78 protein-coding genes (1 of these 78 running past the window's edge) are annotated in these 115,343 nt (G+C 67.5%); 50 read left to right on the plus strand and 28 right to left on the minus strand.

Annotated elements, in window-relative coordinates; translation table 11 throughout:
- Positions 1 to 151 precede the first annotated feature (151 nt).
- Complete coding sequence (locus ACFWVD_RS00005) at positions 152 to 283, plus strand: hypothetical protein (RefSeq protein ID WP_379239664.1); 132 nt, start codon at positions 152 to 154, stop codon at positions 281 to 283.
- 85 nt (positions 284 to 368) lie between these two features.
- Here ACFWVD_RS00005 and ACFWVD_RS00010 read toward each other — a convergent pair whose 3' ends face one another.
- The 3 genes from ACFWVD_RS00010 to ACFWVD_RS00020 all read right to left on the minus strand — a co-directional run bounded on the left by ACFWVD_RS00010 (position 369) and on the right by ACFWVD_RS00020 (position 3,562).
- Positions 369 to 1,073, minus strand: a complete 705-nt coding sequence (locus tag ACFWVD_RS00010) for a type II toxin-antitoxin system RelE/ParE family toxin (RefSeq protein ID WP_379239665.1) — start codon at positions 1,071 to 1,073, stop codon at positions 369 to 371.
- A gap of 97 nt (positions 1,074 to 1,170) precedes the next feature.
- On the minus strand, positions 1,171 to 2,418 hold the full coding sequence (locus ACFWVD_RS00015; RefSeq protein WP_379239666.1) for a hypothetical protein: 1,248 nt from the start codon (positions 2,416 to 2,418) through the stop codon (positions 1,171 to 1,173).
- A gap of 142 nt (positions 2,419 to 2,560) precedes the next feature.
- Entirely contained in the window at positions 2,561 to 3,562 is a 1,002-nt protein-coding gene (locus tag ACFWVD_RS00020; protein WP_379239667.1) for a DMT family transporter, read from the minus strand.
- 38 nt (positions 3,563 to 3,600) lie between these two features.
- Between ACFWVD_RS00020 and ACFWVD_RS00025 the strand changes: the two genes are divergently transcribed.
- A complete protein-coding gene (locus ACFWVD_RS00025) occupies positions 3,601 to 4,131 on the plus strand; it encodes a CGNR zinc finger domain-containing protein (RefSeq protein ID WP_379239668.1) in 531 nt (176 codons plus the stop codon).
- 12 nt (positions 4,132 to 4,143) lie between these two features.
- Here the strand turns inward: ACFWVD_RS00025 and ACFWVD_RS00030 are convergent, their stop codons facing one another.
- Both ACFWVD_RS00030 and ACFWVD_RS00035 read right to left on the minus strand, forming a co-directional pair.
- Positions 4,144 to 4,698 carry a hypothetical protein gene (locus ACFWVD_RS00030; RefSeq protein WP_379239669.1) on the minus strand — a complete coding sequence of 185 codons (555 nt, stop codon included), beginning with the start codon at positions 4,696 to 4,698 and terminating at the stop codon, positions 4,144 to 4,146.
- A 96-nt stretch (positions 4,699 to 4,794) separates the two neighbouring features.
- Positions 4,795 to 6,051, minus strand: a complete 1,257-nt coding sequence (locus tag ACFWVD_RS00035; protein WP_379239670.1) for an FAD-dependent oxidoreductase — start codon at positions 6,049 to 6,051, stop codon at positions 4,795 to 4,797.
- Positions 6,052 to 6,176: 125 nt separating this feature from the next.
- Here ACFWVD_RS00035 and ACFWVD_RS00040 point away from each other — a divergent pair, with 125 nt between their 5' ends.
- Both ACFWVD_RS00040 and ACFWVD_RS00045 read left to right on the plus strand, forming a co-directional pair.
- Entirely contained in the window at positions 6,177 to 6,509 is a 333-nt protein-coding gene (locus tag ACFWVD_RS00040; protein ID WP_379239671.1) for an ArsR/SmtB family transcription factor, read from the plus strand.
- Positions 6,506 to 6,985, plus strand: coding sequence for an SRPBCC family protein (locus ACFWVD_RS00045; RefSeq protein WP_379239672.1), 480 nt, complete (start codon positions 6,506 to 6,508; stop codon positions 6,983 to 6,985). The genes ACFWVD_RS00040 and ACFWVD_RS00045 overlap by 4 nt, the downstream gene beginning before the upstream one ends.
- Before the next feature lie 25 nt (positions 6,986 to 7,010).
- Here the strand turns inward: ACFWVD_RS00045 and ACFWVD_RS00050 are convergent, their stop codons facing one another.
- Positions 7,011 to 7,469 (minus strand): MerR family transcriptional regulator, encoded by a 459-nt coding sequence (locus ACFWVD_RS00050; RefSeq protein ID WP_379239673.1) that lies wholly within the window; start codon positions 7,467 to 7,469, stop codon positions 7,011 to 7,013.
- 90 nt (positions 7,470 to 7,559) lie between these two features.
- Entirely contained in the window at positions 7,560 to 7,928 is a 369-nt protein-coding gene (locus ACFWVD_RS00055) for a VOC family protein (RefSeq protein ID WP_379239675.1), read from the minus strand.
- 48 nt (positions 7,929 to 7,976) lie between these two features.
- Between ACFWVD_RS00055 and ACFWVD_RS00060 the strand changes: the two genes are divergently transcribed.
- Positions 7,977 to 8,180, plus strand: a complete 204-nt coding sequence (locus ACFWVD_RS00060; RefSeq protein WP_379239676.1) for a hypothetical protein — start codon at positions 7,977 to 7,979, stop codon at positions 8,178 to 8,180.
- A 19-nt stretch (positions 8,181 to 8,199) separates the two neighbouring features.
- On the opposite strand, the gene ACFWVD_RS00065 is transcribed toward ACFWVD_RS00060, so the two are convergent.
- A complete protein-coding gene (locus tag ACFWVD_RS00065; protein WP_379239677.1) occupies positions 8,200 to 8,691 on the minus strand; it encodes a SixA phosphatase family protein in 492 nt (163 codons plus the stop codon).
- A gap of 155 nt (positions 8,692 to 8,846) precedes the next feature.
- Here ACFWVD_RS00065 and ACFWVD_RS00070 point away from each other — a divergent pair, with 155 nt between their 5' ends.
- Complete coding sequence (locus ACFWVD_RS00070; protein WP_379239678.1) at positions 8,847 to 10,514, plus strand: FAD-dependent oxidoreductase; 1,668 nt, start codon at positions 8,847 to 8,849, stop codon at positions 10,512 to 10,514.
- Positions 10,515 to 10,671: 157 nt separating this feature from the next.
- Here ACFWVD_RS00070 and ACFWVD_RS00075 read toward each other — a convergent pair whose 3' ends face one another.
- Positions 10,672 to 11,445, minus strand: a complete 774-nt coding sequence (locus tag ACFWVD_RS00075) for an acyl-[acyl-carrier-protein] thioesterase (RefSeq protein WP_379239679.1) — start codon at positions 11,443 to 11,445, stop codon at positions 10,672 to 10,674.
- Between the two features lie 188 nt (positions 11,446 to 11,633).
- Here ACFWVD_RS00075 and ACFWVD_RS00080 point away from each other — a divergent pair, with 188 nt between their 5' ends.
- From ACFWVD_RS00080 to ACFWVD_RS00120, 9 genes are all read left to right on the plus strand, one after another.
- Positions 11,634 to 13,799 carry a protein kinase gene (locus tag ACFWVD_RS00080; protein WP_379239680.1) on the plus strand — a complete coding sequence of 722 codons (2,166 nt, stop codon included), beginning with the start codon at positions 11,634 to 11,636 and terminating at the stop codon, positions 13,797 to 13,799.
- 54 nt (positions 13,800 to 13,853) lie between these two features.
- Positions 13,854 to 14,828 (plus strand): NADPH:quinone oxidoreductase family protein, encoded by a 975-nt coding sequence (locus ACFWVD_RS00085; protein ID WP_379239681.1) that lies wholly within the window; start codon positions 13,854 to 13,856, stop codon positions 14,826 to 14,828.
- A 123-nt stretch (positions 14,829 to 14,951) separates the two neighbouring features.
- Positions 14,952 to 16,064, plus strand: a complete 1,113-nt coding sequence (locus ACFWVD_RS00090; protein ID WP_379239682.1) for a winged helix DNA-binding domain-containing protein — start codon at positions 14,952 to 14,954, stop codon at positions 16,062 to 16,064.
- 127 nt (positions 16,065 to 16,191) lie between these two features.
- The gene (locus ACFWVD_RS00095; protein ID WP_379239683.1) at positions 16,192 to 17,505 is read left to right on the plus strand and encodes an amidohydrolase family protein; all 1,314 of its coding nucleotides are present in this window, start codon (positions 16,192 to 16,194) and stop codon (positions 17,503 to 17,505) included.
- Between the two features lie 112 nt (positions 17,506 to 17,617).
- The gene (locus ACFWVD_RS00100; RefSeq protein WP_379239684.1) at positions 17,618 to 18,403 is read left to right on the plus strand and encodes an ABC transporter ATP-binding protein; all 786 of its coding nucleotides are present in this window, start codon (positions 17,618 to 17,620) and stop codon (positions 18,401 to 18,403) included.
- On the plus strand, positions 18,403 to 19,254 hold the full coding sequence (locus ACFWVD_RS00105; RefSeq protein WP_379239685.1) for an ABC transporter permease: 852 nt from the start codon (positions 18,403 to 18,405) through the stop codon (positions 19,252 to 19,254). The genes ACFWVD_RS00100 and ACFWVD_RS00105 overlap by 1 nt, the downstream gene beginning before the upstream one ends.
- A gap of 8 nt (positions 19,255 to 19,262) precedes the next feature.
- On the plus strand, positions 19,263 to 20,432 hold the full coding sequence (locus tag ACFWVD_RS00110) for a nitrate ABC transporter substrate-binding protein (RefSeq protein WP_379239686.1): 1,170 nt from the start codon (positions 19,263 to 19,265) through the stop codon (positions 20,430 to 20,432).
- An 11-nt stretch (positions 20,433 to 20,443) separates the two neighbouring features.
- Positions 20,444 to 21,436, plus strand: coding sequence for an isopenicillin N synthase family dioxygenase (locus ACFWVD_RS00115; protein WP_379239687.1), 993 nt, complete (start codon positions 20,444 to 20,446; stop codon positions 21,434 to 21,436).
- Positions 21,437 to 21,470: 34 nt separating this feature from the next.
- Positions 21,471 to 22,118: a GntR family transcriptional regulator gene (locus ACFWVD_RS00120; protein ID WP_379239688.1), complete on the plus strand. Its 648-nt coding sequence runs from the start codon at positions 21,471 to 21,473 to the stop codon at positions 22,116 to 22,118.
- 64 nt (positions 22,119 to 22,182) lie between these two features.
- On the opposite strand, the gene ACFWVD_RS00125 is transcribed toward ACFWVD_RS00120, so the two are convergent.
- Positions 22,183 to 22,698, minus strand: a complete 516-nt coding sequence (locus ACFWVD_RS00125; protein ID WP_379239689.1) for an Lrp/AsnC family transcriptional regulator — start codon at positions 22,696 to 22,698, stop codon at positions 22,183 to 22,185.
- Between the two features lie 132 nt (positions 22,699 to 22,830).
- Here ACFWVD_RS00125 and hppD point away from each other — a divergent pair, with 132 nt between their 5' ends.
- From hppD to tuf, 7 genes are all read left to right on the plus strand, one after another.
- A complete protein-coding gene (gene hppD / locus ACFWVD_RS00130; RefSeq protein ID WP_379239690.1) occupies positions 22,831 to 23,973 on the plus strand; it encodes a 4-hydroxyphenylpyruvate dioxygenase in 1,143 nt (380 codons plus the stop codon).
- A 31-nt stretch (positions 23,974 to 24,004) separates the two neighbouring features.
- Positions 24,005 to 24,532 (plus strand): DUF3558 domain-containing protein, encoded by a 528-nt coding sequence (locus tag ACFWVD_RS00135; RefSeq protein WP_379239691.1) that lies wholly within the window; start codon positions 24,005 to 24,007, stop codon positions 24,530 to 24,532.
- Positions 24,529 to 25,074, plus strand: a complete 546-nt coding sequence (locus ACFWVD_RS00140; RefSeq protein ID WP_379239692.1) for a DUF3558 domain-containing protein — start codon at positions 24,529 to 24,531, stop codon at positions 25,072 to 25,074. The genes ACFWVD_RS00135 and ACFWVD_RS00140 overlap by 4 nt, the downstream gene beginning before the upstream one ends.
- Before the next feature lie 272 nt (positions 25,075 to 25,346).
- Positions 25,347 to 25,721 carry a 30S ribosomal protein S12 gene (rpsL, locus tag ACFWVD_RS00145; RefSeq protein WP_194826800.1) on the plus strand — a complete coding sequence of 125 codons (375 nt, stop codon included), beginning with the start codon at positions 25,347 to 25,349 and terminating at the stop codon, positions 25,719 to 25,721.
- A 1-nt stretch (position 25,722) separates the two neighbouring features.
- Positions 25,723 to 26,193: a 30S ribosomal protein S7 gene (gene rpsG / locus ACFWVD_RS00150; protein WP_056814216.1), complete on the plus strand. Its 471-nt coding sequence runs from the start codon at positions 25,723 to 25,725 to the stop codon at positions 26,191 to 26,193.
- 34 nt (positions 26,194 to 26,227) lie between these two features.
- A complete protein-coding gene (gene fusA / locus ACFWVD_RS00155; RefSeq protein WP_379239693.1) occupies positions 26,228 to 28,330 on the plus strand; it encodes an elongation factor G in 2,103 nt (700 codons plus the stop codon).
- 136 nt (positions 28,331 to 28,466) lie between these two features.
- Complete coding sequence (tuf, locus tag ACFWVD_RS00160) at positions 28,467 to 29,657, plus strand: elongation factor Tu (RefSeq protein ID WP_379239694.1); 1,191 nt, start codon at positions 28,467 to 28,469, stop codon at positions 29,655 to 29,657.
- A gap of 76 nt (positions 29,658 to 29,733) precedes the next feature.
- On the opposite strand, the gene ACFWVD_RS00165 is transcribed toward tuf, so the two are convergent.
- The gene (locus ACFWVD_RS00165; RefSeq protein WP_379239695.1) at positions 29,734 to 30,090 is read right to left on the minus strand and encodes a nitroreductase/quinone reductase family protein; all 357 of its coding nucleotides are present in this window, start codon (positions 30,088 to 30,090) and stop codon (positions 29,734 to 29,736) included.
- A gap of 94 nt (positions 30,091 to 30,184) precedes the next feature.
- Positions 30,185 to 30,616, minus strand: coding sequence for a PPOX class F420-dependent oxidoreductase (locus tag ACFWVD_RS00170; protein ID WP_379239696.1), 432 nt, complete (start codon positions 30,614 to 30,616; stop codon positions 30,185 to 30,187).
- A 271-nt stretch (positions 30,617 to 30,887) separates the two neighbouring features.
- Here ACFWVD_RS00170 and fusA (ACFWVD_RS00175) point away from each other — a divergent pair, with 271 nt between their 5' ends.
- The gene (fusA, locus tag ACFWVD_RS00175) at positions 30,888 to 32,966 is read left to right on the plus strand and encodes an elongation factor G (RefSeq protein ID WP_379239697.1); all 2,079 of its coding nucleotides are present in this window, start codon (positions 30,888 to 30,890) and stop codon (positions 32,964 to 32,966) included.
- Between the two features lie 52 nt (positions 32,967 to 33,018).
- On the opposite strand, the gene ACFWVD_RS00180 is transcribed toward fusA (ACFWVD_RS00175), so the two are convergent.
- The gene (locus tag ACFWVD_RS00180) at positions 33,019 to 33,438 is read right to left on the minus strand and encodes a hypothetical protein (protein ID WP_379239698.1); all 420 of its coding nucleotides are present in this window, start codon (positions 33,436 to 33,438) and stop codon (positions 33,019 to 33,021) included.
- On the opposite strand from ACFWVD_RS00180, the gene ACFWVD_RS00185 reads away from it, so the two are divergent.
- The 5 genes from ACFWVD_RS00185 (at position 33,403) to ACFWVD_RS00205 (ending at position 37,052) form a co-directional block, all read left to right on the plus strand.
- Positions 33,403 to 33,636 (plus strand): antitoxin, encoded by a 234-nt coding sequence (locus tag ACFWVD_RS00185; protein ID WP_379239699.1) that lies wholly within the window; start codon positions 33,403 to 33,405, stop codon positions 33,634 to 33,636. The two genes, ACFWVD_RS00180 and ACFWVD_RS00185, sit on opposite strands and share 36 nt — an antisense overlap.
- Complete coding sequence (locus ACFWVD_RS00190) at positions 33,633 to 34,031, plus strand: TA system VapC family ribonuclease toxin (RefSeq protein ID WP_379239700.1); 399 nt, start codon at positions 33,633 to 33,635, stop codon at positions 34,029 to 34,031. The genes ACFWVD_RS00185 and ACFWVD_RS00190 overlap by 4 nt, the downstream gene beginning before the upstream one ends.
- A gap of 174 nt (positions 34,032 to 34,205) precedes the next feature.
- Positions 34,206 to 35,402: an NAD(P)/FAD-dependent oxidoreductase gene (locus ACFWVD_RS00195; RefSeq protein ID WP_379239701.1), complete on the plus strand. Its 1,197-nt coding sequence runs from the start codon at positions 34,206 to 34,208 to the stop codon at positions 35,400 to 35,402.
- Positions 35,403 to 35,529: 127 nt separating this feature from the next.
- Positions 35,530 to 36,294 carry a glutamate racemase gene (locus ACFWVD_RS00200; RefSeq protein ID WP_379239702.1) on the plus strand — a complete coding sequence of 255 codons (765 nt, stop codon included), beginning with the start codon at positions 35,530 to 35,532 and terminating at the stop codon, positions 36,292 to 36,294.
- A gap of 17 nt (positions 36,295 to 36,311) precedes the next feature.
- Positions 36,312 to 37,052, plus strand: coding sequence for a DNA alkylation repair protein (locus ACFWVD_RS00205; RefSeq protein WP_379239703.1), 741 nt, complete (start codon positions 36,312 to 36,314; stop codon positions 37,050 to 37,052).
- On the opposite strand, the gene ACFWVD_RS00210 is transcribed toward ACFWVD_RS00205, so the two are convergent.
- Positions 37,049 to 38,104 carry a 2Fe-2S iron-sulfur cluster-binding protein gene (locus ACFWVD_RS00210; protein ID WP_379239704.1) on the minus strand — a complete coding sequence of 352 codons (1,056 nt, stop codon included), beginning with the start codon at positions 38,102 to 38,104 and terminating at the stop codon, positions 37,049 to 37,051. The genes ACFWVD_RS00205 and ACFWVD_RS00210 overlap by 4 nt on opposite strands.
- Positions 38,105 to 38,141: 37 nt before the next feature.
- Positions 38,142 to 38,774, minus strand: a complete 633-nt coding sequence (gene mftR2, locus ACFWVD_RS00215) for a mycofactocin system transcriptional regulator MftR2 (protein WP_379239705.1) — start codon at positions 38,772 to 38,774, stop codon at positions 38,142 to 38,144.
- A gap of 181 nt (positions 38,775 to 38,955) precedes the next feature.
- Here mftR2 and mftA point away from each other — a divergent pair, with 181 nt between their 5' ends.
- The 3 genes from mftA to mftF all read left to right on the plus strand — a co-directional run bounded on the left by mftA (position 38,956) and on the right by mftF (position 42,077).
- A complete protein-coding gene (gene mftA, locus ACFWVD_RS00220; protein WP_101468422.1) occupies positions 38,956 to 39,060 on the plus strand; it encodes a mycofactocin precursor MftA in 105 nt (34 codons plus the stop codon).
- Positions 39,061 to 39,062: 2 nt separating this feature from the next.
- A complete protein-coding gene (gene mftC / locus ACFWVD_RS00225) occupies positions 39,063 to 40,538 on the plus strand; it encodes a mycofactocin radical SAM maturase (RefSeq protein ID WP_379240920.1) in 1,476 nt (491 codons plus the stop codon).
- Between the two features lie 141 nt (positions 40,539 to 40,679).
- Complete coding sequence (gene mftF, locus ACFWVD_RS00230) at positions 40,680 to 42,077, plus strand: mycofactocin biosynthesis glycosyltransferase MftF (protein ID WP_379239706.1); 1,398 nt, start codon at positions 40,680 to 40,682, stop codon at positions 42,075 to 42,077.
- 327 nt (positions 42,078 to 42,404) lie between these two features.
- Here mftF and ACFWVD_RS00235 read toward each other — a convergent pair whose 3' ends face one another.
- Positions 42,405 to 42,866 carry a hypothetical protein gene (locus tag ACFWVD_RS00235; RefSeq protein WP_379239707.1) on the minus strand — a complete coding sequence of 154 codons (462 nt, stop codon included), beginning with the start codon at positions 42,864 to 42,866 and terminating at the stop codon, positions 42,405 to 42,407.
- A 43-nt stretch (positions 42,867 to 42,909) separates the two neighbouring features.
- Here ACFWVD_RS00235 and ACFWVD_RS00240 point away from each other — a divergent pair, with 43 nt between their 5' ends.
- The 10 genes from ACFWVD_RS00240 to ACFWVD_RS00285 all read left to right on the plus strand — a co-directional run bounded on the left by ACFWVD_RS00240 (position 42,910) and on the right by ACFWVD_RS00285 (position 69,562).
- Positions 42,910 to 43,221, plus strand: coding sequence for a hypothetical protein (locus ACFWVD_RS00240; RefSeq protein WP_379239708.1), 312 nt, complete (start codon positions 42,910 to 42,912; stop codon positions 43,219 to 43,221).
- Positions 43,222 to 43,274: 53 nt separating this feature from the next.
- The gene (locus ACFWVD_RS00245) at positions 43,275 to 44,405 is read left to right on the plus strand and encodes a DUF6973 domain-containing protein (RefSeq protein ID WP_379239709.1); all 1,131 of its coding nucleotides are present in this window, start codon (positions 43,275 to 43,277) and stop codon (positions 44,403 to 44,405) included.
- A gap of 47 nt (positions 44,406 to 44,452) precedes the next feature.
- Positions 44,453 to 44,947, plus strand: coding sequence for a hypothetical protein (locus ACFWVD_RS00250; protein WP_379239710.1), 495 nt, complete (start codon positions 44,453 to 44,455; stop codon positions 44,945 to 44,947).
- A 77-nt stretch (positions 44,948 to 45,024) separates the two neighbouring features.
- Positions 45,025 to 46,401: a mycofactocin system GMC family oxidoreductase MftG gene (gene mftG / locus ACFWVD_RS00255; RefSeq protein WP_379239711.1), complete on the plus strand. Its 1,377-nt coding sequence runs from the start codon at positions 45,025 to 45,027 to the stop codon at positions 46,399 to 46,401.
- 105 nt (positions 46,402 to 46,506) lie between these two features.
- Complete coding sequence (locus ACFWVD_RS00260) at positions 46,507 to 47,871, plus strand: GAF domain-containing protein (protein ID WP_379239712.1); 1,365 nt, start codon at positions 46,507 to 46,509, stop codon at positions 47,869 to 47,871.
- Between the two features lie 425 nt (positions 47,872 to 48,296).
- Positions 48,297 to 66,446 carry a non-ribosomal peptide synthase/polyketide synthase gene (locus tag ACFWVD_RS00265; RefSeq protein ID WP_379239713.1) on the plus strand — a complete coding sequence of 6,050 codons (18,150 nt, stop codon included), beginning with the start codon at positions 48,297 to 48,299 and terminating at the stop codon, positions 66,444 to 66,446.
- On the plus strand, positions 66,446 to 68,560 hold the full coding sequence (locus ACFWVD_RS00270; protein ID WP_379239714.1) for an AMP-binding protein: 2,115 nt from the start codon (positions 66,446 to 66,448) through the stop codon (positions 68,558 to 68,560). The genes ACFWVD_RS00265 and ACFWVD_RS00270 overlap by 1 nt, the downstream gene beginning before the upstream one ends.
- The gene (locus ACFWVD_RS00275; protein ID WP_379239715.1) at positions 68,557 to 68,772 is read left to right on the plus strand and encodes an MbtH family protein; all 216 of its coding nucleotides are present in this window, start codon (positions 68,557 to 68,559) and stop codon (positions 68,770 to 68,772) included. The genes ACFWVD_RS00270 and ACFWVD_RS00275 overlap by 4 nt, the downstream gene beginning before the upstream one ends.
- 72 nt (positions 68,773 to 68,844) lie before the next feature.
- Positions 68,845 to 69,114 carry a type II toxin-antitoxin system Phd/YefM family antitoxin gene (locus ACFWVD_RS00280; protein ID WP_379239716.1) on the plus strand — a complete coding sequence of 90 codons (270 nt, stop codon included), beginning with the start codon at positions 68,845 to 68,847 and terminating at the stop codon, positions 69,112 to 69,114.
- A complete protein-coding gene (locus tag ACFWVD_RS00285) occupies positions 69,104 to 69,562 on the plus strand; it encodes a type II toxin-antitoxin system VapC family toxin (protein ID WP_379239717.1) in 459 nt (152 codons plus the stop codon). Before ACFWVD_RS00280 ends, ACFWVD_RS00285 begins: the two co-directional genes overlap by 11 nt.
- 10 nt (positions 69,563 to 69,572) lie before the next feature.
- On the opposite strand, the gene ACFWVD_RS00290 is transcribed toward ACFWVD_RS00285, so the two are convergent.
- From ACFWVD_RS00290 to ACFWVD_RS00325, 8 genes are all read right to left on the minus strand, one after another.
- Positions 69,573 to 70,988, minus strand: coding sequence for a DUF1254 domain-containing protein (locus tag ACFWVD_RS00290; RefSeq protein WP_379239718.1), 1,416 nt, complete (start codon positions 70,986 to 70,988; stop codon positions 69,573 to 69,575).
- A gap of 81 nt (positions 70,989 to 71,069) precedes the next feature.
- A complete protein-coding gene (locus ACFWVD_RS00295) occupies positions 71,070 to 72,281 on the minus strand; it encodes a TetR/AcrR family transcriptional regulator (RefSeq protein ID WP_379239719.1) in 1,212 nt (403 codons plus the stop codon).
- 12 nt (positions 72,282 to 72,293) lie between these two features.
- Positions 72,294 to 74,234: an acetoacetate--CoA ligase gene (locus tag ACFWVD_RS00300; protein WP_379239720.1), complete on the minus strand. Its 1,941-nt coding sequence runs from the start codon at positions 74,232 to 74,234 to the stop codon at positions 72,294 to 72,296.
- Positions 74,235 to 74,310: 76 nt separating this feature from the next.
- A complete protein-coding gene (locus tag ACFWVD_RS00305; protein WP_379239721.1) occupies positions 74,311 to 75,120 on the minus strand; it encodes an HpcH/HpaI aldolase/citrate lyase family protein in 810 nt (269 codons plus the stop codon).
- Complete coding sequence (locus ACFWVD_RS00310) at positions 75,117 to 75,599, minus strand: MaoC family dehydratase (RefSeq protein ID WP_379239722.1); 483 nt, start codon at positions 75,597 to 75,599, stop codon at positions 75,117 to 75,119. Before ACFWVD_RS00310 ends, ACFWVD_RS00305 begins: the two co-directional genes overlap by 4 nt.
- Positions 75,596 to 76,756: an acyl-CoA dehydrogenase family protein gene (locus tag ACFWVD_RS00315; RefSeq protein WP_379239723.1), complete on the minus strand. Its 1,161-nt coding sequence runs from the start codon at positions 76,754 to 76,756 to the stop codon at positions 75,596 to 75,598. The genes ACFWVD_RS00310 and ACFWVD_RS00315 overlap by 4 nt, the downstream gene beginning before the upstream one ends.
- The gene (locus ACFWVD_RS00320; protein ID WP_379239724.1) at positions 76,753 to 78,873 is read right to left on the minus strand and encodes a biotin carboxylase N-terminal domain-containing protein; all 2,121 of its coding nucleotides are present in this window, start codon (positions 78,871 to 78,873) and stop codon (positions 76,753 to 76,755) included. Before ACFWVD_RS00320 ends, ACFWVD_RS00315 begins: the two co-directional genes overlap by 4 nt.
- A 5-nt stretch (positions 78,874 to 78,878) precedes the next feature.
- A complete protein-coding gene (locus tag ACFWVD_RS00325) occupies positions 78,879 to 80,477 on the minus strand; it encodes a carboxyl transferase domain-containing protein (RefSeq protein ID WP_379239725.1) in 1,599 nt (532 codons plus the stop codon).
- 85 nt (positions 80,478 to 80,562) lie between these two features.
- On the opposite strand from ACFWVD_RS00325, the gene ACFWVD_RS00330 reads away from it, so the two are divergent.
- The 3 genes from ACFWVD_RS00330 to ACFWVD_RS00340 all read left to right on the plus strand — a co-directional run bounded on the left by ACFWVD_RS00330 (position 80,563) and on the right by ACFWVD_RS00340 (position 81,943).
- Complete coding sequence (locus ACFWVD_RS00330) at positions 80,563 to 81,162, plus strand: TetR/AcrR family transcriptional regulator (protein WP_379239726.1); 600 nt, start codon at positions 80,563 to 80,565, stop codon at positions 81,160 to 81,162.
- 95 nt (positions 81,163 to 81,257) lie between these two features.
- Positions 81,258 to 81,512 (plus strand): type II toxin-antitoxin system Phd/YefM family antitoxin, encoded by a 255-nt coding sequence (locus ACFWVD_RS00335; RefSeq protein ID WP_379239727.1) that lies wholly within the window; start codon positions 81,258 to 81,260, stop codon positions 81,510 to 81,512.
- A complete protein-coding gene (locus tag ACFWVD_RS00340) occupies positions 81,509 to 81,943 on the plus strand; it encodes a type II toxin-antitoxin system VapC family toxin (RefSeq protein ID WP_379239728.1) in 435 nt (144 codons plus the stop codon). Before ACFWVD_RS00335 ends, ACFWVD_RS00340 begins: the two co-directional genes overlap by 4 nt.
- Before the next feature lie 5 nt (positions 81,944 to 81,948).
- On the opposite strand, the gene ACFWVD_RS00345 is transcribed toward ACFWVD_RS00340, so the two are convergent.
- Positions 81,949 to 82,341 (minus strand): NYN domain-containing protein, encoded by a 393-nt coding sequence (locus tag ACFWVD_RS00345; protein ID WP_379239729.1) that lies wholly within the window; start codon positions 82,339 to 82,341, stop codon positions 81,949 to 81,951.
- Between the two features lie 228 nt (positions 82,342 to 82,569).
- Here ACFWVD_RS00345 and ACFWVD_RS00350 point away from each other — a divergent pair, with 228 nt between their 5' ends.
- Complete coding sequence (locus tag ACFWVD_RS00350) at positions 82,570 to 83,073, plus strand: endonuclease domain-containing protein (RefSeq protein ID WP_379239730.1); 504 nt, start codon at positions 82,570 to 82,572, stop codon at positions 83,071 to 83,073.
- Between the two features lie 23 nt (positions 83,074 to 83,096).
- On the opposite strand, the gene ACFWVD_RS00355 is transcribed toward ACFWVD_RS00350, so the two are convergent.
- Positions 83,097 to 83,834, minus strand: a complete 738-nt coding sequence (locus ACFWVD_RS00355) for an ABC transporter ATP-binding protein (RefSeq protein ID WP_379240921.1) — start codon at positions 83,832 to 83,834, stop codon at positions 83,097 to 83,099.
- Between the two features lie 40 nt (positions 83,835 to 83,874).
- Positions 83,875 to 84,927, minus strand: coding sequence for an ABC transporter permease (locus ACFWVD_RS00360; RefSeq protein WP_379239731.1), 1,053 nt, complete (start codon positions 84,925 to 84,927; stop codon positions 83,875 to 83,877).
- Positions 84,928 to 85,057: 130 nt separating this feature from the next.
- On the opposite strand from ACFWVD_RS00360, the gene ACFWVD_RS00365 reads away from it, so the two are divergent.
- The 3 genes from ACFWVD_RS00365 (at position 85,058) to ACFWVD_RS00375 (ending at position 87,556) form a co-directional block, all read left to right on the plus strand.
- Positions 85,058 to 86,449, plus strand: a complete 1,392-nt coding sequence (locus ACFWVD_RS00365) for a sensor histidine kinase (protein WP_379239732.1) — start codon at positions 85,058 to 85,060, stop codon at positions 86,447 to 86,449.
- A complete protein-coding gene (locus tag ACFWVD_RS00370) occupies positions 86,446 to 87,063 on the plus strand; it encodes a LuxR C-terminal-related transcriptional regulator (protein WP_379239733.1) in 618 nt (205 codons plus the stop codon). Before ACFWVD_RS00365 ends, ACFWVD_RS00370 begins: the two co-directional genes overlap by 4 nt.
- A 67-nt stretch (positions 87,064 to 87,130) precedes the next feature.
- On the plus strand, positions 87,131 to 87,556 hold the full coding sequence (locus ACFWVD_RS00375) for a PPOX class F420-dependent oxidoreductase (RefSeq protein WP_379239734.1): 426 nt from the start codon (positions 87,131 to 87,133) through the stop codon (positions 87,554 to 87,556).
- Here the strand turns inward: ACFWVD_RS00375 and ACFWVD_RS00380 are convergent.
- Positions 87,553 to 88,230 carry a DUF3105 domain-containing protein gene (locus tag ACFWVD_RS00380; RefSeq protein ID WP_379239735.1) on the minus strand — a complete coding sequence of 226 codons (678 nt, stop codon included), beginning with the start codon at positions 88,228 to 88,230 and terminating at the stop codon, positions 87,553 to 87,555. The genes ACFWVD_RS00375 and ACFWVD_RS00380 overlap by 4 nt on opposite strands.
- A gap of 149 nt (positions 88,231 to 88,379) precedes the next feature.
- Here ACFWVD_RS00380 and cobM point away from each other — a divergent pair, with 149 nt between their 5' ends.
- Entirely contained in the window at positions 88,380 to 89,132 is a 753-nt protein-coding gene (cobM, locus tag ACFWVD_RS00385) for a precorrin-4 C(11)-methyltransferase (protein WP_379239736.1), read from the plus strand.
- A 422-nt stretch (positions 89,133 to 89,554) separates the two neighbouring features.
- Positions 89,555 to 115,343 carry the 5' portion of a non-ribosomal peptide synthase/polyketide synthase gene (locus ACFWVD_RS00390; RefSeq protein ID WP_379239738.1) on the plus strand. 18,179 nt of this gene lie beyond the right edge of the window, so 25,789 of the gene's 43,968 nt are visible here — the first part of the coding sequence; the start codon lies at positions 89,555 to 89,557; the stop codon falls past the right edge of the window.

A 115,343-nucleotide genomic window follows, 5' to 3' on the forward strand; every position in this document is an offset into this window, starting at 1 on the left:
CGCAAAACGCTCGACTGGGATACCCCAGCCGAGCGTCTGCGTGATCTACTCACCGTCTAACACCAGCGGTGTTGCGACGACCCCTAGAAATCGCCTTCGAGGAGCGGGGCGTTCGTCGTTCCGGGACAGTGCAATTCGATAGTGTTGGCCGATGCGGGTGCACGACGACGACTGCCCAGATCCGCAGGGCAGCATGCCGAACCGGTTGTCGACCATGCCGTTCTTCGACGGTCCGGAAGATCTCAGCGAGCGTATGGACGACGACCTGTTCGATGCGCAGTGACGCTCATCGCTAACCCGTAGGCAGCCAACAGATGTTCGGCCTCGCTCGTTCGAAAGCAGGGCCGTTTTCGTGGTGCTAGCAGCGTTCAGGCGACCTTGACTGTGTGTGGCCCGACGCTGACGCTGATATCGACTCGTCCACCGAGGGCACGAGCGTAAGCGCGCAGAGTGTCGAGTTCCATGGCCGCCAAATCGCCGTTCTCGATCTGGGAGATCCGCGCCTGACTGACCCCGAGAGCAGACGCGAGTTCGGCCTGTGTCTTTCCGACTGTCTGTCGGAGTTCCTTGAGGTGGTGTCCGGCGATGCGGCCCGCTAGCTGTTCTGCCGCGGCTGCCTTGACCTTCGGGTCAGCCAGTTCCGGATGCAACCGGTGGGCTTCTTCCTTCACCTCACGCCAGCTTCGTGCCCCAGTCATCGGATCTCCCTTCTCGCCATCGGCGCGATAGTCGGCGTAGCGCTGTTCTGCCAGCGGAATCGCGTCGTTGTACCACTTGGACCAGCGCCCCGTTTTGTCGCCGCTGACCAGAACGACCGCGTGTCGATTGGGATCGAACACGAACAGCATTCGGATCTCCGACCGACCACTCGAACCGGGACGTAACTCCTTCAGATTCTTCAACCGACTGTGCTCGAGGGTATCGACCAAAGGTCGGCCCAGTGCTGGGCCTACGGCAGCGAGTTGGTCCAGCGCTTGCTCGATCAAGGCTGCCGAGGCCGGATCGGACCCGCACAGCTTCATGAACCAGTGATCGACTGGCTCTAATAGCACGATCTCCCATTCCATCATCATAATATAAGTTAGAGCTTATGCCGGAGATGTGGTCGAGTCTGATTTGTACCGCTACCCAGTAGGGCTGGCGCAAAGTTCGATCGGTATCCGGGTCGAATCAGCGCTGTCGCCAGGGGCCGGGGTGTGGGAAGTACAGGGTGTTCGTGGTTGATGTCGTGCCCCATCGGCGTTCGGCCGCGTCCAACGCGGCGGTGTACGCAGCGGGAGGGTTGACGCCGTGGATCTCGATGAGGTGCAACTTCCAGTTGTTCAGCAGGCGCACGACGGTGGTGGCGTCGTGGTCGGCGGTCCATGTCACGCAGCTGTGCATGATGGTGTCCACTGCGGTCGAGGAGGTGGCGGGGTCGCCGGTGCTGAGCGAGTGTAGGAAGGCTTCGATCAGGCGATATAGGACGGTGTCGTAGGCGGATACCTGTCCGCTTTCGAGGGCGAGAATGCCGAGTCTGGGTGAGCCGGACTCGCTGGTCCAGAGGTGGTGGGCAGCGTTGAGTCGGCCGGACATCACGGCGCTGAGCAGCATGCCGAGGACAGCTTTGCCTGCTACGAGAGCATCGGGTCGCCCGGTGGCGATGGCCGCGTCCAAGACCGCCCGGTAGGCGTGGTCGGCGTCGGCGTAGTTGCGTTGGGCCAGGAGCGCGTCGGCGGCCGCGCCTGCTGCGGCCTGATCGGGATCGGGAAGTCGGTCCGCCGAGATGAGCTGTACGCCGGATTGTTTCGGCACGAATCGAAGTGCGGTCTCGGCGGATTCGCCACCGAAGGCCGTCAGCCACGGCCGTGCGGCCAGGAGTTGCGCTGTGAGACCGGCGTGGCCCGTGGCCTCAGCGACGAAACGGGCGATGGCGTAGCCGGTCGCACGGTGCTCGTCGTACTCGTGGTCGGCGGCGATCAGCTGTTCGACGAACTCGACGGCCAGTTCGTGGTGCCCTTCATCGACCAGAAGTCGACTTGCGGTCTGCGCGGCCGTCAGCGCCAGCTCGGCATTGCACATCTGACGGCGCAGTTCGATGGAACGGGAGAACAGTCTCGCGGCGTTGCGCGGCTTGTTCAGGCGGATGGCAGCCTCGCCGCCCATCGAGGACATGGTCGCCGCTTCGCTGGCCGGGATGTCAGCAGTGAACCGCAGCGGCCCGTCGTCGACCAAGGCGAGCGCCTGTTCGAAATCGCCGCTGCGAAAGGCCGCACGGAACCGATAGGCAACGATCCAGCCGTATTCTCGCGCGTCCGGTTGGTCGGTCAGCGCGTTGTCGAATTCGACGAGAACCGCAAGAGCGTGCGCCGGTCGTGCGCTGTCGAGCAGTCGACTCGCGGTGGTCATGGTTTGTTCGAACGTTCTCAACGGTGCCATTTCGATCTTCCCCCTCGATGGAACTGATCCCGAGCGTAGCGCTGACGGCATCGAGTTCGACTGCCGCCGTGGGAAACTCGGCGCAGTGTCGGCGATCGGTACATCCCGCCGTCGGCTTCGCGACACCAGTCGGTGGCACCGTTCACGCTATGGGTCGGGCTGGCTCGGTAGCGTTGCCGAATGCATCGGTCGGGGCCTGAGGGTCGCCGAGCGGTACGGGGGTGGGTTCGCCGAGGCGGACGGTGATTACTCCGATGAGGATCAGGGCGCCGCCGAGTAGTTGGATGGGGCGGGGGGCTTCGCCTAGGAGGATCCAGGCGAAGATCAGGGCGGCTAGGACTTCGGTGAGGGCTACGAAGGAGGCCAGGCGGGAGCCTAGGTGGCGGGTGGCGGCGATGCCGGTGACGTAGGCGATGGCGGCGGTGACTATGCCGATGAGCAGGATCGGGATCCACCAGGGGGTGGTGAAGTCGGCGAAGACGGCGGGGTTTGTGGTGGCGTGTAGGGGGACGATGCCGAGGGTGCCGGCGAGGAGCAGGGTCGTGCCGCCGATCAGGAGGCCGCCTGCGGCCAGGACGGTGCCGGGGAGTTCGCCCCCCTCGGCGGACAGCAGGAAGTAGGTGGCGGCGCCGACCATCGAACCCAGTGCCCACGCGATCCCGATCGGATCGAGCGACACCCCGGACAGCACGTCCAGGACCAGGATCAGGCCGGTGATACCGAGGGCGGCGCCCGCGATGGTGGCGGCGCCCGGCCGCTGACGATGCCGCGCCCACAGCCAGCCGACGATGGCGATCGGGGCGGCGAACTCGATCAGCAACGCGGTGCCGACCTCCATGCGCGCGACCGCGTTGAAGTAGGCGAGTTGGGTGCCCGCCACGGCGATCAAACCGTAAACCGCGATCAGCCTGGCGTTGGCACGCACCAGCGGCCAGTTGCCTTTCAGCTGGTGAATTGCCAAGGGCAGCAGGACAACTCCGGCGAGTAGCACGCGTGCCGCGACGACCGCGGCCGCACTCCACCCCGCGTCCATGAGTCCGCGCGCGAGCGGCCCCGACATGCCGAACGAGGTCGCCGAGGCGAGGGCGAACAGCAACCCGGTTCGGATCCGTCTCGCCGCGCGGTCATGAGTCAAAGTGTCCATGACTAATGACGGTAAGCGCGATGAGGTAATGTGTCAACATGGTTTTTGCTCATGACACCGAAGCGGCCCTGCTGGCGGCGGTAGAACTGGTCAATTCCGCCGAAGATCCGGACACCTTGACCGAAACGACCCAGCTCGAAGAGTTCTTCCACCGGCACGACTACACGGGCGTGCACACCGGCGATCCCGCCGAACTGGCCGCCGTCCGCGCCCTACGCGGGCCACTGCGCAGCATGCTCACCAGCGACCGAGCCACTGCGGTCACCTTGGTGAACGAGACGCTGGCCGAACATCGCGCTCTCCCGCAACTGGTCCGCCACGGCGACGTCGACTACCACGTGCACGCAGTCCCGAACCAGGCTCCACTGCCGGTCCGCATCGCCGTCGAAACCGCCATGGCCATGATCGACGTGATCCGCGCCGACGACCTCAGCCGCCTGTCGGTCTGCGCCGACGCGGACTGCCAGGGTCTGGTACTGGACCTGTCCCGCAACCGATCCCGCCGCTACTGCAGCACCGCCTGCGGCAACCGCAACGCCGTCGCTGCCTATCGCGCGCGGCAACGCTGAAGACCGTTTCCCCTAGCCCAGCACACGCACCTTCGGACACTTCTTCCCCGCCAGATGACACTTGTCCTCGAACCCCGAGGGCAACCACGCCCCGGACTTCAACAGCGGATGATGCGGAAAATGCCGCAGCGCCCCGGTGACGAAAAGCAGTGCCGCCCACGGCGTATGGACCTGTATCTGCTGCCACTTGCCGTCCCGGTCGGGAAACCGACACCCGATCCGGTCCGGCGCGGTGAGGTCGATCGACTCGAGCGCCGACCAGTGCAGCGAGAACGACCGCTCGGGATTGGTCAGATGTAATCGCCGATCCGAGATCATCACCGACCCGGCCCGCTCGAGCACCCACCGAGTGGCACGCCACGTGTACCAGTTGACGGGCCCGTCGGCCAGACACACCTCACCGGGCTGCATCCGCACCCGCGTCGCCGCAGCCGGAATCAACGCGACCTCCCCACGCGCGAGCAGATCCGCCACCCCGCACGTATACAGCAGGTAGTCGTCGAACCACGTCCACCCGGCCTGTTCGGCCAACGCGCGTTCGATGTCGGCCAGCGGGTCGAACACCATCTCCATCACCACCCACCCGTGCGGATTCCTCTGCTGTTCACGGTAGCGGAAAGGGGTGACAACCAGCGGTGCTGTAGGCGGGGTCGCCCCACCGGTTCAGGCCGTCGTGCCCGTCGATGCGGCGCCGGATCGCGGCCGACGCGCGAACTCCGGCGCGCGCTCCGGGCGCAGTCCGATGCCGCCGAGATAGGCGGTGAGACCGGCGAGCGCGGGCACGGAGTCCACCAGGCGCAACGGCAGGGGAGCGGTGTGCAGGGTTCCGCGCAGCGCGGGCGCGATGAGCATGTCGTGCTCGCCGCGCTGGGATCGCTGGGTGAAACTCGCGGGCAGCCGCCGCCTGCGCTGCACCTTGTCCAGGTCGGCGGTCTGCACGGTGCCGTCGAGCAGTGGCTGCGCCAGGATGCGCGCGGCCGCCACAGCGTCCTGGACGGCGAGGTTCACGCCGACGCCGCCGACCGGTGACATCGTGTGCGCGGCATCGCCGATGCACAGCAGTCCGGGCACGTACCACCGTTCGAGCATGCCGACGGTGACCTCGAGCAGCACGACGTCGTCCCAGGTCTGGATGGCTGCCGTCGACTCGGCGGGCCAGCCGAACAGTTCGGTGATGCGATCGCGCAGCCACGCCACGTCGTGTGCGTCGCGAAGCTGTGCGTCGCAGCCCTTTTCGATGATGTAGCCGGTTTGGTAGTAGTCGCCGCGGTCGATGGCGACGGCGGAATTGCCGTTGGTGAAGCGGGCTTGCACGGCCCCGCCGTCGGTGTCGTCGACGGCTTTCGGGATGCGGAAGAACCACATGTCCATCGGCACGTCCTCCATCCGCTGCCGCAGCCCCGCTGCCTCGCGCACTACGGAATCGCGTCCGTCGCAGGCGATCACGAGGTCGGCGTGCAGGGTCTGTTCGTTGCCGTCGGCGTCGAGGTAGCGCACGCCCGCCACGCGGTTCGCCTCGTCGATCAGTCCGGTCACGGTCGAGCGCATCCGCAATGTGAAGGTCGGCTCTTCGGCTGCGGACCTGGTCAGCAGGTCGAGGAAGTCCCATTGCGGCACCATGGCGATGTGCCGGTACCGGCCGGGAATGCGCGTGAGGTCGGCGGCCACGACCATGCGGTCGCCCGCGTACATCCGCATCCGGGTCAGCTCCGAGCGTGGCAACTCGGCGAATGCGGCGCCCAGGCCCAGTTCGTCGATCAGTCGAATGGTGGACGGGTGCACCGTGTCGCCGCGGAAATCTCGGAGGAAGTCGGAATGTTTTTCCAGCACAGTGACTTCGACGCCGGCTCTGGCCAACAGTAGGCCGGTCATCGTGCCCGCGGGGCCACCGCCGACGATGCAGCACGTGGTCTTGTCCATGAGTTTCCCCCTCGATCGGTCCCACCAACACGTCTACGACAAAGCGTAGTAGTAGCGATCGAAGAATGTCCACGGTTTCGCCGAAGGGGTTGACCGACAAGCATCCTCGCGCAATACTGAACTAGATGGTTCAGTATGACTTCCTAGACGCCTCGTTCGGGGCGCTCGCGGACCCCACACGGCGAGGCATCCTCGAGCAGCTCGGGCGTGGGCCCGCCAGTGTCAGTGAGTTGGCGCAACGGTTCGAGATGACGTTGACCGGCATCTCCAAGCACATCGGGCTGCTCGAGGACGCGGGCATGGTGGTCACCGAGAAGCGTGGGCGGGTTCGGTATTGCCGAATCGGCGAGCATGTCTTCGATCGTGAGGTGGCCTGGATGCAGGGTTACCGGCAGATGCTGGAAGCCCGGATGGACCGTCTCGGCGAATTCCTGCAACGAACGGAGCCAGAACAATGAGCACCACGATCAAGGACGCGGTCGTCACCTCCACTTCGGACCGCGAAGTCCACATCGAACGCGATTTCGACGCACCGCTGGACCGGGTGTGGGACGCCTACAGCCGCATCGAGCAACTGTCACGCTGGTGGGGTCGCGGCCATGTGCTCGACGTCGAACGCTGGGAGTTCCGCAAGGGCGGGCACTGGCGTTTCGTCGAACGCGAAGGCGACGAAGCCTACGGTTTCGAAGGCCGCTTCCGCGAAATCACCCCGAAGGAACGCATCGTGCAGTCCTTCGAATGGGACGGTATGCCCGCCCACATCAGCATCGACACCACCACCTTCACCGACCTGGGCAACGGCCGCACCCGCGTCACCACCGACGGCATCTTCCACACGGCCGAGGAATGCGCGGGGATGCTCGCCTCCGGCATGGAAGGTGGCCTCAACGAGAGCTACCGCGCGCTGGACGCCCTGCTGGCCGAAAACCGCTGAGCGTGACCATCAGTGGCGGCGGTGCTCATGTGGCGCCCCCATCGCTGGGAGGCGCGGTGATCGTGGTCGGGCGCGACAGGTCGGATCGCCCCTCGTAGATGGCGATCTTGTAGTCGAGCACGGCCACGGTCTGCTGTAGTTCCGCGATCTTGTCGAGCACGTCGGATCTGGTCTGCCGAAACATGGTCAGCCGGTCCGGGTAGGTCTGTTCACCTGCCCGGACCAGTTCGGCGTAGCGGATCATGTCGGCTACCGGCATACCGGTCAGGCGTAATCGCCCGATCAGTGCCAGCCATTCCAGGTCGCGGTCGCTGAACCGGCGGTTGCCGGTGTGGTCGCGGCCGATGTAGCTCATCAGCCCGATCCGTTCGTACCAGCGCAGGGTGTCGCGGCTGAGGCCCGTCCGGTCGGCCACCTGGCCGATCGAATACTTCGGGCGCTCGTATTCATTGCCGTCGGTCCGCGCGACCGCGTCCTGATCCATCGTGACTCGTCCCTTCCCGTGGAACTTCCTCAGACGCTATCGACCTGGAGTGCACTCCAAGCAAGCCTCGATTCCACAGGTGCGGCGAAGTCAGCTGTAGTCGGGCAGCTCCTGGACGGCCCATTTGTTGCCGTCGGGGTCGGCGAAGAAGGTGAACAGGCCCCAGCCCATGTCTTGGACGGGGGTTGCTTCGACGCCGGCCGCGGTGAGTTGTTCGTAGGCTTTTTGGGCGCTGGGCACGACCATCTGCATGCCTTCGACGCTGCCGGGGGCGGCGGTGGTGAGGCCGGTGCCGATGCAGATCGAACAGCCCGAGCCCGGTGGGGTGAGCTGTACGAAGCGGATGTCCGGGCTCGGGGTGTGGTCGTGATCGGCGTTGAAGCCGATACTGACGTAGAAGTCTTTGGCCCGGTCGACGTCGGTGACCGGGATGGCAACGAGTTCGATTTTCCAATCCATGCGAGCAAGCATGACACCGGGGACCGACAGAAACGTAGTGTGGATCACATGGCTGGTAAGGACATCGACCGCGTCAGGGCCCGCTCGGCTTGGGAAACGGTCAAGGAGAGCCCGGTGATCACCGCGATCGCGGTGGCACCGGCGGTACTCGTGCTCGGGGTGGTCTGGTGGTTGACGAACGGTTTCGTCGCCTTCGTGCTGCTGGCGTTACTGGGCGTCGGCATCGTCGTCGGGGGCAAGTTACTGAAGTAGGCCCATCGCTGAGGTGGGTTCAGCGTGGCACGTGAAAGGACGTGAGTTCGCCTGTGCCTGTGCCGATCTGCGCCCACGGCAGGTCGAATTCGAGCACCGCCAGCGCCGAGGTGGGGAACTTGCGGCTCAGTTCGGTGGCCTGATCGGATTCGCGGTTGCCCGCCAGTTCCCATGCGGTCCAGGGGATTCCGGGCACGTGACCCACCAGCAGCAGGGTCGAGATGGAGTCGTCGGTGAGGCCGATCAGTTCCATGAGCGTGTGCGGGTTCGCGTCGTAGATGTCGTCGGTGTATTCGACCGGCGCGGTGATGCCGGTGGCCGCCAGGGTCTGCCTGGTGCGTTCGGCGGTGGAGCAGCGCACAGCGTCGATCGGGGGTTGGGTGGCGCGTAGCCAGTCGCCTGCCAGCGCCGCCTCGCGTTCGCCGCGTGGTGCCAGCGGGCGCGCGTGGTCGGCCACATTGTCGGGGTAGGCCGATTTTCCGTGCCGCATCAAGATCAGTGTCGACGCCATGGGACCACCGTAATGCCGGGCAGCGGTGAGGCCGCGGTCACACTCGAGGCACACTGAAAGCTGCGTCACCGTCGATGTGTTCGTGGCCGAGCAAGCCGCGGGCCGCGTCGAGGGCGTCTCGAGCTCCCGACCACACATATCGAGGATCTGCACCTATGGCCTACGTCATCACGCAGCGTTGTTGCAACGACGCCAGCTGCGTCACCGAATGCCCGGTCGATTGCATCCGCCCGACTCCGGACCAACCGGAGTTCGCCACGGCGGAGATGCTCTACATCGACCCCGACACCTGCATCGATTGCGGTGCCTGCGTCGACGCGTGCCCGGTGGACGCGATCTTCTCCGAGGATGACCTGCTCGCCTCGCTGTCTCGGTATCGCGAGATCAACGCCGCCTACTTCCAGCGTCACCCGCTCGAGTCGAACTTCGACCCGCTGACCACGCCGACGCGCCCGCCCAAGAGCCTGGGCACCTTGCGCGTGGCGATCGTCGGCGCGGGCCCCGCGGCTTGCTATGCCGCCGACGAACTGCTTCGGCGCAGCGATGTCGAGATCGAGATGTTCGACCGGCTGCCGACGCCGTGGGGTCTGGTCCGCGCGGGCGTGGCGCCCGATCACGCGGGCACCAAGGGTGTGGCGGAGATGTTCGAGTCGGCGTTCCGGCGCGACACGCTGCAGTACTACCTCAATGTCGAGGTCGGTGAACACATCGACCACGCCGAGCTCCTGGACCACCATCACGCGGTGATCTACGCCGTCGGCGCCTCGAGCGACCGCTCGCTCGACATTCCCGGCGAGGACCTGCCCGGCAGTCATTCGGCCACGGAGTTCGTGGCCTGGTACAACGGCCATCCCGACTTCGCCGATCGCGAGTTCGATCTGTCCGGCGAGCGCGCGGTGATCGTGGGCAACGGCAATGTCGCCCTCGATGTGGCCCGCGTGCTCACCGCCGACGCCGACGAACTCGCCAAGACCGATATCGCCGATCACGCTCTGGACGCACTGCGCCGCAGCAACATTCGCGAAGTGGTGATCCTCGGCCGCCGCGGCCCCCTGCAGGCCGCCTACAGCTCGCCGGAGTTCCTGGCCCTGACCCATCGCAAGGGCATCGACGTGATCGTCGACCCCGCCGAGATCGAACTCGACCCGCACAGTCGCGCGATCCTCGACGACCCGAACATCGAACCCTCGCTGCGCTTGAAGTACGAACTGGCGCAAGAGTATTCGACCGCGGAATCGGACCCGGCGAACAAGCGGATCGTGTTCCGCTACCTCGCCACCCCGACGGCGGTGCACGGCACCGACGCGGTCACCGGGATCGAATTCGTCCACAACGAATTGTCTTCCGACAACGGTCAATTGGTGGCCACCCCCACCGACCGCACCGAAACCCTCGACACCGGACTGGTCCTGCGCTCGATCGGCTACCGCGGCGAACCCGTCGCGGGCCTGCCCTTCGACGACCGTCGCGGCACCGTCCCCAGCGAACACGGCCGAGTCATCGACGCAGCCGAACCCCTTGCGGGCGTCTATGTTTCGGGCTGGATCAAACGCGGCCCACGCGGAGTCATCGGCTCCAACCGCGCCGACGCCGAGGAAACCGTGGAAGCCCTGATCGCCGACTTCATTGCGGGCAAACTCACCGCCCCGACCGGCGACCGCGCCGCCCTGCGCGCCCTGCTGGCCCAACGCCAACCCGACCTGGTCGACCGCAAAGCCTGGAAAACCATCGACCAGGCCGAAAAAGCCGCAGGCAAGGCAGCGGGCCGCCCCCGCGTCAAGTTCACCACCCGCGCCGACCTGCTGAAGGCCGCAAAGGGCTAGCCGTCACCCCGGCAGGGCCCCAAATCCCTGCCGGGCGCCGGATCTTGTTCTCGGCGCGCCTCCGCCGATGGACTGACCGAAGGGTGCGACGAAGGAGTGCCCGTAGGGAGGGAAGAGGTGGAGTTCAGCGCCGAGAACCGCGGCACCAGCCGCAAATCTACACAGGCAGCGGCATGATTTTGACGACTGTTGTCGTGACCCCACCGACCACGAACCACAGTCGCAGCACCATCTGCCCGGTCCGGTCGCCCGGTTCGTACCGTGCGCGCACAGTGATGTGTTCGCGTGCCAGCACCGGCGCCACGTACTCGATCACCGCCCGATGCGGCCCCGCGACCAGCTTCGGGTAGTCGACCAGGAACTGTTCCACGGCCTGCCAGTAGCAGGCGTTGTTCACGTGGTTGAACTGGTCGATGTCGGTGGCGCGGACCGGGAACGGCAGGTCCTTCTCGGATTCGCGGGGTGCCGGATCGGTGAGGTAGGGGCGCCAGCGCAGGCGGTGTTCGTCGGTGGAGCGGGCGAGGTAGGCCAGGCCGTCGTCGCTGATCCGGGAGGGCAGGTTGCTGGATTCGCTGAGGTTGATCCAGAATCCCTCGGTTTCGATCAGGCCGCCGTCCTGGCTGGTGATCCGCGTGCGCATGTTCGTCCAGCGCGTCGACATCGACGAACACCAGCGTTCGAGGTGGACGTGGTCGGGCCAGGTGATCGGGCGGATCACGTCGATGACGGTGCGCCGCACGATCCAGGTGGGATCGGTCAGGTGCAGCGCCGTCTGCGTCAGTTCTTCCCAGGCGATATCGGACAGATAGCGCGATACCGCGTCCAGGCGCAGTCGCTGATAGGGATCCACGTCGCCGACCCGGACGGGCCACGCCGTGGCGAAACCCGTGCCCTCCGTGGGTAGCGGGGCCAATGGCTGATCGAGTGACACGTGTGCTCCTTGCGCGGCCCACCAGGTGCGCCGCGACTTCTTGCGTAGTTCTGCCCACGACTTTACGGGTCGCAGATCACACCTTCTCGGCGAGTCGGGACTACCGGTACCGGGTGTCGGTCACGAAGGGGTACCCGTGGCGGTTGGCTTACATGACAGACCTGTCCGTACCCGGGTAGCCTGCAGTAATGGCCGGCGGAGCGATGGCGGGCTCGATGTTCGGGCGCTATGAAATTCGCAGACTTCTCGGAGTCGGCGGTATGGGGGAGGTCTACGAGGCGTACGACACCTCCAAGAATCGGGTAGTCGCCCTCAAGATGCTCAACCGCGAACTGGCCGTTGACCCCACTTTCGTGCAGCGCTTCCGCCGCGAATCACAGGCCATGGCCAGCGTGCAGGAACCGCACGTCATCCCGGTGCACGACTGGGGCGAGGTCGACGGTGTTCTTTATATCGACATGCGCCTGGTCAAAGGCGTGGACCTCAAGGAACGGCTGCTGCAGTACGGCAGGCTCACCCCCGTCGAGGCGGTGCAGGTGGTGGAGCAGATCGCGTTCGCGCTGGACGCCGCGCACGAGGTCGGCCTGATCCACCGCGACGTGAAACCCGGCAACATCCTGCTCACCGGCAACCTGTTCGCCTACCTGGTCGACTTCGGCATCGCCCACACCGCCACCGACCCGCAGCTCACCAGCGCGGGCAGCGCCGTGGGTTCGATGGCCTACATGGCGCCGGAACGATTCGACAGCGTGCCGATGTCGCCGTCCATGGACACCTACGCGCTGACCTGTGTGCTGTACGAATGCCTGGTCGGCCGGGTGCCGTTCCCGGTGAACAGCCTCGCGGGCGCGATCGGCTCGCACCAGATGGCGCCCCCGCCCCGCCCCAGCGCCGCGGACCCGAGCCTGACCACCTTCGACGCGGTCATCGAACGAGGCATGGCCAAACGTCCCGCCGACCGCTACGCGTCCCCCGTCGACCTGGCCCGGGCGGCCCGTGCGGCGGTCCTGCAGGCCGAACGTTCCACTCCGCCAACGGTATCGGGCCCGCGACTGTCGATCACCGGCGCGCACCCCTCACCGTCCCGAACAGATGACCCGAATTCCCCGCCGACGACCCGGGGCTCCGCAGTCGTACCCGCCGACCCGAACTCCCCGCCCACAACTCGCGGTTCGGCAGTCGTACCCGCTGACCCGGACTCCCCACCGGAAACTCGCGGTTCGGAAGCTGTGTCGGCCGACCCGAGCTCCCCACCGGCTCGCGGTTCCGCCGACCTGAGCTCCCAATCGGCTCGTGGTTCGGCAGCCGCGTCCGCCGACCTGAACTCCCCACGTCCGGCCGACCCGAGTTCTCCGGCGCCGAGGAGTTCGGTCGGGCCGAGCTTTCCCGCGCCGAGGCGAGGCGCTGCGGCGTCCTCCGACCTGAAGAACCCACTGACATCGCGCGCTTCATCCCCCGACGCGAACGCCAGGCCCGGCCAGCACTCCTCCGACCCGCTCGCGAAGCCCCTGGCCTGGAGCGCATCCGCGGACCCTCTGCTGTCCGCCGGACTGGACCACCACGGCGCCAGACCGGCCAGCCCGATACGCCGGGACCCCGACGGCCCCCACTCGACCCGCCGGGTCACCGGCCCCGAGTCGACCCGTCGAGTAACCGGCCCCGACGCGGACCCCGCCCCCTCGTCGACCGCGCACCGGGCGACCACCCCCGATCCCGCCCGCTTCCAAGCCACCCAGCGCGGCCTCCCGACCCGCTCCGGCTACACCCACCCGTCCGCTCCGTTACCCCTTCCCTCGCAACGCAATTCGTCGACCCCGATCCTGGCCGGTGCGCTGGGCGCGCTGATCGTGCTCGCCGCGATCGGTGCGGCGGTCTGGATCATGTTGAGCATCAACGACAATCAGCAAAGGCTCGCCGAGCCCCCCGCGTCGACCTCCGACGGCGCACTGCCGCCGATGGACGTGGTGACCGTGAGCCAGACCGTCCCCGACGGCCCCACCAAAACCACTGTCCCCCCGCTGCAATCGCGCGTGTCCGGCGCCGATGGCCAGGGTTTCCTCAGCTCGGCCCCCCGCTGCAACGACAACGATGCCGCGATGACCATCGCCCGCACCACCCACTCGCGAGTGGTCATCTGCCACACCGGCGATCAGCGCTACTACTACAAGGGCGTGCGCCTCAGCGACGGCAGCCACATCGAAATCGACGATCCGGTGCCCAACGGCGACGGCGCGTTCATCGCGACCAACTACAAAGACGGCACCCAGTACCTGCTCAGCGCCTACGGGCTCACCATCGCGGTCCCGGGCAATGAGCCGATCACCGAGTCAGTGACCGAGTTCGCCCATCGCTGACCCCGTCGCCGGGTTATGTTCGCGACAGCAATGTCTGTGAGAGAGGTGTCGGAAATGCGCGCAGCCCAGGTCAGCAAGTTGGACGGACCGTCGGCGATCGAGATAGTCGATCTGCCCGAACCGGTGGCCTACCCGGGCGGAGTGCTGATCGACGTGCACGCCGCGGGCATCGCCTTCCCCGACGTGCTGATGACGCGCGGCCTCTACCAGATGAAGCCGGGCCTGCCGTTCGTCGTCGGCGGCGAGGTGGCCGGTGTCGTGCGCGAGGCCCCGGAGGGTTCGTCGCTGCGCCCCGGCGACCGGGTGGCCGCGCTGACCATGCTGGGCAACGGCGTCGCCGAGGTCGCGGTCTCACCCGAGCACGCGGTGTTCCGCCTGCCCGACAACATCTCCCTCGAAGCGGGCGCGGGCGTGCTGTTCAACGACCTCACCGTCCACTTCTGCCTGACCAAGCGCGGCCGACTGGCCGAGGGTGAGACGGTGCTGGTGCACGGCGCGGCAGGCGGTGTCGGCACCTCGACCCTGCGCATGGCCAAGGCGCTGGGCGCGGGCCGGGTGATCGCGGTGGTCAGCACCGACGCGAAAGCCCAGGTGGCCAAGGCAAACGGCGCCACCGATGTGGTGCTGACCGACGGCTGGCTCGCCGCGGTGAAGGACCTGACCGACGGTCGCGGCGTCGACATCGTCCTGGACCCCGTGGGCGGCGACCGCTTCACCGACAGCATCCGTTCGCTGGCAGGCGGCGGCCGACTGCTGGTGGTCGGCTTCACGGCGGGGGACATCCCGACGGTGAAGGTGAACCGCCTGCTGCTCAAGAACGTCGAGGTCGTCGGCGCGGCCTGGGGCGAATGGGTGATGAGTCACCCCACCTACCTGGCCGAACAGTGGGCCGAGATCGAACCACTGCTCGCCTCCGGCGCGATCACCGCCCCCGACCCGGTCCTGTACCCCCTCGACAGCACCGCGGAAGCCGTTGCGGCCCTGGACGAGCGGACCGCCGCGGGCAAGATCGTCGTCCAACTGCGATGAGCCCGGCGTAATCGACCAATCGGCCGCGTTTCAGTCGGAATTCGGGGTTGAACGCGGCGAAGTGGTCGATTACGCCGGTGTTCGGTCGGCGGGGTTGGCACGACAGGCAGATGGAGGAATCGAATGCAGGTGTCGAATCGGGTGTTGAACCGGACATTGCTCGCCCGCCAGCACCTCCTGGAACGCTGCACCCTGACCGCCGCCGACCTGTGCGATCACCTGGTCGGCCTGCAAGCCCAAGACGTCACGCCCCCGTTCGTCGGATTGTGGAGCCGGATCACCGATTTCGACCCGGACACGGTGTCCGCGGGTCTGGAGGACCGTTCGCTGGTGCGAATCACGTTGATGCGCGGCACAATTCACCTGGTCACCCCGCCTGACGCCCTACGCATCGCACCGCACATCCAGCCGGAACTCGAGAAAATCCCGTTCCGTGCGGGATTCAACTTCGGCGCGATGGTCGGCCTCGACCCCGACGAGGTCCGTCAGCGGGGTGAGGCGGCGCTCGGCGACGAGCCGAAGTCGGCGGCCGACCTTCGCGCCGAAGCCGCCCGCTGCTACCCCGACCGCGACGCCGGCGCCGTCCTGCAGACCTGGCTCTACCAACTTCCCGTCCTGCAGACACCGCCGCGCGGCCGGTGGCGCGACAACAGCCGGCCGGTCTGGTCGCGCGTGCAGCCGTGGCTGCGCGCACCGCTGGACCCCACCTACCCGGTGGAAGAACTGATCCTGCGCTATCTGCGCGCCTTCGGCCCGGCGAGCACGATGGACATGCAGGCCTGGTCGCGCCTGCCCGCGATGAAGAAGCCCGTCGCCGCGCTGGGCGACCGGTTGCGCACCTACACCGACGCTCGCGGCCGCACCCTCTACGACGCCGCCGACCTCGAACTCGCCGACCCCGACCTGCCCGCCCCGGTCCGGCTGCTCGGCTGGTACGACAACGCCCTGCTGGCCCACCAGGACCGCACCCGGATCACCGGCGACGACAATCCGCCCACCCTGCGCGCCTTCGCCACCAATGTCTCGCCGGTCCTGATCGACGGTTTCACGGCCGGGATGTACAAGATCTTCGTCAAATCCGGGACCGCCCGACTGCGGATCAGCCCGATACGTCAGTGGACGAAAACCGAAGCGGCGCAAGTAGAACTAGAAGCGGCGGCCCTGCTGGCCTTCCTGGAACCTGAGTCCGAACCCTCGGTCGAGATCTTGCTCCCCGGCGCGGACCTTCGCCTGTGACACATCTTTAACCCCCAAGCAACAACCGCTTTCTAAGGTCGTCCCCACGACGTTCATGGCTGCAACGGACGCCGCGCTGCGCTGAAAACGGCGAGCTAACCAGCCGCATCCCGAAAGAGGTGCGCGCATGGATTCTGCCGCGTCCGTCGTCATCACCGACGTCACCGTCTACACCGAGCAGGGTTGGACTCCCGGCGAGGTCGTGGTCCGTGACGGTGTCGTAGTCGCCCTGCAAGCCGGGCCCGAGCACGCCGATCTGCCCCGTTCGAACGGTGGCGGCGGCTACCTGCTGCCCGGTTTCGTCAACACCCACACCCACCTGCAGCAGGCGGTTCTGCGTGGGGTCGGCGAGGGCCTGCCGCTGCTGGAATGGCTGCGGTGCGTGGGCGAGCACACCGTGGCCGCCACCCCGGAACAGACCTATCTCTCGGCGCTGGCCGGTGGTCTGGAACTGCTGCGCAGCGGTGTCACCACGGTGGTCGAACACATGTGGCCCAGCCCGTCCGACGAGGTCCACCAGGCCATGATCCGCGCGCTGCGGGAACTCGGCATCCGCGTGGTCCTGGGCCGTGGCATCGCCGACCGCGCCGACATCACCCGCAAGTGGGGCCTCGACCCGCGCCTCATGCAGCCGTTGGACGAAGCACTCGCGCACGTCGACGAACTCGACAAGCAGCTGCTCGGCACCCGCATCACCACCGCCCTGGCCGTGCCGAACCCGCGCTGCCTCACCCCCGAGGGCATGGCGACCACCCGCGAATACGCGCAGGCCACGGGCAAAACGGTGTCGATACATGTCCTGGAAACCACCACCGACGACGACATGTGCCGATTGCATGCAGGCGCTTCCGCCGTGGATTACCTCGACGCCAGCGGTTTGCTCTGGGACCGCACCCTGGCCGTGCACTGCGTGAACCTCGACGACCACGGCCGCAAACTGTTCGCCGAACGCGGTGTGGCCGTGTCCTACAACCCGGTCTCCAACATGCGCCTCGGCAGCGGCGTCGCCCCCGTCCCGGCGATGTTGGAAGCGGGCATCGACGTCACCCTCGGCGTGGACGGCGCGGCCAGCAACGACACCCAGGACATGCTCCTGGCCCTGCGCATCGGCGCATACCTGCAGCGTGCGGCCCACAAGAAGGCCGACCTGCTCGGCTTCGAACAGATGCTGCACATGGCCACCGGCGCGGCAGGCCGGGTACTGGGCCGTCCCTCACACACCGGCATCGCGATCGGCGACCGCGCCGACCTCACCCTCGTGCGCTTCGACCGCGACTTCGCCTGCCTGCCGGTTCTGGACCCCGGCGCCACCCTGCTCACCGCCGCGTCGCCGCGCGTGATCGACACCGTGTGGGTCGACGGCGAGGCCGTGATCCGCGACGGCGTGAGCACGCGGGTCGATCACCAGGATCTCGCGCAACGCCTGATCCGCATGCGCTGACAGTTAATCCATCCGAAACGAACGACACATTGCATGTAATCCGACTCGTTAACACTGAACGAGCCCAAAGGTTGCACGCAACACCGATATACCGCAGGAGAAGGTGATCACGGTGACGCTCTACGACACGGTGAACGACGCCGACGCGAGGACGCTGATGTCCGGCATGGAGGTTTCCTTCGCCGGTGTAGGCAAGCGCTTCGGTGGCGAAGACGGCACGCTAGCCCTGACCGACATCGACCTCGACATCCGCCAAGGCGAATTCGTCGCAGTGGTCGGCCCGTCCGGCTGCGGCAAGTCCACGCTGCTCCGCCTGGCCGCCGGACTCGAGCCGGTGAGCTCGGGAGCCGTTGCGGTGCGCACGAATTCGATCGGCTTCATCTTCCAGGAAGCCACGCTGCTGCCCTGGCGCAAGGTGCGGCGCAATGTCGAACTCTCGGCCGAACTGGCCGGCGTCGACCGCAAGACGCGTCGCGAACGGGTCGAGCGGGCGATCGAAGCCGTCGGCCTGGCGGACTTCGCGAACAAGCTGCCCAGCCAACTGTCGGGCGGTATGCGTATGCGCGTATCCCTGGCACGCGCGCTGTCGCTGGAACCGCGCCTGATGCTCCTCGATGAACCGTTCGGCGCCCTGGACGAAATGACCAGGCTGAACATGCAGGAAGAGCTACTTCGCCTCTACCGCGACAACGCCTTCACCGCTCTGTTCATTACCCACTCGGTCTCCGAAGCGGTGTTCCTGGCCTCGCGCGTAGTGGTGATGTCGGCGCGACCCGGCCGCATCCACGAGGTCATCGACGTCGACCTGCCCTACCCGCGGGACCGCGAACTGCGGTTCGAACCCGCCTTCACCGAACTCGTCTCCCGAATCTCGCGCTCGCTGAAAGAGGCTGCCTGATGGTGAGTATCGCCGCGCGTGCCGCCGCCCCGGCCACGTCCAAGAAGACCGAACTGCCGCTGGCGCAGTTGCAGAAAGTCGGCAAAGCGCTTGTCGCGCCGATGGTTTCGATCACCTTGGCGCTGGCCGCCTGGTACGCGGTGTCGATGCTGGTGCTCAGCGAAAGCCGCCGCTTCCTGCTGCCGCCGCCGCACGTGGTGTTCAGCGAATCGCTGGGTGACCCGAAGAAGCTCGAGGTGATGCTCGAAGCGCTGGGTGTCACCGCCAAGGTCGCGATCACCGGCCTGCTGATCTCGGCGGTGCTGGGTGTGGCGATCGCGGTGCTGATGAGCCAGGCGAAGCCGATCGAGAATGTCGTCTACCCGTATGCGGTGGTGCTGCAGGCGATCCCGGTCCTCGCTGTAGTTCCGCTGATCGGCTTGTGGCTGGGCTACGGCTTCGCCGCCCGCACCACCGTGTGCGTGCTGATCGCGATCCACCCGATCATCGCGATGACCCTGTTCGGCATCAAATCCGTCGACGGCAACCTCCAAGAACTGTTCACCCTCGGCCGAGCGGGTCGCCTGCGTCGCCTCTGGTCGCTGCAACTGCCCGCCGCGCTGCCCTCGACCCTGACCGGATTGCGCACCGCCGCAGGACTTTCCGTCACCGGCGCCATCATCGGCGACATGTTCTTCGCACAGGGCAAACCCGGCATCGGCACCCTGCTAGACACCTACCGCGCCCGCCTGCAATCCGAGGATCTGATCGGTGCGCTGCTGCTGGCCGCCCTGTTCGGTGTGCTCGTGTTCACCGTGTTCACCGTCATCCAGAAGGTCAGCGTCGGCCGCTGGCACAACTCTGCTCACTAAGGACCATCATGAAGACAGTTCCCTTGCGTCGCATCGGTATTGCCGCGCTTGCTGTGCTGCTGGCCGGCACCGCGTCCGCCTGTTCCGACGACACCTCGAACGCCCCCGCCGTCGCGCTGGAACCGGCCCCCGCCGAACAGCAGCTCGCCGGTGCCTGCCCCGCCACGGTGGTCGTGCAGCTGCAGTGGGCGCCCGAAACGGACTCCGGCCCGATCTTCGGACTGCTGGGCCCCGGCTACACCGTCGACGCCGACAACAACAAGATCACCGGCCCGCTGGTGGCCAACGGCAAGGACACCGGCGTGAAGCTGGAGATCCGCGCGGGCGGCCCCGCCATCGGCTTCCAGACCGTGCCCTCGCAGATGTATGTCGACTCCAGCATCACGCTGGGTCTCGCGCATTCCGAGCACGCCATCTCCGCGGCCGGTAAGCAGCCGATCGTCGCGGTCACCACACTGCTGCGCAACAGCCCGCAGATGCTGATGTGGGACCCCAAGACCAACCCCGACTGGAAGGGCATCGCCGATATCGGCAAGTCCGGCAAGCCGGTGGTGGTGTCGAAGGGGCAGCTGTACCCGGAGTGGTTGATCGCGCGCGGCCTGGTGCAGCGCGAGCAGATCGACGCCTCCTACGACAACTCGCCCTCGCGTTTCGTCACCGATCCGTCCTTCGCCCAGCAGGGTTTCGCCAACGCTGAACCGTTCACCTACGAGCACGAAGTGCGCGCCTGGAACAAGCCCGTCGGCTACCAGATGCTCAAGGACGTCGGCTACGAGGGTTACGCCCGCACCGTGAATGTGCGCGCCGACAAGCTCGCCGAACTGCGCCCGTGCCTGCAGAAGCTGGTGCCGATGATCCAGCAGGCCACCGCCTCGTTCAAGGCCGACCCCAAGCACGTCAACGAGGTCGTCGTCGACGTGGTCGAGCAGAACCCCAAGCTCAACCCGTACAGCATCGAGCTGGCCGAATTCGGTTCCAAGGCCCTGATCGACGGCGGCCTGATCGGCAACGACACCGACGGCGTGCTCGGCAGCTTCGACGAGGCCCGCATCCAACGCATCATCGACGAATTCGGCCCCATCCTGCGAGCGGGCGGCGCGAACGTGCCCACTGGCCTGACCGCCAAGGACCTGGTCACCAAGGAATTCCTCGACCCCGCCATTTCCGTCACCGGCTAAGGAGACACCCCATGACCACCAGTTACGACATGTCCGAAGTCTCGCGCGAGAAGCAGATGGGCGGGCTCGGTAGGGAAACCACCGACCGCGAGATCCGCGTCATCGACCTGTCCGACTTCGACAATCGCCGCGCGCAGATCACCGAAGAGCTGTGGGCCGCCGCCACCGAGATCGGCTTCTTCCAGCTGTCGGGCCACGGCATCGAGCAGCACCTGATCGACGAGATGTTCGGCACCACAGCCGATTTCTTTGCACTGCCCGAAGAGGTCAAGGGCCAGTACCCGCTGGTCAAGAAGAACAACGCCGGGTGGGAGAGTCTGAGCCAGGTGCGCCCGTCCATCGGCGTGCCGGATCAGAAGGAGTCCTACCAGGTCACCCGGCCGCACATGGCCAACCTGTGGCCGACCGACGCCGAGCTGCCCGGATTCCGTTCGCGGGTACTGGATTTCGAGAACAAGGCCTGGGAAGTGGCGATGCGGGTGCTGTCCTGCTTCGCCGACCGTCTCGGCTTCGAACGCGAATACTTCACTGCCGCACACGATCCCGGCTCCGAGAACTACCAGAGCGCGCTGCGACTGCTGCACTACTTCGCCGTTCCCGAAGAACTGCGCGGCGTGCCCGGACGCTGGCGTGCCGGTGCCCATACCGACTTCGACTGCCTCACACTGCTTTTCCAGCGTGACGGTCAGGGTGGGCTGCAGGTGTGCCCCGGCAAGGAGATGGAAGAGCAGGAGTGGACGTCGATCACGCCGTCGTCGAGCCTGATCACCTGCAATATCGGTGACATGCTCACCCGGTGGAGTGACGACCTGCTGCCGTCGAACTTCCACCGCGTGCGCAGCCCCGGCGAAGGCGAATACCAGGGTGAGCGCTACAGCATCGCCTATTTCGCGCAGGCCGACCGCGACGCGATCATCCAGGGCCCGGAAGGCAAGTACCCGCCCGTCACCGCCGCGGACTTCCTGACTCAGCGGGTGCAGGCGAACTACCGGCCACAGGGATAATCACCGCAACACCCAACGGAAAGGACCACCTGCGATGACCGAAGACAGCACCTCTTCGCTGCTCGGCCAGTCTGTCCATCGGCAGATCAGGCAGATGGTCCTGTCCGGCGAACTGACCCCGGGCCAATCGCTGAGCGTGCCGGCGCTGGCGACCAAGCTCGGGGTCAGTCGCAGTCCCGTCCGCGAAGCGGTACAGCAGCTGATCTACGAGGGTCTGGCAGTGAGCGCACCGCACGCGGGCGCCAAGGTGGCCGCCGTCGACGACGAGCGCATCCGCGATGTCCTCGCGGTCCGCGCCGCCCTCGACGGTCTCGCCGCAGCCGCCGCGGCCACCCGCCTCACCGAAGCCGACCTGGACAAACTGACCGGCATCATCGCCGCTCAGGAAGCCAATCTCGACGATGCCACCGACGCCACCCGCGACGCCCAACTCGACCTGGAATTCCACACCTTCATCCGCGACGCCTCCGGCAACGCCTGCGTGGTCGACGAACTGGCCCGCCTGGAAGCCCAAGCCCACCTCTACCGCGGCGACCTGTGGTGCTCCGCCCGCAACCGCCGCGTAGCCCTGCGCGAACACCGCCGCATCGTCGAAGCCCTCGAATCCGGCCATGCCGACTCGGCCCGCGCGGCCGCGGAAGCCCACGTCCAGGGCTTGCTGACCCGCCTCGCCCGGCAGTGAGCGCCCACTCAGGGGTACACGGCTGGGGCCATCGCTTCTCGGCACCGCGCAAGCGCTGGCTCGCTCAGCGCTGATCCCGATAGGCGGGCGCTTTCGCCGTCCCGGCCGGGGTCAACGTGTGCAGCAACGGCATAGTCCGCCGCGCCACCACCGTCGACAGCACCACCACGCTGTGCGACCGCACCACCGACCCGGTCGAATCGATACTCAACAACACCGCCTGCAACCCAGCATGTGAATCCGCCCCGATGCGACACAGCACATCCCCGGAGCCCGTCGTCGCGTACGCCTCGATCACCCCCGGAATCGCCGTGAGTTCCGCACTCACCGTGTCCAGCGCCCCCTGCGCGATCTCCAATGTCACGAACGCCTGCACATCGAAACCCGCTGCGGTGACGTCGATATGGGGGTCGTAGGACGCGATCACCCCCGATTCCTCCATCCGGTTGATCCGCGCCTGCACCGTCGCGCGCGCCACCTTCGTGCGCCGGGACAGCTCGAGAATCCCGGCCTTCTGAAACTGGTGCATCGCGGTGAGGATCGCCAGGTCCAGTTCGTCCAATTTCGCGGGCGTGCGCATGTGCTGACCTCCGGGTCCGGTTGCTATTCAAATTGTCCACCATCTGCCCGATTCCGGTGGCTTCTTATGCCAGCCTGTTCAGGCGCACATGAAGTAGTTGCTCAGCTACACCGCGACGCGTTCTCCTTGGTCATGACCATTGAGCAGCAGCTCGTCGGGCTGATCGAGCACGACGACAGCGTCGATCCGTTTCCGGTGATCGGGTGGGACGCCCTGGTGTGGGTCGTGGGCAACGCGACCCAGAGCGCCCACTTCCTCCAGTCCGCGTTCGGGATGCGCCTCGAGGCGTACTCGGGACCCGAGACCGGCAACCGCGACCACAAGGCGTTCGTGCTGCGCAGTGGGGGCGCGCGGTTCGTGATCACCGGTGCCGTCGACCCCGACAGCCCGCTCGTGCAGCACCACGACCGGCACGGCGACGGCATCGTCGACATCGCCCTCGAGGTCCCCGATGTGGACCGCTGCATCGCCTGGGCCCGCGACCACGGCGCCACCGTCCTGGTCGAACCCCACGACGAGACAGACGAATTCGGCACCGTGCGGTCGGCCGCCATCGCCACCTACGGCGAAACCCGACACACCCTGATCGACCGCTCCGGCTACGTCGGGCCGTATCTGCCCGGCTATATCGCGCGCACCTCCACCCGCGAGCCGAGCAAGCGGGTGTTCCAGGCGATCGACCACGTGGTCGGCAATGTGGAACTGGGCATGATGGACCGCTGGGTCGACTTCTACCGCGGCGTCATGGGTTTCACGAACATGGCCGAATTCGTCGGCGACGACATCGCCACCGAGTACTCCGCGCTGATGAGCAAGGTCGTGGCCAACGGCAACCACCGCGTGAAGTTCCCGCTCAACGAACCCGCGGCGGGCCGCAAGCGTTCGCAGATCGACGAGTACCTCGAGTTCTACCGCGGCCCCGGCGTGCAGCACATCGCGCTGGCCACCGGCGACATCCTCGAAACCGTCGACGCCCTGCGCGCGCAAGGCGTGGAATTCCTGCAAACTCCCGACACCTATTACGAGGACCCGGAATTGCGCGCCCGCATCGGCGCGGTGCGCGTGCCCGTGGACGAACTGCAACGCCGTGGCATCCTGGTCGACCGCGACGAAGACGGCTACCTGCTGCAGATCTTCACCCGCCCGCTGGTCGATCGCCCCACCGTGTTCTTCGAACTCATCGAGCGACACGGCTCACTCGGTTTCGGAAAAGGCAACTTCAAGGCCCTTTTTCAGGCGATCGAACGCGAACAGGAGGCTCGCGGCAATCTGTGAGGCCGTGCGGTGAACCATTAGAGTTCATGGCATGCGGATCCCCTCGGCGATCATCTGTGGCATGACCCTGGTCGTCATGCTGACGTCGTGCGGATCGGGGGGCGACTCCGATACGCCGACAGGACCACGCCGACCACCACCGAAGGTCGCCTCACTGGGCCCGTTCGTGGGTGAGTGCGGCCATGTCACCGATGACGAAGTGCGCACGCTGGCGGGCCTGAGTCAGATCGCGCGAGTGTTCAAGAACGCCACCGGGTGCAACTGGGAGGCGGCCGGAATGTCCCCGCCCAGTATCACTTTCGCGTCCTACCGGGGCAGCCCGATCGCGCGCGAGAAGGCCTGGGTGTCCAGCGTGGGGCGCGAGCCGGAAACCATCGACGTGGCAGGACGTCCGGGTTTCATGGCGCTGGACCCGGGCGGCACCGTGTGCGACCTGGCCGTGCAGCTGGACGACGACTTCTTCGAATGGTCGATGTCCACGGGCCTGTTCGCCCTGGGCGGCAACCCGTGCGACCGGACCAGGAAACTGGCCGAGCTGACCGTAGGACGGTTGCGGTGAGGGCGGGCAGGATCGCCGCGGTCGCGCTGATCCTCACCGCCGCGTTGGCCGGCTGCGGGCAGAAGATCGACGGCAACCCCCGAGCGATGGGGGAGGGCGGCGGCGGCGAGATCATCGACACCGACTTCGACAAACTGCTGCGCGAATGCGAAGTGGTCGCCAACGACAAGATCGGCGAGATCGTCGGCAACGCCAAGAGTGTGGACGGGTCGTTCAGCGGCGCCGTGTGCATGTGGGATATCGAGGACGCCCCCGGCGGCCCGGCCATGGCCACGCTGAACTGGTACGAGATGGGTACGCTGAACAACGAGAAGACCACCAACGACAAGTTGGGCTACGACTCCGGCGACATCACCGTGCAGGGCCGCAGGGCCCTACAGGTGCGCAGACCCGGCGACAACGACTCCTGCGGCGTCACCGCCCCGGCCGCCGATGTCGGGGTGGTGGGCTGGTGGATCAACTACCGACCCGGCTCCGCACACCCCGATCCGTGCGCCGCGGCCGCGAAATTGGTCGAGCTGACCCTGGATCTTGCCCGGTAGAACGCTTGACAGGTCCCCCCGCTTTGACCCCGAATCGGCCACGCGGGTATCGTAGATCCCTGTGCCCGGATTACTGCGGGCAAGTTCGTGCGTGAACGTAGGCCAGCGAAAGCGGCCGGACCGTTCCACCGTGCCTTGAAAAAGGTACTGAGCGCCACGGCGACACGCCCGACCACGGGTTAACGGAAACGTGGTCTGACGTGCGAGTGAAAGCTCGATGAACTGCTAGACACTGCACATCAAGCGCAATTACCAATAAGGAAAGCCGGTCTATGCCAACCATCAACCAGCTGGTCCGCAAGGGTCGCCGCGACAAGGTCACCAAGACCAAGACTGCGGCCCTCAAGGAGAGCCCGCAGCGTCGCGGTGTGTGCACTCGCGTGTACACCACCACCCCCAAGAAGCCGAACTCCGCGCTGCGTAAGGTCGCGCGTGTTCGCCTGACCACTGCGATCGAGGTCACGGCTTACATCCCCGGTGAAGGCCACAACCTGCAGGAGCACTCCATGGTGCTCGTGCGCGGCGGTCGTGTGAAGGACCTTCCGGGTGTGCGTTACAAGATCATCCGCGGTTCGCTCGATACCCAGGGCGTGAAGAACCGCAAGCAGGCCCGCAGCAAGTACGGCGCCAAGAAGGAGAAGAGCTGATATGCCACGCAAGGGCCCCGCACCCAAGCGTCCGCTGATCAACGACCCGGTCTACGGGTCCCCGCTGGTCACTCAGCTGGTGAACAAGATCCTCATGGACGGCAAGAAGTCGACCGCCGAGCGTATCGTTTACGGTGCACTCGAGCAGGCGCGTGAGAAGACCGGTACCGATCCGGTCGTCACCCTCAAGCGTGCGCTGGACAACGTCAAGCCCGCCCTCGAGGTGAAGCCCCGTCGTGTCGGTGGCGCCACCTACCAGGTGCCGGTCGAGGTCCGTCCGGGCCGCGCCAACACCCTGGCGCTGCGCTGGCTGGTCAGCTACTCCCGCGCCCGTCGCGAGAAGACCATGGTCGAGCGTCTGGCCAACGAGCTTCTCGATGCCAGCAACGGCCTCGGTGCCGCTGTGAAGCGTCGCGAGGACACCCACAAGATGGCCGAGTCGAACCGGGCCTTCGCGCACTACCGCTGGTGATTGTCCGGCCCGTCACTGCACAAGGGAGAATTTCGTGGCACAGGACGTGCTCACCGACCTGAACAAGGTCCGCAACATCGGCATCATGGCCCACATCGATGCGGGCAAGACCACCACGACCGAACGCATCCTGTTCTACACCGGTATCACGTACAAGATCGGTGAAGTTCACGACGGCGCGGCCACGATGGACTGGATGGAGCAGGAGCAGGAGCGTGGTATCACCATCACCTCCGCGGCTACCACTTGCTTCTGGAAAGACAACCAGATCAACATCATCGACACCCCCGGGCACGTCGACTTCACCGTCGAGGTGGAGCGTTCGCTCCGTGTCCTCGACGGCGCTGTCGCGGTGTTCGACGGCAAAGAGGGTGTCGAGCCCCAGTCCGAGCAGGTGTGGCGTCAGGCCGACAAGTACGACGTGCCGCGTATCTGCTTCGTGAACAAGATGGACAAGCTCGGTGCGGATTTCTACTTCACCGTGCAGACCATCAAGGATCGCCTCGGCGCTCGTCCGCTGGTCATCCAGCTGCCGATCGGTGCCGAGAACGATTTCGAGGGCATCGTCGACCTGGTCGAGAACAATGCCAAGGTCTGGAAGGGCGAGACCAAGCTCGGCGAAGAGTACGAGGTCGTCGAGATCCCTGAGGACCTCAAGGAGAAGGCCGCGCAGTACCGTCAGGAACTGCTCGAGACCGTCGCCGAGTCCGATGAGGCACTGCTCGAGAAGTTCTTCGGTGGCGAGGACCTCACCATCGAAGAGGTCAAGGGCGCGATTCGCAAGATGACCGTCAACTCCGAGCTGTACCCGGTGCTGTGCGGTTCCGCGTTCAAGAACAAGGGCGTTCAGCCCATGCTCGACGCGGTCATCGACTACCTTCCTTCCCCGCTGGACGTCGAGGCCACCACCGGCCACGTGCCCAACAAGGAAGAAGAGCTGGTCACCCGCAAGCCCAACGTCGACGAGCCGTTCGCGGCTCTGGCGTTCAAGATCGCGGTGCACCCGTTCTTCGGTGAGCTCACCTACGTGCGCGTGTACTCGGGTCAGGTTGCCTCCGGCGCCCAGGTCGTGAACTCGACCAAGGGCAAGAAGGAGCGTCTGGGCAAGCTGTTCCAGATGCACTCCAACAAGGAGATGCCGGTCGCGACGGCTTCGGCCGGCCACATCTACGCGGTCATCGGCCTGAAGGACACCACCACCGGTGACACCCTGTCCGACGCGCAGAACCAGGTCGTCCTCGAGTCGATGACGTTCCCGGACCCGGTCATCGAGGTCTCGATCGAGCCCAAGACCAAGTCCGACCAGGAAAAGCTCGGCACCGCGATCCAGAAGCTGGCCCGCGAAGACCCGACGTTCTCGGTCAAGTTGGACCAGGAGACCGGCCAGACCGTCATCGGCGGCATGGGCGAGCTCCACCTCGACATCCTCGTCGACCGTATGCGTCGCGAGTTCAAGGTCGAGGCCAACGTCGGCAAGCCGCAGGTGGCCTACCGCGAGACCATCACCAAGAAGGTCGAAAAGCACGAGTACACCCACAAGAAGCAGACGGGTGGCTCGGGCCAGTTCGCGAAGGTCATCATCGCCTTGGAGCCGTTCATCGGCGAAGACGGTGCGGCTTACGAGTTCGAGAACAAGGTCTCCGGCGGTCGCGTGCCCCGTGAGTACATCCCGTCTGTCGACGCGGGCGCCCAGGATGCCATGCAGTACGGCGTGCTCGCCGGCTACCCGCTGGTGAACCTGAAGATGAGCCTGCTCGACGGCGCGTACCACGACGTCGACTCCTCGGAAATGGCGTTCAAGATCGCCGGTTCCGCGGCGCTGAAGGAAGCGGCCCGCAAGGCCGGTCCGGTGATCCTCGAGCCGCTCATGGCGGTCGAGGTCATCACGCCCGAGGATTACATGGGCGACGTGATCGGCGACCTGAACTCCCGCCGTGGCCAGATCCAGGCCATGGAGGAACGCAGTGGTGCCCGTGTCGTCAAGGCGCTGGTTCCGCTCTCGGAGATGTTCGGCTACATCGGTGACCTGCGGTCTCGGACCCAGGGTCGCGCGAACTACTCCATGGTGTTCGACTCCTACGCAGAGGTTCCGGCCAATGTGTCCAAGGAGATCATCGCCAAGGCGACCGGCGAATAAAACCCTCTTGCGGTCCAGTGGCACACTGGACCGCAAGGGCTCGCCAGTCTTATAAAAACCCCGATCCCCACCCCCAGTGGGGATGACACACGCACTGCTGCAAATGCACGCACCAACAAGTCCAGGAGGACCCAAAGTGGCGAAGGCGAAGTTCGAGCGGACGAAGCCGCACGTCAACATCGGCACCATTGGTCACGTCGACCATGGCAAGACCACGCTGACTGCAGCGATCACCAAGGTGCTGGCTGACAAGTTCCCGGATCTGAACGCCGCGTTCGCGTTCGATCAGATCGACAAGGCGCCGGAGGAGAAGGCTCGTGGTATCACGATCAACATCTCCCACGTCGAGTACCAGACCGACAAGCGCCACTACGCGCACGTCGACGCCCCGGGCCACGCGGACTACATCAAGAACATGATCACCGGTGCGGCCCAGATGGACGGCGCCATCCTGGTCGTCGCGGCCACCGATGGCCCGATGCCGCAGACTCGCGAGCACGTGCTGCTCGCCCGTCAGGTCGGCGTGCCTTACATCCTGGTCGCGCTGAACAAGTCCGACATGGTCGAGGACGAGGAAATCCTCGAGCTCGTCGAGATGGAGGTCCGCGAACTGCTGGCCTCGCAGGAATTCGACGAGGATGCGCCGGTCGTGCGCGTCTCCGGCCTGAAGGCCCTCGAGGGCGACGAGAAGTGGGCCGAGTCCATCGTCGAGCTCATGCAGGCCGTCGACGACTCGATCCCGGAGCCGGTCCGCGAGACCGAACTCCCGTTCCTGATGCCCGTCGAGGATGTGTTCACGATCACCGGTCGTGGCACCGTCGTCACCGGTCGTATCGAGCGCGGCATCGTCAACGTGAACGAGGAGGTGGAAATCGTCGGCATCAAGGAGAAGTCGACCAAGACCACCGTCACGGGCATCGAGATGTTCCGCAAGCTGCTCGACCAGGGCCAGGCGGGCGACAACGTCGGCCTGCTGGTTCGTGGCATCAAGCGTGAAGATGTCGAGCGTGGCCAGGTTGTCGTCAAGCCGGGCACCACGACTCCCCACACGGAGTTCGAGGGCCAGGCGTACATCCTGTCGAAGGACGAGGGCGGCCGCCACACCCCGTTCTTCAACAACTACCGCCCGCAGTTCTACTTCCGTACCACGGACGTGACCGGCGTCGTTACCCTCCCCGAGGGCACCGAGATGGTCATGCCCGGCGACAACACCGAGATGACCGTCAAGCTCATCCAGCCGGTCGCCATGGACGAAGGCCTGCGCTTCGCGATCCGCGAAGGTGGCCGCACCGTCGGTGCCGGTCGCGTCACGAAGATCATCAAGTGAGTCTGTAAGACCCACTGCACAACCTGAACGGCGCCGCTCCCCCGGGAGCGGCGCCGTTCGGCGTTTCCACCGAGGGTCAGTCGGCCGCGGCGAGCCGCACGCGGACGGTGACCCGTCCCTTGGCATCCCGATGGGCAACCGCGTGGCCGGCATGGTCGACGCCGCCGATGCGCAGGGTGACCGGGCCACCCTCGTCGAGAAAGTTGCGCCACCACTTCTTCTTGTCGGGCATCGCAACCCCGATGACGTACTCCTCGCCCGAACGCCGATAGTTCACCGGCGTGGTGAACGTCCGCCCGGAACGCCGACCCACATAACTGATCTGCGCGAACGACTTACCCAGGAACTTCCCGACGACAGGAGCCTCAGCCAACGCCACCACCCCGGCGTTCATCCCCCGCAATCCCCGACGCAACAACGATTCCTGAATCAACGGCTTCTCCTGCCTGCTGAAGAACGAATGTGCTGCTCGCCAAACTACCGAGGATCTTTGGCAAAGCGCTGAGAGCCGTTGGCGGACAGCAGGATCAGCGAATCCTGGCCCCGTAGACGTGCTCCACGGACAGTGCCATGAGTACGCGGCGGTCTGCGACCATGACCTCGCGGTACTCGTTCCAGTCGGGGTGTTCGCCTGCGGCTGCGCGGTAGTAGTCGACCAGTGCCTCGACTTCCAGACCGTTCGGGTCGGTGCCGGGGCCGGTCAAGGTGGCGGTGCCTTCGGCGGTGGCCCAGGACCAGCCGTCGGGGCTGGTGACTTCGAGGGCGGCGCGGGGGTCGCGGCGCAGGTTGATGGTTTTGGCGCGGCCTTCGGTCATGGAGACGTAGATGATGCCGGCGGCGCGGTCGTAGTACGGGGTGACGGGGGAGAGTTGGGGGCGGCCGTCGGATTTGATGGTGGCGAGGATGCCGAGGCGGGAGTCGGCGATGAGGGCGTGCAGGTCGAGGGGGGTTTCGGGCATCGGTGGGCTCCTTGGGGTGGCGGGGCTGCTCGTTGGGACGAACTGTGATGTGCGCGCGTTTATGCCCGGAGCGCGAAAAACCTGTCGACAGACAGCATTCGGTCGCGTAGAACTTGACCCATGGTTACAGCACTTCCGCAGCCGCGGTTCTAGTTCGCATCGGGTCATGAGGCGCCGGTGCGGCGCCGCGTGATCCGACGCCCGTGCCGTTCCCGGAACGCCCGACAGGCGAGCGTCGATCCATCGACCAGAACCAGCCTGGGGGATTCCCATGACCAGAATCGATCTCGCCCGAATACGCAATATCGGCATCGCCGCCCACATCGACGCGGGCAAGACCACCACCACCGAACGAATCCTGTTCTACACCGGCGTCACCCGCACCCTCGGTGAGGTGCACGACGGCACCGCCGTGATGGACCGGATGATCCAGGAGCGTGAGCACGGCATCACCATCGCGGCCGCAGCGACCACCTGCTGGTGGAACGAGCACCAGATCACCATCCTCGACACCCCCGGCCACGTCGACTTCACCGTCGAGGTGGAGCGTTCGCTGCGGGTGCTCGACGGTGCGGTCGCGGTGTTCGATGCCAAGGAGGGCGTGGAGCCGCAATCGGAGCAGGTGTGGCGTCAAGCCGACAAGTACGGCGTCCCGCGCGTCTGTTTCGTGAACAAGATGGACAAGCTCGGTGCCGATTTCGCGTTCACCGTGCGGACCATCGCGGAGCGACTCCGGGTGCGCCCGTTGGTGATTCAGCTGCCGATCGGTGCCGAGCGTGAGTTCGAGGGGATCATCGACCTGGTCGAGATGACCGCGAAGGTGTGGCGTGGCGACACCGACCGTGGCACCCACTTCGAGACCATCGAGATACCGGAAGACCTGCGTGCCAAGGCCTTCCAGCATCGCGAGGCGCTGGAGGCGGCGGTCGCCGAAGCCGACGAGGACGTGCTGGAGCGCTACCTCGCGGGTAAGCCGATCACCACCGACATGCTGAAGGCCGCCATCCGGCGGATGACGATCGACGCACAGGCCTACCCGGTCCTGTGCGGCTCGGCACTGGCGAACATCGGCGTGCAACCGCTGCTGGACGCCGTCGTCGACTACCTGCCGTCGCCGTTGGATGTCGTTGCCGTGCACGGATTCTCGCCGGAGGGCGAGCACATCCACCGCGCGCCCGAGATCGCCGAGCCGTTCGCGGCCCTGGCGTTCAAGGTCGCGCTGCACCCGTTCTTCGGCAAGCTCGTGTACCTGCGGGTGTACTCCGGTACCGCCGAACCCGGTGCGACCGTACTGAATTCGACCAATGGACGAAAGGAGCGCCTCGGCAAGCTGTTCCAGATGCATTCGAGCACCGAGATCGCCGTCGAGCGGGTGCAGGCCGGGCAGATCTGTGCCGTGATCGGCCTGAAGGCGACGGGAACCGGCGACACCCTGTGCGACCGGGAAGCCCCCGTCGTGCTGGAGTCGATGACGTTCCCCGACCCCGTACTCGCCGTCTCGATCGAACCGAGGACCCGAGCCGACCAGGACAAGCTGGGCACCGCCCTGGCCCGCCTGGCCGACGAGGACCCGACGTTCACCGTGCACGTCGACGCCGAAACCGGCCAGACGGTCATCGGCGGCATGGGCGAACTGCATCTGGAGATCCTGGTCGACCGGATGAAACGCGAGTTCCGGGTCGACGCCGACATCGGCGCCCCCCGCGTGGCCTACCGCGAAACCATCACCGCCGCAGTCGATCTGTTCGAATACACCCACCGCAAGCAGCAGGGTGGGCACGGGCAGTTCGCCAAGGTGGTGATCGCGCTGGAACCGCACGTGGCCGATGACGACGCGATCTACGAGTTCGAGAGCCGGGTCACCGGCGGACGTGTGCCACGGGAGTACATCCCGCCGGTGGACGCGGGCGCGCAGGACGCGCTGCGCGTCGGCACGCTCGCCGGCTTCCCCCTGGTGAACGTGAAGGTGACGCTGCTCGACGGCGCCGCTCACGTGCAGGATTCGTCGGAACTGGCGTTCCGTCTGGCGGGCGCGGCGGCGGTGCGCGCGGCGATCGCGAAGGCGAAGCCGGTGCTGCTCGAACCGGTGATGGCCGTCGAGGTCGTCACGCCGGAGGAGTACGTCGGCGAGGTGATCGGTGACCTCAACGCCCGCCGCGGCCGGGTCACCGAGCTCACGGAACGGGGTGGCGCGCATGTCATCCGCGCGCTGACCCCCCTCCAGGAGATGTTCGGCTACATCGGGGACCTGCGCTCGAAAACCCGTGGCCGAGCGAACTATTCGATGGTGTTCGATTCCTACGCCCCCGTCCCGCCGGGTGCGGCAGGGGCGATCATCGCGGGTAGCTGATCGAAACCGGTGGCGTCGCCAGTGCGGCGCCACCGGTCGGTCTATTCCTCGACTACGGCCGGAAGTTGTTGCGCGGACGATGGGCGGGGTCCTCGGGTGCGCTGAAATCGAGGTGCTCGGCGACCAACGCGTGCCCGGCCCGATTCCAGGCGAGCACATCACCACGGCGCCCGAGGATCACGGCGGGCATCGTGTCGCCGAGGGAGGTGAGTAGCGTGAGAACCCGAGCGTGGGGTTGCTCCGGTTCGTCTCTGACCAGCCGAGGGACCGACGACTGGCACCGCCCTCGGCCTGACCGCCATCCGCATCCTGCGCGTGAGTCCGCAGCGCGAGCCGGTCGAGCCAGGATCGGCTGAGTCGGACGAGGCTCGCCGTGAGCACCTGGGCGATACTCGATACCTAGCATCATGATGCGAGTGATGCTAGTCTCGTTGTTATGCGCACTACGATCGATCTCCCCGACGACCTGCATGCTCAGGCCATGGCCATCGCGCGCGACACGCGCCGCAGCTTCAATCAGACTGTCGCGCTCCTCGTGCGTCGTGGTCTCAACCAGGGTGGTCAGGGTTGCCAAGGTGTTGTGTCCGAGAGTGAGCGGACCGGGCTCCCGACGATCACGCTGGGGAAGGTTGTCACCTCGGAGGACGTTCGTTCGCTGGAGGATGAGTGACTGCGCTGCTCGATGCCAATGTGCTGATCGCGCTGGTCGTTACCGATCACTCGCATCATGATGCAGCCGAGGAATGGTTCGCAGGGTCGTCGGTCAAGTTCGCAACCTGTCCGATCACTGAAGGCAGTCTCTTGCGGCTACTTCTGCGTGAAGGGCAGACTTCCGGTGCCGCGTTGAAGGCCCTCGAAGGTCTTTCGCGGCACGAGCGGCACGAATTCTGGCCGGATTCGATTCCGTTTGCGGGAGTCGAGATGGGAAGCGTCATCGTGCATCGTCAGGTGACCGACGCGTATCTAGCCGCGCTGGCGCGGTCGAATCGGGGACGGTTGGTTACCTTCGACAAAGGCCTGGTTGCCACACATCCGGATGTCACCGACCTCGTTGAATCTGTCTGACCCGGAATCTGCATCTGAGGCGGTCGATGGCTCGGTGGTCGCGGCGTCTGGTTACGAGGTGGGCAGCACAGCTGGGCCGTTGCACTGGTACAAACATCTAGGGCCGTAGTGGTCCGCGACACAGCAGAGCATGGCATGGTGCGGTCGGTGACCGCGCGGGCCGAGAGGACACATATGAGTGCGCCCATCGTGATCGTCGGAGCAGGGCTGGCAGGCCTGCGGACGGCGGAGGAACTGCGTCGGGCCGGGTATGAGGGTCGGGTGGTGTTGCTCGGGGACGAGACGCGGCCGCCTTATGATCGGCCGCCGTTGTCGAAGCAGTTCGTGCGCGGGGAGACCGATGACACGGCGCTGCGTCCGCCGGAGTTCTACGCGGACAAGAACATCGAGCTTCGTCTCGGTACCGCGGTGACCGGGGTGGATACCGCCGCGCGCGCGATCACCCTCGCCGATGGCAGCACTGTCGAGTACGACCAGCTGATCATCGCGACCGGTCTGCGGCCGCGGCGAATCCCCGGCCTGTCGGAGGTGGCGGGTGTGCACGTGCTGCGTGCGCACGAGGACGCCGAAACCCTGCGCGCCGAGTTGGTCGGCGCGAACCGTGCGGTGATCATCGGTGCCGGTTTCATCGGTTGTGAACTGGCCGCCAGCTTCCGGGCCGCCGGAGTCGAGGTCACCCTGGTGGAACCCCAGCCGACCCCGCTGGCCGCGGTCCTCGGTGAGCAGATCGGCGGCCTGGTCGCGCGCATGCACGGCGACGAAGGGGTCGATCTGCGCTGCGGCGTCGGCGTCGACACCCTGCGCGCCGACGATGCGGGCCGCGTGTGCGGCGCCGTGCTCACCGACGGCACCGAGATCGACGCCGACCTGGTCGTGGTCGGTGTCGGTTCGGTCCCGGTCACGGACTTCCTCGCCGACTCGGGCATCGAACTGGCCGAGAAGGCCGATGGTGGTGGCGTGATCGCCGACGAGGTGGGTCGGACGAACGCCGACGCCGTCTGGGCCGTCGGCGACGTGGCCGCCTGGCAGCACGACGGCACCCGCAAGCGCGTGGAACATTGGAGCAGCGCGGGCGAGCAGGCGAAACTGGTGGTCACGGCCCTGTTCGGCGGCGCACCCCCGACCATGACCCGGGTCCCGTACTTCTGGAGCGACCAGTACGACGTGAAGATCCAGGCGCTGGGCACCCCCTCCGCCGCCGACGACGTCACCATCGTCACCGACGACGGCCGCAAATTCCTCGCCTACTACTCCCGCGACGGCATCCTCACCGCCGTCATCGGCGCGGGCATGACCGCCCAGGTGATGAAATTGCGCGCCAAACTGGCCACCCCCACCCCGGTCGCCGACCTGCTGTCCGCGATCAGCTGATGGTCAAGTGATCACCAGGCTTTCACGCAAACATCGCGCGAGAGCGAAAATCCCTCACAGCCTGGTGATCATCTGACCAACAGCGCGAATGGTGGTCACGGTGTGGCCCTGTAATACGGTGGACACTGTGATCGTCGCGCTCATCGATTCCGGCCTCGGCCTGCTGCCTACTGCTGCGTGGTTGCGCAAGCTGCGACCCGATGTCGATCTGCTGCTGATGCTCGACCCCGACAACGCACCGTGGGGGCCCAAGCCCGAGCAGTGGGTGGTCGACCGGGTGGTCGCCACGGCACGGCAGGCGGTCGAACTCGGCGCCGAGGTGATCGTGCTGCCGTGCAATACCGCAAGCGTCACGTCGCTGGAGTACGCGCGGGCCGCAGTCGGGGAGTCGGTGCCGGTGATCGGTACCGTGCCCGCGATCAAGCCGGCCGCGGCCCAGTGCCGGTCGGTGGCGGTGTGGGCGACCGCGACCACCACGGACAGCCCCTATCAAGCCGATCTGATCGCCCGCTTCGGCGGTGACGCCGACGTGGTCGGCGTCGCCTGCCACGGCCTGGCCGACGCCATCGACCGCGGCGATGTGGCGGCGATCCGCGCGTCGATCGCCGACTCCGCCGCCCGCACCCCCGCGGACGTCGAAGGCGTGGTCCTCGGCTGCACCCACTATCCGCTGGTCATCGACGCCATCGTCGAGGCCCTGCCCGACGGCGTCCGCCTGTTCGACAGCGCGGAGGCCGTCGCCGCCCAAACCGTGCGCAAGATGGACGAACTGGGCCGCCCCACCACGGGCACCGGCACCGTCACCGTGCGCACCAGTGGCAGGCCGGGCGAATTGCCGTCCGGTGCGGCGACTTTCGAATCAGGAAGACTTCTCGGCGCCCTGCCGAGTTGAACCCGAAGGGGCGCATTGTGTCCGAAAATCCTACGGCTACACAGGTGCGCAAGGCTCTCGCCGACCTGGCGAACCCCACTGACGCCCATCATCAGCAAGGCTTCTTCAAAACCGGTCCCGGCGAATACGGCGAGGGCGACATCTTCCTCGGCATTCGCGTGCCCGCTACCAGAGGTGTGGCGAAAAGGTTTGCGACGCTGCCGCTTTCGCAGATCGACGAACTGCTCGACAGCCCCTTTCACGAGGAACGTCTGGCCGCGCTGTTCATCCTGAACGCCCACTTCGCCGCCGCGTCCAAGCCTCGCGCCATGGATGAGAAAGCCCGCAAACAAGCGGTGGATCTGTATCTGGCGGCGGTGAAGAGAGGCCGAGTCAACAACTGGGACCTGGTCGATTCCTCCGCCGAACACGTCCTCGGCGCCTGGCTGCTGGACAAGGACCGTGCCCTGCTTGTCGAACTGGCGCAACAGGATTCACTGTGGGAACGCCGGGTGGCGCTGCTGTCCACCTTCGCCTTCATCAAGGCGGGCGACCCGAGTACCACCTTGGAACTGGCCACGATCCTCAAAGAGGACCACCGCGACCTGATCCAGAAGGCACTGGGCTGGATGTTGCGTGAAGTAGGCAAACGCGTCGACCCGGCCGCGCTGACGGATTTCCTCAACAGCAACGCCCCCGCATTGGGCCGCACCGCGTTGAGTTACGCCACCGAGAACCTCGACCCGGATCAGCGCGCCGCCTACCGATCCATGCGTTAGAACTGGATCTTCAACCGATCGGTCACCGGCCGCGCCTGGCAGCCCAGGATGTACCCGTTCTCGATGTCCTCGGGATCCAGGATTTCCGAATTGGCCATCTCCACTTTGCCTTCCAGGACGGTGCAGGCGCACGACCCGCACTCACCCTCCTGGCAGGAGTAGGGCACGTCGAGGCCCTTGTCGAGCATGATGTCGACCAGCGTCTGCTTGCGCGGCCATGACATTTCGTGCACCTGGCCGTCGAGTTCGACCTGCACCACCGCGGCGTCGGCGGCCTCTGCTTCGGACACCTCGATGGGCGCGTGGTCTTCGAACGGGTCACCGGCCAGCGAGTTGAACACCTCGGCGTGGGTGCGGGTGCGCGGCACGTCCAGCGAGGCCAACGCGTCGTGCACCAGATCCATGAACGGTTTCGGCCCGCACATGAACGCCTCGTAGGAGGTGTAGGGCGCGACCAGTCCGGCCAGCATGTCGGCGGTGGGCAGCCCGAGCAGCGGTTCGAGCCAGTGCACCACGGTCAACCGCTGCGGATACTTGCCCACGAGTTCGCGCAGTTCATCGGCGAAGATCACCGACCCGGCGTCACGGTTGGCGTAGATCAGCACCACCTTGCCGCCACCCTGTGACAGCGCCGATTTCAGAATCGACATGACCGGCGTGATCCCGCTGCCCGCTCCGAACAGCAGCAGATCGGCGTCCAGATCCTTGGGTGTGAACACGCCAGAAGGCGGCAGCACCTCGAGCTGGTCACCGGCGGAAATGTTGTCGCACAACCAGTTCGACCCGTACCCGCCCTCGGTGCGCTTCACGGTCACCTTCGGCAGGTCGTCGGTGAACGGCGAGCTGGCCAGCGAATAGCACCGCGCCACCGACCCGGTCTGGTCGCTGGGAATCCGCAGGGTCAGGAACTGGCCGGGGGAGTAGGTGAAGCGCTCGCGCAGGTCGGCGGGCACCTCGAAGACCACGGAGTGGGTGTCCGCGGTTTCGGCGATCACCGCGGCGACCCGCAGCACCACCGATCGTGAGCCGTGCGGAACCTCGACTGTGGTCATGTCGTCCTCTTTCGCAAAACTAGAACGTGTTTCAGTTTTATGTTAGGCCGGGACGCGCCTGCAGGGCAAGCTGCGCCTCGAGTCCGGCGACCAGCACCTCCATGCCGAAGTCGTAGGAGTACTTGCCGCGCAGGTCGGACATGTACTTCGTGGCTCGGGCCACCGCCTCGGGCAGCAGCACGTCCGCGGGCGCGGAACGGTCGCGCGGATTCACTCTGCTGCGGCCGAACAGGTAGGTGTGGATGGTCGCGTAGGCGGCCAGCACGTTTCGGTCGGAGAAGCCCGCGTCGAACAGGATCTCCATCACGGCCTCGATCAGGTCGAGCTGCTTGCCGAGCATCTGCTCGAGCAAGATGTCGCCCAGGCCGGGATGCGTGCGCAGTTTATCGTCTATCTGATCGATCAGATCGCGCAGGCGGTGCTGCCACGGGCCGGACTCGCGCGGCGGCTTGCGCACTCCCACCAGCGCGGCGCTGGCGACCAGATCCAGCAGCTCTCGTTTGTCGGCGACGTAGTAATAGGGCGCCATCGGCGAAACCCCGAGCTCGCGCGAGAGCCGCCGCATCGACAGCTTCTCGACACCGTCCTCGCGCACCACTTTGAGTGCCGCGTCGACGATCTCAGCCTCGGACAGTGTCGAACTAGCGCCCGCCCCACCATGGTTACGCAAGCCTGTGCCTCACCTGTAGTGCCACTGGGCTGATCAGCCCCTTGCCCATCGGGGGAAGTCTAGAGGGGTTCGCACCCGGTGTGGGCTGGGTGTGCGCAGAGAAAGATTTTCCGATCCCGCCCTTTATGGCAGTCACTGACGTTAAGGTCCGAGGTGACCGGCAACACACCTGGAGGTAGTCATGCCCGAGAACACCACGCCCGCCACCGTCGAATCCGACGAGGACCTGGTCACCGAGACGCTGATCGAAGAGGTCAGCATCGACGGCATGTGCGGCGTGTACTGACCATGCTCGATCTGGACACCCGCTGGACGCTGCACCCGAGGGTCTCGCTGCGCCCGGAGTCCTTCGGCGCGCTGCTGTACCACTTCGGCACCCGCAAGCTGTCTTTTCTGAAAAGCCGCGACCTGGTCGACGTGGTCCGCTCGCTGCCCGCGCACCCCTCCGTGCGTTCCGCCTTGCACGCCAAGGGCATCGACGCCTCGGATATGCACATCAAGGCGCTCGCGCAGCTGGCCGACACCGACATGATCGTGCCCGCGCCCGGCCCGGTCACCGAGGCACCGCTTGCCCTGGTCGCCACCGGTGAACCGCAGGGCGGCAAGCTGATCGACCGCTTCGAATCCGGTCTGGCCGCCCCGATCTGCCTGACCTGGGAACTGACCTACGCGTGCAACCTGTCGTGCGTGCACTGCCTGTCGTCGTCGGGCCGTCGCGATCCCGACGAGCTGAGCACCGAACAGTGCAAGGCGCTGATCGACGAGTTCGAACGCATGCAGATCTTCTACGTCAATATCGGCGGCGGCGAACCGACAGTGCGCCCGGATTTCTGGGAACTGGTCGATTACGCCACCGCGCACAATGTGGGGGTCAAGTTCTCCACCAACGGCGTTCGCATCAATGAAGAGGTCGCGGCGCGTTTGGCGGCCAGCGATTACGTCGACGTGCAGATCTCCCTCGATGGTGCCGACGCCGCGGTCAACGATGCCGTGCGCGGCCCCGGCTCGTACGACACCGCGATCAAGGCACTGTCGAACCTGTACAACGCCGGTTTCAAGGACGCGAAACTGTCGGTGGTGGCCACCCGCCACAACATCTCCCAGCTCGACGAATTCAAGGCCATCGCCGACAAATACGGCGCCACCCTGCGCCTGACCCGGCTGCGTCCGTCCGGCCGCGGCGCGGACGTCTGGGACGAACTGCACCCCCTGCCCGAACAGCAACGCGAGCTCTACGACTGGCTCGTGGCCAACGGCGAAGGCGTGCTCACCGGCGACTCGTTCTTCCACCTGTCGGCTTTCGGCTCGGCGCTTCCCGGCCTGAACATGTGTGGCGCGGGCCGGGTGGTCTGCCTGGTCGACCCGGTCGGCGACGTCTACGCCTGCCCGTTCGCCATCCACGACCGTTTCAAGGCCGGAAACATCGTGGCCGACGGCGGTTTCGACGAGGTCTGGACCCATTCACCGCTGTTCGCGGAACTGCGCGAACCGGTCGACGGTGGCGCGTGCACGAAATGCTCGCACTACGACTCCTGCCGCGGTGGCTGCATGGCTGCGAAGTTCTTCACCGGCCTGCCCGCCAACGGACCCGATCCCGAATGCGTGCAGGGCTACGGCGAAGCGGCTCTTACGGCACCGGGACGCACCATTCCGCGCCCCGCGGTTGACCATTCGCGTCCGGTCCGCGCGAAGACGCGAGTGTCGTTGCCGTTGACGGTGAAACGTCCACCGGCCAAGGCGTGCAACGAGAGTCCGCTGGGCTAGTTCCGAACCGGTTGCCGGAAATGCGCTGCCGATCTTGTTGACGCGTCCGGCAACCGGTCACGGCGGCATTTTCCGCAGACTTTCCTCCTTTTTTCTGGGGTGATGATGTCTGGGAGCTCGAGTGCGAATAGCATGCGAGGAATGCGCCATGATCGTCTGCCCGACGGCTTCGGGGTACGGATCGATCCACGGGTGCGAGCGTTTTCCGGGGGTCGAATCCTGATCGGTGGGTCGCCCGCCCGGATGTTGCGCTTGGCCCCGGAGGCCGCCGACTTGATCGGCGACGGATACCTGGAGGTGACCGACAGCAAGTCCGCGATCGTGGCCCGCCGCCTGCTCGATTCCGGTGTGGCCAACCCGCGTCCGCGCCTGGAACCCTCGCTCGACGATGTCACCGTGGTCATCCCGCTGTACAACAATGCCGACGGGCTCATGCGTCTGCTCGCGGTTCTGCGCGGACACAATGTGATCGTGGTCGACGACGGTTCCGACGAGCCGGTGCGCATCCCGCCGCGGCAGGGTCGTGGACAGGTGACGGTGATCCGTCACGAATCTCCGCTGGGCCCCGCGGCTGCGCGCAACGCCGGATCGAAGGCGGCGACAACGGGGTTCGTGGCGTTCCTGGATTCGGATGTGGTGCCGCGCAGCGGGTGGCTCGAGGTCATGCTCGGACATTTCAGTGATCCGCAGGTCGCGTTGGTCGCGCCGCGGATCGTGGCGCTGGACAAGGAATCCAACGCGCTGGCCCGCTACGAGCACACTCGCTCGTCGCTGGACTTGGGTCGTCGCGAGTCGGCAGTGCACGCGCGCGGGATCGTGTCGTATGTGCCCAGCGCGGCGCTGTTGGCCCGGCGCGCGGCGTTGTTGGCCGAAGGCGGATTCGACGAGTCGATGCAGGTGGCCGAGGATGTCGACCTGTGTTGGCGGCTGGAACGCGCGGGCTGGCGGCTGCGCTACGAGCCCGCCGCGCACGTCGCCCACGATCACCGGGTGGCCTTCCGTGCCTGGTTCGGCCGAAAACTGTTCTACGGCACCGGCGCCGCACCGCTGGGCAAACGCCACTCGGGTCTGGTCTCCCCGCTGTCGGTACCGACGTGGACCGTGCTGGCCAGTCTGCTGTTCGCGACCCTGTCGAAATGGGGCCTGCTAGGCGGACTCGTCACTCTCGCCACGGCCCTGGTCCGACTGCGCCGCGTGTTCACCGAACTCGACAACCCCACCAGAATCGCCGCGGTCTACCTTGCCCGCGGCTACTTCGCCGGCATGTGGCGACTGGCTTCGGCGATGTGTCGCGACTACTGGCCGGTGACGCTGCTGGCCGTCATCGCGTCGAGCCGCATCCGCAAGATCGCCGTCACCATGGCACTGGCCGACGGACTGGCCGACTGGTTCACCCATCGCGATTCCGGCGGCCTCGATCCGCTGCGTTACGTGGCCTATAAACGTCTCGACGACGTGGCTTACGGCACGGGCCTGTGGCTGGGAGCCCTGCGCGCCCGCAGTTTCGAAGCGCTCAAGCCGAGCATCTCGCCCCGCTGAAATTCGGCTGTATTACGCGTTATTCAGCGTCGGTACCCGGTCGACGGGTTGCGTGCTCGCGGCCATCTCAGCGCGAGTCAGGCATTCTCGGTGTGCATGTTCTATGGGTGACCCAGCAGTGCCGCCGGCTCGGGTGCGATCCAGCGCAGGCTACGTCCTCCCTGGCCCAACCGCAGCAGACCTCGCCGCTCTAGCGCGGCGGCACGCCCGGGGCCAGCGAATGGACGGTGCAAGAGATCCGCTCAGGAGTCGGTGATCCACCAGCAGTGCAGTAGTCGCCGTCACCCGCCACCCTAATCCCGCACTTCACGGTACCGAGTCGAGGCTTCACGTGTTACGAAAGAACGACGCGTTCCGACGCTGGTTCTGCTCGATGAGCTCTTCTTCGGTTAGATCGTCGTCCGGGATTGGCGCTGCCCGCTTGACCGACGGCACGGGATACGGCCGCTCGGATGCGATTTCGATTGACTCGACCGCTGCAGCGATCCGCGGGTCGGCGCTGAGGTTGTCGATGCGTTCACGCACGATGACGCGGGCTTGTTCAAGTGCCTCATGTGCGAGTTTCGTTATGAGTTCACCGAGTGCGACGCCGTAGGGGGTGACGCTCTCGTCGATCCGAACTGCTTGCAACGCCCCGTCAGCGCGTACGTCGACCGCGACGCCATACCGGCCAACGGTTACTTGATTGACTAGAATTGCCTGACGAACGGCATGCATCTGGCTCGTGATCGGGTCGATATCACCGGAATTGGGATGCACTTGCTCCTGCGCTTCTTCTCGGGCCGACACTACCGTGCTAGCGTAACAGGGAATTCTATGGGAGAGGATTTTGATGAGCGAACTGTATGTAGACCAGGCCGGGATCGAGGGCATGGTTGCCGCCTTGAATGGATCGCAGAACGCACTAAATGCGGCACCTACAGAGAGTTTCATCGCCGCGATCGAGACCGCACTTCCCGGGTCGGGCCTGGGTGCAGCCTACATGAGAGCTGGTGTGCGCGCCAGACTCAGCGTTCGAGGAGTGGCCGTGCAACTTAAGGAGATCAATGATGCAGCGTCGACAAGCATCATTGAGTACAACCTCCAGCAAACAGGGCAGGCGAATAGAACAGGCGCAGTGCTAGCAGAAGCGGGTCCGCTCTAATGAGTGCACTACCGCCAACGAAAACCGAAGTACGTACATGGGCTTTCGGGGCCTTGACGGAGCAAGCCGCCGAGTGGGGTCGTGCAGAGGAGACGGTCACCACCGAGTACGGCATCATTAATAGGCAACTCGCCGACTCTCCGGGCTTTTGGCGGGGCACTGCTGGCGACGCAATGCGAGTAAAAAGCGAGGAAGCCAAAACTTCGCTTTCGAAAGTAGTGGAAGCATTTGGTCAAGCCGTAACCTCGACCTCCACGATCGTCCATCGCCTGGGGTTTGCAAAAGCGGCTGCCGTCAACGCGATTCAGAACGCTGAGAATGAGAGATATACAGTTGCCGAGGATGGAAGTGTCAGCTACGCCACCGAAGTTGTTGCGTGGCTAGCGGGTGGCCAAGATAAGTCGCTTGAGGTAGCGAAAGCCGCGCTCGATCAGGGCCAACGTCTGCATCAGTCTGCGATAAAGTCGGCGTTGCAGGCCGCGGGTGATGCTGCTGCTTCGGCGGGCGAGGCGATTATAAAGGCATTCGCCGACGTTCCTATTCCTCCGAACGCCGAGCTTGAGAATATCCTCAATTCCTACCAGGTCAACAAGGACCAACAGGGAATGACGACATGGCCCAGTGCTGATGCAGTGAAATGGATGAATCGGCTAAATCCTGGAGGTGACATTGCGGCAAAGGAAGTGACGGTAAGCGAGGCGGAGATGCTGAGCAAGCTGAGCATGTGGGAACAGTACCGGGTCTATCAGATATCTGAGCAAGCTAGCACTTTGGCTGAACAGTATTTCCCTAATGAGGATAAAAACTATCAGGACAATCATGCGGATGCGTTCCGTCACGCCTATTGGAACGCCTTGCTCACTGAGGAGTTTGGCGAGGAGTGGACAAGGGAATATACCACGAAGCATGAAGGTCGAGAGGATAACCGGAGTACGCGCGAGGCGATGGACTTGTACAACAATGAACTCGGCCGGAGGGTTGCAACTGAAAACCCGGGCGGCACCATGTCACAAAAAATAATCGAGGCATTTAATAATGGGGATGGAATAGTGATCGACAAGGATGGGAACCTTGCCCGGCCCAAGGAAGTCCGTCTCGGCGAAGCCGCAAACTCGGCAGTGGTCGACAATGCGGCAGTATTGCCGGGTTCGTTGATTCCGAACAACAATCCGTCGGCTGGTTAATTGTCTTTGAATGCGGAGGAATGATGGAATGCTCTCATAAGCGGCGGATGAGTACTCGGCTGTTGTTTAATGCGGCACTGGCGGCGATATTCAGCTTGGTCTCGGGGTGCGGTGGCCTCGATGTTGGTGAACAAATTGTGGTTCAGGATGAGTATCCCGCCCTGGCGGCGGCTTTCGCGCGCCTATTGGAAGAGCAGGGAACTGCCAATCTGGGCGACGTTATTGTGTCTTCTGGTGTTCCCGTTGGTGAATGGGATCAGATGTTCAGTGTCAGTTCGCCCATCTCCAACGAGAGCCTCAACAAGAAACTTGGGACGCGTGGGGTCCACTTGGCCGGGTTGAATTCAGACTCCGAATCCATGACGCAGGTCTTCCTCAGCGGTGGGAAAGTGGTATACGCATATGAGGACAAGTTCCCACGCTACGGCGTAACCAGGGGCCACGCCAGGCCGGACTCAGCTGTAAGTCCGAAATCTCACGTAGTCAAGGAGCTCGCGGGCGAACGAACGGCCTGGTACCTGGAGATCGAAGGGTTTTCGTAATCGCATCTCTTACGCCCGGCGGGAACGGCTGCGTGTGCTGCGAACCAGGCGCTTCCCCCCGTGCTGAATGTGAGGGCGTGACAAGCATTCTCATCGTCGGAGCCGGGTCGGCGGGTTGTGTGCTCGCCGCCCGGCTCAGCGCGGACCCGGCACGTTCGGTGCGCGTGTTCGAGGCCGGGCCCGCCTTTCCGACGATGGGGCAACTGCCGTACGAACTGCTCGACCCGAATAGTCTCCCGGTCGGCCCCGAGTCCCGGCTGGTGTGGCGCTATCAAGGAAACCTGGTGCGCGGCAAGCTGATCGGCGGCTCCGGTGCGATCAACGGCAGCTACTTCGTCCGCCCACCCGCCGCCGACTTCGCCGCATGGAGCTCGGTGGCGGGCCCGCGCTGGTCGTTCGAAGCGGTGCTGCCCGTCTTCTGCGACCTGGAAGATGACCGGGATTTCGGCTGGGCCCCCGGTCACGGAGTAGGCGGCCCGATCCCGATCTCGCGTACCAGGGATTTCACCGCGTTCGGCGCCGAGTTCGCGCAACGGTGCACAGCAGCGGGATTCCCTGAAATCCCGGACCTCAACGCGCCGACCGGCTCGGATGGTTTCGGCCGAGTCCCGCTGACGGTGTCGAACGGTCTGCGATCAGGCCCCGCTGTCACTCATCTCTATCCGGCGATGCACCGCCCCAACCTCACGATCACCGGCGACACCACGGTGACCCGACTACTCCTGCGCGGCAACCGGGTGATCGGTGTGGAGTGGGCGGGCGGGCGAACCTACGCTGATCAGATAGTCGTGTGCGCGGGCGCGATCGAGTCGGCCGCGCTGCTGATCCGATCCGGGATCGGCCCCGAGGCGCAGCTTCGCTCGCTCGGTATCGAGGTCGTCCAGCCCGCTCCGGTGGGCGCATGGTGCACCGATCACCCCGAGATCGGCGTCGAATTCCCCGACGACCAGCCCGCCGAGCCGGCCGTTCCGCTCGAGTACGTCCTGGAAATCGACGACCTGGAACTGCGCCCGTACACCCGGATGTTCACGCCGGGTCTTCGCAGAATCGGGGTCGCACTGATGCACCCCGAGTCGTCCGGCGAGCTGACCCTGGCCTCGGCCGACCCGCGAGTCCCCGCCCGCATCGACCACCGCTATCTCCACAGCGACCGAGACCGAGCCCGCCTGCGCGAGGGAGCAGCCCTGACCGCGGATCTGCTCGGCAGACGGATCGACCCCATCGATGATGCATGGCTGCACACCAACCTCGGTACCTCGCAACATCTTTCCGGCACCTGCCGCATGGGCGCAGCCGACGACGAGCGCGCGGTAGTCGACGAACTCGGCCGAGTCCACGGCATCGAAGCCCTGACCGTCGCCGACCTGTCGATCGTCCCCGTCCCGCTACGCCGGGGCCCACAGGCCACTACGGTCATGCTCGCAACCGCCATAGCGGACCATATGGTCGTGTGACGAAGTGACATCCGATACCACGATGTGACCTGCGGGACAAACCCCCATTTCTGGCGGTTGCGCCGATAACTGCCCGGTACAGTTTGTAGCGGGAAAGAAAGGCAAATGGTCAGCAATCTTGCAGGTGGGAGCCCCCCACGGCAGGCATCGGAGTCGGGCGCACAGCTCGGAGCTCTGGAAGCCTATGCCGCACAGGCCCATGGATATCTCAGTGCCGGTGGTGAACAGCTGACCCAGCTGGCCGGTCTACTACGTCCGCTCGTGCTCGAATCCTGGTTGCGCAGTGTGCGCGGCGGGGTCGATCCGACCGACGTCATCGACGGTCGCGGGTTGCGCGGCGCCGACCTCGAGCGTTATCGCGATGCCCATCCCCTCGCCGCGCTCATGCCGCTGATCGACAAACTGCTGGTCCAGGACGCGTCGCAGGCCGGATTGATCGTGACCGTGGCCGACCAGTTCGGTCGCGTGCTGTCGGTGCACGGCCATCCCGAGCAGGTTGCCGCCGCCGCCGAGATCGGCGTGCGCGAGGGCGACGATCTCAGCGAACGCCGGATCGGCACCAACGCGGTGGGTCTCGTCGTGCGCACCGGACGTGCCACCTGGATCCACGGACCCGAACATTTCCTGCATCGCATGCACCAGATCACCGGCGCCGCGGCTCCCGTGCACGAGCCCGACGGCCGCCTGATCGGCGTTTTGATGATTGCCGGCGGGATGCGGGTGGCCAAGCCGGAGATCCTGGCGCTGGTCAAGGCCGCCGCCACCGCCGCCGAAATGGACCTGGTGCTGCGGGCGATGCGTGCCAGTCAGGGCATCGCCGCCCCGGCCGCACCCGATCGCGACGACACCGAACAGGCTCGGCTGGGCCTTGATGTCCTGGGTCTGGGCCAGCCGCAGTTAAGCGTGGCGGGGGAGCGGGTGTCGCTGTCGCAGCGTCATGCCGAGATCCTGCTGCTGCTCACCGAACATCCCGAAGGTCTGGGCGCTGATCATCTGGCGCTGCTGCTGGACGACACCGATCTGGACAACGGCACGATCCGTGCGGCGATGTCGCGGCTGCGGTCGGTGATCGGCGCCGCGGTCGTGGGTTCGCGCCCTTACCGTCTGCGCGTGCATGTCGCAACCGATGTGGAGGAGCTTCGTGCCGCTCTCGACTCCGGTGATATCCAATCGGCATTGAACTTGTACGCGGGGCCGGTGCTGCCGCGGTCGTCGGCTCCCGGCATCTGCGACATCCGTGACGAGCTTCGGGTCCGCTTGCGCACCGCGGTGCTCGCGAACCCCGAGGCGGGCGTGCTGCGCCGCTGGACGTCGTGTCCGGAAGGGCGCGACGACGCCGCCGCGTGGGCTGCCTACCGGTCCACCGTCGACCGTGATTCGCCGCTGTATGCGCAGATAGAGGCCAAGATCCGGGTGCTCGACCGGCGCATGGGTGCCGATGCAACGCAGATGCAACGTTTCAGCTCATAGTGTCGCGGTCTGAAGGTGTGATGGCTCACATCTTGTTTGCGGATGTGCTGTGCACCACACGCGAGCCCAGGTCATGCCTACTGGCCGGTACAGACTGGACGTTCGTCTGATTTTTTTACCGGAAAAAGTTTCTTTTTATTAACTGAGCGCCTACTGTCTGCATCACATGGACAGGGATCCATGTGATGTAAGTGACACGGCGTTGGAGGAACGATCAACAGCTAGGCACCCCGCGACAGACGCAACGTCTGTTCGCCTCGGCGGCCATCGGTCGCCGAATCTCATCCACATGATCTGTCGGGGATCTCGCGCGAGTGTGGCGTCACGCCCACCGCGTTCATATCGAATCTTTCGGTGCGCCAGGTGTATTCGTGCTGCCCGAAAACATTCGAGCTGCTGTTCTTTCGCGATACGAGGAGGCTTCGGTGCACGGTACGGAGTTGGGTGGGTTCAGCGCGCGACCACAGGAAATCCAGGCCGCGGGGGCGCCGTTTCCGTTGACCCCCGCCCAGTTGGGTGTGTGGTACGCGCAGCTGCTCGACCCCGACGTCCCGATCACCATCGCCCAGTACGTCGACATCGTCGGCGAGCTGGATGTCGTTGCGCTGCAACAGGTCAGCGCTGTGGCCGCCCGCGCCTACGCGTCGCCGATGGTGCGCATCGGCGAATCCGACGGCGTGCCGCACCAGTACATCGACCACACGATCCCGATCGAAGACGAGCTGCCGCTGATCGACCTGCGGCACCACGACGACCCGGTCGCCGCCGCACAGGACTGGATGCGCGCGGAGTTCGGCGCCCCCATCGACATGCTCACCGACCGCCTGGTGGCGGGCGCGGTGCTGCGCGTGGGGCCCGCCCGCTGGTTCTGGTACCTGCGCGGCCACCACATCGCGCTCGACGGCTACGGCGCGTTCACCATTTCCCAGCGCGTGGCGCACCTCTACACCGCACGGGTGCTGGGCACGTCGGCGGCCGACGTGGTGCCGGGCGCGCTGTCCGAGCTGGTCGAGGGGGAGCACCGGTTCCGTGACAGCACCCGTTTCGTGGGCGATCGCGAGCACTGGGCCCAGCGTGTGGCCGGTCTGGACAGCCCGACCGCGCTCGACGGTCGCACCGCGCCGCGTTCGGCGATCAACCTGGTGACCGGCGGGCGACTGTCCGAGCAGCTGGTGGATCGACTGGAAACCATTGCAGCCAGCGATGATTCGGCGATCTCCGCGGTGCTGCTGGCTGCCTTCGCCGCCTACCTGGGCCGTCTCACCGACCGCCCCGATGCCGTGCTGAGCCTGCCTGTCACGGCCAGGACCACCGCGGTCATGCGCCGGTCGGCAGGCATGCTGTCCAATATCGTGCCGCTGCGCCTGCCCACCGGCGCGGCCGGTTCGGACGCGACCTGGGGTGAGCTGCTGCGGGCGGCGCGGGTGGAGGTGGCGGGGGCGCTGCGTCATCAGCGCTACCGTGCCGAGGACATCCGCCGCGACTCCGAGGACGACGGCCGCCCCGCGCGCCGCGCACTGTTCGGGCCGCTGGCCAACTTCATGCTGTTCCGCACCGACCTGACCCTCGGTACGACCACCGGCCGGTACCGGGTGCTGTCGACCGGTCCGATCGAGGACCTGAGCCTCAATGTCTACTACGGCGATCGCGATCGCGTGCATGTGGATTTCGAGGCCAATCCCAACCTGTACGACGCCGATACGCTGGCTCGACACCATGCCCGTTTCCTGAGTTTCCTCGAGCGGCTTGCCGTGGTCGACCTGGATACCGCGCTGGGCTCGGTCGAGGTGGCTACCGAGCTGGAACTGCAGGTCAGTACCCAGATCTGGAACTCGACTCGGTTCGATGTGGAGACGGCGCTGGCCGAGCGTTCGGTGTCGGTGGCGACGTTGCCCGCGATGTTCGAAGCGCAGGTCGCGCGCACTCCCGACGATGTCGCCGTGCGTATGGCGACGGTGTCGCGAATCGACGCGGCCGGCGATGACGGAGCACGCTCGCGCGACCGGGCACTTTCTGTCGATGACCAGGCGCTTTCTGCCGACGGCCGGGCGCTGTCTGCCGACCAGACGACGCTGACTTATCGCGAGCTGTCTCGACGCGTCAACCAGCTGGCCCGGCGCTTGCGCGCGGACGGTATCGGCCCGGAATCCCTGGTGGCACTGAGCATTCGGCGCTCGCCGGAGCTCGTCGTGGCCATGTACGCGGTGCTCACCGCGGGCGCCGCCTACGTGCCGATCGATCCCGATCACCCGGCCGACCGCATCGCGCACATCCTGAGCACCGCCGCCCCGGCTGTCGTACTCACGACCACCCGCGACGGCGCGCCCGTCGACGACCTGCCGGTGCTGGCTGTGGATAACCTCGACCTGCGCGATTTCGACGACAGCCCGCTCACCGACTCCGACCGCACCGCGCCGCTGCGTCCCGCCCACCCCGCGTACGTGATCTTCACCTCTGGTTCCACCGGCGCGCCCAAGGGCGTGGCGGTCGAACACGCCGCGATCGTGAACCGGCTGGTGTGGATGCAGCACTCCTACCGCCTGCACGGTGTCGACGTGGTGCTGCAGAAGACCCCCATGACCTTCGACGTGTCGGTGTGGGAGTTCTTCTGGCCCTTGCAGATCGGCGCCACACTGCTGCTGGCCGAGCCCGACGGGCACCGCGACCCCGCGTATCTGCGTGCGGTGATCGCCGAATACGGCGTCACCGTCGCACATTTCGTGCCGTCGATGCTGGAAGTCTTTCTCGCCCAACAGGAAATCGCCGAGCGCACCTCGCTGCGCCTGGTCTTCGCCTCGGGTGAGGCACTACCCGCCGCGCTGGCGCAGCGGCTACGGCTGCTGACCGGTGCCCGGCTGCACAACCTGTACGGTCCGACCGAGGCCGCTGTCGATGTCACCTTCCATGAGGTGAACGACGCGGATCGGGTTATGGTGCCGATCGGCGCGCCGGTGTTCAACACCCGGCTCCATGTTCTCGACTCACGGCTGCGGCCGGTTCCGGTCGGGGCTCCGGGTGAGCTGTATCTGTCGGGGGTACAGCTCGCTCGGGGCTACGTGGGTCGCGCGGAACTCACCGCCGGACGTTTCGTCGCCGCGCCCGCTTCCGACATCGACGGTGTCGCGCGGGTGTCAGCCGGTCGCGCACCCGGTGTCACCCCAGTGCCCGGCGAGCGGATGTACCGCACCGGCGACCTGGTCCGCTGGACCACCAACGGTGAACTGGAATACCTGGGCCGCACCGACTTTCAGGTGAAGCTGCGCGGTCTGCGGATCGAGCTCGGCGAGATCGAGGCCGTGCTCGAGGGCGTGGACTCCGTGGCTCGCGTGGTGGTGCTGGTTCGCGACGACGCCGGTGTCGGCGAGCAGCTGGTCGCCTATGTGGTGGAAGCCGAGCCGGGCGCGGTCGCGATCGACGACCTGCGCGAGACCGCCCTGCGCGCGCTGCCCGCCTACATGGTGCCCGCCGCGTTCGTGCTGCTGGACGCGCTGCCGGTGAACGCGTCGGGCAAGCTCGACCGCAAGGCGCTGCCCGCCCCCACCCGCACCGTGGTCACCTACGCTGAGCCCGTCGGCCCGGTGGAACAGACGGTGGCCGCGGTGTTCGGCGAGGTGCTCGGCCTCGAGCGCGTGGGCCGCGACGACGACTTCTTCGCACTGGGCGGCAACAGCCTGGTCGCCACCCAGGTAGCAGCCCGCCTCGGCGCCGACCTCGGTTGCCGACTGGGTGTGCGCGACCTGTTCGGCGCGACCACCGTCGCCCGCCTGGCCGCCGCCATCACCGAACGCGACGGCACCACCGACCGACTACCGGTCCTGGCCGCCCGCCCGCGCCCGGACCTGATCCCGCTTTCGCCTGCGCAGCAACGCATCTGGTTCCTGAACCGTTTCGATCCGTCCGCGCCCGGCTACAACATGCCGTTCGTCATCCGCCTACGCGGCACCGCCGACCTGCCCGCTCTGACCGCCGCCCTGACCGCGGTGGTCGACCGCCACGAGGCGTTGCGCACCGTGTTCCCCGCGGTCGATGTCCCCGGCGGCGAGGTCGCCCAACAGGTCATCGGCGCCCCCGGCTCGGTCCGCATCGGCGACCCGACACACGTCCGCGCCGCCGCCCTCGACACCGAACTGACCCGTTTCGCCCACGCCGGTTTCGACCTCGAGCGGGAAGCGCCGTTCCGTGCACAGATCTTCGTCGTAGACGCCGACACGGCTGGGGATAACTCGCGACCTGGTGTCAGCGAGTCCGTCGATAGTCGTGACGCGGCGGGGGAATACGTGCTCGCAGTCGTCCTGCATCACATTGCGGCAGACGGTGTTTCGCTACAGGTCCTGGTTCGCGATGTACTCACCGCCTACCGCGCAGCCACCGATAACAGCGAACCCGACTGGGCCCCGCTGAGCGTGCACTACGCCGACTACGCCCTATGGCAGCGCGAACTGCTCGGCACCGAAACCGACCCCCAGTCCCTGGCCTCACGCGAAATCGCCTTCTGGGCAAAGACTCTCGCGAACCTGCCCGACCAGCTCGAACTCCCCTCAGCACGCCAGCGCCCGATCGAACCCACCATGTCCGGCGCCCGCACCACCTTCACCATCGACGCCGACCTGCACCGCCAACTCGCCGACCTCGCCCAGCAGGCGGGCGCCTCCCTGTTCATGGTTGTGCACACCGCGCTGGCCGTGCTGCTGGCGCGCCTGTCCGGCACCACCGATATCGCCATCGGCACCGGCGTCGCGGGTCGCGGCGACCGTGCCATCGACGACCTGATCGGCATGTTCGTCAACACCCTGGTCCTGCGCACCGAGGTCGACCCGGCCGCGAGCTTCACCGCCGCCCTCGAGCACACCCGCGAAACCGACCTGGCCGCTTTCGCCCACGCCACCGTCCCCTTCGACCGCCTGGTCGACGTCGTCAACCCGGCCCGCTCACAGTCGCGGCACCCGCTGTTCCAGGTGGCGCTGAACTTCCAGACACTGCTGGACACCACCTTCGAACTGGCCGGCTCCTCGGTCACCGTCGCGGAGATCGAACTCGACATCACCAAGTTCGACCTGCAGCTCACCCTCGCCGAACGGCGCAGTGCCACCGGCGAACCCGCCGGCATCGAAGCGGTCACCCTCTACGCCACCGACCTGTTCGACGAAGCCGAGATGCACACCCTCGGTGAGCGTTTCGTGCGCCTGCTGGCCGCCGCCGTCACCACCCCCGACACCGCGGTCGGCGACCTGCCACTGCTGTCGGCGACCGAGAACGCCCACCTCACCGCCATGCGCGGGGCACCGGTCACCGCCACCGGTCTGCTGCCCGACCTGCTGGCCGCCGCTGTCGCCGCCGACCCGAACCACGAGGCCGTCACCGACGGCGACCGCACCCTGACCTACCGCGAACTCGACCGTGCGTCGTCGCGTCTGGCCAGGGTCCTGATCGACAGCGGCGTCGGCCCCGACGACGTGATCGCGATCGGCATCCCGCGCTCGATCGAGTCCGTGCTCGCGGTGTGGGCCGTGGCGAAGTCCGGCGCCGCCTGGCTGCCGGTCGACCCCAGCTACCCCGTCGACCGCATCACCCACATGATCACCGATTCCGGTGCGCGACTTGGCCTTACGGTGTCGGACACCGAGCTACCCGACCAGATCGACTGGCTGGCACTGGACGACCTCAAGCTGATGGCCGAATGTGCTTGGCGTTCCAGCGATCCCGTCGCCAACCGCGATCGCGTCCACCCCCTGCGCACCCACCACCTCGCCTACGTCATCTACACGTCGGGCTCCACCGGTCTGCCCAAGGGTGTGCTGGTCACCCAGGCCGGCATCGCCGGTTTCGCGGCCGAGGAAACCGCCCGCATGTTCGGCACCGCCGACGCCCGCGTGCTGCAGGTCGGGTCGCCGTCGTTCGACATCTCGGTGATGGAGCTCCTGCTCGCGATCAACTCCGCCGCGACCCTGGTGATCGCCGTGCCCGGCCGCCACGTGGGTGCCGAACTGGCGCAACTGCTTTCGGAACAGCGCGTCACGCACGCCCTGATGACCCCGTCCGCCCTGGCCGTGCTGGACCCGACCCGACTCGACGACCTGCGTATGGTGATGGTCGGCGGCGAGGCCTGCCCGCCCGACCTGATCGCCCGCTGGACCACCGGCCCGATCCCGCGCGCCTTCGTCAACGCCTACGGCCCCTCCGAGACCACGGTCGCCACCAACATCAGCGCCCCCCTGGCCGCGGACTCCCCGCTGACCCTCGGCACGCCCCTGCGCGGCATCACCGAATGGGTTCTCGACACCCGCCTGCAGCCGGTCCCGGTCGGCGTCGCAGGTGAGCTGTATGTAGCGGGCGCCCAGGTTGCCCGCGGCTACCGCGACCGCGCGGCCCTGACCGCAGCCCGCTTCGTCGCCTGCCCGTGGGCCCCGTCGGTGCGCATGTACCGCACCGGCGACCTGGTCCGCTGGACCCCCGAAGGCACCCTGGACTACCTCGGCCGCAACGACGACCAGGTCAAACTGCGCGGCTTCCGCATCGAACTCGGCGAAATCGAAACCGCCCTGCTCGCCCAACCGTCGATCCGCCAGGCAGTGGTCCTGGTCCGCACCGACGCCCACCGAGGCGACCAACTCGTCGCCTACGTCGTCTCCGATGCCGCACCGGCACCCGCTTCGCCCGCCCCAGATGCTGTGTCCGGCGACGCCGTCTCCGCCGACGGTGTGGCCGACCGCGTGGCAGTCGACAGTGTGTCGGCCGATGGCGTGGCAGCCGATCGTGGGTCCACTGATCGCGTGGACGCCGCCGCAGCTGCGCCAGCGGTCGACGTCGACGTCATCGCGAAAATCCTGCGCAACACCCTGGCCTCGCACATGGTCCCCTCCGCCTTCGTCGTCCTCGACGCACTCCCACTCACCCCCAACGGCAAGCTCGACCGTAAAGCCCTCCCGGAGCCGGTCTTCGCCGCCCGCTCCTTCCGCACCCCCGCCGCAGGCGCCGAGTCCGTCGTGGCCCAGGTGTTCGGTGAGGTGCTCGGCATCGAGCAGGTCGGTGCCGACGACGACTTCTTCGCCCTCGGCGGCAACTCCCTGGTCGCCACCCAGGTGGTGTCGCGGCTGGGTGCCGCCCTGGATCGCACGGTCTCGCTGAAGGCCCTGTTCGAAGCGCCGACCGTGCAAGCCCTCGCCGCGCAACTCGGCTCCGGCGAAGCGATCGCCCCCCGCCTCCCGCTGGTGGCAGCCCAACGCCCACAACAGATTCCGTTGTCGTACGCCCAGCAGCGCATGTGGTTCCTGAACCAGTTCGACGCCGAATCGGTGGCCGACAACATCGCCGCCGCCATCCGCCTGACCGGCACCATCGACTACACCGCCATGAACGCCGCCGTGGCTGCGGTCTTCGCCCGGCACGAGGCCCTGCGCACCCGCTACCCCGCCGTCGACGGCATCCCGTTCCAGCAGATCATGCCCGCCGACCAGCTCACCATCACCCTCGAGCCGCACGCGATCGCCCCGGCGGACCTCGCCGCTCGCATCCGCGCGATGGCCGCGGTCCCGTTCGCCGTCGACACCGAACCCCCGGTCCGCCTGCACCTGCTGCACACCGCCGCCGACGAACACGTCCTGGTCCTGGTCCTGCACCACATCGCCGCCGACGGCTGGTCCGTGGCCCCGCTGACCCGCGACGTCATGGTCGCCTACGCCGCCCACCTGGCCGGCACCGATCCCCAGTGGACCCCGCTGTCGGTGCAGTACGCCGACTTCGCGGTGTGGCAGCGTGCCGCGCTGGGCGCCGAGGATGACCCGGATTCGGCCATGGCGAAGCAGATCGACTTCTGGACAACAGAGCTCGCCGACCTGCCCGACCTGCTGGCCCTGCCCACCGACCGCCCCCGCCCCGCGATCGCCTCGGGTAGTGGTGCGCGCCAAGCCTTTACGATTCCCGCCGCGACCACCGATCGACTACGCAGCATCGCGGCCGACGCCAACGCTTCGCTGTTCATGACGCTGCACACCGCGTTTGCCGCCACTCTCGCGAAACTGTCGGGCCAGCAAGACATCTCGATCGGTACCCCCGTCGCCGCCCGTGGCGACCAGGCCCTCGACGACCTGGTCGGCATGTTCGTCAACACCCTCGTGCTGCGCACCGAGGTCGCCCCCGACGCCACCTTCACCCAACTGCTGCGCACCGTCCGCGACGCCGACCTGCGCGCCCTGGCCAACACCGACGTCACCTTCGACCGTCTCGTCGAGGTCCTCAACCCCGAGCGCTCCACCGCACGCCACCCGCTGTTCCAGGTGATGCTGGACTTCCAGAACAACTCCCAGACCGAACTCGAACTCGCAGGCCTGACCGCGTCGGAGATCGAGATCGACACCCGCACAGCCAAATTCGACCTGCAGCTGACCCTGCGCGAGACCACCGACGGCCTGCTCGCCCGCTTCGAGTACGCGACCGACCTGTTCGACGCGCAGACCATCACAGATTTCAGCACCCGCTTCCTGCGGATGCTGGACACGGTGACCGCCGATCCCAGCGTCGTGATCGGCGACATCGACCTGCTCGACCCCGCGGAGCGCACCCAACTGCTGCACACGTGGAACGCCACCGCGTACCCGGTGCCCGCGCACCTGACCCTGGACTCGCTGTTCACCGCCCAGGCGCAACGCACCCCCGACGCCACCGCGGTGACCTTCGAGGGCGAATCGCTGACCTACGCCGAGTTCGCCGCCGAGGTGAATCAGCTTGCCCGCCTGCTGATCTCGATCGGCGTGCGCCCCGACCGCACCGTCGCGCTCGGAATGCGCCGTTCGACCGACCTGCTCGTGGCCATGTACGCGGTGATCGCCGCCGGTGGCGCCTACGTGCCGCTGGACCCCGAGCACCCGGCCGAGCGCATCGCCCAGGTGATCGCCGCCGCAGACCCGGTCTGCGTACTGACCCGCAGCAGCGACGCCATCGACCTGTCCGCCGCCGAACACGTCGCGATCCTGGACCTGGAACAGCTCGACACCACCGACTACCCGTCGGAGCCGATCACCGACGCCGACCGCCTGGCCACCCTCACCCCCGGCAACGCCGCCTACCTGATCTTCACCTCGGGTTCCACCGGCAAGCCCAAGGGCGTGGTCGTGTCGCACGCCGCGATCGTCAACCGCCTGGTGTGGATGCAGGACGCCTACCGCCTCACCCCGTCCGACACCGTCCTGCAGAAGACCCCTGCCACCTTCGACGTGTCGGTCTGGGAGTTCTTCTGGCCCTTGCAGATCGGCGCCCGCCTGGTCCTGGCCGCCCCCGACGGCCACCGCGACCCCGCCTACCTGACGCGCCTCATCGACACCGAGCAGATCACCGTCGCTCACTTCGTCCCGTCGATGCTGTCGGTGTTCGTCGCGGCCCTGGACGACACCGTCTCGACCCGCACCTGCGCCTCGTTGCGCCTGGTCTTCGCCTCGGGTGAGGCCCTGCCGCCCGCGCCCGCGCACCGGCTGCGTCAGCTCACCGGCACAGCTGTGCACAACCTCTACGGCCCCACCGAAGCCGCGGTCGACGTCACCTTCCACGAGGTCGTCGACGCCGACACCGTCACCGTGCCGATCGGCGCCCCGGTGCACAACACGCAGGTCTACGTCCTCGACGCCCGCCTGCGCCCGGTCCCCGTCGGCGTCCCCGGCGAGCTGTACCTGGCAGGCGCCCAGCTGGCCCGTGGTTACGCGGGCCGCGCCGACCTCACCGCCGACCGTTTCGTCGCCAACCCCTTCGCCGGGTCTGATGGCGGCGCAGCCGAGGGCCACGCAGGCGAGCGCATGTACCGCACCGGCGACCTGGTCACCTGGACTGCGAGCGGCGAGCTGGAGTACTTGGGCCGCACCGACTTCCAGGTGAAACTGCGCGGCCTGCGCATCGAACTCGGCGAGATCGAAGCCGCCCTGGCCGGCCTGTCGCAGGTCAGCCAGGCCGCGGTGATGGTCCGCGACGACACCCTCGTCGCGTATCTCGTTGCCGCACAACAGGTCGACGTGGCCGCGGTGAAGAACACCCTCACCCTGACCCTGCCCACCTACATGGTCCCCGCGGCCTTCGTCGCCCTCGACGAGTTCCCGCTCAACGCCTCCGGCAAGCTCGACCGCAAGGCCCTGCCCGCCCCGCTGTTCGAGGTCGCGGCCTTCCGCGCCCCGGTCACCGAGGTGCAACGCACGGTGGCCCAGATTTTCGCCACGGTCCTGCGCTTCCCGGCCGACCGCGAAGTCGGCCTCGACGACGACTTCTTCGCCCTGGGCGGCAACTCCCTCAACGCCACCCAGGTCGCCGCCCGCCTGGGCGCCGCCCTGGACACCCACATCCCGGTTCGCCTGCTGTTCGACGCCCCGACCGTGCACGAACTGGCCGCCCGCTGCACCACCCTGCGCGGCACCGGCGGCCGCCTGGAACTCACCACTCGTGAACGCCCCCAGCGTATTCCGCTGTCGGCGGCCCAGCGTCGCATGTGGTTCCTCAACCGCTACCTCGCCGACGTGGACGGCATCGGCGACGCCGTCGACAACATCCCCGTCGCCCTGCGCCTGACCGGCGACCTCGACATCGCCGCCCTGGAAGCCGCACTGGCCGACGTGGTCGCCAGGCACGAAACCCTGCGCACCAGCTACCCCGACGGCCCCGAAGGCGCCCAGCAGCTCATCGCCGACACGGGCGATCTGACACTGCGGACCGAACAGATCGCCGAGGAAGAACTGCCCGCACGCCTGTTGGCCTGCGCCGCAATCCGTTTCGACCTCACCACCGAAATCCCGCTGCGCGCAGCACTGTTCGCGATCGACGGCGACCACGTGCTCGTGCTGGTCGTACACCACATCGCCGCCGACGGCTTCTCGCTGGGCCCACTGGCCGCCGACCTCATGGCCGCCTACGCCGCCCGCCGCCGCGGCAACGACCCCACCTGGACGCCACTGCCGATCCAGTACGCCGACTACGCCCTATGGCAAGACGAAATCCTGGGCGAGGCAACAGATCCCACATCCCTGGCTCATGAGCAACTGTCCTTCTGGCGGCGCGGCCTCGCAGGCCTGCCCGAACAGCTCGAACTGCCCACCGCGCACCCCCGCCCCGCGCAGTCCTCCTACCGCGGCGCGGTCCACCGCTTCCAGATCGACTCCGACCTGCACAGCGAACTGCGCGAACTTGCCCGCAAACACGAAGCCACCCTGTTCAGCACCGTGCACGCTGCCCTCGCGGTCCTGCTGGCCCGACTGTCGGGCGGCAGCGACATCGCCATCGGCACCCCCGTCGCAGGCCGCGGTGAAGCAGCCCTGGACGGCCTGATCGGCATGTTCGTCAACACCCTGGTCCTGCGCACCCAAATCGACCCGCGCGCCGAATTCGAGACCACCCTCGACGCCGTCCGTGCCGGTGACCTCGACGCCATGTCGCACGCCGACATCCCGTTCGAGCAGGTCGTGGACGCCATCGACCCGGCCCGCGCCCGCAACCGCCACCCGCTGTTCCAGGTGGCCCTGGTCCTGCAGAACTTCACCGTCCCCACCCTCGAGGCCGCGGGCCTGCGCGTGGAATCCGTCGATTTCGACGCCCCCGTGGCGAAGTTCGACCTGCAGTTCACCATCGGCGAAGCCGAGGACATCGACGGCCGCGCGAACGGCATCGCGATCGAAATCGCTTACGCCACCGACCTGTTCGACGAAGCGGGCGTGGCGGTACTGGCCCGCCGCTTCACCCAGGTACTGGCCGCCGTGGTCGCCGACCCGACCGTCGTGGTCGGTGACATCCAACTGCTGTCCGCCGAAGAACAGCAGCGCACCCTGCACGAATGGTCCTGCACCGGCGCCTCGGTGGCCGCGGCCGACACCCTGGTCGACCGGTTCCACCGTGCCGCCGCCCTGAACCCCGACGCCGTCGCCGTGAAGGCAGGCGAGCGCACCCTGACCTACGCCGAACTCGACGCCTGGTCCAACCGCCTCGCCCGCCGCCTCGTCGGCGCGGGCGTCGGCCCGGAATCCCTGGTCGCCGTAGCACTTCCGCGTTCGGTCGAACTGCCCGTCGCACTGCTGGCCGTGCTCAAGGCGGGCGGCGGCTACCTGCCGATCGACCCGAACTACCCCGCGGACCGCATCGAATACGTCCTCGACGACGCCCGCCCGCACTGCGCCATCACCAACGACGACACCGGCCTGGCCCACGACTGGTTCGGCGGTCCCGTCATCGACCCCGCCGCCCAGAACCTGGCCGATTTCGCACCCGAACCCCTCACCGACGCCGACCGGCGCACCCCGCTGGCCCCCGCCCACACCGCGTACGTCATCTACACGTCCGGCTCGACCGGCCGCCCCAAGGGCGTGATGGTCCCGCACGCGAATCTCATTGCGCTGCTGGACAACACCGCGCACCAGTTCGAGTTCGGTCCGTCGGACGTATGGACGATGTTCCACTCCTACGCCTTCGACTTCTCGGTCTGGGAACTGTGGGGCGCGCTGCTGCACGGCGGTTCGGTGGTGTTGGTCGACTACTTCACCTCCCGTTCCCCCGAACAGTTCCGCGAGCTGCTGCTGACCGAGCGCGTAACCGTGCTCAACCAGACCCCGTCCGCGTTCTACCAGCTCATCGCCGCCGACCTGGCCACCACCCCGGCCGATTACGCGCTGCGCACGGTGATCTTCGGCGGCGAGGCACTGGAACCCCAGCGCCTGGCCGGCTGGTTCGCCCGCTACCCGGACGCGCCGCGCCTGGTGAACATGTACGGCATCACCGAGACCACCGTGCACGTGTCGTACCGTGAGATCACCGCGAACACCGGTTCCGCCAGCGTGATCGGCGGTGCCATCGCGGGACTGACTGTGCGCGTGCTGGATTCGCGACTGCGTCCCGTCCCGGTCGGCGTGCCCGGCGAAATCTATGTCTCCGGACCGCAATTGGCGCGCGGCTACCTCGGTCGCCCCGACCTGACCGCGAGCCGGTTCGTGGCCGACCCCTACGGTCCGCCCGGATCCGTCGCGTACCGCTCGGGCGACCTCGCCCGCTGGACCGTGGCCGCTGACCAGGCGTCCGTGGACCTGGAATACCTCGGCCGCGCCGACCAGCAGGTCAACCTGCGTGGTTTCCGCATCGAACTCGGCGAGATCGAAGCAGCCCTGCTGCACAGCTCGGCCGCACCGCAGCAGGTCGCGGTCCTGGTCCGCACCGACCTCGTCGACGAACCACGCATCGTCGCCTACCTGGTCGCGGGCCCGAACTCGCCGCGCATCGACCTCGCCGCGCTGCGTCAGGAACTCGCGCACACACTGCCCGAACACATGCTCCCCGCCGCCGTGGTGCCCGTGGACCGCATCCCCCTCACGGTCAACGGCAAACTCGACCGCGCGGCCCTGCCCGCCCCCGTGTTCGAAACCACCGCCTACCGCAAGCCCGGCACGGTGACCGAGCAGATCATCGCCGCGGTCTACACCGAGGTCCTGGGCCGCACCGACGACCAGCCGATCGGCGCCGACGACGACTTCTTCACCCTCGGCGGCAGCTCCCTGCTGGCCGCCAAGGCCGCCGCCCGCATCGGCGCCGCACTGGACCGCCGCATCGGCGTGCGCACCCTGTTCGAAGCATCCCGCGTGACCGACCTGGCCGCCGCCATCGACGCCGAAACCCGCGTCGACCGCCCCGCCCTGGTCGGCCGAGCGCGCCCCGCCCTGCTCCCGCTGTCCCCGGCCCAGCAGCGCATGTGGTTCCTCAACCGCTTCGACCGCACCTCGGTGGCCTACAACATCCCGTTCGCCCTGCGCCTGACCGGCGCCCTCGACGTCGACGCGTTGCGCGCGGCACTGGCCGACGTAGTCGCCCGCCACGAATCCCTGCGCACGATCTACCCGGAGGTCGATGGCGCTCCCGTGCAGTCGATCATCACCGCCGCCGAGGCGATGCCCGCACTGGCTCCGCGCCCGAGCGGTGCCGTGGCAGCGCCCGGTCCGGCTGCCGACTCCGTACTCGGGCCTGTCGCGGTGACCGAAACCGCACTGCCCGAAGCGATTCGGGCCCTGGCCGAAACCACCTTCGACGTCACCACCGAGATCCCGGTGCGGATGCGCCTGTTCCAGGTGACCGACACCGATTTCGTCCTGGCCGCCGTCCTGCACCACATCGCCGCCGACGGCTCCTCCATCGCCCCGTTCGTCGCCGACCTGATGCGCGCCTACACCGCCCGCCTGCACGACACCGCCCCCGGCTGGGCCCCGCCCGCCGTCCAGTTCGCCGACTACGCGCTGTGGCAGCGCGACCTTCTCGGCAACGAGGAAGACGCGGATTCTGTTGCTGCCCAACAGGTCACATACTGGAAGGACCAGCTAGCCGGCCTCCCGGACCAGCTGTCCCTACCCACCGATCACCCCCGCCCGGCCCGCCAGACCTTCCGCGGCGACAAGGTGACCTTCACCCTCGACGCCGACCTACACGCCGCGCTCTCAGCACTGGGCCGCCGCAACGGCGCCACCCTGTTCATGGTCGTCCACGCGGCCTTCGCGGCCCTGCTGGCCCGCCTGTCCGGCACCGCCGACATCGCCGTCGGCACCCCGAACGCGGGCCGCGGCGAAGCCGAACTCGACGAGGTCATCGGCATGTTCGTCAACACGCTGGTCCTGCGCACCCCCGTCGCGGCCGACGCCACCTTCACCGACCTGCTCACCACCGCCCGCACCGCCGACATCGCCGCGTTCTCCCACGCCGACGTCCCGTTCGAACGCCTGGTAGAAGTCCTCAACCCCGCCCGCTCCACCGCACGACACCCGCTGTTCCAGGTCGGCTACTCCTTCCAGAACCACGATCGCCGCGAGCTGGAACTCCCCGGCCTGACCGTGTCGAGCATCGAATTCGATTCCGGCGTAGCACAGTTCGACCTGCACCTGTTCGCCCTGGACAACTACACCCCCGACGGGGCACCGGCAGGCATCGACCTGGCACTGGGCTACGCCACCGACCTCTTCGACGCCGACACCGTCGAACGCTTCGCCACCCAGCTGCGTCGAGTCCTCGAATCGGCCACTGCCGCACCCGAAACCGTCATCGGCGACCTCGACCTGCTCGGGTCCGACCGCACCCTGCTGCTGGAGACCTGGAACAACACCACCCATCCGGTCGAGTCGACCACTCTTGCGGAACTCGGTGCACGCCAAGCGATCCGCACTCCTGATGCGGTCGCGCTGGTAGACGCGATCACCGGCGAATCCCTGGACTACGCCACCTTCGACGCCCAGGTCAACCGGGTCGCCCGACTCCTGATCGCCGAGGGCGTCGGCCCCGAGCGCACGGTCGTACTGGCCATGCGGCGCGGCATCGACCTCGTCATCGCCATGCACGCGGTAGTGCGAGCCGGCGGCGCGTACGTCCCGATCGACCCCGACCACCCCGTCGACCGCATCGCCTACATCGTGGCCACCGCCGCCCCACTGTGCGTGCTCACGACCGCCGCCGACGGCCTGCCGATCGCTGTGGACGTCCCGGTGTTCGAACTGGATCACCGCGCACTGCAAGAGCTTTCGAACGACCAGGTCACCGATGCCGAGCGGATCACCCCGCTTCGCCCCGAGCACCCCGCGTACATCATCTTCACCTCCGGCTCCACCGGCCGGCCCAAGGGTGTCACGGTCCCGCACGCCGCGATCGTCAACCAGCTCGCCTGGCTGCACGACCGCTTCACCATGACCACCACCGACCGCGTCCTGCTGAAGACCCCCGCCACCTTCGACCTGTCGGTCTGGGAATTCTGGTCCCCGCTGACCTCCGGCGGCGCCCTGATCGTCACCCGCCCCGGCGACGAACGGGACCCGGACCGGTTGCGCGCCACCATGACCGAGCACGGCGTGACCGTCCTGCACGCGGTCCCGTCACTGGTCGCCATGCTGCTGGAAACCGGCCTACCCGAGTCGCTGCGCGCGGTCCTGGCCATCGGCGAAGCACTGCACGCCGCCACCGCCACCCAGTTCCGCGCCGGCGGCACCACCGCCGCCCTGCACAACCTCTACGGCCCGACCGAGGCCGCGGTCTCGATCACCGAATACGAAGTCGTCGACGACCCGAAGCACGTGGTCCCGATCGGCACCCCCGCCTGGAACAGTGCCCTCTACGTCCTCGACGCCCGCCTGCACCCGGTCCCGATCGGCGTCGCCGGCGAGCTCTACCTCGCGGGCGACCAGCTGGCCCGCGGCTACCAGGGCCGCCAGTCCCTGACCGCCGACCGCTTCGTCGCGAACCCCTTCACCGATAGCCACGGCGCCCGGATGTACCGCACCGGCGACATCGTGCGCAGGCAAGCCGACGGCACCCTCGAATACCTCGAACGCGCCGACTTCCAGGTCAAGATCGGCGGCTTCCGCATCGAACTCGGCGAGGTCGAAACAGCCCTGCTGCGCTGCACCGACGTCCGCGCCGCCGTCGCCGTCGCCAAGACCGACGACCGCGCGGGCACCCGCCTGATCGCCTACGCGGCAGTCACCAACCCTGACGACGACGCGGTCGCGGCCCGGTTGCGCACCGAACTCGCCGCGCAGCTGCCCGCCTACATGATTCCGGCCGCGCTGATCGTGCTCGACGCACTGCCCCTCAACGCCAACGGCAAGGTAGACCGGTCCAAGCTGCCCGAACCCGAGTTCACCGAGGCGGCCTTCCGCGCCCCCGTCACCGAGATCGAACAGCTCGTCGCCCACACCTTCACCGAGGTCATCGGCTGCCCCACCGCGGGCCTGGACGACGACTTCTTCGCCCTGGGCGGCAACTCCCTCATGGCCACCCGCCTGGCCGCCCGCCTCGGCGCCGCACTGGGCACCCAGGTCCCGGTGGCCGCGGTCTTCGACGCCCCCACCGTCGCCGCGCTGTCCGCCCACCTGGCCACCGCCGACCGCACCACCGCGCGCCCCCAGCTGGCCCAACGCACCGGCGAAGGCCCCGCCGTGCTGTCACCCGCCCAGCAACGCATGTGGGTGCTGCACCAGCTGTCCCCGCAGTCCGCGGCGTACCACATCCCGGCCGCCATCCGCCTCACCGGCGACCTGGACCTGCCCGCCCTGCAGGCGGCCATCGCCGACCTGCTGGCCCGCCACGACACCCTGCGCACCCGCTACCCCGACACCGCAGCGGGCCCGATCCAACAGGTGATGCCCGCCTGGTCCGCCGCGGTGGACCTGACCCCCATCCCGGTCGCACCCGCCGACGTCGAAACCCGCATCGCGGCCCTGGTCGCCCAACCCTTCGACATCACCGCCGCACCCCCGGTCCGCGTCGCCCTCTACACCCTGGGTGCCGACGATCACGTCCTGGTCGTCGTGGTGCACCACATCAGCGCCGACGGCTACTCGGTCGACCCGCTGACCCGAGACCTGGTGCGCGCCTACGTCGATCGCAGCCAAGGCCGCGAACCCGGTTGGGCCCCACTGGAAATCCAGTACGGCGACTTCAGTGCCTGGCAGCGCGACCTGCTCGGCTCCGAAACAGACCCCTCCAGCGTGATCTCCGAACAGCTCACCTACTGGACCCGAGAACTTGCAGGCGCACCCGAACTGCTGTCCCTGCCCACCGACCGACCGCGCGCTCTCCGCCGTGAAATGCACGGCGCCACCGTCGAATTCGAGATCGACAGCAAGCTGACTCGAACTCTGGACGAGGTGGCCCGCACCAACGGCACCACCCTGTTCACCCTGGTCCACAGCGCCCTGGCGGTTCTGCTGGCCAAGCAATCCGGCAGCGCCGACATCACCATCGGCGCCCCGGTATCTGGCCGCGGCGCGCGCGAACTCGACGACCTCGTCGGCATGTTCGTCAACACCGTCGCCCTGCGCACCGAGGTCGACTCCCGCGCCCCGTTCACCGACCTGCTAGCCCAGGCCAAACGTCGCGACCTGGCCGCCCTGTCGCACGCCGATGTCCCCTTCGAACAGGTCGTGGACGCCCTCGGCCGCACCCGCACCGGCGCCTACACCCCCCTGTTCCAGGTGATGCTCACCTTCCAGAACATGCCACCGGGCGGCATCGACCTACCGGGTCTCCGCGTGCAAACCCTGGACCCCGGCCTGACCGAGGCCAAGTTCGACCTGCACCTCACCGCCCTGCAGCGGTACACCGAAGACGGCACCCTCGACGGTCTCGATATCCACTTCGGCTACGCCACAGACCTTTTCGACGAATCGACCGTGAGTGCGCTGGCCGAACGGTTCCGCAAGATCCTCACCGCCGTAGCCGTCGATCCCACCGTGGCGGTGCGCGCCATCGACATGCGCACCGACGCCGAACAGACCCCCACCACCTACACCATCGCGGACCTGCCGAAGCTGGTCGGCTCCGCGGCAGCACTCGCGCCGGCGACCGTGGCATTCACCCACGGCGAGCACGCCATCACCTACGCCGCACTGCACGCCAAACTCACCGCGGTGAGCAGGGCGATGGGCGCGAAAATGAAACCTGAAGCACTGGTCAACGTCGCGTTGGCAGGTCTGGTCCCCGGGGTGCTCGCCGCACTGGGCGCCTCCGGCCTCACTTCCACTCTGCAAACACTGGTGACCGACGCCGCCGCGGTACTCGCGGCCGCGTCGGCTGACGACTCGGAAGGAAAACTCTGATGTCGCACACAGATTCGGTGACCCCCGCCGCCACCCTGGCCGCGCTGCTGCGTGACCTGGCAGGCGACCGACCCCGCGACCCGGCGACCCTGCTCGCCGCGTTCGCCACCACCGCCGACCGCGAACCCGACGCTCCCGCCGTGCGCGACGGCGAAATCGCGCTCAGCTACGGCGAATTGGCGCAACGGGTCGACGTGTTGGCCGCCGCGCTGGTCGAACACGGCGTCGGTCCCGAGACCACCGTCGCGGTAGTGCTGCCGCGTTCGGCGGAGCTCGTGGTCGCCGCGCACGCGATTCTCGTCGCCGGTGGCGCGTTCGTCCTTCTCGACCCGGAAACAACCGCTGACCTGCAACGTCGCACGCTGGAACTGGCCGCGCCCGCGCTCATCCTCACCCGCGCGGGCACCCCGCACCCCGCCGGTTTCCCGGTGCTGTACACCGACGCCACCTGCGACCTACCCCCCGAAGAACTACCGGGGCCGGGTGCGGACAACCCGGCCTACCTGGTGGTCGATACCGACAACTCGACGGCAGTCATCATCGGACACCGTGCGGCACAAGCAAATTCGACCTGGCGGCAGCGACTGTGCGGCATCGGCGAAGGCGACTCCGTGCTCTGGCACGCACCGCTGACCGGCCAGGCCGCGGTGGGGGAGATGCTGCTCGCTCTCCAGACCGGCGCCACCCTGGTGGTCTCGCCCACGGCAGTGCTGGCGGACGCGATCGTCGAAACAAGCGTCACAGCAGCATGTTTCGATCACGCCGAGCTGGCCGAACTCGCAGCTATGCCCGACGCCGAACAACGCCTCGAATCGCTGCGCATCGTGCTCGGCTCCGGCGGTTCGCAACTGGCCGAAACCGCTGCCGCCCTGCGCGCGGTGAGCGGCGCGACCCTGTGGCACGTCTACGGGCGCCCCGAAACCGCGGGCGAGTTCGTCGCCCACGAGGTGACCGGCGCCGACCTCGAGATGGTCCCGTTCGGATCGGCCGCCGACGACGTCGAACTGCTCATCCTCGACGAACACCTGCGACCCGTCGCCGACGGCGAAATCGGCGAACTCTACGTCTCCGGAGTGCAATTGGCGCGCGGCTACGTCGGTCGACAGGCCACCGCAGCCACCTTCCTCGCCAACCCTGACGGCCCGGTCGACGACCGCATGTTCGCCACCGGCGACCTGGTGCGCCGCCGCCCGCCCGGCGACTCCTGGACCCCCGAGATCGAATTCGTCGGCCGCGTCGAAGACGGTCCCTACTTCGCCCCCCGCGGCGGACTGCCCGGTGAACTGGTCCTCGACGAGTTCGAAGCCCAAGCTGCCGCAACCCCTTTCGACCCGGCCGTCGTCCACGCGCGCAGCGACGGCCCGACCTCGATCATCACCTACGGTGACCTCGACCGGCGCACCAACCAACTCGCCAGACACCTCGTAGCACTGGGCATCGGACCCGAATCCCCAGTGCTGGTGAACATTCCGTGCTCGGTCGATCTCGTGATCGCGATCTACGCGGTGCTCAAGGCGGGCGGCGCGGTCGTGCCGACCGACACCGGGACCAGCCTGCTGCCACCGATCGTCGACCCCGCACTGTTGTTGACTGTCGCGGACCGCGAACACGTTGCGGTGTACGACATTCCGTCGGTGCTGATCGACAAGGTCGCCCTGTCGACCTACTCCGACGACCCGATCACCCCCACCGAACGCCGAACGCTGACCCACCACCCGGCCTTCGTGCTGTTTCCTCCCGGCGCCACCCACAGCGTCACCATCAGCCACGCCGCCGCCGTGCACCGCGTCACCGCCGTGCAGGCCCGCCACCACCTCACCACCGGCGACATCCACCTGCACCAATCCCACCCCGGCGACCCCACCGCCTGGCACGGCTATCTGCTACCCCTGCGCGTGGGCGCCACCGTGATCCTGTCCGAACCACCGGACCCCACCCGATTAGCCGACCTGATCACCGCCTACGGCATCACCACCGCCGACTTCACCCCCCACTTCGCCCCCGCGAACCCCGACCGCCTCTACCGCACCACCGAGCTGGCGCTCACCGAAATCACCGGCACCACAACAGCATTGACCCACCTAGCCGCCGCGACCAGAAAGGCCACCCCATGACCAACCCGTTCGACGACGACAACGCCCAGTTCTACGTCCTGATCAACACCGAAGGCGAACACTCCCTCTGGCCCACCTTCGCCGCGGTCCCCGGCGGCTGGACAGTAACCTTCGGCGCCGCCCCCCGAACCTCCTGCCTCCACTACGTAGAAGCCCACTGGCTCGACATGCGCCCCAACTCCCTCATAGCCGCCATGTCCAACAAACCCTGACCGCGCTATCGGGCGAACTCGACGTGTGGCACGTTGTGGCACCAAGTGGCACACCTGCTTTACACTGGGAGAATGCAGCCGCAGCCCGAGATCACTCAGCGCGATCTACGCAATCGGTCGAAGGAGATCATGGATGCCGTCCAGCAAGGGCAGGCGTTCACCGTCACCCGCGACGGCCATCGGATCGGTGAACTGATTCCGCTACGCCGTCGTAGGCGGTTCGTTCCCCGTGCGGAATTCGCTGCGATGTCACGTACGGCCCCGTCCATCTCCGTCGATGCCTTCCGTGCCGACCAAGATCAGGTGTCCGACCACTACGCGGGTGACCCGTATGCCCGGTGACCACGAGTTCGGTTTGCTGGATACCAACATCATGATCTTGCGTCGCTGGATTGATGCGGTGGACTTGCCCGATGCGATGGCCATCAGCACGATCACCCTGGCGGAGTTGTCGTCCGGTCCGCACGAGGTTCGTCGCAATGACGAGCAGGACGAGTACGACGAGCATACCGAGCGTGCGCGTCGGTTGGACGTGCTGCAGCGGGCAGAGAACGAGTTCGACCCCATTCCGTTCGGCGCCGACGCCGCGCGCATCTACGGTCGGGTATGCGCCGCCGTGGTCAGCGTCGGGCGTAAACCGCGCCGCCGGATCGCTGATCTGATGATCGCCTCGGTGGCAATCGCCGAGGAACTTCCGCTGTTCACCACCAACCCGGACGACTTCCTCGGCTTGGACGACCTCCTGACCGTGGTTCCAGTCAAACGACCTGTCGTGCCCAGTCGCCGGTAATCAAGACGAATCAATCGACCCTGTTCATCGCCGGTGGCCCCCACTTCCCCTCGAGCGCGTCCTGTCGCGGTGCGTACAACCGCAGGGTGAGGATGAAGTCGCCGGTGGCGGGGATGGGGAGCCAGTTGGCTTCGGGGGTTTCGGGGCGTGGGTCTTGTTGTTGGACAACCAGTTCCACTGATCCGTCGCGGGCGGGGACGGCGGCGGGGAAGTGGCCTACCGAGTAGATCTGGGCGGGGTTGGGGACCAGGAAACCCTGGGTGTCGTAGGCGGTGATCGAGGTGAAGGCGTCGACGGGGGGCCATTGGCCGGGGGCGAAGCGGATTCGGTAGCGCAGGGGTCTGCCCTGGTCGTCGGCGGCGGGGGCTTGTTGGTTGGCGTAGAGGATGTCGCGCACGGGCGCAAGGCCGGGGGTGTAGAGGGTGGCGGCGGCGCGGCGCAGGTAGTCGGTGCCGAAGGTGGCCAGGTCGATGGGGATTTCCCAGCCGTTGACGTGGCGGGCGGTGGGGTCTTTCCACTCGGTGATCCGCCGCTTGGCTTGGCGCACTGCCTCGTCGAGGGCATCGGCCGGTTGGTCGTCGACGGTGCCGCCGGGGCGCACCCCGATCGCGGCGATGCGGTCCATCATCGGTGTGTCGGCGGCGGCGGGCGGATCGGCGACCATGACCCGGCACAGCCGGTTGAGGTAGGTGCGACCGTCGAGCGCGGCGATGCGTTTGACCGGGGGTTCGGGTCCGCGGTCGATCGGGTGGACCCGGCTCACGGTGCGGTCGAGTTCGCCGCGGATCCAGGCGCTCAACGGGATCAGCTTCACCTTCTGCTGCAGTTCATTGACCCGGGGCGCGTCCTGCGTGCCGTTGATCTGGATCCTTCCCACGATCGTGCACAGCGACGACGGCATCTGCAGCGCCGTGAGATGCGCGGGCACCTCGCCGTTCCATTTCGGCCCGGTGATGACATAGGTGAACGGCGGACCGTCCGCGTTCACCGTGGTCCGAGGGTGCTTGCTGGTCAGGTCGTGCACCGTATTGGCCCAGCCGTCGATCAGCTGGAACAGCCAGTACCGATCGGGCTCCATCCCCGGAATCTGCAACACCATCGGCTCGTCGTTGAGATCGAGCCAGGCCTGCGAGTAGAGCATGTCGTGGCTGAGCCGGGCCACCCCGCGGTCCAGCGGATCGGGCAGCACGGAGTGTTCGATGGTGTTGGTCGGCGCACTACCCGCCCGCATCATGTCCAGCATGATCATGGGATATCCGAAGATGTAGGCATCGACGGCCAGCCCGAGCACGTCGGGCGCGGGGGTGGTGTGGGCGGGCCCCAGCGTCGGCTCGCCCGAGCACCCGGGCAGCACCGTCCCCGCGACGACCGCGGCGCCGAGTCCGAGCAACGATCGCCTGGTCAGCGCACCCGCGCGGGGATCCATGCACGCTCCGTTCGACGGCGGTGATCATCGAGAGTATGTCGCGCCGCCGCCGTCGCGCCTCATACGCAACGGGTGAAAAGCTCAGCCGAGCAGCACCGCGCGCATCAGGAATCCGACCCTGGCCCGCCCCGCGATCGGGTCGTCGCCGAACCCCTGACCGAGGTCGATCACCATGGCGAACGCCGCGTGCACCAGGAACCGGGCCTCGGCCGCGGACAGTTCCGGGCGCACCTCGCGCACCAGCCGCGCCCATTCCTGCACGCTCAACCGCTGGACGTTGCGCAACACCGCGCGTTCCTCGGCGGGCACGTGCCCGAACTCGGCGTAGTAGACAACAGCCAACGCCCGCTCGTTGAACGTGTCGGCGACGAACTGGTCGACCAGCACCCCCAGCGCGGCGCCGCTGTCGGGCGTGCTCGACACCGCGGGCCCGATCGCCCCGGACACGCGATCCGCGGCCCGTCGAAACGCAGCCGCGAGGATATCGCTCTTGCCGCGATAGAACCGATACACCGCCGACGCCGCCGACAACCCCGCCGCCGACGCGATATCTTCCACGCTCACATTCGGATAGCCACGCTCGTGGAACAACTCCACCGCTTTGCGCAGCAGCAGTTCATGTTTGAACGAGGCCGGAATCTGCGCCCGCGCTCCCTGCTCGGAAACTGTTGCGGCAGGCGGTAACCCGGCACTGGTCAAACCCATGCAGGCCGTGACGAGCAGTTTGTTCAGCGTGCGTTGGGGCAGCGCGGCGTGATGGTCGGCGATGCTGGTGATCACGCCGAGAATCGCGGTGGACACCATTGTCAGTTCGGCCGTGGTCAATTCGGGTCGCAGTACCGCCAGCTGCTCGTCGAGCGCGACCAGCACCGCACTTTGCTGCTGCTGCAACACCACCCGATCCGTGGGCTCGAGATAGCGACCCTCCCAGCGCACCAGCCGCACCGTCGTCCGATTCTCCACGGTCGCACCGATCAGCCCGGTCAGCATGTGCCGCAACCGTTGCGCGGCCGACAGGTCGGGTTCGGGCACCGTGATCGACGCGGTGAACGCCTGCCCGACCCGCAGCAACTCCTCCCGGAACAGCGCGTACTTGCTGGGGTAGTGCCGATACAGCGCGGCCGAACTGATCCCCAGCCCGGACGCGATGTCCTCCATGCTCACCCCGTGATACCCCGCCGCCCCGAAAGCCACCGCCGACGACGCCGCGATCTGCGCCCGCCGATTCTTCGGTCGCCGCTTCACTTCAGTCCCAGCTACCCCACGCGCCCCACGAGTCTCGCTGACAGTCATGCCCGAAGTGTATTAGGGCTTGTGAGGCGGGGTGATACGGGCATACCAGTCGAGCAGTGCCGGGTCGTCGACCGCACTGCGTTCGACCACTCGAGCGGGGTCCGCGCCCTGGAAAAGCTTCTTGATGGGGACTTCGAGTTTCTTTCCGGTGCGGGTGTGGGGGATGCCGGGGGCTTCGCGGATCTCGTCGGGGACGTGGCGCGGGGAGACCTGCGTGCGAATCGCGGTGGCGAGGCGGGTTTTCAGGTCATCGGTGAGTTCCGCGCCGGGGGCGAGGACGAGGAACAGCGGCATCCAGTAGCCGCCGTCGGGTTGTTCGGCGCCGATCACCAGGGCCTCGGTGACCTCGGGGAACTGTTCGACGACCTGGTAGATGTCGGCGCTGCCCATGCGGACGCCGTGCCGGTTGAGGGTGGAATCGGAGCGGCCGTGCACGACGATGCTGCCGTGCTCGGTGAGCGTGATCCAGTCACCGTGCCGCCACACGCCGGGGTAGGTGTCGAAATAGGCTGCGTGGTAACGCTTTCCGTCGTCGTCGCGCCAGAAGCTGACCGGCATGGACGGCATGGGCGCGGTCACCACCAGTTCGCCGACCTCGCCGCGTACGGGGTTGCCCTGCTCGTCGAAGGCGTTCAGCGCGACCCCGAGATACGGTGCCGACAGCTCGCCCGGCCAGACCGGAACCGTGGGTGCGCCGCCGACGAACGCCGAGACCACATCGGTGCCGCCGCTGATCGAGCTGACCTGAACATGTTCGCCCGCATTGTCGTTCAGCCACAGCGCGCTCGACACCGGCAGTGACGAACCGGTGATGCCGACCGTGCGCAGTGCGGACAGATCATGGTCGGTGCGCGGCACAGAGCCCGCTTTGATGCAGCCGAGAACATAGCCGGGACTGGTACCCAAGACAGTGGCCTGTACTTGGGAAGCCAAGCGCCACAGGGCGTCTGGTCCGACAGCGGTCGGACTGCCGTCGTAGGTGACGATGGTGGCGCCGGTCAACAGCCCGGCGACCTGGAAGTTCCACATCATCCAGCTCGGGCTGGTGTACCAGAAGAACGTGTCCTCGGGTCCGATATTCGATTGCAGCGCTACGGCTTTCAAGTGCTCCAACAGCACACCGCCGTGTCCGTGCACAATCCCCTTGGGTAATCCGGTTGTGCCGGAGGAGAACACGATCCACAGCGGATGATCGAAATCGACAGCGGTGGTTTCGATGATGCCCAGACCCGCATCGGCGACCGCGTCGGACCACGGCATCGCGTCGGGAACCTCGAGCCCGAGCTGCGAAACCACAATGGTCGCACGCAGATTCAGACCGTCCTGCAGTGCGGCGATATCGGCGCGCTTGTTGTGCTCCTTGCCGCCGAACCGGTAGCCGTCGGCGGTGACCAGGACCGTCGGGTCGAGCTGGCCGAGCCGGTCCAGCGCCGCCTTCGCGGAATAGTCCTGCCCGCACGCGCTCCACACCGCGCCGATGCTGGCGGTGGCGAGAAAGGCGACGATCGCCTCCGGGATATTGGGCAGATAGCCGACCACCCGGTCGCCCTGTTCGACCCCTTGCTCGCGCAGAGTGCGCGCGAAAACCGTCACCTGTTCGATCAGATCGGACCACAGGATCTCGCGCGGTTCCGCGTCCTCGTGCAGGGCGATGATGGCGGGTCGGCCGAACTGGGCCATCCGGATGATCTGATCGACATAGTTCAGCCGGGTGCCGGGGAACCACTGCGCGCCCGGCATCTCCCGCGAACCCAGGACCTCGCCCGCGGTCTCACCGAGCTCGAAGTAGTCCCACACCGTCTGCCAGAAGGCTTCGATGTCGTCCACCGACCATTGCCATAGTGACTGGTAGTCGGGGTATTCGACGCCGGTTCGCGCGGTGGCGAAGGCGGCGAAATCGGTGATCCGGGCCGACGCGATGTCGTGGTCGTTCGGTACCCATTGCGGTTTCACTGGAGGTGTTCTCCTCTGATCGGGACTACTCGCATTCCGGGGTACCCCACCGGTGGCTCACGTACTCGGGGCGGGACTACCGGGCGCGGCGGACGATCTGTTCGGCCTGCCGCAGCACCGGCGCGTCGACCATACGACCTTCGAAGGCGAACACGCCGCGATGGTTCGGCACTTCGGCGAGAACCCTTCGCGCCCAGTCGAGTTCGTCGGCAGCAGGTGCGTATCCGTCGCGGATCACCGCGACCTGACTGGGGTGGACGGCCACCTTGGCGTCGAAGCCGACCGCCACCGCGTCGAGCGTTTCCGCCTTCAAACCGTCCAGGTCCTTGATGTTCAGATAGACCGAATCCAGGGCGAACCGGCCGAAGGCCTTGGCCGCGAGCAAGCTGGTGGAGCGCACCTGCCGCGCCACGTCGCGGTAGCTGCCGTCGGCGTGCCTGCTGGACTTGCCGCCGAGACCGGCGACCAGGTCCTCGGCACCCCACATCACGCCGATCGCGTTCTCTGCGGCCACCGATTCGGCCACCCGCACCGCACCCAGTGGCGACTCGACGAGCGCGATCACCTCGTAGTCGGCCAGGCTCCGAACCTGTTGCGCCGATTCGCATTTGGGCAGCATGATCCGGCGATATGCGGTTTGCGCGAGCGCTGCGAGGTCTGCGGCGTACTCCGCGGTGTCGGCCGCGTTCACGCGAATCACGGTGTGCTGCGGGTCGAGTGGGGTGTCGATCAGCGCCTGCCTGGCCGCTGCCTTGTCTGCCGCCGCGACACCGTCCTCGAGATCGAGAATCACCACATCGGCCACGGCGGCCGCCTTGGCGAAACGTTCCGGACGATCCGCCGGGCAGAAAAGCCACGCGGGACCACTGGGCTGCCAGGCGTTCACGCGGCAGGCGCCTTGCGCACGAGCGTCTGGCGAACGGCGGTCGCCACCACCACACCGTGCTGGTTGCGCGCGGTGTGCGCCAGGCTGACGATGCCCTCACCCGGACGGCTCTTGGACTCGCGCTTGTCGGTGACCAGCGTTTCCGCGTACATGGTGTCGCCGTGGAACAGCGGCGCGGGCAAACTCATCTCCGAGAAGCCGAGGTTGGCCACCAGTGTCCCCTGCGTGAGCTGCGCGACCGACAGCCCGACCAGCGTCGACAGTGTGAACATCGAGTTCACCAGGCGCTGGTTGAACGGCGGCTGCGCGTCGGCGAAAGCGGCGTCCAGGTGCAGGGCCTGGGTGTTCATGGTCAACGTCGTGAACAGGACATTGTCGGCCTCGGTGACGGTGCGGCCGGGGCGGTGCTCGTAGATCGTGCCGATCTCGAACTCCTCGAACCACAGCCCCCGCTGCACGACCCGGCGCGGTTCACTCACAGACCCAGCTCCCTTGCGATCAGCATCAGCTGTACCTCCGTCGTGCCCTCGCCGATTTCCAGGATCTTGCTGTCACGGTAGTGCCTGGCCACGGGGTACTCGTTCATGAACCCGTTGCCGCCGAAGATCTGGGTGGCGTCGCGCGAGTTGTCCATCGCGGCCTCGCTGGCGACCATCTTCGCGATGGACGCCTGCTTCTTGAACGGCTTGCCCGCCAGCATCAGCGCGGCCGCGTCGTAATAGGCGGTCCGCGCGGTGTGGGCGCGCGCCTCCATCCTGGCGATCTTGAACGCGATGGCCTGATTGCGACCGATGGACTGACCGAACGCCTGCCGTTCCTTCGCGTACCGCACGCTCTCGTCCACACAACCCTGCGCGGCGCCGACCGCCAGCGCGGCGATCGCGATCCGGCCCTCGTCGAGGATTCGCAGGAAGTTGGCGTACCCGCGCCCGCGTTCGCCCAGCAGGTTCTCCCGCGGCACCCGCACGTCGGTGAAGCTGAGCGGGTGGGTGTCGGAGGCGTTCCAGCCGACCTTGTTGTAGGCCGGTTCGGCGACGAAACCTGGGGTGTCGGTCGGCACCAGGATGGTGGAGATCTCCTTCTTGCCGCCGGTCTGCCCGGTGACGGCGGTGGCGGTGACCAGGCGGGTGATGTCGGTGCCGGAATTGGTGATGAACTGCTTGTTGCCGTTGATCACCCAACTCTGGCCGTCTTCCACAGCGGTGGTCCTGGTGCCGCCCGCATCGCTGCCCGCATCCGGTTCGGTGAGCCCGAAACCGGCCAGCGCCTGCCCGCTGGTGAGCTGCGGCAGCCATTCGGTCTTCTGCTTGTCATCGCCGAAACGGTAGATCGGCATGGCACCCAACGACACACCGGCTTCGAGGGTGATCGCCACGCTCTGATCGATCTTGCCGAGTTCCTCGAGCGCCAGGCACAGGGCGAAGTAGTCGCCGCCCATGCCGCCGAACTCCTCGGGGAACGGCAGGCCGAACAGTCCCATTTCGGCCATACCGGCGACAACTTCGTACGGAAAGCTGTGCTCGGCATCGTGTTTCGCCGACACCGGAGCGACGACCTGGTTGGCGAAGTCGCGCACGGTGAGGGCTAACTGGCGGTATTCCTCGGGCAGCGATCCGGTGGAGAGGTAGTCGGTCATGCGGGGGTTCCTTCGTGCTCGGTCTTCGCGCCGACGGGCGCGGACGCACCGGCAGCCGTGTCGGGTTCGGTGGCGCCGTTCGGCGTGGCTTTGCCGGCGTCGGTGGAATCGGCGATGACGCGCACCAGCACCTGGCCCAGCTTCACCTGGGCGCCTGGGGCGGCGAGCAGCTCCACCGTGCCGGCTACCGGCGCGGTGAGCGCGTGCTCCATCTTCATGGCCTCGATCACGATCACCGGATCGCCGACGGCCACGATCGCGCCGTTCTCGACCGGCGTCGCGATCACCGAACCCGGCATGGGGCTGCGGATTTCGGCGTCACCGACGTGGGCGGCGTCCCCGCGCACGGCCGCCTCGGCGACCTCGCGCAGCACCGCCACGCGACCCGCACCGCTCACCCACAGCTGCTCGTCGCCTTCGGCAATGCGCACCTTGCGGCGCAAGCCGTCCAGGGTAAGTGTCAGTTCGTCCTCGAGAAGTGCGGCCGACATCGACGTTGTGGTGGTGTCGAGCGACGGGGTGCCTGCCGCTTCCAGCCGCACAGTGGCGGAATCCGGTGTGCCCGTGATGAACACGTGCCGTACCAGATCACCCGCTGCTAGGCGGATCATGGTGGGCGCGGGCGTGCCGAGGCGCCATCCCGACGGTGTCGACCACAGGTCCGCATCGCCGGTCGGCCAGCGGCGCAGCCAGTAATACGTTGCCGCAGCGATGAATTCGTCGTCGGTGGCCTCGGCGGGCACGAAGTCGGCGACGCGGCGATCCAGCAGTGCGGTGTCGAGATGGCCTGCCTGCACGTCATCGTCGGCGAGCAGGAACCGCAGGAACTCGACGTTGCTCGTAACGCCCAGCAGCACCGTCTGTTCCAGCGCCCGATCCAACGAGGCGAGCGCATCGGCGCGTGTACTCCCGTGCGCGATCACCTTCGACAGCATCGGGTCGTAATCACTACCGACAACGGTGCCGACCAGCAGGCCCGAATCCACCCGAACCCCAGGACCTTCCGGCTCGGCCAAAGCGAGCACAGTACCGCCGGTAGGCAAGAACCCTCGGCCGGGATCTTCGGCGTACACACGGGCCTCGATCGCATGCCCGACCATCCGGATCTCATCCTGGGTGCGCGCCAACTTCTGCCCCGCGGCAACGCGCACCTGGCACTCCACCAAGTCGACCCCGGTCACCATCTCGGTCACCGGATGTTCCACCTGCAGACGGGTATTCATCTCCATGAAGAAGAACTCGTCGGGCTGATCCGCCGACACGATGAACTCCACCGTGCCCGCGCCCACATAGTCCACACTGCGAGCCGTATTGCAGGCAGCGGCACCGATCCGGGCCCTGGTCTGCGCGTCCAGCAGCGGCGACGGTGCCTCCTCGATCACCTTCTGGTGCCTGCGCTGCAAACTGCACTCACGCTCACCCAGGTGCACCACATTGCCGAACTTGTCGGCGAGGACCTGCACCTCGATGTGGCGGGGCCGGTTGACGAACCGTTCCAGGAACAGGGTGTCGTCACCGAACGCCGCACCGGCCTCACGCCGGGCGCTGACCAGCGCGGCGGGAAGATCGGCGGGATCGGCGACCCGGCGCATGCCCTTGCCGCCACCACCGGCAGACGGCTTCACGAGCACCGGATAGCCGATTTCCGTTGCAGCGGCGATCAATTGCGCATCGGTCAGCCCAGGTTCGGCGATGCCGGGAACCACGGGCACCCCGAACGCGGTCACCGTCTTCTTCGCGGTGATCTTGTCGCCCATCACCTCGATGGCCTTCGCGGGCGGTCCGAGGAACACGATGCCCGCATCGGCCAACGCGGCAGCGAAGGCCGAATTCTCTGACAGGAAGCCATAACCCGGATGTACGGCCTGCGCACCGGATCGGACGGCAGCGTCGACGACCTTCTCGATCGACAGGTAACTCTCGCGTGCGGGCGCGGGCCCGAGCCGCACCGCGACATCGGCCTCCCGCACATGGCGCGCATCGACATCGGCATCGCTGTACACGGCGACCGAGCGAATCCCCATGGCGCGCAACGTCTTGATCACTCGCACGGCGATCTCGCCACGATTGGCGACCAGCACAGTGTCGAATTCGACGGGGTGGTTCTTGTTCAGCATGTCGCTCACATCCGGAAGACGCCGTAGGAAACGGGTTCGAGCGGCGCTTGCGCGCACACCGAAAGGGCAAGGCCGAGCACGGTTCTGGTGTCGGCGGGCGCGATCACGCCGTCGTCCCAGATGCGCGCGGTCGCGTAGTAGGGGTTGCCCTGGGTCTCGTACTGCTCGCGGATCGGGGCCTTGAACGCCTCCTGATCCTGCGCCGACCACGGCTTGCCCGCACTGTCGAGCTGATCGCCGCGCACCGTCGCCAGCACCGACGCTGCCTGCTCGCCACCCATCACCGAGATGCGCGCATTCGGCCACATCCACAGGAAGCGAGGCGAATACGCGCGCCCGCACATGGAGTAGTTGCCCGCTCCGTACGAACCGCCGATCACCACAGTCAGTTTCGGAACCCGCGCGCACGCGACGGCGGTGACCATCTTCGCGCCGTGCTTGGCGATCCCGCCCGCCTCGTAATCGCGGCCGACCATGAAGCCGGTGATGTTCTGCAGGAACAACAGTGGGATCTTGCGCTTGTCGCACAGTTCGATGAAATGCGCACCCTTCATGGCGGATTCGCTGAACAGCACGCCATTGTTGGCGACGATCCCGACGGGATGGCCGTGGATGCGCGCGAAACCGGTGACCAGGGTCTTGCCGTACTCGGCCTTGAATTCCTGGAAGCCGCTCTCGCCGTCGATGATTCGATCGATGACCTCGTGCACGTCATAGGGCGTGCGCGGATCGACGGGGACCACGTCGTAGAGCTCATCGGTAGGCTTGGCCGGCGGGGTGCTCGGCAGCACCTCCCACGGTGCCTCCGGCCGGGGACCCAGTGTTGCAACGATATTGCGGACGATGCGCAGTGCGTCGCGATCATCCTCGGCGAGGTGATCGGTGACGCCGGAAGTGCGCGAGTGTAGGAGGCCGCCGCCGAGATCCTCGGCGGACACGATCTCGCCGGTCGCCGCCTTCACCAGTGGCGGCCCACCGAGGAAGATGGTGCCCTGATCACGCACGATCACCGCCTCATCGGCCATCGCGGGCACATACGCGCCACCGGCGGTGCACGACCCCATCACCGCCGCGATCTGCGCGATCCCGCGCGCGCTCATGTTCGCCTGATTGAAGAAGATCCGCCCGAAGTGCTCACGATCGGGGAACACCTCGTCCTGCCGCGGCAGGAACCCGCCACCGGACTCCACCAGATACACGCACGGCAGATTGTTCTGCGCCGCGACTTCCTGCGCGCGCAGGTGCTTCTTCACCGAGATCGGGTAGTAGGTGCCGCCCTTGACCGTCGGATCGTTGGCCAGAATCAGGCACTCGCGGCCCGAGATCCGGCCGATGCCCGCGATCATCCCCGCGCCGGGGCACTCGTCGTCATACATACCGTTGCCGGCCAGCGGCGCCAGCTCGAGGAACGGACTGCCCGGGTCGAGCAGCTGGTCCACGCGGTCGCGGGGGAGCAGCTTGCCCCTGGCCACGTGCCGTTCGCGCGACTTCTGCGGGCCGCCCAACGCGGCCGTGCCCAGCCGCTGCCGCAGATCCGCGACCAGGGCGGCGTGCGCGTCCCGATTGCTCGTCACGGTGCCCTCGGGTTCCTGCGTAACCGTCATCGCACCATTCTCTCATCCGGTTAATCGCCAATAACTGAAATTCAGGTTAATCTTGGCTAACCAAGTTGTCCAGAGGGAGTGTCGAGTGGCCACTACCGAACCGGTCCAGGTGACCAGGCGCGACCAGCTCAAAGCCCAGCGCCGCGAACAGTTGCTCGCCGCGGGCGCGCGCCTCATCGCCGACCGCGGTTTCTTCGGCGTGCGACTGGACGACCTCGGTGCGGCGGTCGGCATCAGCGGCCCCGCCGTCTACCGCCACTTCGCGAACAAGGAAGCCCTGCTGGTCGAACTGCTCGTCGGCGTCAGCGAGCGACTGTTGGCAGGCGGTCGCGCCGTCGTCGACGCATCCACCACCCCCGCCGCGGCCCTCACCGCCCTGGTCGACTTCCACCTCGACTTCGCCTTCGGCAACCCCGAACTCATCCGCATCCAGGACCGCGACCTGGACAACGTCCCCACCCCCGACCGCCGAACCCTGCGCCGCACCCAACGCCACTACGTCGAAATCTGGGTGGGCGTCCTGCGCGACCTGACCCCCACCCTCCCCGAGGAAACCGCCCGAATCCGAGCCCACGCCGCCTTCGGCCTCATCAACTCCACCCCCCACAGCGCCTCCGCGGCCAGCGCCTCGCGAGCCCGCCCGGTCCTCCGACAAATGGCGTTGGCGGCATTGTCAGCCGAGTAGTGCGCAGTGGCGGGGAGCGTCGGCGTGGTTCCTATCGCCCATCGACGTTAGTGGCTACAATTAGTTCTATATTTGTCGCCACTTCAAGGAGCGTCATGGAAATCGGTGTGCGGGAACTGAGGGACCATCTCAGTAGCCATCTGGCCGACGTGCGCTCAGGTCGGACGGTGACAGTGACCGATCACGGCAAGCCGATCGCCCGGATCGTCCCTGTTGATCGGCTGACCGCCTTGGAGCAACTGCGCGAGGAGGGTCGAATTCAGCCGGCCCGAAAGCGAAAGCAGCCCGCACCGGATCCGGTTCAGGGCGCAGGCATCGTGTCCGACCTGATCGACGATCAGCGCCGGTGATCGGCTATTTCGATACCTCGGCGTTCATCCCGCTGCTGGTCGTAGAGCCCAGCAGCGCCGCATGTCGACGATTCTGGGATCTCGCAGACGACGTGGTCGCGAGTCGACTGCTCTACGTCGAAGCGGCAGCGGCACTGGCCCAGGCGCACCGGATGGGCAGGCTCGACGCATCGGGGTTTCGGGCGGCTTCGCGCCTGAAGGACGAGTTGTGGCAACAGCTCGATGTGACCGAGGTGGACGAGAAATTGGTCCAGACCGCAGCGGTCTTCGCGGAGCGGTATGCACTGCGTGGCGACGACGCCGTCCATTGTGCGGTCGCCGCGCAACTCGAGGACCCTGACTTGGTCGCGGCATCGGGCGACGGGAAGTTGCTCGCCGCCTGGAAGTCCCTGGGGCTCGCGACGTTTGATTCGAACGCTCCCGCCGACTGACGCGATCAGTCGATCTGGCTCCACAGCCACCCCGGCCCGACGGTCTCGGCACCATGCGCTTCGACGCGGGTGCGCAGCTCGCGATCAGAGGTGACCACGGTGATCTGCTCGTGCGAGTTCGCCGCGGCCACCACATCGACGATCTTGTCGTCCCCCGAACGCGGCGCCAACTCCACCTTCAACCGCGGCGCGGAAGGCTCGGCCCCATCGGCAGCAGCTTTGGCCGCACCCTCGAGAATGACGGTGACCTCCGTGCTCTCAGGCAACTTCGCAGTCAGTCCAGCAAGATCGCCCAACAACCGCCGAGCCGCCCCCGCCCGATCCTTCCACCACCCATTAGCCCGCGACCCGATCACATTGGCCGCGTCCACCACGATGAGATGCCTGACATCACCCATCCCCCCAGTCTCCCCCTCCCCGAGCCCCCACCAAGCAGACGCGCCGCACCCCCGCCAGCTGGACCATTGATCACCACGCTCTCAGCGAGGGATTTACCGAAAATCACCACGGTGAGAGCGTGATGATCTTGAAGTGCGCGGGTTGTCGGTGGGGTGGGGGAGGGTTGGGGGATGGGGGATGCGATGGGTGGGCCATTTGTCGGGTCGTGGGCGGTTTCGGATGGGGTGGTGACGGAATGTCGCCTGCCACGCGAACGGGCCGTCCCACTCCTGGACGCGCTGTGTCGCGCAACGGAACTGGACCCGCGCGAGATCGCGGAATTCGCTCGAACGCATCCCCGCGTCCGCGGCAGTAGCGAACTGCGGTCGACGGTGCCGCTGATCGATCCCGGTGCCGAGTCGCCACAGGAATCACGGACCAGGCTGCTACTTCTCGACCACGGACTTCCGAAACCCACCACCCAGATCGTGGTCCGCACCGACTCGCACGCGTTCATCGCCCGCCTCGATATGGGCTGGGAACGCTACCGAGTCGCTGTCGAATACGACGGCGCCCAACACTGGACCGACCCCACCCAGCGCACCCGAGACATCGACCGCCACCACGCCCTGGCCGACCACGGCTGGCAGGTGATCCGAGCCGACGCCACCCTCCTCCACCGCCGCCCCCACACCCTCCTGTCCCGCGTCCACGCCGCCCTCCGCGCCCGCGGCGCTGACCTGGACCGTTGATCACCACGCTCTCAGCGAGGGATTTACCGCAAATCGCCACGGTGAGAGCGTGTTGATCTTGAATTTTCCGTTAGGTGGGCGTCGGTCATGGTGTAGACGGCGTCCATGTGGTGGAGGTGGGTTCGGTCGTGGGTTACCAGGAGGGTGGCTGCTTTGTGGGTGTGGGCGATGGTGGTCAGGAGGGCGATGATGGCGGTGCCTCGTTCGGAGTCGAGGGCGCTGGTGGGTTCGTCTACTACCAACAGGGCTGGGTTGTTCATCAGGGCTCGGGCGATGTTGATGCGTTGGCGTTGGCCGCCGGAGAGTTGGGCTGGGCGTTTGTGGGCGTGGGGGGTCAGGCCTACGTCTTCGAGGAGTTGTTGGGCTCGGGTGTGGGTTTCTTTGCGGGACAGGCGTTTCGGGCCGCCTAGGTGGGCGGTGACTTCCAGTTGTTCCAGGGCGGTGAGGGAGGGGATCAGGTTCGGTTGTTGGAAGACGATGCCCATCGAATCTCGGCGGACCGTTGCGGCTTCTCGTCTGCTCAGTCTCGCGAGATCGACTGTCCCCGAGGAGGTTTCGAGGGTGACTGTCCCGGAGTCGGGGCGGATCAGGGTTGCGGCGACGGCGAGCAGGCTCGACTTTCCCGAACCGGACGGGCCGGTGATCGCGGCGATCGTGCCGCCGGGGACGTGCAGGTGCACGCGGTCCAGGGCGGTGAGGCGGTCGGTGCCGTCGGGGTAGGTGAGGGTGACGTCGGTGAGAGTGATCGCGGTGTCGGTGATCGGCGCGGCGTGGGTGTGAGCGGTCGGCATGGGAAGTCCTTCAGCGAGTCGCGCCGAGCGCGGTCAGTGGGTCGGTGGTGAACAGGAAGCGCAGGGCCACGGCGGCGCCAGCCAGGCCGAGCGCGATCAGCGCCAGAGCGGGGACCAGCGTCGTTTGCAGGCTGAGCACGAAAGGCATTGCGTCACCGAGGAATAGCGACGTGACAGCGGTGATCGCCAGGCCCGCGCTGACGCCCATGATCAGCACGATCGCGGCCTGGGCGAGGGCATCGCGAACCAGCGAGCCGGTGGTCGCGCCGAGCGCTTTCAAGGTGGCGATGTCGGGTGTGCGCTGCACGGTCCAGACGGTGAAGAAGGCGCCGATCACCAGCGCGGAGATGGCGAACAGCAGCATCGTCATCAGGGTGAGCGAGCTGTTCTCGGCCTGGTAGGAACCGATCGCCGCGACGGCATCCTCGGATGGAATCTCCCGCGTCCCGGCTTCGGTATCGAGATCGCCGCGCTGGGAATTGCCGGTCACCGCGAGCACTGTCGCCGCTCCCGCACGGGGGCTGGCCGCCTGCCAATCCTGCATCGTCGTCCAGATCACCGGTGTGTGGCTGTACCACTGGTCGTCGGAAACACCCGCGACGGTGAACTCGTGGCCCGCCAGCATCACGGTGTCGCCGGTGCTCGCGGACAACTCCCGCGCCGCCCCCGAACTCAACACCACCGCACCGGGCGCGGTAGCGGGACGATTGCTGAATGCCGACGGGTCGCCGCCGAACAACGCGACCTGGGTCGGACTGGCACCGGCGTGCTCCGCCCTGGTCCGCGAGATCCCGATCGGCGTGGTCGAGACCCCGCCGGCGGACTGCCACCGCGTCACCTGCTGCTCGGTGAGCACCGAGGAGTCGAACGACGGATCAGCGCCGGTCTCCGCGAAAACCACCTGGTCAGCATCGATGCCCTGCACAGCGGAGATATTCTGATGCGCCAGCCCGGCGGTGAGCCCGCTGAGGAAACTCACCAGCACTGCCACGAGCAACACGACGGTGGTGATAAGCAGGAATCGGCCACGGGCGGCCCGCAGATCTCGGAGTGCGACGAACATGACTCCACTGTCGTCGCGATGCCCGCCGCTGCCATCGCACCGGCGCACGAAACGCCGTCCACCCTTGGTCCGACGGCGTTTACACCTTTCGATGGATGCCGGGGGAGTTGCCGCACATAAGCTGGTCAGCGTGCACTCGTCCCCTTTGACCCCGGTGGTCACCACGCTGCGGCTCGGCCTGCATGTGCTGGTCACGGCGCTGGCGGTGGTGGTCGCGGTGCGGGCGGTGTTGCCCGGTGGGAGTCACGGCGTCGCCGTCGTGGTGTTGACGGTGGTCTGGCTGCTCACCTATTTCGCGGGCACCGAGATTCCGCGTCGCTCGAAACAGGGGACATCGGCCGGTAGTGGTTTCGCGATGGGCGAGAGCGGTTTCGGCGCGAACCGGGATCACAGGGCGGTCGGCGCGAGGGTTGCGACTGGCGATCTCGAGGCGTTCGGTCAATCGGCGGCCGCCGACCGCCGGAAGGCAGCGCCGCTCGGGGGCAATGCGGAAGCGCCCACCGATCTTGGGGAAGGCGAGACGGGGCGCGCGGTGTGGGTGTGGCTGGCGGCCCTGACCGTGCTGTGGCTGGCACTACTCGGCCTCACTCCCGACGCCGTCTACCTGGCATTCGGACTGTTCTTCGTCTACCTGCATCTGATCCCGCGGCCGTGGAGTCTGGTCGCGGTGGTGCTGGCGACGGCGGTCGGGGTGCTCGGCTTCGCCTCGCATCGCGGGTGGTCAGTGGGGGCGGTGGTCGGGCCCGCGCTGGGCGCGGCGGTGGCGATCGGGATCGGGCTCGGGTACCAGGCGCTGTATCGCGAGGCCGTCGAACGTGAACAGCTGATCGACGAATTACTCAGTACCAGAGAGATTCTCGCGAATCAGGAACGCACCGCGGGCAAGCTCGCCGAACGCGAACGCCTGGCCAAGGAAATCCACGACACCGTCGCCCAGGGCCTGAGCAGCATTCAACTACTCCTGCACGCCGCCGAACAGGCCGCGCCGGATCACCCTGCGCTGGACCGCATTCGGCTCGCCCGCGAAACAGCCGCCGAGGATCTGGCCGAAACCCGAAGGCTCATCGACGAATTGTCGCCCGCCGCACTGGACGGTCAGTCGCTGGCCGAAGCGCTGGAACGCATTTGCCTTCGCGCACAGTCACCTTCGTTGACAACGCAGTTGCTGGTAGAAGGCGAACCCGAACGCCTCCCGATGCCCATCGAGGCAGCTCTGGTGCGCATCGCCCAGAGCGCGGTGGCCAATGTGGTCCAGCACGCCGAGGCCGCCCGGATGCGCGTCACCCTCACCTATGACGACACCGACGCCCACCTCGACATCGTCGACGACGGTATCGGGATCGACCCAGAAGTGTTGCGCCGCCCGCGTTCCGGCGCGTTCGGCTTGGCCGCCATGCGCAGCCGCGTAGAACAGCAAGGCGGTGCGATGACAGTGGAATCCGAACCGGGGCACACCGCGGTGACGGTGTCCTTCCCGCTCGACGCAACGCCCGACACAGCCACGCCCGGCGCAGCCCGATGATCCGCCTACTGCTCGCCGACGACCACGCCATCGTCCGAGCCGGCCTGCGCGCCCTCCTCGACGCCGCCGCCGACATCACCGTCATCGGCGATGTACCGGATGCCGATGCGGCAGTAGCCTTTTGCGCCGCCAACCCGGTCGACCTCGTCCTGATGGACCTGCGCTTCGGCGATGGCCGCTCCGGCGCCTCCGCCACCGCGGACCTTCGCGCCCTACCCACCCCACCCAACGTCCTGGTCGTCACCAACTACGACACCGACGCCGACATCCTCGGCGCCATCGAAGCGGGCGCGGTCGGCTACCTCCTCAAAGACACCCCGCCCACCGAACTCCTGGCCGCCGTCCGCGCCGCCGCCGCAGGCGAAAGCGTCCTGTCACCCACGGTCGCCTCCCGCCTGATGACCCGAGTCCGCCGCGCCGACACCACCCTGAGCCCCCGCGAAGTAGAAGTCCTCCGCCTGGTCGCCGCAGGCCTGTCCAACCGCGACATCGCCAAGCAACTGTTCCTCAGCGAAACCACCGTCAAGTCCCACCTGGTCCACATCTACGCCAAACTCGGCGTGAAATCCCGAACCTCCGCCGTCGCCACGGCCCGCGCCCGAGGCGCGATCTGACAGCGTGCGCGGACAGGCCGATTCGGCGGTCCCACAGGGTGTCGTCTCGTTGACTTACCCTGAGCAGATGGCTTCCCTGTCGGATCCTCAGGTGCGTGAGTTTCTCTCCCACGGAACGCGAACGGGCAAGGTGGCGTTCGATGCCGCTGATGGGCGTCCGTTGGTGACGCCGGTGTGGTTCATCGTCGAAGGCGATGAGTTGGTTTTCAATACGGGCAAGGACACGGCGAAGGGGCGGGCGTTCGCGCGGGATCCTCGGGTGGCGTTGTGTGTGGATCTCGAGCAGCCACCGTATGCGTTGGTCGAGGTGCAGGGGACGGTGACGTTGTCCGAGGACCTCGATGAGTTGGTGCGCACCGCTACCGCGATCGCCGCGCGGTATATGGGGCCCGAGAAGGCGGCGGAGTTCGGGAAGCGCAATGGGGTGCCCGGTGAACTCGTGGTTCGGGTGCGGCCGACGAAGGTCATCGCGCATTTCAATATGACGGGTTAGCCGGTCATCGGGACGGCGTCGGGGCCAGGGGGAGTCGGGTCGTACGGCGGGGGATTGTTGCGGTCGAACAGGGGCGACGAGCAGGTCGCGCCGACTTCCGGTGTGGTGTAAGGGTTTTCGCGCAGAGCGACGATGAACTGGTCGATGCGTTCGTCGTCGGCGGAGGTCAGGGGCAGTTGGTGTCCCCAGGATTGCAGCGAGATCGGGTGGTCCATGCCGGGGATGGGTGACATCAGGGTGTACTGGCGGTCGGTCACCCGCGCGCGCAACAGCGCCTGATCCGCCGCACTCACCTTCGCCGGGTCGTAGGCGATCCAGACGGCGCCGTGTTCCAGGGCGTGCACGGCGTTCTCGGTGCGCAGTGCCTGCGCGTAGACCACGCCGGTGCAGGCCGCCCATTGCGCGTCGTGGGGTCCGCCCACCGGGGGGATCGACGGGTAGGCCACGCGTTGGGTGGGCCGCACGTGCGGCTGGCCCGGTGCGATCTCGGTGACGACGATGCCGGGGATCTGCAGGGACGGGTCCTGGTTCTCGGGGGCGGGCGCGTAACTGTCCCCCGACGCGGTGGCCTTGCCCTCGACGGTGGCCATCGAGCACCCCGCTGTCAGCGCGACGACCGCGACCGCCGCGGCACCGATCCCACGGACGAAGCCGCTCCTGCTCGAATCCTGCATCCCAGACCCCTTCGTCAGCACTGTCCGACACAGAACCTACTGGCTGCGCAACGGCGAGACCTACCGGCCGTGTCCCGCGAAGTCGCCCTCACCACGTCCCGGTCCGCGGGATTGCCGGACGGCCCCGCGAATTCCCTACACTCCTCCCCATGACGGTGCATTTCATCGGCGCGGGCCCCGGCGCGGCCGACCTGCTCACGGTGCGCGCGGTGAACCTGCTGCGCAACAGCCCGGTCTGCCTCTACGCGGGCACCTACCTCGACCCCGAGGTGCTGGCCCACTGCGCCCCCGGCACCGAACTGATCGACACCCAGCACCTGAACCTGGACCAGATCATCGACCATCTGGTGCGCGCACACGAGGCGGGTCGGGGCGTGGCGCGGCTGTGCTCGGGCGACCCGTCGATCTATTCGGCGCTGACCGAGCAGACGCGTCGACTGGATGCCCGTGGGGTCCCGTGGGACATCACCCCGGGCGTGCCCGCCTACGCGGCCGCAGCGGCGGCACTGGGCACCGAACTGACCGTCCCCGAAGTCGTCCAGTCCGTCGTTCTCACCCGAACGCAAGCCCGCTCCACCGCGATGCCGCAGGGCGAGGCCCTCGCGAACTTCGCCGCCACCGGCGCGACCCTGGTCCTGCACCTCGCGATCACCCGGATCAGGACACTCGCGCAGGAACTGATCACCGAGTACGGCGCCGACTGCCCGGTGGCCGTGGTCTACCGCGCCAGCCAACCCGAGCAGCTCGTGCTGCGCGGCACCCTGACCGACATCGCCGATCAGGTCGAAGCCGCGGGCCTGCGGCAAGCCGCGGTGATCCTGGTCGGCCGGGCGCTGTCGGCATCGATCGACTGCGCGCAGTCGCACCTCTACGACCCCGCTCGCGTCCGCGCTGATCAGTAGTTCGACGACGGCCGATCGCAAGCAGACCGGTCGGTGTGATCCATCCCTCAGTTCCCGCGTCGCGCATCGGTTCCGGCGACGATGTGAGACCGCGGACAAGCGTCAGCAAACGCTGGTCGACGGGCTCACCTGGGCCGATGTCGGCCAGCTATGGACGTGGTTGGTTGCCGGGGGAGCGCACCGGTAGATTGGTGCGATGGTTTGCCACGTGCGGACCGGCGCTGGCGGTGAGGATGATCGCGGACATGGTCTCGGCTGTGTAACGAGATGGCCCTGACCGGCAGATAGTGCCAATGGACATTTTGCCTGATTGATTCGAGAACTGAACCCGAGACGCGGGCGCCACGCTGGAGATGGTGGGCGCCCGCGTTCCGGTGTCGTCGGGGAGCGCCTGACCGGGCGTTCCGGAAACGAGGTTTGGGTTGGACCGGCTGGATTTCGGCGGAAACGGCGAAACTGGTGACGGACGTGGAGACTCTTCGGAGTACTTCCCGCTCTCGCCCGCACAGCTGGGTATCTGGTACGCGCAGCACGTCGACCCACAGGTGCCGATCAACATCGCCCAGTACGTCGACCTGCGTGGACGCCTCGACGTCGCCGCCCTGGAACGGGCGAGCGCCGGCGCGGCATCGGACCTGGAATCGGGCTGGTTGCGCATCGTCGAGGTCGACGGTGAGCCCATGCAGACCGTGGACCCCAGCCAGGACGCGACGCTGATCTATGTCGACGTGCGTGGCGAAGCCGACCCCGAAGCCGCCGCCGCCGCGTGGATGCGCGCCGAGTACAGCCGCCCACTCGACATCGTCGCCGACCGTCTCGTGCAAGCCGCCGCGCTGCACCTGGCCGACGACCGCTGGTACTGGTATGCCCGCGTGCACCACATCGTGCTCGACGGTTTCGGCGCCAACAACTTCGTCAATCGCACGGCACAGCTCTATACCGCGGAGGTCACCGGCACCCCGGCCCCGCCGAACAAGGCGACCGATCTGCGGGCGCTGTACGAGTCCGAGATCTCCTACCGCGACAGCACCCGGTTCCAGTCCGACAAAGAACACTGGGCGCAGCGTGTGGCGGGTCTGGAAGAGGGCAGCAGCCTCACCGGCCGCTCGGCTCCGCCCTCGCCGGTCAACGACATCACCAGCGCCGCACTGAACCCGGCACAGGACCAGCTGCTCACCGCGGCGATCGCCCGCCACGACAGCACCGCCGCGCCGTTGCTCATCGCGGGTTTCGCCGCGTACCTGGCCCAGATCACCGGCACCGAAGACGTCATCCTCAGCCTGCCCGTCACCGCCCGCACCACCGCGGTGATGCGACGCTCGGGCGGCGCGACCTCCAACATCGTCCCGCTGCGCCTGCGCGTGGGCCACGACACCACCGTCGCGCAACTGCTGCGCGCGGTGACCACCGAAGTCTCCGGCGCCCTGCGCCACCAGCGCTACCGCCACGAGGACATCCGTCGCGATTCCGCGGGCGACGGCATGGTCTCCACGGAGTTCTTCGGACCGTGGGTCAACATCATGCTGTTCGACAATCACCTGCGGTTCGGTGACATGGAAGGCACGCTCAACGTGCTGTCCACGGGCAGCATCGAAGACCTGGGCGTCAACTTCTATCAGTCGCACGGCGGCACCCGCTCGCACATCGACTTCGAGACCAACCCGAACCTGTACTCCGCGACCGAGGCACAGACCCACCACGGGCGGTTCCTGGAGTTCTTCGACCGCTTCCTGGCCGCCGACGCCGAGCTGCCGGTCTGGAGTCTGCCGGTCACCGGCACCGCCGAGCTGGAACGCTCGCTGACCGAGTGGAACGACGCCGCGCACGAGGTCCCCGCGACCACGCTGCCCGCGCTGCTCGACGCGCAGATCCCGCGCACCCCCGACAACATCGCCCTGGATTTCGAAGGCGAAACCCTCACCTACGCCGAGTTCGCCGCGAAGGTGAACCGCCTGGCCCGCTTCCTGATCGCCGACGGCGTCGGCCCGGAATCGCTTGTCGCCCTTGGCATGCGCCGCTCGCTGGACCTGGTCATCGGCATGCACGCAGTGCTCCGGGCCGGTGGCGCGTACGTGCCGATCGACCCCGATCACCCCGCCGATCGCACCGCCTACATCCTCGAGTCCGCGGCACCGGTCTGCGTGCTGACCACCAGCGCAGACGAGCTGGATCTGCCCGACAACGTCGCCCGCGTGGAGATCGATCGACTCGACACGACCGGTTTCGACGCCACACCTGTCACCGACGCCGACCGCCTGTCGCCGCTGCGCCCGGACAACACGGCCTACGTCATCTACACCTCGGGTTCCACCGGCCGCCCCAAGGGCGTCGCGGTCACGCACCACGCGATCGTGAACCAAGAGCTGTGGATGCTGGACGAGTACCAGCTCACCGCCGATGACGTCTACCTGCAGAAGACCGCCACCACCTTCGACGTGTCGCTGTGGGGTTACTTCCTGCCGCTGATGGTCGGCGCGAAGCTGGTTATCGCCAGCCCCGACGGTCATCGCGATCCGCTGTACGTCGCGGACATGATCGAGCGGCACGGCGTGACCGTGACCGACTTCGTCCCGTCGATGCTGACGGTGTTCGTCTCGCACGCCACGCGCGCCCAATGCGCAACGCTGCGTGCGGTTTTCGTCATCGGCGAAGCCCTGCCTCCCGAGACCGCCGCAGGTCTGCGCGCGATCTCCGACGCGGGCCTGCACAACCTCTACGGCCCCACCGAAGCGGCGGTCTCGGTCACCTACTGGGAGGCCACCGAAGCCGACACCACGCAGGTGCCGATCGGTATCCCCGAGTGGAATGTCGAAGTCTACGTACTGGATTCGCGCCTGCGCCCGGCCGCGATCGGTGCCCCGGGTGAGCTGTATCTGGCGGGCCGTCAGCTGGCGCGCTGCTACCGTGGCCGCCCCGACCTGACCTCGGATCGTTTCGTCGCCAACCCCGTCGGCGGCCCCGGCGAGCGCATGTACCGCACCGGTGACCTGGTGCGGTGGAACGCAAGTGGCGTGCTCGAGTACATCGGCCGCACCGACTTCCAGGTCAAGTTCCGTGGTCAGCGCATCGAGCTCGGTGAGATCGAAACCGACCTGCTCGCGCACCCGACCGTCAGTCAGGCCGCGGTCCTGGTGGTCGACACCGCGACCGGCCAGCAGCTGGTGGCCTACATCGTGCCCGCGCCCGGCCAGTCCGCCGATCCGGCGACGCTGACCCGCTTCGTGTCCGAGAAGCTGCCCGCCTACATGGTGCCCGCGTCGATCATGGTGCTGGACGCCTTCCCGCTCAACACCTCCGGCAAGCTGGACCGTAAGGGCCTGCCCGAACCCGTCTTCACCGCTGCCGCAGGCGATTTCCGTGCCGCGCGGACCCCCGCCGAGCAGATCGTGGCCGGCATCTTCGCCGACGTGCTCAGCCAGGAACGGGTGGGCGCCGACGACAACTTCTTCGAACTGGGCGGCAACTCGCTGGTCGCCACCCAGGTCGTGGCCCGCATCGGCGCCGCCTTCGGCATCCAGCTCGGCGTGCGCGCGCTGTTCGAGACCCCGACCGTGGCCGGGCTGGCCGCGCGGGCCGAATCCGCCACGCCCGCAGAGACTTCCGCTACCCGTCCGGCGCTGGTCGCGCAGCCGCATCCCGAGCGGGTGCCGCTGTCGCTGGCGCAGCAGCGGATGTGGTTCATCAACCAGTTCGATCCCGCCGCGCCCACCTACAACCTGCCGTTCGTGGTGCGGATGAAGGGTCGCGTCGACGTCGACGCCCTGATCGCCGCGCTCAATGATGTTGTGGTGCGCCAGGAATCGCTGCGCACGATCTTCCCCGACGCCGACGGCGGCTTCCAGCGGGTGCTGGGCCCCGACGAATTCGACCTCGGCATCACGGTCACTCCGATCGACCAGTCGCTGTTGCAGAACACGCTGATCGACTTCGCGTCGACCGGTTTCGACGTCACCCTCGAACTGCCCATCCGCGTGCAGATCTTCAAGGTCGTCGGCGGAAACACCAACGGCACACCGGAATACGCCGTCGCCTTCGTCGTGCACCACATCGCCGCCGACGGTTTCTCCTTCGGTCCGCTGGCCCGCGACGTCGCCTCGGCCTACCTCGCGCGCGCCGCGGGGGAGTCGCCCGCATGGGTGCCGCTGCCGATCCAGTACCGCGACTACACCGTGTGGCAGCACGAGCTGCTGGGCGCGGAATCCGACCCGGCATCCATCGCCGCCCGCCAGATCGATCACTGGCGTCGTGCCCTCGACGGCCTGCCCGACCAGCTCGACCTGCCCGCGGATCGCATCCGCCCGCAGCGGCAGAGCTTCCGCGGCGCGCAACTGGGCTTCGACATCGACCCCGCGCTGCACGCGGAACTGAACGCACTGGCACGGGCGCAGGGCGTCACGCTGTTCATGGTCATGCACGCCGCCCTTGCGGTGCTGTTGTCGCGACTGTCCAACACCCGCGACATCGCCGTCGGCACGCCGATCGCCGGTCGTGGCGAACAGGCCCTCGACGACGTGATCGGCATGTTCGTCAACACCCTGGTGCTGCGCTCCGACGTGGACCCCGGCCTGTCGTTCGCGGACTTCCTCGCCCGCACCCGCGAGACCGACCTGGCCTCGTTCGGCAACGCCGACGTGCCCTTCGAACGCCTGGTCGACGTGCTCAACCCGACCCGCTCGCAGGCCCGGCACCCGCTGTTCCAGGTGATGCTGTCGTTCCAGGAGATGTCGCACGGCGAACTGGAACTGCCCGGCCTCACCGTCAGTGCCGACGAGCTCGAGGTCGGCATCGCCAAGTTCGACCTGCAGTGGACCATCACCGAACAGCACAGCAGCACCGGCGCACCGCAGGGTCTGGCCGCGGTCGCGCAGTTCGCCACCGATCTGTTCGACGTGGAGACGGTGCAGTCGTTCATCGACCGACTGATCTCGATCCTGCGGGCGATCACGGTCGACCCCACGGTCGCGGTGGGCGATATCGACCTGCTCGAGGCGCAGGAACGTCGCGATGTGCAGCAGCAGTGGGTGAGCTCGGCACCCGACGGTGGCACCGGCCGGTTCGCCGACCGCGAGATCACCCTGGTCGACCTGTTCGAGTCCGCGGCCGCCGCGCATCCGCACAATATCGCCGCCCGCTACGGCGCGGAATCGCTGACCTACGCCGAGCTCGACAGGCGCGCGAATGCGTTGGCGCGCAAGCTGATCGCCGACGGCGCGGGCCCGGAGTCGCTGGTCGCGGTGATCCTGCCGCGCTCGCTGGACCTGGTCGTCGCGCTGCTCGCGGTGGTCAAGACCGGCGCGGGTTACGTGCCGGTCGATCCGACCTACCCGGCCGAGCGCATCGCGTACGTGCTCGAGGACTCGCGCCCGACCAGCGTGGTCATCGACGCCGACACCGAGGTCGAGCTGGCCGACGACCTGCCCGTGCTGGTGCTGCGCGACTTCGACGATGTCGACGACGCCCCGATCACCGACGCCGACCGCCTGGCCCCGCTGTCCCCGGACAACGTCGCCTACGTCATCTACACCTCCGGCTCGACCGGCCGCCCCAAGGGTGTCGCGGTCGCGCACCGCAACGTCGTGCGCCTGTTCGCCAACACCGACCGCGACTTCGGTTTCGGACCCGACGACGTGTGGACGCTGTTCCACTCCTACGCCTTCGACTTCTCGGTGTGGGAACTGTGGGGTCCGCTGCTGTTCGGCGGCACCGTCGTGGTGGTCGACTACTTCACCTCCCGTTCGCCCGAGCAGTTCCTCGACCTGCTGCGGACCGAGCGGGTCACCGTGCTCAACCAGACCCCGTCGGCGTTCTACCAGCTCGCCGAAGCCGACCGCAACGCCGGAGCTACGGCCGCCCCGCTGGCCCTGCGCTACGTCGTGTTCGGTGGTGAGGCGCTCGAGCTGCGCCGCCTGTCCGACTGGGTGAGCAGGCACGGCGACGGCCACGGCCCCGACGCCACCGGTCCGATGCTGGTCAACATGTACGGCATCACCGAGACCACGGTGCACGTGTCCTACCGTGCGCTGGACGCGGACACCATCGGCGCGGCCTCGGGCTCGATCGTGGGTCGCGCCATCGCCGGACTCAGTGTGTACGTGCTGGATTCGCGACTGCGGCCGGTGCCGGTCGGCGTCGCGGGCGAGATGTATGTGGCGGGCCCGCAGCTGGCCCGCGGCTACCTCGGTCGCCCCGACCTGACCGCGACCAGGTTCGTCGCGAGCCCGATGGGCGACGGCGCGCGGCTGTACCGTTCCGGCGACCTCGCGCGCTGGAACCGCTTCGGCGAACTCGAGTACCTCGGCCGCGCCGACGACCAGGTCAAGGTGCGTGGTTTCCGCATCGAGCTCGGTGAGATCGAAGCCGCCGTGCTCGCGGTGCCCGGCATCTCCCAAGCCGCGGTCATCGTGCGCGAGGATCAGCCGGGCGGCCAGCGGATCGTGGCGTACGTCGTGGCCGATGAGGGCAGGCTCGATCTCGACGAGGTCCGCCAGTCCGCCGCCGAGCAGCTCCCGGCGTACATGGTGCCGTCGGCGTTCGTGCAGATCGACACCGTCCCGCTGACCGTCAACGGCAAGCTGGACCGCCGTGCGCTGCCCGCGCCGGTGTTCGAGATGCGCGAATTCCGTGCTCCCACAACGCCGATCGAGCAGATCGTGGCGCAGATCTTCGCCGACGTGCTCGGTGTGCCGCGCATCGGCGTGGACGACGACTTCTTCGAACTGGGCGGCAACTCGCTCATCGCGACCCAGGTGGTCTCGCGCGTGGGCATCGCCCTGGACACGCGTGTTCCGGTTCGGATGCTGTTCGAGGCGTCCACGGTCGCGGCGCTGGCCGCGCGGGTGGAGTCGCAGGCCGGCGACGGTGCGCACAAGGCGCTGGTCGCGCGCGAACGTCCCGATCGGGTGCCGCTGTCGCTGGCGCAGCAGCGCATGTGGTTCCTCAACCGCTTCGACACCGCCTCGGCGGTCAACAACATCCCCGTCGCGATCCGGCTGTCCGGTGACCTGGACGTGGCCGCGCTGCAGGTCGCGGTCATCGACGTCATCGACCGGCACGAGTCGCTGCGCACGGTGTTCCCCGACTCCGGCAACGGTCCCGTGCAGGTGGTTCTCGACGCCGCGCAGATCGTGCCCGACCTCACCCCGTACCGGGTCACCGAGGACAACCTCATCGATCACCTGATCGATCTGGCCTCGATGGCGTTCGACGTGACCAGCGAAGTGCCGTTGCACGCACGGCTTTTCGAGGTGTCGGAGTCCGAGTACGTGCTCGGCATGGTGGTGCACCACATCTCCGCCGACGGCTGGTCGATGTCGCCGCTGTCGCGCGACGTGATCATGGCCTACGCCGCGCGCACCTCGTGGGAAGCGCCGACCTGGGCCGAATTGCCCGTCCAGTACGCCGATTACGCGCTGTGGCAGCGTGAGGTGCTCGGTTCGGAATCCGATCCGAAGTCGCTGATCTCCTCCGAGATCGCCTACTGGGCAAAAGAACTCGCGGATCTGCCCGACGAGCTCGTGCTGCCCGCCGATCACCCGCGCCCGCCCGCCGCTTCCTACCGTGGCGGCACCTACAGCTTCGTGATCGCCGGCGAAACCCAGCGCGCCCTGGTCGAATTGGGCCGCCGCTACAACGCCTCGCTGTTCATGGTCATGCACAGCGCGCTGGCCGTGCTGCTCGCGCGTGCCAGCGGCACCACCGACATCGCGATCGGCACCCCGGTCGCCGGTCGTGGTGACCAGGCACTGGACGACCTCGTCGGCATGTTCGTCAACACCCTGGTGTTGCGCTCGCAGGTCGAGGGCGCCACCCCGTTCGCGACCCTGCTCGACCAGGCCCGCGAGACCGACCTGCAGGCCTTCGCGCACGCCGACGTGCCCTTCGAGCGCCTGGTCGAGGTGCTCAACCCGGCCCGTTCGCAGGCCCGCCACCCGCTGTTCCAGGTGATGCTGTCGTTCCAGAACAACAAGCAGGCCTCGCTGCAGCTGCCCGGCCTTGCCGTCAGCGGCATCGATTACGACCCGCAGCTGGCCAAGTTCGACCTGCAGCTCACGCTGACCGAGGTGCAGGACACCGACGGTGAAGTCGGCGGTATGGCGGCCGAGTTCTCCTATGCGCTCGACCTTTTCGAGGAACCCACGATCGCCGCGTTCGCGCGCAGGCTCGACAACATCTTCGCCGCGATCGTGGCCGACCCCGAGGTGTTCGTCGGCGATATCGACCTGCTCGCGCCCGAGGAGCACGCACAGGTCCTGGTCGACTGGAACGACACCGCGCACGCGGTGCCGCACGCCACCCTGGTGTCGCTGTTCGACGCGCAGGTGCAGCGCACCCCCGACGCCGTGGCCCTGGTCTTCGACAACGAGGAACTGTCCTACCGCGAGCTGCAGGAGCGCGCCAACCGCATCGCCCGCCGCCTGATCGCCGACGGCATCGGCCCCGGCGACCATGTGGCACTGGCGATTCGGCGTTCCACCGAACTGGTCGTGGCCATGTACGCGGTGCTGCAGACCGGCGCCGCCTACGTGCCGCTGGACCCGGATCAGCCCGCCGATCGCATCGGCCACATCATCGAGACCGCGCAGCCGCGGCTGGTGCTCACCAGTCGTCGCGACGGGTTCGAGGCCGACGGTGTCACCGTGCACGCGTTGGAGAACATCGAATCGCCCGCCGATTTCAGCGGCGCGCCGATCACCGATGCCGAACGCGTGCAACCGATTCGGGCCACCAACACCGCCTACGTGATCTTCACGTCGGGCTCGACCGGTCGCCCCAAGGGCGTCGCGGTCGACCACGCCGCGATCGTGAACCGACTGCTGTGGATGCAGCACGAGTACCCGATCGACGCCGCCGACGCCGTGCTGCAGAAGACCCCCGCCACCTTCGACGTGTCGGTGTGGGAGTTCTTCTGGCCCTTGCAAACCGGCGCCCGCCTGGTGGTGGCCAAGCCCGACGGCCACCGCGACCCGGTGTACCTGGCCCAGATCATCGCCGAGCGCGGCATCACCACCGCGCACTTCGTGCCCTCGATGCTGTCGGTGTTCGTGTCCACGCTGGGCACCAACGGCAACGGCACCGCCGTGCGCCTGCGCCAGGTGTTCGCCTCCGGTGAGGCGCTGCCCGCGCCGACCGCGCAGCGCCTGCGCGAGCTGACCGGCGCCCGCCTGCACAACCTGTACGGCCCCACCGAAGCCGCGGTCGACGTGACCTATCACGAGGTCACCGACGCCGACACCGAGTCGGTGCCGATCGGCCGCCCGGTGTGGAACACCCGTGTGTTCGTGCTGGATTCGCGCCTGCATCCGGTCGCCCCCGGTGTCGCGGGAGAGCTCTATCTCGCGGGCGATCAGCTGGCCGTGGGTTACCTCAACCGCGCCGACCTCACCGCCGACCGTTTCGTCGCCAACCCGTACGGCGCGGCCGGTTCGCGCATGTACCGCACCGGCGACCTCGTCACGTGGTCCTCGGTGTCCGACGGCGACCTGTCCTACGGTGAACTGAACTACTTGGGCCGCACCGACTTCCAGGTGAAGCTGCGCGGCCTGCGCATCGAACTCGGCGAGATCGAAGCGACCCTGCTGGCTCAGCCGGGCGTCGCGCAGTCGGTCGTGGTCGTGCGCTCTGACCCGCACTCCGGTGACCAGCTCGTGGGTTACGTTGCGCCCGAAGCGGATACGGTCCTGGACGTGGCCGCCGTGAAGGCCGGCATCACCGCGGAACTGCCCGCCTACATGGTGCCCGCGGCCCTGGTGGTGCTGGATGTGTTCCCGCTCAACGCTTCCGGCAAGCTCGACCGCAAGGCGCTGCCCGCGCCGGTGTTCGAAGCCAAGATGTTCCGTGCGCCCTCCACGCCGATCGAGGAGATCGTCGCCGAGATCTTCGCCGATCTGCTGGGCGCCGAACGCGTCGGCGTCGACGACGACTTCTTCGCCCTCGGCGGCAACTCGCTGGTGGCCACCCAGGTCGCCGCACGCCTGAGCAAGGCCCTGGACGCCGAGGTCGGCGTGCGCACCCTGTTCGAAGCACCGACGGTCGGCGCGCTGGCCGCACGCGTGGAATCGCACGCGGGCACCGGTCTGCGCGCCGAGCTCACCGCCGGGCCGCGTCCGGAGCAGCCGCCGCTGTCGCTGGCACAGCAGCGCATGTGGTTCCTGAACCGCTTCGACGTCGCCGATACCGGCACCTACAACATCCCGGTCGCGGTCCGCCTGCAGGGCCTGCTCGACCTGCCCGCCCTGCGCGGCGCGGTCGCCGATGTGATCGCCCGCCACGAAACCCTGCGCACGATCTACCCGGTGTTCGTCGCGCCGGAGTCGGCTCGCGCGACCATGCCCGACGGCACCCCCTTCCAGAAGGTGCTGTCCGCCGCCGCCTCGATTCCCGACGTGGAACTGATCGAGGCCGACGAGACCGACATGGCGTCCTCGCTCTACGAGTTCGCCCGCCGCGGTTTCGACGTCACCGCCAATGCCCCTGTGCGCCTTCGCGTGTACGAACTCAGTGAACGCGAACACGTGCTGGTGATGGTGGTCCACCACATCGCCGCCGACGGTTTCTCGCTGCGCCCGCTGGTGCGCGACCTGATGACCGCCTACGTGGCCCGCACCGCCAACACCGAACCCGGCTGGCCGCCGCTGGCCGTGCAGTACGTGGACTACGCGCTGTGGCAGCGCGAAATCCTCGGCGACGAAGCCGACCCGACCTCGCTGATCTCCGAACAGCTCGACCACTGGCGCGGCGCGCTGGCCGACCTGCCCGACGAACTGCGGCTGGGCTACAAGTCGCGGCCCGCCCAGCCCAGCTACCAGGCGGGCACGCACCGCTTCGAACTGCCGGGCGAGCTCGTGGAGGCACTGAACCAGGTCGCCCACGACCACAGCACCACCCTGTTCATGGTGGTGCACAGCGCGTTCGCCGTGCTGCTGTCGCGCCTGTCCGGCACCGACGACATCGCCATCGGCACCCCCGTCGCCGGTCGCGGCCAGCAGGCCCTCGACGACCTGGTCGGCATGTTCGTCAACACCCTGGTGTTGCGCGCGCAGGTCGACCCCGCCGCCACCTTCACCGAACTGCTCGGCCAGGTCCGCGAACACGACCTGGCCGCCTTCGCGCACGCCGACGTGCCGTTCGAACGCCTCGTCGAGGTGCTCAACCCGGCCCGCTCGCAGTCGCGGCACCCGCTGTTCCAGGTGATGCTGTCGTTCCAGAACCTGGGCCGCACCACCCTGGAACTGCCCGGCCTCACGGTCTCCGAACTGGGCATCGACCAGCACATGGCCAAGTTCGACCTGCAGCTCGCGCTCAGCGAGGTCCCCGACGACAGCCACATGGAAGCCGAACTGGTCTACGCCACAGACCTTTTCGACGCCGAGTTCGCCGCGAAGTTCGGTGCCCGCCTGCTGCGCGTGCTCACCGCCATCGTCGTGGACCCCGCAGCCCCCGTCGGTGACATCGAACTCCTGGATACCGCCGAACGTTCGCTGGTGCTCGACCGCTGGAACGACACCGAATTCGCCGTCGACGCCGCACTGAGCACCCCCAGCGACGACGACCCGGCCACCCTGCACGCCCTGTTCGAAGCCCAGGTCGCGCGGACTCCCGACGCGATCGCGCTCACGTTCGAGGGGACGAGTCTGTCCTACGCCGAGTTCGCCGGGCGAGTGCGTCAGCTGGCGCGCTGGCTCAAGGACGCCGGTGTCGGCCCGGAATCGTATGTGGCCCTTGGCATGAGGCGCTCGATCGACCTGCTGGTCGGCATGTACGCCGTCTCCGCCGCCGGTGGCGCCTACGTGCCGCTCGACCCCGATCACCCGGCCGAGCGCATCGAGCACATCCTCGATACCGCGCAGCCGGTCTGCGTCCTGACTTCGGGCGAGAGCCTGCCCGCGGCCGCCGGTCGCGAGGTGCGCATCGACCAGCTCGACCTCTCCGGTCACTCGACCGAGCCGGTCACCGACGCCGACCGGCACCGCCCGCTGCGCTCGGACAACACCGCCTACATCATCTTCACCTCCGGCTCCACCGGTCGCCCCAAGGGTGTCGCGGTCAGCCACGCGGCCATCGTGAACCGCCTGGTCTGGATGCACGCCGCCTACGGCCTGGCCGCCGACGACGTGGTGCTGCAGAAGACCCCCGCCACCTTCGACGTGTCGGTCTGGGAGTTCTTCTGGCCCTTGCAAGTCGGTGCGCGCCTGGTCGTGGCCAAGCCGGACGGGCATCGCGACCCGGCCTACCTGGCCCGGCTGATCGCGGCCGAGCAGGTCACCACGGTGCACTTCGTGCCGTCGATGATGGCCGTGTTCGTCACCGAACCGCTTGCCGCCGACTGTGTTTCGCTGCGTAACGTCTTCGCCTCCGGTGAGGGTCTGCCCGCACCGACCGCGCAGCGTCTGCGTGAACTGACCGGCGCCGCACTGCACAACCTGTACGGCCCCACCGAAGCCGCCGTCGACGTGACCTATCACGAGGTCACCGACGCCGACACCGAGACGGTGCCGATCGGTGCCCCGGTGTTCAATACCCGTCTGTACGTGCTCGATTCGCGACTGCGCCCCGTTCCCGTGGGTGTCGCGGGTGAGCTCTACCTCGCGGGCGTGCAGCTGGCCCACGGCTATGTGGGCCGCGCCGACCTGACCATGGACCGCTTCGTCGCCGACCCGTTCGTGCTCGGCGAGCGCATGTACCGCACCGGTGACCTCGTCACCTGGACCGCGGACGGCGAGCTGGAGTACTTGGGCCGCACCGACTTCCAGGTGAAGTTGCGCGGTCTGCGCATCGAGCTCGGCGAGATCGAGTCCGCTTTGACGGCGCTGCCGGAGATCGCCCAGTCGGTGGTCGTGGTGCGTGCCGACGAGCACACCGGCGATCAGCTGGTCGCCTACGTCATCCCGGCCACCGGCGCCACCGTCGACACCGACGCGGTCAAGCTGGCCCTCGGCACCGAACTGCCCGTGTACATGGTGCCCGCGGCCTATGTCGTGCTGAATGCGTTCCCGCTCAACGCTTCCGGCAAGCTCGACCGTAAGGCGCTGCCGTCGCCGGTGTTCGCCGTGCGCGCGTTCCAGGCCCCGGTCACGCCGGTGCAGCAGATCGTGGCCGCCACCTTCGCCGAGGTGCTGGGTGCCGGTCAGGTCGGTCTCGACGACGACTTCTTCGAACTCGGCGGCAACTCGCTGATCGCCACTCGGGTCGCCGCGCGGCTGTCCGAGGCACTGGACACCCAGGTGCCGTTGCGCGCGCTGTTCGAAGCATCGACCGTGGCCGCGCTGGCCGCCCGCGTGGAAACGCACACCGGTCGCGGTGGACGCGTTCCCCTCGCGCCGCGCCCGCGTCCCGAACTGGTGCCGCTGTCGCAGGCCCAGCAGCGGATGTGGTTCCTCAACCGCTTCGACAACCGCACCGCCGTCAACAACATCCCGGTCGCGATCCGCCTCACCGGCGACCTCGACGTCGCCGCGCTGGAAGCGGCCATCGCCGATGTGGTGGCCCGGCACGAGTCGCTGCGCACCTTCTACCCGGCTGCGGACTTCACCGCGGGCGCGGTCGAAGAGGGCGCCGGTTACCAGCAGGTCCTGCCCGCCGACGAGGTCCGGTTCGCCCTGCCCGTCCAGCCGGTCGCCGCGAGCGATGTGGTCGCGCGCGTGATCGAACTGGCGAGCGTGCACTTCGACGTGACCCGCGAAATCCCGTTCCGCGCAAGCCTTCTGCGCGTCGACGAGCGCACCCACGTGGCTGTGCTGGTCATGCACCACATCAGCGGTGACGGCTTCTCGCTGCGTCCGCTGCTGCGCGATGTCGTGATCGCCTACACCGAGCGCACCCGCGGCGAGATCCCCGCCTGGGCGCCCCTCGAGGTCCAGTACGCGGACTACACCCTGTGGCAGCGTGAGGTGCTGGGCGAGGAGTCCGATCCCGAATCGGTCGCCGCGAGCCAGCTCACCTACTGGACCGAGCAGCTGCGCGACCTGCCCGACCAGATCGAACTGCCCGCCGACCGCCCGCGCCCCGAGGTCGCCACCAATGCCGGTGACCTGCACCGCTTCTCGGTCGACGCGCCACTGCACCACGCGCTGACCGAGATCGCCCGCGCCCGCGGCGTCACCCTGTTCATGGTGATGCACGCGGCACTGGCCACCTGGGCCGCGCGCCTGTCCAACAGCACCGACATCGCCATCGGCACCCCCATCGCCGGTCGCGGCGAGCGCACCCTCGACGACTTGGTCGGCATGTTCGTCAACACCCTGGTGCTGCGCAGCGAGGTCGACTCGAGCGCGAGCTTCGGCGACCTGCTCGACCAGATCCGCAAGGTGGACCTGTCCGCCTTCGCCAACGCCGACGTGCCCTTCGAGCGCCTGGTCGACGTGCTCAGCCCCGCCCGCTCGCAAGCGCACCACCCGCTGTTCCAGGTCGCGCTGACCTTCGAAGCGGCCACCGCCGCCGACACCGGCACCATCGCGCTGCCCGGCCTGGACCTCGATGTCGTCGACTTCGACCCGGGCACAGCGAAATTCGACGTGCAGCTCACCGTCGGCGAAGCCGCCGACGGCTCGCTTGCCCTGTCGTGGAACTACGCCACCGATCTGTTCGACGCCGAGACCGTCGCCGCCTTCGGTGACCGCCTCGTGCGCATCCTGCGCAGCGTCGCGGAGAACCCCGACGTGATCGTCGGCGATATCGACCTGCTCGGCGAGGCCGAACAGCGCGACGTCGCCCAGCGCTGGGTGTCCTCGGGCGCCGACGCCATCGGCCTGCCGGTCATCCACGACGCCAGCACCCCCGCCGGCTACCGGCGCGGCCTGTTCGGCAACAAGCACACCACTCTGGTCGACCTGTTCGACGCGGCGGCGCAGGCCTACCCGGACCGCATCGCCGCCAAGTTCGGTGTCGAATCGCTGACCTACGCCGAACTCGACCGGCGCGCGAATGTGTTGGCGCGCAGGCTCATCGACGACGGCGCGGGCCCGGAATCGCTGGTCGCGGTGATCCTGCCGCGCTCGCTGGACCTGGTCGTCGCCCTGCTCGCGGTGGTCAAGACCGGTGCCGGTTACGTACCGGTCGACCCGACCTACCCGGCCGAGCGCATCGCCTACGTCCTGGAAGACTCGCGTCCCACCAGCGTGGTGCTCGATTCCACGGTCCAGGTGACCGTGCCCGAGCACCTGCCCTCGGTGATCCTCGACGGCTTCGCGGTGGAAACCGGCAATGTCGAAGACGCCGACGACGCCCCGATCACCGACGCCGACCGCCTCGCGCCGCTGTCGCCGGACAACGTCGCCTACGTCATCTACACCTCCGGCTCGACCGGCCGCCCCAAGGGCGTCGCCGTCGCGCACCGCAATGTGGTGCGCCTGTTCGCCAACACCGACCGCGACTTCGGCTTCGGTCCGCGCGACGTGTGGACGCTGTTCCACTCCTACGCCTTCGACTTCTCGGTGTGGGAACTGTGGGGCCCGCTGCTGTTCGGCGGCGAGCTGATCGTGGTCGACTACTACACCTCGCGTTCGCCCGAACAGTTCCTGGAACTGCTGCGGGTGGAGCAGGTGACGGTGCTCAACCAGACGCCGTCGGCGTTCTACCAGTTGGCCGAGGCCGACCGCAACGCCGGACCGGGTCTCGAGCCCCTCGCGCTGCGCTACGTCGTGTTCGGCGGCGAGGCCCTCGAATTGCGTCGCCTGTCGGATTGGGTTGCGCGCCACGGTGACAGCTCGCCGACGCTGGTCAACATGTACGGCATCACCGAGACCACGGTGCACGTGTCGTTCCGTGCGCTGGACGCGAAAACCATTGCGGCCGCGGCCGGTTCGGTCGTCGGCCGGGCCATCGCGGGCCTGGGCGTGTACGTCCTCGACAACCGGTTGCGGCCGGTTCCGGTCGGTGTAGCGGGCGAAATGTACGTCGCCGGACCGCAGTTGGCGCGCGGCTACCTCGGTCGCCCCGACCTGACCGCCACCCGCTTCGTCGCCAACCCCCTCGCGGGCCCGAACCAGGGCGGCTCGCGCCTGTACCGCTCCGGCGACCTCGCGCGCTGGAACCGTTTCGGCGAACTCGAATACCTCGGCCGCGCCGACGACCAGGTCAAGGTCCGCGGCTTCCGTATCGAACTCGGTGAGATCGAAGCCGCCGTGCTCGCGCAGCCCGGTATCGCCCAGGCCGCGGTCATCGTGCGCGAGGATCAGCCGGGTGACCAGCGGATCGTCGCCTACGTGGTCGCCGAGGGCGAACTCGAACCCGACCTCGAAACCATCCGCGGCGGCGCCGCCGAACAGCTGCCCGCCTACATGGTGCCCGCCGCGCTCGTGCGGCTCGAGTGGATCCCGCTGACCGTCAACGGCAAGCTCGACCGCCGCGCCCTGCCCGCCCCCGCCGTGCAGGCGCGCGCCTTCCGCGCACCCGTCACACCGGTGCAGGAGACCGTCGCCGCGGTCTTCGCCGACGTGCTCGGCCTGGACCGGGTCGGCGTCGACGACGACTTCTTCGACCTCGGCGGCAACTCGCTCATCGCCACCCGCGTGGTCGCCCGCATCGGCGCGGCACTGGGCACCACGGTTCCCGTGCGCGCGCTGTTCGAGGCCTCCACCGTGGAAGCCCTTGCGGCACGGGTGGAATCGCACACCGGCGGCACCGCCCGCGCGGCGCTGGTCGCCCGCGAACGCGCCGACGGTGAACTGGTTCCGCTGTCGTTCGCGCAGCAGCGCATGTGGTTCCTCAACAAGTACGACACCACGTCCGCGGCCTACAACCTGCCCGTCGCGAACCGCCTCACCGGCGAACTCGACACCGAGGCACTGTCTTTGGCGCTGGCCGACCTGGTCCGCAGGCACGAATCGCTGCGCACCCGCTACCCCGAACACGGCGGCACCCCGGTCCAGCAGATCGTTGCGGCGGAACGCATTTCGCTGGACCTGCGCCCGATCGCGATCGCGCAGGACGAGCTGTTCGCCACCGTCACCGAGTTCGTGTCCACCGGTTTCGATGTGGCCGAACAGGTTCCGATGCGCGCGCGTCTGTTCAAGGTGAACGGGGTCGACGAGCACGTGCTCGTCGTCGTGGTCCACCACATCGCCGCCGACGGCTTCTCCATCGCGCCGCTGACCCGCGACGTGATGCGCGCCTACACCGCCCGCGCCCAGGGCACCGCCCCCGGCTGGGCACCCCTGCCCGTCCAGTACGCCGACTTCGCCATCTGGCAGCGCGCGGTTCTCGGCACCGAGGACGACACCGACTCGCTCATGTCGCGCCAGGTCGGTTACTGGCAGTCCCAGCTCGCCGGCGTCCCCGACGAACTGACCCTGCCGTTCGACCGCCCCCGCCCGGCCATCGCCTCGCACATCGGCGCCAGCGTGCACCGCGAACTCTCGCCCGAGCTGATCGCGAAGCTCGACGAGGTCGCCCGCCGCCAAGGCGCGTCGCTGTTCATGGTCATGCACACCGCGCTGGCGGTCCTGCTGTCCCGCCTGTCGGGCTCCGACGACATCGCCATCGGCACCCCCATCGCGGGCCGCGGCGAGCAGGCCCTCGACGACCTGGTCGGCATGTTCGTCAACACCCTGGTCCTGCGCACCGGCGTGCGCCCGGCCGACTCCTTCACCGACCTGCTGGAACAGGCCCGCATCGCCGACCTCGACGCCTTCGGCAACGCCGACGTCCCGTTCGAGCGACTGGTGGAACTGCTGGCCCCCGAACGCTCGCAGTCGCGCAACCCGCTGTTCCAGGTGATGCTGGCCTTCCAGAACCTGGACCGCACCACCCTGGAACTGCCCGGCCTCGCCGTCTCCGCGCTGGACCTCGAGGAGAGCGTCGCCCGCTTCGACCTGCAGTTCACCCTGTCCGAGCTGGGCGAACCCGGCCACGGCGGCATGGCGCTGGCACTGAACTACGCCACCGAACTGTTCGACGAGGACACCGTCGCCGGCATCGCCGTGCGCTGGCAGCGCGTGCTGGAAGCGATCGCCGCCGACGCCACGATCCCGGTCGGCGCGATCGACGTGCTCGACGCCGCCGAGCGCTCCGACCTGGTGTTCCGGGTCGGCGAACCGCCGGTGCCCGCCCGCACCCTGCGCAACCTCCTGGCCGCGGCCGTCGCCCAGAACCCGACCGGCGATGCCGTGGTGTTCCAGGGGACAGCTGTGTCCTACGCGGACCTCGATGAACGCTCGAACCGGTTGGCGCGCTTGCTGATCGCCGAGGGGATCGGCGCCGAAGACCTCGTCGCCATCGGTGTCCCGCGTTCGGCCGATTCGGTGTTGGCCGCGTGGGCCGTCGCCAAGACCGGTGCGGCTTTCGTCCCGGTCGACCCGACCTACCCGGCCGACCGCATCGCCCACATGGTCACCGACTCCGGTTCGCCGCTGGGCATCACCGTCGCATCGGTGCTGGGCGGACTGCCCGACATCGCCTCGGCCGGGGCGACCGCAGATGCTCCCGCATCCGGTTGGCTCGTGCTGGACGAACTCGATCTCGCTCGCTTCGACGGTGGCCCGATCGCTGACTCGGAACTGGTCCGCGCGACCAGCCCCGAACAGCCCGCCTACGTCATCTACACCTCCGGCTCGACCGGCGTCCCCAAGGGCGTCGTGGTCACCCATGCCGGTCTCGCCAACTTCGGCGAGGAGCAGGCGAAGCGTTACGGGCTCGACTCCGCAACGCGCGCACTGCATTTCGCGTCCCCCTCATTCGACGCCTCGATCCTGGAACTGCTGCTGGCCCTGGCCCGCGGCGGCACCCTGGTCGTGGTCCCGCCGGGCGTCTACGGCGGCGACGAACTGTCCGAACTGATCCGCACCGAGCAGGTCACCCACGCCTTCATCACCCCCGCCGCCCTGGCCACCTTCGACCCCAGCGGCCTCGACTCCCTGCGCGTCCTGGTCGCCGGTGGTGAAGCGGTCCCCGCGGACCTCGTGTCGAAGTGGGCAGTTCCCCTGGCGGACGGCACCACTCGCGCCTTCCACAACGGTTACGGCCCCACCGAGACCACGATCATGACCAACATCAGCGCCGCGCTGGTGCCGGGCGAACTGGTCACCATCGGTGGACCGACGCGCGGCATGCGCTCGCTGATCCTGGATGCCCAGCTCCAGCCCGTTCCGGTGGGTGTCGCGGGTGAGCTCTACCTGTCGGGCATCCAGCTGGCCCGCGGCTACCACGCCCGCGCCGGCCTCACCGCCGACCGGTTCGTCGCCGACCCGTTCCTGCCGGGCGAGCGCATGTACCGCACCGGCGACGTCGTGCGCTGGACCGCCGACCGCACCGTCGAATACGTCGGCCGCTCCGACTTCCAGGTCAAGATCCGTGGCTTCCGTATCGAACTCGGCGAGATCGACTCCGCCCTCGCCGCACACGAGACCGTCGACTTCGCCACCACCGTCGGCCACAAGAGCACCGCCGGCGCCGTCTCGCTGGTCGCGTATGTGGTTGCCGCACCGGGTCATTCGATCGACATCGCCGCCCTGACCGCGCACGTCGAAGACCGACTGCCCGCGTACATGGTGCCGTCGTCGATCATGGTGATCGACCACGTGCCGCTGACACCCGTCGGCAAGCTCGACCGCAAGGCACTGCCCGAACCGGTCTTCGCCACCGAGGTCACCTTCAGGGCCGCACGCAATCCGATCGAACAGACCATCGCCGAAGTCTTCGCCGAGGTCCTCGGCGTGGAGCGCGTGGGTGTCGACGATTCGTTCTTCGCCCTCGGCGGCGACTCGATCGTCTCCATCCAGCTCGTCTCCCGCGCCAAGGCACGCGGCGTGCTGTTCTCCCCGCGCAACGTCTTCGAACAGCGCACCGTCGCCGGACTCGCCTCGGTCGCCGAAACCGCCGATGTCGCAGCAGCTTCCGCGATCACCCTCGCCGAACTGCCCGGTGGTGGCGTCGGCGACATGCCGCTGACCCCGGTCGTCCGCTTCATGGCCGAGCGGGCCGGTTCGTACAACCGGTTCAACCAGACCATGGCACTGGAACTGCCGGTCGGCATCGACCGCGCGGGCATCGCCGCCACCGTCGGCGCGGTCATCGACCGCCACGACATGCTGCGCTCGCGCCTGCACCAGGTCGACGGCCGCTGGGTCGTCACCACCGCCCCCACCGGCACCGTCGACGCCACCGAGCTGATCGACCGCACTGTTTTCGACCCGAACGTCTCCGATGACGAACTGGTCGAAATCGCCTCGGCCGCACTGGATGCCAGCCTCGACCGCCTCGATCCGGCCAACGGCATCGTCGTGCGCTTCGTCTGGCTGGAACCGGATGTCGCGTCCTCTCGCGCAGGTCGCCTGATCGTCGTCGCCCACCACCTCGTGGTCGACGGTGTTTCGTGGCGCATCCTCGTGCCCGACTTCGTGTCCGCGTGGGGTCAGCTCTCTTCGGGCCAGCAGCCCGAACTCGGCGCCCCCGCCACCTCCATGCGCGCCTGGGCGCACGCACTGGCCGACGAGGCGCGCAGCACCGACCGCGCCGCCGAGCTGGACTTCTGGCGTGCGGTTGTCGAAACCCCGGACCCGCTGCTCACCGAGCGGCCGATGGACCCCGCGGTCGACGTCTCCGGCGTGGTCGAGAAGCTGCCGGTCGAGGTGTCCGCCGAGGTCACCAAGGCACTGCTCACCACCGTCCCCGCCCTGTTCCACGGTGGCGTCAACGACGGCCTGCTCACCGCGCTGGCCCTGGCCGCCGCCAAGTGGCGCTCCACACGCACCGGCCCCGGCGCGCTCGGCAACGGCCGCCGCGCCGACGCGGACAACGACGCACTGCTCGTGCGTCTCGAAGGCCACGGCCGTGAGGAAGAGGTCGCGCCCGGCGCCGACCTGTCCCGCACCGTCGGCTGGTTCACCGCCATCTTCCCGGTCCGCCTCGACCTGGCGGGCATCGACATCGACGCCGCCCTCGCCGGTGGACCCGCACTGGGCCAGGCCGTGAAGGCCGTCAAGGAACAGCTGCTCGCGGTGCCCGACAAGGGCATCGGTTACGGCCTGCTGCGGTACATGAACGCCGAGACCGCCGCCGAACTGCCCACGCAGCTCCCCGGCCAGATCAGCTTCAACTACCTGGGCCGCGTCGCCGACAGCGATGTCCCCGACGCCCTGCGCGGCTTCGGCTGGATCCCAGCACCCGAGCTGGCCGCCCTCGGCGGCGCCTACGACGCCGACATGCCCGCCATGGCACCCCTCGACGTGAACGCGATCGTCGTCGGCGACAAGCTCAGCGCCAATATCGGCTACCCGAGCACCCTGCTCGCCGAAGCCGAGGTCCGCGAATTCGCCGACCTGTGGATCACCGCGCTGGAAGCCGTTGCCCGGCACGCCAACTCGGCCGACGCGGGCGGCCACACCCCGTCCGACTTCGCCCTCGTGCGCGCCACCCAGCGCGACATCGACACCTGGGAAACCCGCTACCCCGAACTCACCCAGGTGTGGCCGCTCGCCGCGCTGCAGGCAGGCCTGTTCTTCCACGCGCGCCTGGCCGCCACCTCGGTCGACGTCTACACCGCCCAGGCCGTCCTCACGCTCACCGGTCGCGTCGACGCCACCCGTCTGCGCGCGGCGGCCCAGGCCCTGCTGGACCGCCACGAAACCTTGCGCACCGCGTTCGTCACCGACCACGACGGCAATGCCGTGCAGGTCGTCCTCGACACCACCCGCGTGGCCTGGACCGAACACGACCGCACCGAATCGGGCGAATTCGCCGATCTCGTCGAGGCCGACCGCACCGCTCGCTTCGACCTGGCGAACCCGCCGCTGATCCGCTTCACCCTGATCCAGATCGCCGAGCACGAATGGCGCTTCGTGGTGTCCAACCACCACATCCTCCTCGACGGCTGGTCGACGCCGCTGGTCATGCGCGACCTGCTCGCCCTCTACGCCCTGCACGGCGACGCGAGCGCGCTGCCCGCCGTCCGCTCCTACCGGCACTTCCTGGAATGGGTTGCCCGCCAGGATCATTCGGTCTCGGTCGAGGCCTGGTCCGATGCCCTGCGCGGTGTCACCGAGCCGACCATGCTGGCCCGCCCCGACGCGAGCCGCGAGATCGCCGCCCTGTCCGACGAGTACCTATTCGACCTCGACGAGGCCACCACCGCGCGCATGGTCGCCCTGGCCGCCGACCTCGGCGTCACCCCGAACACCGTCCTGCAGGTCGCCTGGTCGATCGTGCTCGGTCGCATGACCGGCCGCGACGACGTGCTCTTCGGCACCACCGTCTCGGGTCGCCCCGCGCAGCTGTCGGGCGTGGAATCCATGGTCGGCCTGTTCATCAACACCGTCCCGGTGCGTGTGCGCTTCGACGCCGCGGAATCGGTGCGCGACGTGCTCACCCGCACCCAGGGCGAGCAGGCCGACCTCCTCGACCACCACTACATCGGCCTCGCCGAGATCCAGTCCGCCGCCGGCATCGGTGGCCTGTTCGACTCCCTGGTCGTCTTCGAGTCCTACCCGGTCGACGCCGAGGGCATCAAGGCCCAGGCCGCCGACATCGACGGCATGGCCGTCACCGGCCTCGACGCCGCCGACGCCACCCACTACCCGCTGTCGCTGATCGCCCAGCTCGACACCCAGCTGCGCATCCGCGCCGGCTACCTGAGCGACCTGTTCGACGCCGCCACCGTGCACCGCATCGCCGAACGCCTCATCCGAGTGCTCACCGCGATCACCACGGAACCGACTGTGGCCGTAGGCGATATCGCACTGCTCGATGCCGCCGAACGCGAACTGGTCGTGCGCGAGTGGAACGCCACCGCGCACGAGGTCGACCAGCAAGCAACTTTGATCTCGATGTTCGAGGCCCAGGTCGCCCGCACACCGCAGGCGATAGCCCTGTCCTTCGAAGGCACGAACCTCACCTACGCCGAATTCGCCCACCGCGTCTACCGCCTGTCGCGCTGGCTGATCGACCGCGGCGTCGGCCCGGAAACCTATGTGGCACTGGGCATGCGCCGCTCGATCGACCTGGTCGTGGGCATGTACGCGGTGAGCATGGCCGGTGGCGCCTACGTGCCGCTGGACCCCGACCACCCGGCCGAGCGCACGGAATACATTCTGGCAACGGCGGATCCGGTGTGCGTGCTCACCTCGGGCACCGACCTGGACATCGACACCGCGCAGGTCCGCATCGACCTGCTCGACCTCGACGGCTACACCGACACCCGCGTCACCGACGCCGAGCGCATCGCGCCGCTGCGTCCGGAGAACACCGCGTATGTGATCTTCACGTCGGGTTCGACGGGTCGTCCGAAGGGTGTTGCGGTCAGCCACGGTGCGATCGTCAACCGCCTGGTCTGGATGCAGGAGGCCTACGGTCTGACCGAGGCCGACGTGGTGCTGCAGAAGACGCCTGCCACGTTCGACGTGTCGGTGTGGGAGTTCTTCTGGCCCTTGCAGATCGGCGCTCGCCTGGTCGTCGCCAAGCCCGACGGCCATCGCGATCCCGCGTACCTCGCGGAGATCATCCGCGCCGAGGCCGTCACCGTCACGCACTTCGTTCCGTCGATGCTCGCGGTGTTCGTCGCCGATGCCGCTGCCGCACAGTGCGATTCGCTGCGCATGGTGTTCGCCTCCGGTGAAGCGTTGCCGCCCAAGCCCGCTCACCGTCTGCGCGAGCTGACCGGTGCCGCGCTGCACAACCTGTACGGCCCCACCGAGGCCGCGGTCGACGTCACCTTCCACGAGGTCGTTGACACCGATATCGACACCGTGCCGATCGGTGCGCCGGTCTTCAACACCCAGGTCTACGTCCTCGACGCGCGCCTGCGCCCCGTCCCGGTCGGCGTCGCGGGTGAGCTCTACCTCGCCGGTGATCAGCTGGCGCGCGGTTACGTCGCCCGCCCGGACCTGACCGCGGACCGCTTCGTCGCCAGCCCGTTCGGCGAAGACGGCGAACGCATGTACCGCACCGGCGACCTCGTCGCCTGGACCGAACACGGCGAATTGGAATACCTGGGCCGCACCGACTTCCAGGTCAAGCTGCGCGGTCTGCGCATCGAACTCGGCGAGATCGAATCGGCGCTCACGGGCTTGGACGAGGTCGCCCAGTCGGTGGTCGTCGTGCGCGGCGATCAGCACACCGGCGACCAGCTCGTCGCCTACGTCATCCCCGCGACCGGCCGCACCGTCGACATCGAGGACGCCCGCGAGGAACTGGGCAACAACCTGCCCGCCTACATGGTGCCCGCGGTGATCATCGTCCTCGACGAGTTCCCGCTCAACGCCTCCGGCAAGCTCGACCGCAAGGCGCTGCCCGCGCCGGTGTTCGAGGCCGCGGTGTTCCGCGCCCCGACCACCCCGGTCGAGGAGATCGTCGCCGCCACCTTCGCCGGTGTGCTCGGCCTCGATCGGGTCGGCCTGGACGACGACTTCTTCGCCCTCGGCGGTAACTCGCTGACCGCCACCCAGGTCGCGGCCCGTCTGTCGGCTGCGCTGGACTCCGATATCGGCGTGCGTGAGCTGTTCGAAGCCTCCACCGTCGCCGCGCTGGCGGCCCGCGCCGAGACGCACTCCGGTGCCGAACGCCGCGCACCGCTGGTGCCGCAGCAGCGCCCCGAACGGGTGCCGCTGTCGCTGGCACAGCAGCGCATGTGGTTCCTGAACCGCTTCGACCCCGAGTCCGCAGTGGACAATATTCCTGCCGCCGTGCGACTTTCGGGTCTGCTCGACCGCCAGGCACTGCAGGTGGCCGTGGCCGACGTGCTCGCCCGCCACGAGTCCCTGCGCAGCTACTACCCCGAGGTCTCGGGCGCCGGCTACCAGGTGATCGTGCCGACCGGCAAGGTCATCCCCGACCTCGCACCGATCGAGACCACCGCCGCCGAACTGCCGCAACGCCTTTCGGAACTGGTACTCACCGCGTTCGACGTCACCACGCAGGTGCCGTTCCGCGCCGCCCTGTTCGAGATCAGCCCCACCGAACACGTGCTCGCCCTTGTCGTGCACCACATCTCGGCCGACGGCTTCTCCATGGGCCCGCTGACCCGCGACGTGATGACCGCCTACAGCGCCCGCGTCGAAGGCACCGAACCGGCCTGGCGACCCCTCGACGTCCAGTACGCCGACTTCACCCTGTGGCAGCGTGCCGTGCTCGGCGACGAGGACGATGCGAAATCGGTGATCGCCCAGCAGATCTCGTACTGGGGCTCGACCCTGCGCGGCCTGCCCGAACAGCTCGACCTGCCCGCCGACCGGCCGCGCCCCGCGGTCGCCAGCGGCCGCGGTGCCACCCACACCTTCGAGATCGACGCGAAAACCCATGCGGCACTGACAGACCTGGCCCGCACCCGTGGCGCGACGCTGTTCATGGTCACGCACGCGGCCCTCGCGCTGCTGCTCTCGCGCCTGTCCGGCGAGAACGACATCGCCATCGGCACCCCCATCGCGGGCCGTGGTGAACGTGCCCTCGACGACCTGATCGGCATGTTCGTCAACACCCTGGTGCTGCGCACCGAGGTCGACAGCGACGCCACCTTCACCGACCTGCTCGGCGAAGTCCGCGCCGCCGACATCGCCGCCTTCGGCCACGCCGACCTCCCCTTCGAGCGCCTGGTCGAGATCATCAACCCGGCCCGCTCGCAGGCCCGCCACCCGCTGTTCCAGGTCATGCTGGCCTTCCAGAACACCGCCCAGAACAGTCTCGAACTGCCCGGCCTCACGGTCAGCGGCGTAGACCTGCCGATCGACGTGGCGAAGTTCGACCTGCAGGTCGTGCTCACCGAGAAGCCCGGCGACGCGTCCGGCATGATCGCCGAGCTGATCTACGCCACCGACCTGTTCGACTCGGCGACGATGACCGCCTTCGGCGAGCGGTTCGTGCGTGTGCTCGAAGGTGTCGGCGCACAGCCTCAGCTATCGGTCGGCGATATCGACCTGCTCGGCACCGCTGAACGCGAGTTGGTGCTGAACAAGTGGAACGCCACCGAACTGGTTTGCATGGGTGGTATGACCGGCGCGTTCGTCGTCCCGGCCAACACCGACGCCACGCTGGTCGACCTCTTCCCCACCGACCCGGTCGATCCTGCGGCGATCGCGTTGACGTTCGAGGGGACAGCTCTGTCCTACGCCGAGTTCACCGGGCGAGTGAACCGATTGGCCCACAAGCTCATCGATTCCGGTGTCGGACCGGACGAGTTGGTCGCGCTCGGCATCCGCAGGTCGGCTGACCTCGTCGTCGCTGTGTACGCGGTGCTGGCAGCCGGTGGTGCCTACGTTCCGCTGGATCTGGATCAGCCTGCCGACCGCATCG

Source organism: Nocardia sp. NPDC058666 (genome assembly GCF_042714895.1).
GTDB lineage: Bacteria > Actinomycetota > Actinomycetes > Mycobacteriales > Mycobacteriaceae > Nocardia.

Excerpts from the sequence above, each read along its gene's own strand:
- ACFWVD_RS00005 (WP_379239664.1), top strand. The coding sequence starts at position 152 with ATGCGGGTGCACGACGACGACTGCCCAGATCCGCAGGGCAGCATGCCG.
- ACFWVD_RS00010 (WP_379239665.1), bottom strand. The coding sequence starts at position 1,073 with ATGATGATGGAATGGGAGATCGTGCTATTAGAGCCAGTCGATCACTGG.
- ACFWVD_RS00015 (WP_379239666.1), bottom strand. The coding sequence starts at position 2,418 with ATGGCACCGTTGAGAACGTTCGAACAAACCATGACCACCGCGAGTCGA.
- ACFWVD_RS00020 (WP_379239667.1), bottom strand. The coding sequence starts at position 3,562 with ATGGACACTTTGACTCATGACCGCGCGGCGAGACGGATCCGAACCGGG.
- ACFWVD_RS00025 (WP_379239668.1), top strand. The coding sequence starts at position 3,601 with ATGGTTTTTGCTCATGACACCGAAGCGGCCCTGCTGGCGGCGGTAGAA.
- ACFWVD_RS00030 (WP_379239669.1), bottom strand. The coding sequence starts at position 4,698 with ATGGTGTTCGACCCGCTGGCCGACATCGAACGCGCGTTGGCCGAACAG.
- ACFWVD_RS00035 (WP_379239670.1), bottom strand. The coding sequence starts at position 6,051 with ATGGACAAGACCACGTGCTGCATCGTCGGCGGTGGCCCCGCGGGCACG.
- ACFWVD_RS00040 (WP_379239671.1), top strand. The coding sequence starts at position 6,177 with ATGGTTCAGTATGACTTCCTAGACGCCTCGTTCGGGGCGCTCGCGGAC.
- ACFWVD_RS00045 (WP_379239672.1), top strand. The coding sequence starts at position 6,506 with ATGAGCACCACGATCAAGGACGCGGTCGTCACCTCCACTTCGGACCGC.
- ACFWVD_RS00050 (WP_379239673.1), bottom strand. The coding sequence starts at position 7,469 with ATGGATCAGGACGCGGTCGCGCGGACCGACGGCAATGAATACGAGCGC.
- ACFWVD_RS00055 (WP_379239675.1), bottom strand. The coding sequence starts at position 7,928 with ATGGATTGGAAAATCGAACTCGTTGCCATCCCGGTCACCGACGTCGAC.
- ACFWVD_RS00060 (WP_379239676.1), top strand. The coding sequence starts at position 7,977 with ATGGCTGGTAAGGACATCGACCGCGTCAGGGCCCGCTCGGCTTGGGAA.
- ACFWVD_RS00065 (WP_379239677.1), bottom strand. The coding sequence starts at position 8,691 with ATGGCGTCGACACTGATCTTGATGCGGCACGGAAAATCGGCCTACCCC.
- ACFWVD_RS00070 (WP_379239678.1), top strand. The coding sequence starts at position 8,847 with ATGGCCTACGTCATCACGCAGCGTTGTTGCAACGACGCCAGCTGCGTC.
- ACFWVD_RS00080 (WP_379239680.1), top strand. The coding sequence starts at position 11,634 with ATGGCCGGCGGAGCGATGGCGGGCTCGATGTTCGGGCGCTATGAAATT.
- ACFWVD_RS00085 (WP_379239681.1), top strand. The coding sequence starts at position 13,854 with ATGCGCGCAGCCCAGGTCAGCAAGTTGGACGGACCGTCGGCGATCGAG.
- ACFWVD_RS00090 (WP_379239682.1), top strand. The coding sequence starts at position 14,952 with ATGCAGGTGTCGAATCGGGTGTTGAACCGGACATTGCTCGCCCGCCAG.
- ACFWVD_RS00095 (WP_379239683.1), top strand. The coding sequence starts at position 16,192 with ATGGATTCTGCCGCGTCCGTCGTCATCACCGACGTCACCGTCTACACC.
- ACFWVD_RS00105 (WP_379239685.1), top strand. The coding sequence starts at position 18,403 with ATGGTGAGTATCGCCGCGCGTGCCGCCGCCCCGGCCACGTCCAAGAAG.
- ACFWVD_RS00110 (WP_379239686.1), top strand. The coding sequence starts at position 19,263 with ATGAAGACAGTTCCCTTGCGTCGCATCGGTATTGCCGCGCTTGCTGTG.
- ACFWVD_RS00115 (WP_379239687.1), top strand. The coding sequence starts at position 20,444 with ATGACCACCAGTTACGACATGTCCGAAGTCTCGCGCGAGAAGCAGATG.
- ACFWVD_RS00120 (WP_379239688.1), top strand. The coding sequence starts at position 21,471 with ATGACCGAAGACAGCACCTCTTCGCTGCTCGGCCAGTCTGTCCATCGG.
- ACFWVD_RS00125 (WP_379239689.1), bottom strand. The coding sequence starts at position 22,698 with ATGCGCACGCCCGCGAAATTGGACGAACTGGACCTGGCGATCCTCACC.
- hppD (WP_379239690.1), top strand. The coding sequence starts at position 22,831 with ATGACCATTGAGCAGCAGCTCGTCGGGCTGATCGAGCACGACGACAGC.
- ACFWVD_RS00135 (WP_379239691.1), top strand. The coding sequence starts at position 24,005 with ATGCGGATCCCCTCGGCGATCATCTGTGGCATGACCCTGGTCGTCATG.
- rpsL (WP_194826800.1), top strand. The coding sequence starts at position 25,347 with ATGCCAACCATCAACCAGCTGGTCCGCAAGGGTCGCCGCGACAAGGTC.
- rpsG (WP_056814216.1), top strand. The coding sequence starts at position 25,723 with ATGCCACGCAAGGGCCCCGCACCCAAGCGTCCGCTGATCAACGACCCG.
- ACFWVD_RS00170 (WP_379239696.1), bottom strand. The coding sequence starts at position 30,616 with ATGCCCGAAACCCCCCTCGACCTGCACGCCCTCATCGCCGACTCCCGC.
- fusA (WP_379239697.1), top strand. The coding sequence starts at position 30,888 with ATGACCAGAATCGATCTCGCCCGAATACGCAATATCGGCATCGCCGCC.
- ACFWVD_RS00185 (WP_379239699.1), top strand. The coding sequence starts at position 33,403 with ATGCGCACTACGATCGATCTCCCCGACGACCTGCATGCTCAGGCCATG.
- ACFWVD_RS00180 (WP_379239698.1), bottom strand. The coding sequence starts at position 33,438 with ATGCAGGTCGTCGGGGAGATCGATCGTAGTGCGCATAACAACGAGACT.
- ACFWVD_RS00195 (WP_379239701.1), top strand. The coding sequence starts at position 34,206 with ATGAGTGCGCCCATCGTGATCGTCGGAGCAGGGCTGGCAGGCCTGCGG.
- ACFWVD_RS00210 (WP_379239704.1), bottom strand. The coding sequence starts at position 38,104 with ATGACCACAGTCGAGGTTCCGCACGGCTCACGATCGGTGGTGCTGCGG.
- mftA (WP_101468422.1), top strand. The coding sequence starts at position 38,956 with ATGCCCGAGAACACCACGCCCGCCACCGTCGAATCCGACGAGGACCTG.
- mftC (WP_379240920.1), top strand. The coding sequence starts at position 39,063 with ATGCTCGATCTGGACACCCGCTGGACGCTGCACCCGAGGGTCTCGCTG.
- mftF (WP_379239706.1), top strand. The coding sequence starts at position 40,680 with ATGCGCCATGATCGTCTGCCCGACGGCTTCGGGGTACGGATCGATCCA.
- ACFWVD_RS00240 (WP_379239708.1), top strand. The coding sequence starts at position 42,910 with ATGAGCGAACTGTATGTAGACCAGGCCGGGATCGAGGGCATGGTTGCC.
- ACFWVD_RS00250 (WP_379239710.1), top strand. The coding sequence starts at position 44,453 with ATGAGTACTCGGCTGTTGTTTAATGCGGCACTGGCGGCGATATTCAGC.
- ACFWVD_RS00260 (WP_379239712.1), top strand. The coding sequence starts at position 46,507 with ATGGTCAGCAATCTTGCAGGTGGGAGCCCCCCACGGCAGGCATCGGAG.
- ACFWVD_RS00270 (WP_379239714.1), top strand. The coding sequence starts at position 66,446 with ATGTCGCACACAGATTCGGTGACCCCCGCCGCCACCCTGGCCGCGCTG.
- ACFWVD_RS00275 (WP_379239715.1), top strand. The coding sequence starts at position 68,557 with ATGACCAACCCGTTCGACGACGACAACGCCCAGTTCTACGTCCTGATC.
- ACFWVD_RS00280 (WP_379239716.1), top strand. The coding sequence starts at position 68,845 with ATGCAGCCGCAGCCCGAGATCACTCAGCGCGATCTACGCAATCGGTCG.
- ACFWVD_RS00285 (WP_379239717.1), top strand. The coding sequence starts at position 69,104 with ATGCCCGGTGACCACGAGTTCGGTTTGCTGGATACCAACATCATGATC.
- ACFWVD_RS00290 (WP_379239718.1), bottom strand. The coding sequence starts at position 70,988 with ATGGATCCCCGCGCGGGTGCGCTGACCAGGCGATCGTTGCTCGGACTC.
- ACFWVD_RS00295 (WP_379239719.1), bottom strand. The coding sequence starts at position 72,281 with ATGACTGTCAGCGAGACTCGTGGGGCGCGTGGGGTAGCTGGGACTGAA.
- ACFWVD_RS00315 (WP_379239723.1), bottom strand. The coding sequence starts at position 76,756 with ATGACCGACTACCTCTCCACCGGATCGCTGCCCGAGGAATACCGCCAG.
- ACFWVD_RS00320 (WP_379239724.1), bottom strand. The coding sequence starts at position 78,873 with ATGCTGAACAAGAACCACCCCGTCGAATTCGACACTGTGCTGGTCGCC.
- ACFWVD_RS00325 (WP_379239725.1), bottom strand. The coding sequence starts at position 80,477 with ATGACGGTTACGCAGGAACCCGAGGGCACCGTGACGAGCAATCGGGAC.
- ACFWVD_RS00335 (WP_379239727.1), top strand. The coding sequence starts at position 81,258 with ATGGAAATCGGTGTGCGGGAACTGAGGGACCATCTCAGTAGCCATCTG.
- ACFWVD_RS00345 (WP_379239729.1), bottom strand. The coding sequence starts at position 82,341 with ATGGGTGATGTCAGGCATCTCATCGTGGTGGACGCGGCCAATGTGATC.
- ACFWVD_RS00360 (WP_379239731.1), bottom strand. The coding sequence starts at position 84,927 with ATGTTCGTCGCACTCCGAGATCTGCGGGCCGCCCGTGGCCGATTCCTG.
- ACFWVD_RS00370 (WP_379239733.1), top strand. The coding sequence starts at position 86,446 with ATGATCCGCCTACTGCTCGCCGACGACCACGCCATCGTCCGAGCCGGC.
- ACFWVD_RS00375 (WP_379239734.1), top strand. The coding sequence starts at position 87,131 with ATGGCTTCCCTGTCGGATCCTCAGGTGCGTGAGTTTCTCTCCCACGGA.
- ACFWVD_RS00380 (WP_379239735.1), bottom strand. The coding sequence starts at position 88,230 with ATGCAGGATTCGAGCAGGAGCGGCTTCGTCCGTGGGATCGGTGCCGCG.
- cobM (WP_379239736.1), top strand. The coding sequence starts at position 88,380 with ATGACGGTGCATTTCATCGGCGCGGGCCCCGGCGCGGCCGACCTGCTC.